Raw genomic sequence first — 111,537 nt, forward strand, 5'->3', positions numbered from 1 at the left:
TCTGGTCCGTGAGCGGCCCGGTCTGCTGCTGATCACCGACAAGGGCTTCGCGTCCAAGCCGTTCGAGCGGTCACTGTCCGCACAGGGCATTACGCAGCTGCGCCCCTCCCGCAAGAAGGAGGTCCTGCGTCCGGGCGAACCGATGCTGAAGAAGGTCCGCCAGCTCATCGAGTCGGTCAATGACACCCTCAAAGGCCAACTCGACCTGGAACAACACGGCGCACGCAGCCACGAGGGCGTCGCCGTGCGCGTCGCTCAGCGCGTGCTGGCGCTGGCAGCCGCAATCTGGCACAACTTCCAGACCGGCCAGGCGGTCAGCCGCTCACTGACCGCCTTCGATCACTGACCGTATTTGGACAGACTCGTCTAGTGTCTGTCCGATGGGTCGGCGTCGGTCAGAAGGACACCAACGCGTGCATGCCGCCCTCACCGCAAGTTTGGTGAGGGAGGCATGGACAGGAAGGGCCTCAGGAGAAGAGTGGCTATCGCTGCAGCGCCCTGGCCGTCACTGGCCGCGTTCGTCCTGAATGTCGTCCAGCGACTCCGGCCGTCCCTGCTGCTTCCGCTCTTGCTGCTGCTGGCGCGCCTTGTCTTGCGTCTGCTGGCCGCGCTGCTGGGCCTGCTCCTTGGCGTGCTGGGCCTTCTGCTTGGCCTGCTGCGCCTTCTTTTGCATGTCGTCCTTCATACCCATCGGGATTCACTCCTTGAGTGGGGTAAGCCCAGGCTGGCATCCAGCCGTAACCGCCGCATCCCGAAACATTACGATCCGTGACAGCGCCTCGAACGTTCCCTTGCAGCGGGCCCATCGGACACGCTCTAGTCCAGCAATCCCAGCTGGGTGTCCGGCCGACAGAACGGACACGGCTCGAGGCCGCTGGCGATCGCGTTCCGCGCGGCGTCAGCGGGTGCCAGGCGGGCGAGTTTCCCCGCCTGTCGGCAGTCGCTGAGGTGCACGAACGACGGCTGAGGCCCAATCGCGCGTGGGGCGTCGGCTGATGACGTACCCGGTCTGCTGGGTGGGGGCCGCGATGGCGGGGCGGCTGGGCGGTGGCGGGGCCGTAGGTCTCGGCGCCTGGCCGCGCTCGGCGAGCTGGAGGTGGCGCAGCACTTCGTCGCGCTGCAGCCGCAGGTAGATGCCGACGCTCTCGCAAGCTCGCCGACCGCAGCGGCAGTGCGGCTGCCAACCTCACCGAACGCCTCCGCACGCTGCCCCCGCCCATCGACGCCCACGGACAAGCGCTTACCGGCTGATCGGCGCGCGGTCAGGCCCCGGCTGGTTCTGGGTGCCGGACCGCCTTCTTCGCTGCCTGTTCGATCTCGTACCGCGACGCGTCGACGTCGTCCCTGGCCGCGTACTCGGTGACTGCGGCCTGAAACGCCTCGGCTGCCTTCCACCAGCATTGCCACTGTGCGGCGTACTCGTCGCCGGCGAGGCCGGTGAGCTTAGGCCGTCGGCCCCCAGCGGAGGCGGCGGGCCGACGGAGATCCAGTATCGGGTTGCACCCTAGCCCGGCGGGCTTACGACGCTCGATATGGGGCTGCCTGGCGTAGAGACTTGCGCCCTTTCGGCAGCCATGAAGCCTCACACCTGTCCCGCGTCCCGCGCCTCGGCCGACCGGTTGGCGGGACGCGGCGCTCGGGTGGCTCCTTAGCCCACGCAGCGCATCTGTGGCGTGCCCCGCGCCCGGGGTCGGTCGGCGCGGGGCACGGGGCTGTGGGTGTCGTCTTCAGTTCATGCAGCCGGTGACGGGTGCGGGGCTGAGGAGGCAGTTGGTGGGGGTGTTGCCGGTGAAGGCGGATCCGCTGGTGTTGGTGATGGCGACGGTGGTGTAGATGCCGCCGGGCGCGGGGGCGATCGGTGCGGTGTTGTTGTTCACGGTGGAGTTGGTGAGCGCGGCCCACGTGCCGCCGTTGTTGTAGATGCCTGCGGTGGCGGAGCCGGTACCGGTCACCTTGTTGGCGTCGATATGGGAGGAGGTCACGAACACGGTCACGCCGTTGTTGGAGTTTTCGCTGTAGAGGCCGCCGCCCTGGGAGTAGCGGCCGGAGGCGAGGTTGCCGGTGACGGTGGTGCCGTTCTGCAGGGTCAGCGTGCCCGTTGAATTGACTGCTGTTGCCGCGATTCCTGCGCCCTGGCCGAACGGGCCGATGAGTTGGTTGCCGCGGGCCTTGGTGCTGTCAAGGGTGAGCTGGCCTTCCCTGACGAAGATGCCCGCGCCCCGGTTGCTGCTGCCGTCATTCGTGAATCCGGTGACGGTGTTGCCGCTGATCGTGGAGTTCGTGATCGTGCCTGTCCCGCCGCTGCCCGGATCGAACAGGATTCCGCCCCCGCTGAAGGTGCTGGCCGTGACATGGTTGTCCGCGATCGTGGTGCCTGCGATGGTCAGCGGGCCGGAGCCGTTGTAGAGGATGCCGCCGCCGGTTTGTGTCGCGGTGTTGTGGCTGATGGTGCTGTTCGTGATGGTCTCGGCTTGGCCGTTGGTGACGATGTCCAAGCCGCCGCTGGTGCCGGTGGAGCGGTTTCCGGTCACGGTCACCGAGTCGAGGGTCACCGTCACATTTCCGAAGGCATCGATGCCGCCTCCGTTGTTGCTGGCCTGATTGTCGCTGATTGTGCCGCCGGTGAGGGTGAGCGACGCATTGGCCCCTGCGAAGATCGCACCGCCGTCGGCGCTGGCCGTGTTGCCCTGGAAGTTCACGCTGGTAGTGATCAGGGAACCACCAAGGTTGACCAACACCCCGCCGCCACTGACGGTGTTGCCGTTCATGACAGTGAGGGTGTCCATGGTCAGGGATGTGCCAGCGACGTCGAAGATCCGGAAGTTAGTGGTGGCATTGGGGTCGCGGCGGATGGTGGCGTTGTGGCCGTGGATCACCAGCGGCGCCGTGACGGTGGGGAGCTGGCCGTCTGCGTCGGTGAGGGTGTAGACGCAGTACGAGGTCAGGTCCAGGATGTGGTCGTTCAGCCCGCCGTTGGAGTCGTTGATCGCCTGGATCAGGGCCGTGTCCGAGCAGGCCACCGGCGTATTCGCGTGCGCCGGAACCGCCACCGCTCCTGCGAGCAGCACACCCGCCGCCATTCCGAGACCCACACTTCGCCGGCCCATTGGCTGTCCTCCGCTGACTCGCCCGCTCGTCCGATCCGCCAGTGCGGAACGGCAGCATCCGAGCTAAGCAGGGCGAAAGGCAATCAAAGCTGACATGCCGTCATAAATTGGGCAGCCATTCGATCAGCCCACACCGGCCCTCCGGACCCCCAGCCCGCTCCTGCGGCAACATTTTCCTGCGGTGGGCGGGGTTGTGAGCCGGGCGGCGCACAGCGTGATCGCGTGCCGTCCCGGCGGCACACTCAAAGGTGATCAATTCGTCGGGTATGTCCACGGCCAGATCCTATGCGGTACCGCTGCTGGCTTCGGACTCGCAGGGCCGTCGGGCGGCGGGCGTCACGCCGCTTCGACGGCGTGCGGTTTGGCCTGGACAGCGTCAGCCCACTCGACCACGAGCAGGTCGTATGCGGCTCGCTCCTCGTCCGTGAACGGCCGCCCCCACGCGCCTTTGGCCAACGCGCGGATGTCCTTGTTCACGTCCGCAGCAGAGCGCACGGTGCCACGGCTCGCAGCTTCAGAGGACATGGAACAAGCGTAGGGGCTGGCACTGACAGAGCCCCATGGTTGTGCGTGGATTCCGGCCGATACGCTCGGCGGCATGATTCGCGCTGTGATCTTTGACGTCGGCGAGTGCCTTGTAGACGAGACCACTGAGTACGGCACGTGGGCCGACTGGCTCGGCGTCCCCCGCCACACCTTCCACGCCATGTTCGGCGCCGTCATCGCGCAGGGCCGGGACTACCGCGAGACGTTTCAGGAGTTCCGGCCGGGGTTCGACCTGTACGCGGAGCGAGAGGCTCGAGCCGCGGCCGGGAAGCAGGAGCACTTCGACGAGACAGACCTCTACCCGGACGTCCGCGAGGCCCTCGCAACGCTCCGCGCGGACGGACTTTGGCTGGGCATCGCTGGAAACCAGACGGTGCGTGCCGGGCGAATCCTGCGCGAGTTGTTCACCGGGGACGTCGATCTGATCGGAACCAGCGACGACTGGGGTGCCTCCAAGCCGGACCCCGCGTTCTTCGACCGCGTGGCTGAGGTCGTCCCGGCCGAGGTGGACGAGATGCTGTACGTCGGCGACCGCATCGACAACGACATCCGCCCTGCCGCGGCGGCCGGCATGCACACCGCGCTGGTGCGTCGTGGCCCGTGGGCGGCGATTCAGTGGCACACGGAGGAAGCGGAGAAGTTCCCGACCTTCAGGGTCGAGAGCCTCCTCGAACTGTCCGGACTGATCGCACAGTTCAACGCGTAAGCGCGCTGACGGTCGTCGACCACCCGTACAGGCGGTCGTCCAGGTCCCGGACGCAGCGTTCATGCTGGTGTGGCGCCAGCGCGCGTCGCACCTCCCGCACTCGGTCCATGCCCATCGCGTACCAGGTCCGCTCCAGCTGGTCGAGCGCGCGCACCGCGTAGTCGCATGAGGCCTCAGGCTCGCCGGCCGCGGCTTCCACGGCGGCGAGGTCACCAAGCACCACGGTGCTCTGTTTTTCCTCGTTGGGGTCGAGTGCGTCGAGGACTCCGAGGAGCGTTGTCCGGGCCTGCGGCAGATGCCCGGCCTTGAGCTGCGTGTTCCCTTTGAACGCGGCCAGCCGTACTGAGGAGAACCAGTCAAGCCAGGCGGGCGACTCATGCTCGGTGCCGCGCGCGAGGATGTCCTCGGCGTGCCCGATCAGGTGTAGCGCGGTCCTCGTGTTGCCGCAGCGGGTCTCGCACTCGGCTTCGACCGCGTCGAGCCAGGCGAGCAGCTCGGCGGACACGGGGCCACGGCGGGCGTAGGTCCGCGCGGCCACCATCCGCTCGACAGCCGCCTCCCGCTCGCCCACCCAGGCTGGGATGAACGCGGTGTGCGCCAGGACCGCGCTGCCCAAGAGCGGATCGTCAGCCTCGCCCGCAGCCTGGAGCGCCCGCAGCAGGGTGTGTCCCGCGCGGTCGGGTTCCCGCATGTCGAAGAACTCGATTCGGCCGGCCAGTAGGTAGCTCTCGGCGAGCGCCGCCGCTGTGCGTGCGCGGGTCCGGCCCGCGGTCTCGGGCAGCAGGGCGCAGCCGAGGGCCGTATGTGCGATCGTCGCGGGGTGCAGGGTTGCTGGCGCGACGGACCAGTACAGGCGCCGGTGGGAGCGGGTGACCGCCTCGTAGTCGTCCGCTGCGGTGGCGGGCTGCACGGTGATGGCTTGCGTCGGGACGGCTGCCAGTCCTGTGGCGGCGGCCGTCGCGGCGAGTACGGTGCGGCGGCCGCGGTCGGTAGCGCCGCCGGGTCGGGTGAATCCCAGGGATTCCAGCTCCTGGCCGAGGAGTCGCGTGAGAGCCTGCGCCACGTCGGGGTGCGGCCAGGGCGGTGTGTCGGACTCCCAGCGGCGGACTTGTCGGACCCCGACGCTGAGAGCGTCAGCGAGTGCCTGCTGGGAGTGGTATCCGGCGGCGAGGCGGGCTGCCTTGAGCCGAGTGTTGCCTGCGGGGCGGGGCACGGCTGCACCTCCACTGTCGTGCGTTCCTTCAAGTGTCGCCGCAGGCCCTCGGATTGGCCAGTTGTAACGCTCAAGGCCTAAGGAAAGTCCGCTTTGCGGCGCCGAGAAGGCCTCTCGAAGCCCTCGAAAGTCGAGTGCAAGAGGGCCAACCTTGATAGCACTTGATCGCTCGGGTCCGAGGAGTCAATCGTGTCGGTCACTCCGTTACTGACTGCCCAGGGGCGCACTCTGCGCGAGGCAGGAGAGGACTGGGACGCGGTGCGCGTACCGCGCCAGCACGGCGTGGCTGCCATCGGGATCCTCGGGGCTCGCTGCGGCGCCGTGCTGGACTACCCCCAACCGCTGTACTTCTTCGTCGCTCGAGGCACCGCCACCGACTGGAACGTCCACGGCACAACAGCAGTCGGAACGGGCACTACCTTGACCATCCCGCCAGCGCGATACACCAGCGGTCCCGGCCCATACTGGCGAGTCTGCCCCGGGGACAGCAACTGGCTCACCGATGTGCACGCGCTCCAGGCGGCTCTCGAGGACTGCTCGGAGGCCCCGGCATGAGCAACGTCGTACACGACATCTCTGGCGGCGTGCTGGAAATGCTCGCACTCCCGGCTCTCGACGGGCTCACCGAGGCCCAGACACGCGGCGCGGTCTGTGTGTGGCACGGCGGGGAGCGTCTCACCGCGGAGACCGCCGTTGACCTCGGCGAGCAGACGGCCCCGCGCTGGTTCCCGCGCGGCTGCCGGGACTGTGTCGCCGGCCGCGCGCACCGCGGGCTCCTCGAGCACGCGTCCCTGTGTGAGCAGTGCGCCGACGAGGCCGCCGAGTGTCCGATAGGGCGTGGCCTGTACCGGCTGGTGCGCGAGTGCCGCCGATGAAGGACTGCGCATATTGCGGCATGCGCATCTTGCCCGGCGAGGAGTACCGCGAGGAGGCCGTGCACGGAGCCACGGGCCCGGGCGGGGCCTACGCCGTCCACGTGAAGCCCTGCAAGCGCGCGCCACGTCCTCCGGGCCAGACGGCTCCTTCCGGCCGCGGCCGCTGAAAACCCCCGCCGTCGCTGTCCGACTCCAGCGCGGCCCACGCAGACCCCCGCCTGGCCATGGCCCGGAAACCGCGGCCAGGCGGGCTCCGCCCTGGCCCCCTCGAGCGCGCAGGGCGGGTGCACGACGGCCCGGAGACCGTCTCTCCGTGAACAGGATGACTGGAGGTCAACCATGGCCAAGCCCAACCTGTACGAACTTCCCGCAGCGGCTGACGCCCCTGCCCGGACGTGGTGCGGCGGCAACCTTGGCGGCGACAACGAGACCTGCGTCCGGACCGAACGACTCGCCGATCTCGATGCGTTCGTCGTCACCGACTCCAAGCCCGAGGGAGCCGGGCATCAACTGCGAATGACCGGCCCGGAGCTCGACACGTTCGCCATCGAGTGGGCCCGCGACCGCAGCCTCTCGCTCTAATCTGAGCGCTCATCCCACCGTGCCCCAGGGTCGCCTCGCTGTTGCGGGGCGACCCATCCCGGAGGATTCATGATGACCACCGCCCTTGAGACACCCCGGCTCACGAGCCAGACGTGGACGGGCCATTGGCATGGCTTCGGCCCGTGGATCGGCGCCCCCGAACGCTACGCCAAGGAGGGCAGTCGGCGGCCACCGCACGAGGTACGGCCCGCCCAGGAAGCGGACCACGGCGCCCGTTACCAGGAGGCTGCAGGCGAGTTCGCCACGTCGAGCCTGCCGCCGCTGATGACCGGGCACTGGCTCGCGAAGCAAGGCCAGGCGTCAGCCGAGCGCACCTGGGCGGACGCCGCAGAGGCTGTGGACTGGCTGAAGCGGCAGTACATCGATGCCCCTCCATTCGAACGGACCGACGGCCTGCGGGCGTACGTCGGCCTGGACGTGAAGCTCGCGTACGCGTCGGATGTCCTCCCTCGGGGAGTGGACGTCACCTGGGTGCACCACACCCAGTCGCGGAGCTTGTTCTCGGCTTCGGTCGTCTGTTGCCCGAACCTCTTTCACCCGGGCGTGAAGTGTCCGGCGTCCCCTCGATGATGAGGAGATCAGATGTCGCTCAGCTTGATGCTGCCCTCGGAGGGGGTGGCTGAACTCCTGGCCGACTGGCCGGACTATCCGCGCGTATACGAGCGCGGTGCGACCGGGCTCGACAACCTCGTCACGCCCACCGTCTTAGGCGAGTGGATCGACACCGGCTGCGTCCCCGCGGCCGAGGTCGCCGTCGTGAAGGCCGGGCCCGCGCTCCACCCGGGCGCGTTCAAGAACGCGGCCGGGCGTACCGACCCGGTCAAGCTGCGCGCCCTCTACGAGCGCGGCCACACGATCCGCCTGGGCAACCTCCAGCGCGTGATCCCAACCTTCGCGAGCATGTCCAAGGCCATCCAGCAGGAGACCGGCTACAGCAACTACGCCCACGCCTTCCTCACCCCCGCCGGACAGCAGGGGCTGCTCCACCATTGGGATCAGCAGATGGCGCTCATCGTGCAGCTCGCCGGCGTGAAGACGTGGCAGCTGTGGAAGCCGGTGTACGCGGCGCCGATGCGCGAGTATCAGGAGTCCTTCCGGGTGTGGCGGCCAGAGTACATCCCGGACTGGGAGGCTGCCGGCCCGGACCTGACCATCGATTTGCAGGCGGGGCAGACGCTGCTCCTGCCGCGGGGCTGGGTGCACAACCCGCACGCCTTGCACCACGCTGAGCCGAGTGTGCACCTGACGTTCGCGATCCGGGAGCGCACGCCGCTGTGGATCGCCGAGCAGCTGGTGGCCCGCGTGATCGAGGACGCCGACTTCCGTCGGATCGTCCGGCCCCGGGACCTGGAAGGAGCGGCACTCGCCGACCAGGTGGGGACGACCGCGCGGGCGCTCGCAGACTGGCTCGGTCGTCTCGACGTGGACGAGATGGCCGGCCTGGTTCGTGCGGCGGCCGTGACGGAGCTGGATTACACCACTTGACGGTGGCTCCGCGGGTACTTGGGCGTGGGGTCACATCGCCTCTGTGCCGCGTCACACTGGCGCCCCCGAAATCTGGTGTCAGCGGCCATCGACAAGTTGGTTGATGTGCACTGTTGAATGTCGTCGCGGCCGTTTTTGATCTTGCGCCAGAGGCAAGATCCATGCCCCCTGAACCCCGTTGGAGGACTGGAAACCTCTGGCAGGGCGGGTTACACGTTTCAGTTCGGCGCACGCATACCGGTCGGAATACCCTAGAACTTTCGTTCGAGGGTCGGTAAGTTCAACGCGCAACGGCCCCGGAGCAGAGGACCGGAAACCTCTGCCACCCGGGGCCGTTGGCTGCCACCTGGGGTGCCTATCGGTGCTTCACCGTCTCACATACATCTCACAGAACGGATGCGACGGGGCAGCCAACTTGCCGCCCACCTAGCGTTTTCACGGACCCAGTGGACGCAACGGACGCGAACGCCGCCAGGGATGACATTGCGGACGTCGTCGTTCATGGCCGCGCATGATAGCGGGCTCGTGTGGACCGTTGTTCGATGGGACTGACGGGACCGTGAATGTGCGGTTACGCTGCGTGGACGGTCGTCGACTGGAGGTACGAATGCGTCACCCTGTCGCGCGGAATCTGGCGGTACTGGTGGTCTCAGCCGCCGTGGTGTCGGTGGGAGCGTCGGCACCGCCGACCTCCGCCCCGGCCCGGGAGACCCGGAACAAGGTGCCTGTGGCCGTGGGCTACGGCGGCGCCGTGGCGAGCGTCGACAAGGACGCAACCGCCGCCGGAATCGAGGTCCTCAAGCAGGGCGGCAACGCGGTGGACGCGGCAGTCGCCACCGCCGCCGCGCTCGGCGTCACCGAGCCCTACTCGTCGGGCATCGGCGGAGGCGGCTACTTCGTCTACTACGACGCCCGAAGCCGCACGGTGCATACGATCGACGGCCGCGAGACGGCCCCGCTCGCCGCGGACTCCGGGCTCTTCGTGGAGAACGGCAAGCCCCTGGCCTTCGCCGACGCCGTCAGCAGCGGCCTCAGCGTCGGAACCCCCGGCTCGCCCGCCACCTGGCAGAAGGCCCTGGACACCTGGGGCACCCGGCAGCTCGGTACCGTCCTGAAGCCCGCCGAACGCATAGCCCGCGACGGGTTCACCGTCGACGACACATTCCGCTCGCAGACCGCGTCGAACGAGACCCGCTTCCGCTACTTCCCCGACACGGCCCAGCTGTTCCTGCCCGGCGGGCAGCTCCCCGCCGTCGGCTCCACCTTCAAGAACCCCGATCTCGCCCGCACCTATGAGGAACTGGGCAGCAAGGGCATCGGCGCGATCTACCACGGCGACCTCGGCAGGGACATCGTCGCCACGGCCGACAAGCCACGGGTGGACCCCGCTTCGGGCTGGAACGCCCGCCCCGGCAAGCTGTCCGCACGGGACCTCGCCGCATACGGCGCCAAACTCCAGGCACCCACGAAGACCTCGTACCGCGGTCTGGGCGTCTACTCCATCGCCCCCTCCTCCTCCGGCGGCACCACCGTCGGCGAGGCGCTCAACATCCTGGAGAAGACGGACCTCTCCAAGGCGAGCGAGGTCCAGTATCTGCACCACTTCATCGAGGCGAGCCGTATCGCCTTCGCGGACCGGGGGCGCTGGGTCGGCGACCCCGCCTTCGAGAACGTGCCGACCTCCGCACTGCTGTCGCAGAAGTACGCCGACTCGCGAGCCTGCCTGATCAAGGACAACGCGGTGCTCACCAGCCCGCTCGCCCCCGGTGACCCGCGCCGTCCGACGCACTGCGGCACCGGGGGCACCGCCGCCCCGACGACGTACGAGGGCGACAACACCACACACCTCACGGTCGCCGACAAGTGGGGCAACGTCGTCTCCTACACGCTCACCATCGAGCAGACCGGCGGCAGCGCGATGACGGTCCCGCACCGCGGCTTCCTCCTCAACAACGAACTGACGGACTTCTCCTTCACGCCCGCGAACCCGGCCGTCCACGACCCGAACCTGCCCGGTCCCGGCAAGCGCCCGCGCTCCTCGATCTCGCCGACCATCGTGCTCGACCAGCAGCACCGCCCGGTCGTCGCCCTCGGCTCGCCCGGCGGCGCGACCATCATCACGACCGTGCTGCAGACCCTGACCGAGTTCCTCGACCGCCGTCTGCCGCTGGTGGACGCCATCGCCGCGCCGCGCGCGAGCCAGCGCAACGCGGCCAAGACGGAACTCGAACCCGCCCTCTACAACAGCGGTATGCGCGAGCGGTTGGAGGCGATCGGGCACTCCTTCACACTGAACCCGGAGATCGGCGCGGCCACCGGTGTGCAGCGGCTGCCCGGCGGCAAGTGGCTGGCCGCGGCGGAGAAGGTGCGGCGCGGCGGTGGGTCCGCGATGGTGGTGGACCCGGCGCCGTAGGCGCTCCACGGGAACTCCGGTTCATCACCGGCGGGTTCGTGGTGGCCGCTCCCGCTCGCGTGGCGGAGCCGTATGCCGGCAGCGCCCCGTGCCCCTTCGGGGCGCTGCCGAACCGCACCCGTCCGTGCGGCGGTACCCGATCGGGCCGCGGACGGCGGTGCTCCGGTGGTGTGGAGCCGTACGGGCTACACGGATATGGCTCACTCGGGAGGGCGGCCGGTCTCGTCCCCGATTCCCCCGGGGCGGAGCGGGCCGTCCTCCTGCTGGGCCGCAGCCTGCCACCACCCCGGCGCCGAGGCCGCCTCCGGCTTCGCGGCGGGCGGCTCGCCCCGGAAGGCGAGCTGTCCCTCCTCGACGTCCACCACGACCGCGCCGTCCCGTTCGATCCGGCCGTCCAGCAGCAGCCGGGAAAGCTGGTTGTCGACCTCCCGCTGAATGGTGCGGCGCAGCGGCCGGGCGCCGTACTCCGGCTGGAAGCCGCGCTGAGCGAGCCAGTCGACGGCCGCCCCGGTGAACGTCACATCGATGTCCTGGGCGTGCAGCCGGCGCCGCGTCTTGTCGAGCATGAGGTCCGTGATCTGCCGCAGTTGCGCGGCCGTCAGCTGCCGGAAGACCACGATCTCGTCGATGCGGTTGAGGAACTCGGGCCGGAAGTGCTCCCGCAGCGGGCGCAGGATCTGCTCCCGGCGGGCCTCCTCGTCCGCCTCCGCGCCGCCCGAACCGAACCCTATGGACGCGCCGCGCCGGGTGATCGCCTCGGAGCCGAGGTTGCTGGTCATGGCGACGACGGTGTTGGTGAAGTCCACCGTGCGCCCTTGGGCGTCGGTCAGGCGGCCGTCGTCGAGGACCTGGAGCAGGATGTTGAAGACATCGGGGTGGGCCTTCTCCACCTCGTCGAGGAGCAGCAGCGAGTAGGGGTGGCGTCGCACCACCTCGGTGAGCTGCCCGGCCTCCTCGTGGCCGACGTACCCGGGAGGGGCGCCCACCAGCCGGCTGACGGTGTGCCGCTCCTGGTACTCGCTCATGTCGAGGCGGACCATGCGCTCCTCGCTGCCGAACAGCACCTCCGCGAGCGCGCGGGCGAGTTCGGTCTTGCCGACGCCGGTCGGTCCGAGGAAGAGGAAGCTGCCGATCGGACGGTCGGGGCTCGACAGCCCGGCGCGCGAGCGCATCACCGCGTCGGCCACCACGGCGACCGCCTCGTTCTGCCCGACGACCCGCTGGTGCAGATGCTCTTCCAGGCCCAGCAGCCGCTTCTTCTCCTCCTCGGTGAGCCGGCTGACCGGGATGCCGGTGAGCCGTGAGACCACCTCGGCGACGGCTTCGGCGGTCACCTCCAGATGCTGCCCCTCGTCGGCTTCGGTGTCGCCGGAAGCCTGGTCGATCCGGTCCTTGAGCTCGGTGATGCGGTCCCGCAGCCGGGTCGCCTGCTCGTAGCTCTCGTCGGCCACCGCCTGGTCCTTGTCCCTGGTCAGCCGTTCGACCTCCCGCTCCAGGGCCCGTACGTCCGTGCCCTTGGTCCGGGCGCGCAGTCGTACCCGGGCGCCCGCCTGGTCGATCAGGTCGATGGCCTTGTCCGGCAGATGACGGTCGGTGAGATAGCGGTCCGACAGCTCGACGGCCGCGACCAGCGCCTCGTCCGTGTAGCGGACCTGGTGATGGGCCTCGTAGCGGTCGCGCAGCCCGCGCAGGATCTCGATGGCGTCCGGGACGGTCGGCTCGGGAACCAGGATCGGCTGGAAGCGGCGGGCGAGCGCCGCGTCCTTCTCTATCCTGCGGTACTCCTCCAGCGTGGTGGCGCCCACGATGTGCAGTTCGCCGCGGGCGAGCGCGGGCTTGAGGATGTTGCCGGCGTCCATGGAGCCGCCCTCGGTGCCGCTGCCCCCCGCGCCGACGACGGTGTGCAACTCGTCTATGAACACGATGAGTTCGTCCGAGCGCGCCCGGATCTCGCTCACGATGCTGGTGAGCCGCTCCTCGAAGTCGCCGCGGTAGCGGGTGCCCGCGACCACCGCGGTCAGGTCCAGGGCGACGACCCGGCGGCCGAGCAGGATGTCCGGCACGTCGCTGTCCGCGATGCGCTGGGCGAGCCCCTCGACGATGGCGGTCTTGCCGACGCCCGCGTCACCGATGAGAACCGGGTTGTTCTTGCCGCGGCGGGAGAGCACCTCGATGGTCTGCTCGATCTCCTCGTCCCGGCCGATGACCGGATCGATCAGGCCCTGACGCGCGACTTCGGTGAGGTCGCGGCCGTACTTGTCCAGGGTCGGGGTCGAGGAGGGCCGGGGCCGTTCCTGGCGCGTCTGCGTGGCTTCCGCGCCGTCCGCGGGCAGGGTGGAAGGCGCGTAGTGCGCAGAGTGCAGGATGTGCCCCGCGGCGGAGTCCGGGTTGGCGGCCAGGGCGCTGAGCACATGCTCGGGGCCGATATAGCCGGCGCCGCTGGCGCGGGCCAGTTCGTGCGCGTCCAGCAGGGCGCGCTTGACGGCCGGCGTCAGGGACAGCGAGGTGGGCGGCTGCGTCTCGCCGGGCCCCTGCCGGGCCGGGCCCGCGCGCTGGTCGATTTCCGTGGCCAGCGAGTCGGGGTCCGCGCCCGCGCGGCTCAAGAGGCTCCGGGTGGGTTCCGCGGACAGCGCGGCGCGCAGCAGATGCTGGGTGTCCAGGTCACGGCTGCCGTGCTCGGCGGCGTACTGCGCGGCCCCGGCGACCAGCTGCCGGGCCGGCTCGCTGAGCAGCCGTCCGAGGTCGACCTGCCGGGGACCGGGGCGCTGCCCGCCGCCGAAGATACGTGCGAAGAACTCTGCGAAGGGGTCCGAGCCGTAGCCCTGCGGACCGTTGAACCCGCTGGTCATGGCATTCCGTTCCGGCGTCCCGGGGCCCGGGACACGCTCGCTGATCGACGTGCCGGTGCCGGTGCCGGGTGCCCGGGCGGGGCCCGGTCACACCTGCCGGGTCCTGTCGCAGGCATCGCGGGGCAGGCGGGGAATGACGACAGGGCCCAAGGCGCGCCCGGCGCTCGTACCACGATGGCACGAACGCCGGGTGCGCGCAGTGCGAAGGCGTGGACGCCGGGTGCGCGCGGCGCGCAGCCCTCAGGTACATCCCGTATTGCTGCGCGGCGCAGTAATCCCCGATGATATCTGCGTCACGCAGTTAATGTGTCACGCAGTAAATCGTTCCTGGGGGCCCCATGCTCACCGTCGCCGTCACCGGGGCCACCGGAGCCCAGGGCGGGGCCACCGCCCGCGCCCTGCTCGCAGCCGGCCACCGGGTACGCGCGCTCACCCGCCGCACCGATTCGCCCGCCGCCGATGCCCTGCGCGGGCTCGGCGCCGAGGTGTGCCGCGCCGACTTCGACGACCGGCCTTCGCTCGAGGCCGCCCTCGCCGGGGCGGACTCCCTGTTCGCGGTCACCACCCCGTTCGGCGCGGGCGCCGGCACCGGCACCGAAGTCCGTCAGGGCGAGTCCCTCGTGGACGCCGCGGCCGAAGTCCATGTCGGGCACGTCGTGTACACCTCCGCCGCCCATGCCGACCGGGACACCGGTGTCCCGCACTACGAGAGCAAGCGCGCGGTCGAGCGGCACCTGCGTGCGGCCGGGGTGCCCTGGACGGTGATCGGCCCGGCGGCGTTCATGGACAACTTCGCCACCGGCTGGACCCTCGACGGGCCGACCACCGCCGGCCTCGACGTCGACGCCGCCGGGCTTCGGCGCGATCACCCCGACGTAGGCTGGCACAGCTTCACCGACTGGGCCGCCGCTCAGGACTGGCCCGCACTCCTGGTCGGCAAGCCCGCGCGTCACTGAGTCCCGTGCGGGAGTGCCCTCGTACCGATCGGTCACTTGCTCAACCGTGCGGCGTGCTGCGGGAGTTCGGGATCAGCGGTGCTCGCGGCCCGGCGCGGGGAGACGACCGGGCTCCTGCCGGGCCGTGAGGATCCGCGGGCCCTCGTCCGTGATCGCCACCGTGTGTTCCGTGTGCGCCGCGCGGGAGCCGTCGTCGGTGCGCAGCGTCCAGCCGTCGCGGTCCGTGTGGAAGCCGTCCGTGCCGCCGCCGATGAGCATGGGCTCGATGGCCAGCGCCATGCCGTGCCGCAGCCGCATGCCGCGCCCGGGCCGCCCCTCGTTGGGGACCGACGGGTCCTCGTGCATCCGGCGGCCCACGCCGTGCCCGCCGAAGCCGTCCGGGATGCCGTATCCGGCGGCCCGGCACACCGAGCCGATCGCGTGGGCGATATCCCCGATCCGGTTGCCGACCACCGCGGCTCGGATGCCCGCCGCGAGCGCACGCTCCGCGGTCTCGATCAGCCTCAGATCCTGGCCGCGGGGCTTGCCCACGACGAAGCTGATCGCCGAATCGCCGACCCAGCCGTCCAGGACGGCGCCGCAGTCGACGGAGAGGAGGTCGCCGTCGCGCAACCGGTAGCCGCCGGGGATTCCGTGCACGATCGCGTCGTTGACGGATGCGCAGATGACGGCGGGGAACGGCGTCGGTGCGAAGGCCGGCCGGTAGCCGAGGAAGGGTGACCCGGCGCCGGCCTCGCCCAGCACCTGGCGGGCCACCTCGTCCAGTTCCAGGAGGGACACGCCCACGTCCGCGGCCTCCCTGACCGCGGCGAGGGTCCGGCCGACCACTTTTCCGGCTGCGTGCATGGCGTCGATCGAGAGGTCCGTCTTCAGTTCCACCATGCCAATTACTATACCGCTTGACTCCAATTACTATACCGGTCCGGCGGTGGGTGTCCGGTATTAGAATGGGCCCATGGTGCGCAACCCGCTGACCCCCGAAGAACGCGAACGAGGCGAACGGCTCGGGCGGTTGCTGCGCGAGGCCCGCGCGGACCGCAGCATGGCGGAGATCGCCGCGGGCGCCGGTATCTCCGCCGAGACGCTCCGCAAGATCGAGACAGGACGCGCACCGACTCCGGCCTTCTTCACGGTCGCGGCGCTGGCGAGGGTGCTCGGCCTGTCTCTGGACGAACTCATCGGACGGTGCGCTCCGGCCGCGTTCCCCGCTTAGCGGTGCCGCCGGATCCGCCGTCCGGGTGTGCCGCCGGATCCGCCGTCCGGACCTTTCGCCCGGGTCGCTGTTCGTGGGTGCCGCCCATTGCGTCGTCGCCGACAATCCGACGACTCACCCGCAGGGGTGCGAAACATGATCGACTCAGCGGGTTCACGACGATGGTCTTGGCAAGGCTCTCCCGGAGGCTTACGTTCAAGCGTCTACGGCCTGCGTCTACGGGCGTAGAGGCTCTCTGACGTCCCCGCGTGGGACAACAGGCAAAGGAGCGGCACCATGGCCCACGTCGTACGCGCCGCACTGGTCCAGGCGACCTGGACCGGCGATACCGAGTCCATGATCGACAAGCATATGGCGCACGCCCGCGAGGCGGCCCGGCAGGGCGCGAAAATCATCGGCTTCCAGGAAGTCTTCAACGCCCCCTACTTCTGTCAGGTCCAGGAGCCCGAGCACTACCGCTGGGCCGAGCCCGTGCCCGACGGCCCCACGGTCACCCGAATGCGGGAACTCGCCCGCGAGACCGGAATGGTGATCGTCGTACCCGTCTTCGAGGTCGAGCAGTCCGGCTTCTACTACAACACCGCGGCCGTGATCGATGCGGACGGCAACTACCTCGGCAAGTACCGCAAGCACCACATCCCCCAGGTGAAGGGCTTCTGGGAGAAGTACTACTTCAAACCGGGCAACCTGGGCTGGCCCGTCTTCGACACCGCCGTCGGCAAGGTCGGCGTGTACATCTGCTACGACCGCCACTTCCCGGAGGGCTGGCGTCAACTGGGCCTCAACGGCGCCCAGCTCGTCTACAACCCGTCCGCGACCTCGCGTGGCCTGTCCGCCTACCTCTGGCAGCTGGAACAGCCCGCCGCCGCAGTCGCCAATGAGTACTTCGTCGCCGCGATCAACCGCGTGGGCCAGGAGGAGTACGGCGACAACGACTTCTACGGCACGAGCTACTTCGTCGACCCGCGCGGACAGTTCGTGGGGGAGGCCGCCGGCGACAAGGACGAGGAACTCCTCGTACGGGACCTCGACTTCGACCTCATCGAAGAAGTGCGGCAGCAGTGGGCGTTCTACCGCGACCGCCGCCCCGACGCGTACGAAGGACTGGTGAAGCCGTGACCGACCTGTACGCCCGGCACCGGGCCGTCCTGCCCGAATGGCTGGCGCTCTACTACAAGGACCCGCTCGAGATCACCCATGGCGAGGGCCGCCACGTCTGGGACGCCGACGGCAGGAAGTACCTCGACTTCTTCGGCGGGATCCTCACCACGATGACCGCGCACGCCCTGCCCGAGGTCACCAAGGCGGTGGCCGAGCAGGCCGGACGCATCATCCACTCGTCGACCCTCTACCTCAACCGGCTGATGGTCGAACTGGCCGAACGCATGGCCCAGTTGAGCGGCATCCCGGACGCCCGGGTCTTCTTCACCACGTCCGGCACCGAGGCCAACGACACCGCGCTGCTGCTCGCGACCACCTACCGGCGCACCAATCAGATCCTGGCGATGCGCAACAGCTACCACGGCCGCTCGTTCAGCGCGGTCGGCATCACCGGCAACCGCTCCTGGTCCCCGACCTCGCTGTCCCCGCTCCAGACGCTGTACGTCCACGGAGGCGTCCGCACCCGTGGCCCCTTCGCCCACCTCAGCGACGCCGCGTTCATCTCCGCCTGCGTCGAGGACCTCAAGGACCTGCTCGGGCACACCCGGCCACCGGCCGCGCTGATCGCCGAACCCATCCAGGGCGTCGGCGGTTTCACCTCGCCGCCCGACGGGCTGTACGCGGCCTTCCGCGACGTCCTGTGGGAGCGCGGCATCCTGTGGATCTCCGACGAGGTGCAGACGGGCTGGGGCCGCACGGGCGACCACTTCTGGGGCTGGCAGGCACACGGCCAGAGCGGACCGCCGGACATCCTGACCTTCGCCAAGGGCATCGGCAACGGCATGTCCATCGGCGGGGTCGTCGCCCGCGCCGAGATCATGAACTGCCTGGACGCCAACTCCATCTCCACCTTCGGCGGCACCCAGATCACCATGGCCGCGGGCCTCGCCAACCTCGGCTACCTGCTGGAACACGACCTCCAGGGCAACGCGCGGCGCGTCGGCGGCCTGCTCATCGAGCGGCTGCGGGCCGTCGCCGCGGGGCTGCCCGTCGTGCGGGAGGTACGCGGGCGCGGACTTATGATCGGCGTCGAACTGGTGCGCCCCGGCACCGACAAGGCCGACCCGGACGCGGCCTCGGCCGTGCTCGAAGCCGCCCGCGCCGAAGGGCTGCTGCTCGGAAAGGGCGGCGGCCACAACACCAGCGTGCTGCGCATCGCCCCGCCGCTCACGCTCACCGTCGCCGAGGCCGAGGAGGGAGCCGCCATCCTCGCGCGCGCCCTCGGGAGCGTCCACTGACGACGGGCAGGAGCTGTCTTCAGCACGACCGGAGCAAGGGAACACAGCCATGACCAGCGCCCTGGAACCCGCCCTGTCGGTCCGCCAGGTCCTCACACTGGACCGGGTGCTCGCCGGAGAGCCCGAGGTGGTGGCCGGCGCGGGGAACCTGGACCGGCCCGTGCGCTGGGTGCATGTCGCCGAGGCCGCCGACGTCGGGGTGATGCTCACCGGGGGCGAGATGGTCCTCACCACCGGGGTGCTGCTCGCCGGCGACACGGACAAGCAGGCCGAGTACATCAGATCCCTGCACCGCGCGGAGGCCGCGGCCGTCGTCCTCGGACTCGGCCGCGCCTTCCCCTCGCCCCCTGACGTGATGCGCCGGGCCGCAGAGCGCTGCGGGCTGCCGATGGTGGTCCTGCACCGGCCCTTCCCCTTCGCCGAACTGACCGAAGAGGTCCAGTCCCGGCTCGTACGGCGGAAGTTCGCGGCCGTGAGCCTGTCGGAAACCGTGCGGACCGCCCTGACCGGGCTCATCACCGCGGGCGCGCCCCTGAAGCGGCTGCTCGACGAGATCGCCGTGCACGCCGGATGCCCCGTGGTCCTCACCAACCTCGCCCACCGTGTGCTCGCCACGGCGGGGGAGCGGCCCGCCGTGGACGATGTGCTGCGCGACTGGGAACGCATCGCCCGGCAGGCGGGCGGCAACGAGGGCGACGGCTGGGTCCGCGCGGAACTGGGCGGACGCGGCGAGCGCTGGGGCCGGATCGTGCTGTGCGGTTACCGGGGCGACAGCGCCGTCGGACGGCTCCTCGCCGAGCGCGCGGCCGAGGCCCTCGTCCTGCACCGCATGCTCACCGGCGGCGCGCACACCTGGGAGGAGCACTCCGCGCAGAGCCTGCTGACCGACCTCGTCTCCGGGGCCGTACCGGCCCGCCGGCTCCTGCCGCGCGCCCGCGCCGCCGGCCTGCCCGTGAACCGCCGTACCTTCCTCCCGCTCGTCGTACGCGACGGCGACCCCGCCCATCTCGACCGGATCCTGCGCCTGCTGGGCCTGTCCGGACTCGTCGCCGACCTCGGCGACGGGGCCACCGCCGTCCTGCTCAGCCTCGCCCGCGACCAGGACGCCGAGGCGCAGGCAGCACACTTCGCGGGCCGGCTTGCCACGGAATCCGCCACGGTCGTCGCGGCGGCCGACGCGCGCACCGCCTGGGAGGACGTACCCGCGGGGCTGCGCGAGGCCCGCCATGTGGCGGACGCCGTGGCAGGCCACTCCGCCGCGCTCGACCTGCCGCCGGTCGTCCGCCTCAGGGACGTTCATCTGCGTGGTCTGATCCGGCTGTTGCGCGACGACCCGCACGTCCAGTCCTTCGCCGAAAGGGAACTGGACGGGCTGCTGTGCGGCCACGACGCGGAAGCGGAACTGCTGCCCGTGCTGCGGACCTACCTCGCCACCGGACGCAACAAGTCCCGCACCGCCCAGCTTCACCACGTCAGCCGCCCCGCCCTGTACCGCAGGCTGGAGGTAATACAGTCCCGCCTCGGCGTCGACCTGGACGACTTCGAGCAGGCCGCCTCCGTGCACATCGCGCTGCTCGCGCACGACGCCCAACAAGGGTGAAACGCCATGGAAGAGCGCGGGAAACAGGTGTCGGCCGGCCGGGGTGACATCGTGGAACGCCAGAGGGCCGGGGACGTGACACGGTGCAACTCAAACCGGACCACCGGACTTCCTAGGCTCGCCGCACACCGAGCGACCGGAGGTCCCGATGAGCAGAGTGATCCGTGCCGCCGTCTTCCAGACCGCCTGGACCGGCGACAAGGAATCGATGATCCAGGTGCACGAGCAGGCGGCCCGCGACGCCGCCGCGCAGGGCGCCCAGGTCCTGTGCTTCCAAGAGCTGTTCTACGGGCCGTACTTCTGCCAGGTCCAGGACCCGGCGTTCTACGAGTACGCCGAGCGGATCCCGGACGGCCCCATCGTGAGGCGCTTCCAGGCACTGGCCAAGGAACTGGGCATCGTGCTGGTCCTGCCCATGTACGAGGAGGAGCAGCCCGGCGTCCTCTACAACACCGCCGGGGTGATCGACGCCGACGGCTCGTACCTCGGCAAGTACCGCAAGACCCACATCCCGCAGGTGAAGGGATTCTGGGAGAAGTTCTACTTCCGTCCGGGCAACTCCGGCTGGCCCGTCTTCGACACCAAGGTGGGCCGGATCGGCGTCTACATCTGCTACGACCGCCACTTCCCGGAGGGCTGGCGCGCCCTCGGACTCGCGGGCGCCGAGATCGTGTTCAACCCCTCGGCCACCTCGCGCGGACTGTCCGGCTATCTGTGGCAGCTGGAGCAGCCGGCGGCGGCCGTGGCCAACGAGTACTTCGTGGGCGCGATCAACCGTGTGGGCGTGGAGGAACTGGGCGACAACGACTTCTACGGCACGTCGTACTTCGTGGACCCCGAGGCACAGTTCGTCGGGGAGGTGGCGAGCGACAAGGAGACCGAACTGGTCGTGCGCGACCTGGACCTGGCGAAGCTGAGGGAGGTCCGCGACCGCTGGCAGTTCTACCGCGACCGCGCCCCCTCCGCGTACACCCCCTTGACGGCCCCGTAAACCAAACAGACCTCGCGCCCCTCTATAGGGGCGCGGGACAGTACCGGCATGCGGCTCCGCCACGCGGGCGCAAACGGAGGCGCGAGACACGACACGGACAGGGCCAAGGGCCACCACGCATCCAGGGGCGGGGGGCTGCATCGATATGCGGCTCCGCCGCGCGGGCGCAAAGAACCCACCACCGACCCGCACGTTCCAACCGCCCCCAGCGGAGCGCCAACGCAGGAGAGAGGGAACATGACCCGCACCGTCATCCGCGGCGGCCTAGTCGTCACCGCCTCCGACGAGATCCACGCCGACGTCCTGATCGAGGACACCCGCATCGCCGCCCTCGCCGCGACCGGCACCCCGGCCGCCGAGGCCTTCACGGCCGAGCGGACCATCGACGCCACCGGCAAGTACGTGATCCCGGGCGGTGTCGACGCCCACACCCACATGGAGCTGCCGTTCGGCGGCACCTTCGCCTCCGACACCTTCGAGACCGGCACCCGCGCCGCCGCCTGGGGCGGCACCACCACGATCATCGACTTCGCGGTGCAGAGCGTCGGACACACGCTGCGCGAGGGCCTGGACGCCTGGCACGCCAAGGCGGAGGGCAACTGCGCCATCGACTACGGCTTCCACATGATCGTCTCCGATGTGAACCAGGAGACGCTCAAGGAGATGGACCTGCTGGTGGAGGAGGGCGTCACGTCCTTCAAGCAGTTCATGGCGTATCCGGGTGTCTTCTACAGCGACGACGGCCAGATCCTGCGCGCCATGCAGCGCTCCGCCGACAACGGCGGCCTGATCATGATGCACGCCGAGAACGGCATCGCGATCGACGTACTGGTGGAGCAGGCCCTCGCCCGCGGCGAGACCGACCCGCGCTACCACGGTGAGGTCCGCAAGGCCCTCCTGGAGGCCGAGGCCACCCACCGGGCCATCAGGCTCGCCCAGGTCGCCGGGGCGCCGCTGTACGTCGTGCACGTCTCGGCGCAGGAGGCGGTCGCCGAGCTGGCCAGGGCGCGCGACGAAGGGCTGCCCGTCTTCGGCGAGACCTGCCCCCAGTACCTCTTCCTGTCCACCGACAACCTCGCCGAGCCCGACTTCGAGGGCGCCAAGTATGTGTGCAGCACCCCGCTGCGGCCCAGGGAGCACCAGGCGGCGCTGTGGAAGGGCCTGCGAACAGGCGACCTCCAGGTGGTCTCGACCGACCACTGCCCCTTCTGCTTCGTGGGCCAGAAGGAGCTGGGCCGGGGCGACTTCTCGAAGATCCCCAACGGTCTGCCGGGCGTCGAGAACCGCATGGACCTGCTCCACCAGGCCGTGGTCGACGGGCAGATCTCGCGCCGCCGCTGGATCGAGATCGCCTGCGCCACCCCTGCCCGGATGTTCGGTCTCTACCCGAAGAAGGGCACCATCGCCCCGGGCGCGGACGCCGACATCGTCATCTACGACCCGCACGCCGAGCAGGTCATGTCCGCCGAGACCCACCACATGAACGTCGACTACTCGGCCTACGAGGGCAGGCGCACCACCGGCCGGGTGGAGACCGTCCTCTCGCGCGGTGAACCCGTCATCACGCAGCGGGAGTTCACCGGACACGCGGGACACGGCGTCTACACCCCGCGTTCCACGTGTCAGTATCTCAACTAGGAGTGGCGCTTATGGAATTCGGACTGGTCCTCCAGACCGACCCCCCAGCCTCCCGTGTCGTCAGCCTGATGAAGCGGGCCGAACGCAACGGCTTCAGCTACGGCTGGACCTTCGACTCGGCCGTGCTGTGGCAGGAACCCTTCGTGATCTACAGTCAGATTCTGGCCAACACACAGAAGTTGACCGTGGGTCCGATGGTGACGAACCCAGGCACCCGCACCTGGGAGGTGACCGCCTCAACGTTCGCCACGCTCAACGACATGTTCGGCAATCGCACGGTGTGCGGCATCGGCCGCGGCGACTCGGCGATGCGCGTCGCCGGACGCAAGCCCAACACCCTGGCCCGTATAAGCGACGCCATGAAGGTGATCCGTGCGCTCGCCCGGGGCGAGGAGGCCGACCTCGGCGGCACAGTGGTCAAGTTCCCCTGGGTCAGGCCCGGCGCCGAACTCCCCGTGTGGATGGCCGCGTACGGCCCCAAGGCGCTGAAGATGACCGGGGAGGAGGCGGACGGCTTCATCCTCCAGCTCTCCGATCTGTATCTGACCGAGTACATGGTCAAGGCCGTCAGGGACGCCGCCGTGGCCGCCGGACGCGACCCGTCCGAGGTCAGGATCTGTGTCGCCGCGCCCGCGTACGTCACCGAGGACGACTCGCCCGAGGCACTCGCCCACGCACGGGACCAGTGCCGCTGGTTCGGCGGCATGGTCGGCAACCACGTCGCCGACCTCGTCGCCAAGTACGGCGCGCACTCCGACGCCGTACCCGAGGAACTGACCGACTACATCAAGGCCCGTGAAGGCTACGACTACTCCCACCACGGACGCAGCGACAACCCCGACACCCAGTTCGTGCCCGACGAGATCGTGGACAGGTTCTGCGTCATCGGCCCCGTGGAGAAGCACATCGAGAAGCTGACCGCCCTGCGCGACCTCGGTGTCGACCAGTTCGCGGTCTACGACATGCACGACGCCCAGGAAGCCGTGATCGACGCCTACGGCAGCAAGGTCATCCCGGCTCTGAAGCGCTAGTGCTGCGGCCGGAAAAAGAGGTTCACCGGCTCGGCAAGCCTTTCCGGCCCTAGCTCCGGGTCCTGAGACCCGCCATCTCCCCGGTCGTCCCCTTCCCGCTCCCCCGGGAAGGGGGCACAGGGCGCTCACCGCGCACCCCCCATCGGCACAGCCACCCGCACGGCCTCCCCCGTCCCGCCTCACGATGGGCCAGCCCATGACCGATACAGCCTCCGGGGCCATACCGATGGCCGCACAAGTGAACCGTCCCGACGGGCGCGTCGAGTTCGCGCCCGGCGCGCCGCCGCCGAGCGGCCCGTACGCCAACCAGGACCTTCTGCCCGTCCCCGTCGAGAAGCGCACCTGGACCACCTACAACTTCTCCGCGCTGTGGGTCGGCATGGCCCACAACACGGCTTCCTGGACGCTGGCCTCCGGTCTGATCGCGGTCGGCATGGACTGGAAGCAGGCGGTGTTCACCATCGCCCTCGCCAATGTGATCGTGCTGATCCCGATGCTGCTCACCGGGCACGCGGGACCGAAGTACGGCATTCCCTTCCCGGTGTTCGCCCGCGCCTCCTTCGGCGTGCGCGGCGCCAACCTTCCCGCTGTCGTACGCGCGTTGGTGGCGTGCGGCTGGTTCGGCATCCAGACCTGGATCGGCGGCGAGGCGATCTACTTCCTCGCCGGGAAGCTCGTCGGGGAGAACTGGGCGAACGCCTCCAAGGTGGGCGGCTACGCCTGGACCATGTGGCTGTCCTTCGCGATCTTCTGGGTGATCCAGGTCGCCATCATCTACCGGGGCATGGAGACCATCCGCCGCTTCGAGAACTGGGCGGCGCCCTTCGTGCTCGTCGGAGCGTTCGTGATGCTCTGGTGGATGAGCAACAAGGCCGGCGGCTTCGGCACGCTCGTCAGCCAGCACTCACAGCTGGGCTGGGGCGGCGGCTTCTGGAAGCTGTTCTGGCCCTCCCTCATGGGCATGATCGGCTTCTGGTCCACGCTGTCCCTGAACATCCCGGACTTCACCCGGTACGGAAGGAGCCAGAAGGCCCAGACCTGGGGACAGACCCTCGGCCTGCCGACGACGATGACCCTGTTCGCGTTCCTGTCGGTGCTGGTCACCTCGGGCTCGCAGGCGGTGTACGGAAAGCCCATCTGGGACCCGGTGCAACTGGCGGCCAAGACGGACAACGTGGTCGGTCTGCTGTACGCGCTGGTGACCGTTCTGGTGGCGACCCTGTCGGTGAACATCGCGGCCAACCTGGTCTCCCCGGCCTTCGACTTCTCCAACGTCGCGCCCCGCAGGATCAGTTTCCGCAAGGGTGCCCTCATCACCGCGGTACTGGCCGTGGTGATCAGCCCCTGGAAGCTGTATTCCGACCCGCAGGGCTACATCTTCACCTGGCTGGGCCTGGTCGGCGGTCTGCTCGGCACGGTGGCGGGCATCCTCATCGCCGATTACTGGATCCTGCGGCGCGCCAGGCTCGATCTCACCGACCTCTACACCGCGGGCGGGCGGTACTGGTACGCAGGCGGCTGGAACTGGAGAGCCGTCGTGGCCTTCGTGGTCGGCGGTGTCCTGGCGGTCGGCGGCGCGGACTTCCATCCGCTCTTCGACGGGCGCCCCATCCCGGCGCTGTCGCAGCTCGCCGGCTACGGCTGGGCGGTGGGCCTCGGCACCTCGCTGGTGCTGTATCTGTCGCTGATGCTGTTGCGCGGGAGGGAGAGGCTCTGAGGCCGGCGGCCGTGCGGCCGCTGGAGGCCGTCAGCTCTTGCCGCTGCCGGCCTTCAGCGCCGCCGCCGCGTCCTTGGCGGCCTTGATGGCCCCCTTGTTGATCTCGTCCGTACTCGGCGCCTTCTTCGTCTCGAAGTTGCTGCCGTTGTACGTGATGGACACCAGCGCGTTGGACATGCGGACGATCACCGCACCCTCACGGGTCTCCTGCTTGTCCGCGGTGGTGAGGTTCACAACGGAATAGGCCGAATCGCCCAGACCCGGGACCGCGCCTCCACCGCTCTTGTCCGATGTGCGCTGCGTGTACGACTTCTGCGCCAGCGCCTCCGAGTCCATGATGTCGAAGGTGACGTCGAGCCAGCGGTAGTCGAAGCCCTTGAGCGCGTTCCAGGAGCAGGTGCGCCGGATGGACTTGTCCGTCGACGGGATCTCCTTGCCGGTGGTGGGCGCGCCCGGGACCAGCGACTTGATCGTGGCCGCGGTGATGCCGCCGCACGGTTCGGGCGCCGTGGCGTATGTCTTGACCGCGGGTGCCGTGGACGCCGTGGCGCCGCTCCCGGTGTTCTGGGTGGCTCCGGTCCCGCCCCCCTGTGCCGTCTTGTGCCCGGTGGCCGAGTCCGCGGCGAGCGGCCCGGAGGACAGCGCCCAGCCCGCGGATGCGAGCACGACGACCGGCAGCAGGCGCGCGGTCAGGGCGAGCGGCAGAGGAAGAGACTGCACGGGCGCACTTTTCGTGGGGACGGTGCGGAGGATGAGGTCCACACTGCGGACGGGACGCCAGTCTCACATGACTGGCTGCGGGGCGGAAGTACGAACTCGCTCCGTGCCCGCCCGGTGACACAAGCACCTTGACGAACCGTGAGTTTCCGCGGCCGTTGTCGGAGACTGTGTCCGCTTATGTCCTCGTCTACGCCCGCGCCGCCGCCGATCCCGGGTGCCGATCCCGTCGGTGACCGCGCTCACTGCATGAGTGTGATCGCGTAGGCCAGGAAGAAGCCGGCCACCATGATCACCAGCAGCGTGATCACGATCAGCGGTGTCTTGGCCCAGCCGCGCGTCGTCTGGTATTCGTGCTGCGGGGTGGCCTCGGCGATGCTGCCCTCGGCCGGCGGGGTCTCGCCGGGAGGTACTCCGCCCGGCTGCACCCCGGGCATGGGCTTCGAGCTCTCCCACCTAATCTGGCTCATGAACATCGCGTACCCGCGTGCGCTGCGCTTAAGCGAAAATATGCGGTCAAAATAGAAGAAAAAACCCCGGAGGCTCTCGGATGACCGGCAGTGCAGAACCCGTCCTGCTGCACACCACCGGGCGTGTCGCCCGTATCACCCTCAATCGCCCCGAGGCGCTCAACGCGCTGACGCGCGAGATGGTGCGCCGCATCGACGAGGCGCTCACCGCCTGGGAGCACGATCCTGCCGTAGAGGCCGTCGTGATCACCGGCGCGGGGGAGCGTGGGCTGTGCGCGGGCGGAGACATGCGTGCCGTGCACGACGAAGCGCGCGAAGGGGACAGTGCCGCACCGGCCGCGTTCTGGCGCGACGAGTACCGCCTCAACGCCCACATCGCCCGCTACCCGAAGCCGTACGTCGCCCTCATGGACGGGATCGTCATGGGCGGCGGCGTCGGGATCTCGGCACACGGCGGTGTCCGGATCGTCACCGACCGGTCGAGGGTCGCCATGCCCGAGACCGGCATCGGATTCGTCCCCGACGTCGGAGGCACGTACCTGCTGTCCCGCGCCCCGGGCGAACTGGGCACCCACCTCGGCCTGACAGGAGGTCAGATCGGAGCGGCGGACGCTCAGTTGTGCGGTCTCGCCGACCACTACGCACCCTGCGCCGCACTCCCGGCCCTGCTGGACGACCTCGCCGACATGCCGTTGCGCGATGCGCTGGCCCGCCATGTGCGAACGGCGCCGCCCGGCGAACTGGCCGCGGCGCGGCCCTGGATCGACGCCTGTTACGGCGCCGGCACAGTAGAGGAGACCGTGGACCGGCTCCTCGCCCACGGCGATCCGGCCGCGAAGGAGGCCGCAGAGACCCTGCTCGCCAAGTCACCCACCGCTCTCAAGATCACCCTGGCGGCCCTGCGCCGCGCACGGCGGCTCAGCACCCTTGAGCAGGTACTGGACCAGGAGTTCCGTGTCTCCTGCGCGGCCGTCGCCATTCCCGACCTGGTGGAAGGCGTGCGCGCCCAGCTCATCGACAAGGACCGCGCGCCGCGCTGGTCCCCGGCCACCCTCGCCGAGGTCGCGGACGCGGACGTCGAGCGCTTCTTCGCGCCTCTCGGTGAGCGCGAACTCGGGCTGGCGGGACCCGGCGACGCGACTGAAGAGGCCTGACGCCGCGACCGCCGCGAGAGGAAGATCACCCCAGCCGGGCGCGGTCTTGGCCATGCACCCGACACGCGGTACCGTCGACCCGATATCGACGACGGCATACGGAAGCCGGTGAGAATCCGGCACGGTCGCGCCACTGTGAACGAGAAGCCCCGCCACACCGGGGCGCCTCGCGAGTCAGACCCGCAGCCCGTCGTCCTGTGCACCACCGAGATGGGACGCGAACTCCCAGAGGAGGTCCTGCCATGGCGCAGACCGTCGCCCAGCCGACAGCCACCACCCCCGTCGTTCCCGCCAAGCTGCCGCTGAAGGCGATTGCTCCCTGGGCGGTCTTCTTCGGCATCCTCATGCTCATCCTGCTGTACTTCGTCGGCGCCGAGCAGGGCGCCACCTCCGTGTTCAACGGCACGGACGTCCACGAGTGGGTGCACGACGCACGCCATCTGCTCGGCTTCCCCTGCCACTGACGCGAGGGGCGCCGCACTGCCATGAACTCCGCAACTGTGAGGAACCTCCTCGTGCGGGGCATGCTCGCCGGCCTCGCTGCCGGTCTGCTCGCCCTGATCGTGGCCTACTTCCTCGGTGAGCCGAACGTCGACAGCGCGATCAGCTTCGAGGCGGCCCATTCCCATGAGCACGAGATGGAGGTCGTCTCGCGCTCCCTGCAGTCCACCGCCGGTCTTGCCACCGGTGTCCTGGTCTACGGGGTCGCGTTCGGCGGCATCGCCGGTCTCGCCTTCTGTGTCGCGCTCGGCCGCGTCGGCCGCTTCGGCCCCCGGGCGACCGCGCTGCTGCTCTCCGGCTGCGCGCTGCTCGCCGTGTACGTCGTACCGTTCCTGAAGTACCCGGCCAATCCGCCGTCCGTCGGAAACCCCGACACCATCGGCAAGCGGACCACCCTGTACTTCCTGATGATCCTGCTCAGCGTGCTCCTGGCGGTCGGCGCCACCATCCTGGGCAAGCGACTCGCACCCGCACTGGGCACCTGGTACGCCAGCGTCGCCGCGGTGGCCGCCTTCGCGGTCGCCGTCGGCCTGGCGTACGCGTTCCTGCCGGCCATCAACGAGGTGCCGAAGGACTTCCCCGCCACGCTGCTGTGGCGGTTCCGTCTCTCGGCCCTGGCCATCCAGACCGTGGTGTGGGGTGGATTCGGCCTGGTATTCGGTGAATTGGCCGAACGCCTGCTGAACCCGAAGCCCGTCACGGCCGAGGCCGGACGAGCGGTTCCAGCCGCGAACTGATCCCTTCAGGACACGAGAGGGCCTTTCGGAACCGTCCGGGGGCCCTTTCGCGTTCTCCGGACGACGACTCAGGGCGAAACCCCCTGGTGCGTGCCGAGGCACCGGGGATCGGGACCGCGCAGGAGAAGAGCGGAGGAAGCCCGGTGGCCAGACATCCCCAGCCGCGCCTCATCACTCTCGGCGGCCGTGAGGCGGTCGCCCTGACGCCGGAGGAGTACCGGCAACTCCTGGCGAGCCGACGGCAGATCGGCGGCCAGAGCGCCCGAGTCCGGGTCCTGGCCCAGCAGGTCAAGCGGACCGAGACACTGCTGCGGGAACTGGAGGCCCTGGTCGGCGCCCCGGCGGCCGTACGCGCGAGGCCGGGCGGTCCACAGGACGCGGCCCCGCCGCACACCCACGACGCGGTGGCCGGCGACACCGCCCCCGAATGCCTGCGCTGTGCCATCGCGGCGCTGCTGCGCCGCCACCGGCAGCAAGTCGTCTGACCCCCCCAAGTCGCCGGCGTCAGCGGCCGGATTCACCCGCCGACGGACCGAGCGCCTGCCCGAGCCGCAGATTCCAGCGCCCCGATCGCCCGCTGACCTCCGTCGCCGTGAGCGGTGGTACGTCGACGCGCCAGAACGCGCCCTCGGGCACGCCCAGGACATGCACCACCACGCCCCGTACGACCTCCGGTTCCACCACCGCGATCGTCCTGCCGTCGGCCCGGCCACAGGTGTCCAGCCACCGCGCGACCCGCCGACACAACTCCCGCACCGACTCGCCGCCGTGCGGTGCCGCGCCCGGATCGGCCAGCCAGGCGGCCAGCGCCCCGGGCTCGGCCGCGCCCACCTCGTCCAGCGTGCGCCCCCGCCAGCGGCCCATGTCCAGTCCCGCGAGCCACGGTTCGTCCACGGCGTCGAGTCCGAGTGCCACCGCCGTCTCCCGGCCGCGCGCGCTCGGAGAGACGAACGCCCGGTCGGCGGAGCGCAGTTGCCCGGCCGCCGACTCGGCCCGTGCCTTCCCGGTGTCGTCGAGCGAGTCGCCGTCGTCGAAACGGGCCCGCCGCAGCGAGGGGCTGGAGGCGGGGGAGACGAAGACGACACGACTGGTCATGCCGTCGTTCCTCCTGTTGCTGTCATTCCGCGCCCGGCTGCTCTCTGCGGTCGGCCCGTATCCTACGACGGTCCGGCACGCGGTACGCGTCGCTCAGTACGCGGTGATCGCGTACCGCGGCTTCGTCCCGGGGGAGGAGATCAGCAGACTGCCGATCTCCTCCAGCGGCACGGGCTCTGCCACGAGCTCATGCCAGGGGAACCGGTCGCGGGTCTCCTCAAGGAAGTCCAGCGCCGCGGTCAGATGCCGTGGCTCGTAGTTGTGCACACCGACGATGGACAGATGGCGGCGCACCACGGACTCCGGCCCGACCGCGACGGGGGCATCGGGCAGAACCGCCCCGGCGAGAACGGCGACGCCCTGCACATCGAGCGTGCGCAGCCCTTCCTGAAGCGCGGCCGACGAGCCGGAGAACTCCAGCAGTACGTCGTAGGGCCCCGTGTCGGGCATCGTCTGCCGGACGTCGGTGGCACCGAACTGCCGTGCCAGCTCGCGCCGTTCGGCAGCCGGATCGACCGCGGTCACCGAGGACGCTCCGGCCGAGGCGGCGGCAGCGACCGCGGTGAGTCCGAGCATGCCCGCGCCCACGACCACGACCCGCTTGCCCGCCAGGCGCGGCGCGCGTTCGGCCACGGCCATGACCGTCGCCGTGGCGCAGGCGGCCGGCGCGGCGAGCGCGTCCGTCAGAGCGTCACCGACGATGGCGATCGGCATTCCGCGGGGGAGCAGCACATGCTGCGCGTAGCCGCCCGACAGCCGCCAGTCGGAGTCCCATGCCTCATGACCGGCCTTGCGCAGGGAGCGGCACTTGGCCGTGATGCCGGCCAGGCAGCGGTCGCACGCGCCGCACGGCAGGGTCACCGACCAGATGACACGCAGGCCGATCCGCAGCTCCCGACCGTCCACCGCGCGTACTTTGCCCGCGCCTCCCGCGCCGCCCGCACCTTCCGTACCGAACGCGACGATCTCGCCGACGGTTTCGTGGCCTAGGACGGAAGGGCAGGGCTGGACGCGCCGGCCGCTCACCGTGTGCCGGTCGCTGCCGCAGATGGTGGCCAGGCGCACGCGTACGAGGACGTCCCCGGGCCCGAGCGGCGGCACGGGCACGGCTTCGAGAGCGATGTCGTCGCCGCCGCGCCAGATGGCCGCGAGGGTGTGCTCGACCCGGTCCGCGGTCCTCTCCGGGTGCTGAGTCAGGTTCGTCATGCGGCGCTCGACTCCGCGCCCGACTCCGCGCCACGCAGCCCGAACAGCGCGGGAAGCGCGGCCACGGACGGCAGGAGATGGGTGTGCCGGTGTCCGCCCAGCTCCACCGCGTCGCCGGCCCCGGACAGGACGCCGACGACGTACGCGGCACCCGAGTTGGCGCCGGCTTCGAGATCACGCGGGGTGTCACCCGCGACCAGGACACGCCTCACGTCGGTCACGCCCAGCCGCTGCATGGCGGTGAAGATCATGAAAGGTGCCGGGCGTCCCGACGGCACATCGCTGCCGCAGACGACGGCGTCCACGACCGCCTCGCCCTCCCAGCCGAGCGCGGACAGCAGCGAGTCCACGATGTCACGGTCGAAACCGGTGTTGAGCGCGACCTTGATGCCCGCGGCCCGCAGCTCGGCGAGGGCCTCGGGTACTCCCGGCAACGGCCTCGGGGGCTGTGCGGCGTACGCGGCGGTGAGCCGGGTCCGGAAGTCGGCGACGACCGGGTTGAGGACCTCGTCGCCGAGAGGAGCGCCGCCGCTCGGGGTGAGCAGGGCGCGGAGCGCCTCGTGCTTGGCGGAGCCGTGCCAACGGGCGATGTCGGCAGCCGAAGGCGTCCCCCCATGGGCGATCACCGTCTCTTCGAGGACGCGGTAGACCTGCAGGCCCTCGTCGATGGTGGTGCCGGCCATGTCGAGCACGACGAGTTCGGGCGGGGATGTGTTCATGTGGGGACTCCGGTGTCAGGGTTTCGCGTTGCGCATCAGTGCGGTGCGCACGTCGAGGGTGTTTTCGAGGGAGAAACTGACCATCCCGGGCAGGTAGCGGTCGTCGTGGTACTCCACGACCTCACCGTCCGCCGTGCGCGCCGTCCGCTGCTGCCTGAGCAGCGGGGATCCTTCGGCCACGTCGAGATGCGCCGAGTCGACCGCGTCGGCGGCGACCGCGTCGATGATGTGCGAGGCGGTGGAGAAGCCCACTCCTCGCGACTGCAGGTACGCCCAGATCGATCCCGAATCGCAGTCGAAGTCGAACAGGAGACGGCCGACGTGCTCGACGAACGTCGCGCGCTCCAGCATGGCGCGTTCACCGTCGAGGTAGCGCAGCCGCAGGACCTGTACGACCCGCGCTCCCTCGTCGATGCCCAGTTTCGACGCGGCGAGCGGGTCGGCCGGGCGCAGTGCCAGCTCCAGCGTCCGCTGCCCGGCCGTACGCCCGATCGCGTGCGCCCAGGCCGAGTAGGACAACAACGTGTCGAACGGCTGCGGGATCGAAGTTGTACACACCACCGGTGGCTTGCCGGACCCACCGGTAATGACACCTTCCGCCCGCAGGGTAGCAAGCGCCTGACGCACCGGTCCGCGTGAGGACTTCCACTGCTCGCAGAGCTGGGACTCCGACGGTAGAGCCGCGCCGATGGTCAGCTCACCCACGCGGATCTGTTCGCGGATGCTCTCGGCGATGACTTCGTGCAATGCCATGGACATGGGCCTGACTATACAGGTGTGGATCCGGCGTCTGTCACCCCCCGAAATCCCTGTTCAGGGTCGGGCCTGCTCCCCTTGGCGGCACCTTGAAGTGCTGCGGAGCGGGGCTCGGTGAACGGCTGTCGAACTCTGGGCGAAGCCGCGCCCAGGCTGTTGACGGGGCTCGACGGCCGTCCGGACGATACCTGTCATGACAGGTCTGGCTCTCACTGTCGTTCCCATCGCCGACGCGTCCCCCCTCGTCGGCACGACCAGTTCGGAGGCCGACGGGTGACCGTCCATCCCTCGCGTGCGACCGTCGCGAAATCCCTCGACGACGCCAAGCTCAGCGTCTTCCATCTCAAGGCGGCCGTGACCGCGGGCGCCGGATTCTTCACCGACTCCTACGACCTCAACGTCATCGGCACCGTGACCCTGCTGATCACCCCGCAGTTCCACCTCGGCAGCGGCCAGGTCGCCATGCTGACGAGTTCGACCCTGCTGGCGGTCGCCGCGGGCGCCATGGCGTTCGGACGCCTCGGCGACCTCCTCGGCCGCCGCCGTGTCTACGGACTCGAAGCGGTACTGATGATCATCGGCGCGCTGGTCTCGGCCCTCGCGCCGAACTTCGCGGTCCTCCTCGCCGGCCGGATCGTCCTCGGTATCGGCATCGGCGGCGACTATCCGGCCAGCGGCGTCATCATGGCCGAGTACGCCAACACGCGAAACCGCGGCAAGCTCGTCGGATCCACGTTCATCTTCTACGTCTTCGGGCAGGTCTCGGCCTACCTGGTCAGCCTTCTCGTGCTGGCGGTCGGCGTACCCGACGACATCGCCTGGCGCCTGATCCTCGGTGCCGGAGTCATCCCCTCCCTCCTGGTGCTCCACCAGCGCCGTCACATGCCGGAATCCCCGCGCTGGACGGCTCACCACCGCGATCCCGCGCAGGCCGCCCGGGACTTCGAGTCCTTCGCGCAGCGGCCGGTCATGTCGGTCGCGACAGAGGACCGGACGACAGAGGACCGGGTGAGGGAGACCCGCGGCGCGAGCGCGTCCCTGTCGAAGCGGCGGGTCCTGATCGCCCTCGCCGGCACCGCGGGCAGCTGGTTCTTCTACAACGTCGCCGTCTACGGCATCAACGTCAGCCAGCCGCTGCTCATCAAGAACATCGAGCCTGGCGCCACGACGGTGGCGAACATCGCCCTGAACGCCGTGCTCGTCGTCTGCTTCAGCCTGGTCGGCGGCATCGTCGGCCTGGTCGCGCTCGACCGGATGCGGCGACGCACACAGCAGGCCGTCGGTTTCGGGATATGCGCGCTGACGATGCTGCTCATCACCGTCGTTCCCGGCCTCAGCACGACGGTGATCCCCTTCGCGATCACCTTCGGGCTGTCCCTGTTCGGGAGCATGTTCGGGCCCAGTTACACGACCATGCTCCTCGCGGCCGAGTGCTACCCGACATCGATCCGCAGCACGTTCCACGGCCTGTCCTCCGGGATCGCGAAGGTCGGCGCCTTCGCCGGAGCGCTCATCGTGCCGCTCGTCCTGTCCGGCGGAGGCCTGCGGACCGTGACGCTGATCGCCTCCTGCTGCTTCATCGCCGGCATCGCGACGACCTTCCTCGTACGTGAGCCGGGCGGGCTCGCCCTCGATGACGTCAGCGAAGACCTCGTCGCCACGCCTGCCGCGGCTGCGGCCGGTGCTGCTGCGGCGGCCTCCCCGGTCGCGGAAGTCCAGGCGTGACCTCGGCCGGGATCGCCCCGCCGAGGCCGTTCGAGGGGTGGCACGGCGTCGGCCGTCCCGTTCAGGACCGACCGGCCCGGTAGCGCGATCCCGGCCCCGACGGAAGGATGCCCGTCGGGCCCCCGGCCCTGACGGGAAGGAGCGTGCCGTATGTTCACCACCCGCCCCACCCTCCAGGGCACCTTCGGCATGGTGTCCTCCACCCACTGGCTGGCCTCCCAGTCGGCGATGGCCGTCCTGGAAGCCGGAGGCAACGCGTTCGACGCGGCCGTGGCGGGCGCGTTCGTGCTGCACGTGGCCGAGCCGCATCTGAACGGGCCCGCCGGGGAGGTCCCGGTCCTCCTCGCCCCGGCCGGCGGTGAGGTGCGGGTGCTGTGCGGGCAGGGGGTGGCGCCCGCGGGAGCCACCATCGCCCACTACCGGGGGCTCGGCCTGGATCTCGTACCTGGCACCGGCCCCCTCGCCGCGGCCGTTCCCGGCGCCTTCGACGCCTGGATGCTCCTGCTGCGCGACCACGGCACGAAGTCCCTCGACGAGGTCCTGAAGTACGCGGTGCACTACGCGGAGCACGGGCACGCGCCCGTGGAACGCGTCGGCGAGACCGTCGAGAGCGTGCGTGAGCTGTTCGAGACCGAGTGGACCTCCTCGGCCGCGGTGTACCTGCCCGGTGGGAAGGCGCCCGCCCCAGGCGCACTGCTGCGCAATCCCGCGCTGGCCGCCACCTGGAAGCGACTGCTCGCCGAGGTGTCCGGGTCGGGGGACCGGGAGGCGCGGATCGAGGCGGCCCGGGAGGTGTGGCGGTCGGGATTCATCGCCGAGGCCCTCGTACGGCAGGCCCGGCGGCCCACGCTGGACACCAGCGGCCAACGCCACACCGGCACCCTGGCGGCCGGTGACCTGGCCTCGTGGTCCGCCACCTACGAGACCCCCGCGACCTACGAGTGGAACGGCTGGACCGTCTGCAAGCCGGGTCCCTGGAGCCAGGGGCCCGTCCTGCTCCAGCAGCTCGCGCTGCTCCCCGCCGAGCTGCCGCGATACGGCTCCGCGGAATACGTCCATCTGCTGATCGAGGGCTGCAAGCTCGCCATGGCCGACCGCGAGGCCTGGTACGGCGACGCGGCCGAGGTGCCGCTCGAGGCTCTGCTCTGCGACGAGTACAACGCCGTACGGCGCGCTCTCGTGGGCGATGAGGCTTCCCACGAACTGCGCCCCGGAGCGCCCGGGGGCCGCGTCCCCCGGCTGAGCGGGCACGCGCGCGTGGTGACCACCGGCGATCCCGGCTTCGATCCCCCGGGGGCCGGGGAACCGACGGTCGCGCGGAGCCGGTCGTCCCGGGCGCCCGGAGAACCGGGCGTGGCCGCCGACGGGACCACCCGGGGCGACACCTGTCACCTCGACGTCGTGGACCGCTGGGGCAACATGGTCGCCGCCACGCCCAGCGGCGGCTGGCTGCAGTCCAACCCCGTCGTGCCCGAGCTGGGCTTCCCGCTCGGCACCCGCCTTCAGGTGGCCTGGCTGGAGGAGGGCCTGCCGGGCTCCCTCACCCCGGGCCGCCGCCCCCGCACCACGCTCTCCCCGTCCATCGCGCTGCGCGACGGCGTGCCCGTGCTGGCCTTCGGGACGCCCGGGGGAGACCAGCAGGACCAGTGGCAGCTGCACTTCTTCCTGGCCGCCGCCCTGCGCCCCGCAGTGCGCGGCGGCCTCGACCTCCAGGGCGCCATCGACGCCCCGAACTGGCACAACGACGGTTTCCCGAGCTCGTTCCACCCGCGCCGCATGCGCCCCGGCAGCGTCACCGTCGAGTCGCGCATGGACGTGGGGGTGGTCGAGGGGCTGAGGCGACGCGGCCATGACGTCACGGTCGCCGACGCCTGGTCCGAGGGCCGGCTGTGCGCGGTCGCCCGGGACCCCGGGACGGGGGTGCTGTCCGCCGCGGCGAATCCCCGGGGGATGCAGGGGTACGCGGTCGGCCGCTGATCGTGGGCGGTCTGCGAGCGGCACAAGGAGCCGCGACGGCGCGGGGCGCCGAGACCCGTGACCTGCGAAGCCCCGAATTCATGCCGATTCCATCCGTCGTACACCGGGCCGGTGGGGATTGTCAGTGGCGGATGCTCTCATGGGGGCATGAATGGAGACATCGAAACCATCGAAGAGTTTCTGGCCCACCGCACGTCCGACGTGGAAGAGGCCGTTCGCCAGGCGGCGGCCACGGAGATCATGCCCCGCTTCCGCCGGCTCGCGCAGGACGAGATCGACGAGAAGAGCGGCCCGCACGACCTGGTCACGGACGCCGACCGCAATGCCGAGACCTATCTCACCGAGGCGCTCGCCAAGCTGCTGCCGGGCTCGGTCGTGGTGGGCGAGGAAGCCGTGCACGCCAACCCGGCGACCTACGAGGCGGTGCGGGGCGAGGCGCCCGTGTGGATCGTCGACCCCGTCGACGGCACGCGTCAGTTCGTCCACGGCGACCCGGGCTTCTGCACCCTGGTCGCGCTCGCCCGCGGCGGTGTAGTGCTCGCCTCGTGGACGTACGCACCGGCCCTCGGCCGGCTCGCCACCGCCGTCAAGGGCCAGGGCGCCTTCCTCGACGGCGAGCGGCTGCGCTCCGGCTCGCCCGACCCCGGGCGCGAACTCGAGGTCGCCACCTCCCACCCGTACTACACGACGGACGAGCAGAAGCGCGCGCTGCTCGGTCTGCAGACAGAGGGCGTCCGCCCCCGCTTCTGCGGTTCGGCGGGTCTCGAATACCTGCGCATAGCCGAGGGCCGGCTCGACGCGACCGCCTTCTCCTGGGAAGCGGCCTGGGACCACGCGGCCGGGCTCCTGCTGGTGGAGGAGGCGGGCGGAACGCACCTCACCCTGACGGGGGAACCGTTCCGGATCACCGGTGGCAACGCCCTGCCGTTCACCGCGGCGAGGGACGACGCCACGGCCCGTCGAGTGATGGGACTGCTGTCCGGCGGCGCCTGAACTCCCGCGCCCCGGCGCGGAATGCGTCATCGCCGCTTCGTCCGCCGACCGCCACCCGCGGCCGGACGACGCCCGCCCCCGGCATATCCTGATGCCGAGCGCGCGTCGGCTGACGAAGGAGTCCGAAGGTGCCGTCGATACACGATGCGGTCGTGGTGGGAGCGGGGCCCAACGGACTGACGGCTGCCGTGGAGCTGGCCCGCCGCGGGTTCTCCGTGGCCGTCTTCGAGGCGCGCGGCACCGTCGGCGGGGGCGCCCGCACCGAGGAACTGACCCTGCCCGGATTCCGGCACGACCCCTGTTCCGCGGCCCACCCTCTCGGTATCAACTCGCCCGCCTTCCGTGCCCTGCCCCTGGAGCGCTACGGCCTCGAGTGGCTCCACGCCGAGCTGCCGATGGCCCACCCGTTCCCGGACGGCACGGCGGCGGTGCTGTCCCGGTCCGTCGCCGAGACGGCCGCCTCGTTCGGGCCGCGCGACGCGGGAACGTACCGGCGGCTTGTCGCACCCTTCCTCAGCCGCTGGGACACCCTGGCCCGCGACTTCATGTCGCTTCCGCTCACCGCCCTGCCCCAGGACCCGCTGACGCTGGCCCGCTTCGGCCTCACCGGTCTGCCCCCGTCGACCTGGCTCATGCGCCGCTTCCGCGACGAGCGGGCGAAGGCCCTGTTCGCCGGGCTCGTCGCCCATGTGATGGCACCGCTCGGCGGATTCGCCACCAGCGCGGTCGGCCTGGTCTTCGCGCTGGCCGCGCACGCCCGCGGCTGGCCGGTCGCCCGTGGCGGCTCCCAGTCCATCTCGGACGCGCTCGCCGCATACCTGGAAGACCTCGGCGGGACCATCCACACCGACTACGAGGTCAAGCGCCTGGACGACCTGCCCCCGGCGCGCGCGTACATCTTCGACACCTCGCCGACCGCCCTGGCCCGGATCGCGGGCCTCGGCCGCTACTGCGAGGGCTACCGGTACGGCGCCGGCGTCTTCAAGATCGACTACGCCCTGGACGGACCGGTGCCGTGGACCGCACGGGAGCCGCGCGTCGCGGGCACGGTGCAGATCGGCGCCGACAGCGCGGAGATCGGTACCGCCCTGCGTGCCGCGTCCCGCGAGGGCCGGGCACCGGACGTGCCGTTCCTCATCACCGTGCAGCCCGGCGTCGCCGACCCCACCCGGGCCCCGGAGGGCAAACAGGTCTTCTGGGCCTACGGCCATGTGCCGAACAACTGGCGGGGCGACCTCACCGACGCGATGGAACGCCAGCTGGAGCGCTTCGCGCCGGGCTTCCGCGACCGCGTGCTCGCCCGCGCCACGGCAGGCCCTCCCGAACTGGCCGCCCGCAACGCCAACTACGTGGGCGGCGACATCGCCTCCGGCGCGGCGTCCGGACTCCAGCTCCTGCTGCGTCCGAGACTCTCCCTGTTCCCGTACAACACCCCGCACCCGGCCGTCTTCATCTGCTCGTCGGCCACCCCGCCGGGCCCCGGCGTGCACGGCATGTCGGGGCACAACGCGGCGAAGGCGGTCTGGAGGGGGCTGAGGCAGACATGACCACGATCACCCTGGCCCAGGGCGACATCACCCGGGAGAGCGCCGACGCGATCGTCAACGCGGCCAACTCCTCGCTGCTCGGCGGGGGAGGCGTGGACGGGGCCATCCACCGGCGCGGTGGCCCGGCGATCCTCGAGGAGTGCCGTAGGCTCCGCGCCTCGCGCTACGGCAAGGGACTGCCCACGGGCAAGGCGGTCGCCACGACGGCGGGCGAACTGGACGCACGCTGGGTGATCCACACGGTGGGCCCCGTCTTCGCGGCCACGGAGGACCGCTCGGAGCTGCTGGTTTCCTGCTACCGGGAGTCGCTGAAGCTCGCCGATGAACTCGGCGCCCGCAGCGTCGCGTTCCCCGCCATCTCCACCGGCGTGTACCGGTGGCCGATGGAGGACGCTGCCCGTATCGCGGTGGAGACGGTGCGGAACACACCGACGTCGGTGGAAGAGGTGCGGTTCGTCCTCTTCGATGACCGTGCGTACGAGGCGTTCGCCCGGCAACTCGGCTGACGGAGTCCACGGGGGGTCCGTCCGGACGTGCCGCCGGAAGGGCTCAGATCCGGCCCCCGGTGAGCCGGGTCAGCGGGCCCGTCCGTGGCTTGGCCGTGGAGCGGCCCATGGCGAACGCCGCCCCGGCGACACCTGCCACGGCCGTCGCCGCTCCAGCCACGACCGCCTTGCGATGTTTGACAACCGCCCACGCCGAGCCCGCGGCGGCGGCGACCCTGGCAGCGTTGGCCTCGACCGCCTCCCGCCCGCTCTGGATCCCGACGGCCGCCGCGTGGGTCACGCTCTGGGCGGCATCACCGGCCGAACGGGCGCTGGACGCCGTCGACTTCTTCGCCTCCCGCGCCGACTCCTTGGCCTGCTGGGCCGTACCACGCGCCGTCGCCGCCCGGGAGGCGGCGGACTTCTCGGCGTCCGAAGCGGTCGCATTCCTGGTGTTCTTGTTCTCGGTGGTCATGGTTCTCCGTCTGCCCTCGGTCACGTGTGGAAAACAGGGAGTCCGGCCTTGTCACAGATCGCGCGGAAGCAATGAACCCAATGGGCCGAGATCCAGATTCAGGTCATTCGGTGTGAGGTCGTACCGCTCGCACAATTCCTCCATGCGTTCCTGGAGGACCATCAGCGTCATGCCGATGCGTTCCTCCTGCTCCTCACTCAGATCGCCCTGGTCCACGCGGTGGATCGCGGTCCTCTCCATGAGCTGGCGCAGCAGTTCGACGATGGTGAGGACAAGTTTGATGAGATCTCTTTCCACCGTGTCGGGGTCCGCCTGCAATCGCTGGTGTACGGGGTTTTCCGGCATGGTCACAACTCCTGGTCACGCGGCCGTGGAAGCGCGCAGCGAGGCGCCGGGTCGTCCGATGTGATCGACCGGATGACCGCGCGGAGGTTGATATGAACCAGGTCCACGTCGGCGATGCTCAGCACCACATCGCCCGTCAGCACCGCCCCGCCGTTCAGCAGCCGGTCCAGCAGGTCGATGAGGGCAACGGGCGGCCCGGCGAGGTGATCGGGTCCGTGGGTGCCCCTGGACTGCGCGCTCATTCCCGTTCCCCGCTGTTCACGCGCTCCCGCGCGGCTTGCGCCGCGAAGGAATACGGTGCCCACGGTCCGGTCACCTCGATGCCGACGCCCGGCTCGTCGCGTGCGAGCGCGCTCAGGCTCCCGCGGAACTCGTCAACCGCGTCCAGCGGCACGAGGTACGACTCATTGGCCACGTTCTCGCCCCGCCCGCCGGACCATTCGCCCTGCTGGGGACGGTGCACCGCGCGGGCCGTGGCGAGCGCGTCCGCCTTCCGCGCCGCGGCCTCCGCGATGGTGGACGCGGCGCGGGCGGCATACCGCACGGTGTTCCGCTGGGCTCTGCGGCGACGCAGGTAGGCCCGGCCGGGCGTCGAGGCAGCCGGCCCGGTCTCCGGCTGTTCGGGCACGGCGTGCGAGACGGCGTGCGGTACGGCGTAGACCTTCACTCCCAGCTCGACGTGGCCGTCGAACAAGCGCAGCAGCTTCTCGAAGTGCGTGTACTGCTCGTCGAGCACGGCAGCCACCCGCGGCTCGTCGCGGTACACCGTGGCGAGGCGCATCGGCAGGACCGTCGTCTCGGCGAAGGCCGCGTCGACGACGGCATGGTGAGCCCGGGCGAGGCTCTCCAGGCGGCCCAGGTCCTCCAGTTGCGCCATGAGGCTCGCCTCCGCGAAACGGTCGGCCGGCACGGGCGACACCAGGGCGGCCAGACCGCGGCTGCCCACCAGCCGCAGGGCATGCCGGTCCACCCCGGTGACCAGGCTCGTCAGCCGGTCTAGAGCCCGGTCGTCCCGGCCGACCGCGTAGACGTAGAGCATCTCCGCGTCACTCATGGCCGTCCCTCCGGTCACCCGATGCCAGGTCGGCCGCGGCGCGCAGGCGGGCGACCTCGGCGCGCAGCCGTACGTTCTCCTCCGTCAGCTCGGTGGCAGGGGCGCGGGAGCCGGACGAGGCACCGGAGGACAGCGAGGGGTCGTGCTCCCACCAGTCGATGCCCATCTCCTTCGCCTTGTCCACGGACGCCACCACCAGGCGGAGTTTGATGGTCAGCAACTCGATGTCGAGCAGATTGATCTGGATGTCGCCCGCGATCACGACGCCCTTGTCGAGGACCCGCTCCAGGATGTCGGCCAGGTTCGCGGACGACCCCTGTCCCGCGTACGCGGGCGTGGTGCGCGTCGGGGCGGGCAGCCGGCCGCTGAGTGAATCGGACACGTCGTCACCCTTGTCTGTGTCGGCCGTCCCGGATCATGCCCGCGCGTCGGCGTGGCGCCGACGACGGGAGGCGTGGGGGGCCGGTTCGTCATCGTGCTCGGGCTCGTCGTCCTCCACCCGGTCGTCGGGCTCGCCCTCCTCGTCGTATGCCTCGGGTTCGTCGTCCTCGTACGGCTCCTCGCCTTCGTCGGTGAACCCGTCGTCGTAGCCCTCGACGTCCTCCTCCTCGTAGGGCTCTTCGTAGAGCTCGTCGGCCGCGTCCTCGGCGGGGAGTTCGTCATCGGCGCCGTCGTGGGCCGCATGAGCGTCGCCGTCTTCCGGGTCGCCCTGCTCCTGTACCCCGCCCTGCTCCTGTTCCGCGGACCGTTCCTGTTCCCGTTCCTCGGCCTGTTCGCGTTCGACGGCGTCGTCGTGGGTGACGGCGACTTCCCCGTCACGGACCTCGCCGCGCCAGCCGTCCGTCGCCTCGCCGCGCATCATGATGAACTTGCGGAAGAGCTTCAGGTCCAGCCGCGCACGGCGCCCCTGAGCGCGCCAGATGTTCCCGGTCTTCTCGAACAGGCCCTTGGGGAAGTACTCGAGGACGAGCAGGACCTTGGTGAGGTCGGCGGTGACGGCGTGGAAGGTCACGACGCCCTTCACCGTGCCCTTGGCGCCCTCCGTCGTCCACGAGATCCGCTCGTCGGGGACCTGCTCGGTGACGTCGGCCTTCCAACTACGAGTGGACTTGGCCACCTTCACCTTCCAGTTGCTGGTGGTGTCGTCCGCCTTCTCCACGCTCACCACCCCCTTGGCGAAGGTGCTGAACTCCTGGAACTGGGTCCACTGGTCGTACGCCTCGCGCACGGGCACGCCGACGTCGATGTCCTCGACGATGGTGACACTCTTGGACTTGCCGCCGCCCGACTTGCGTCCCTTGCCGAACAGCCGCTTGACCCTGTCCTTCACCGTCTCTTTGAGATGGGAGGCGCCCGCGGTCATCGCCGCCTGCGCGGGGGACCTGCCCTCGGCGAGTGCCTGGCCGCCCTTGGCGAGGCTCTTGAGCGGGCCGCCGACGCCGTCGCCGGGCCGGGCCAGCTTGGTGACGCCCTCGCCCAGTCGCCGGCCGAGGCCGGTGACGGTGTGCTCGGCGCGGGCGAGCAGGTAGTTGCGCAGCTCTTCCTTGAGGCGGTCGGCGGCGGGGCTGGCGAGTACGTCATTCCTGATCTTGCCGAGGGTGGAGTCAGGCATGGTCGTCACCGCCGCTCTTGCGGGCCGCGGTCGTCCTCTTCTTCGCGGCGCCCGAGCGGGTTCCACCCGTCTTCTCGGTCCCGGACTTCGCGGAGCCGGTGCGCCCGCGGGTGGCCGCGCCGGTGCGGCGCGCGCCGCCCTCCGCTGCCGAGCGGGCCCGCTTCGCCGGAGTGCGCCCGCCGTCCCCGGACGCCTTGCCGCCGCTGCTCCCCGACGTCTTGCGGCGTGCCGTCCGATCGTCGCGTTCATCGCCCGGCGCGTCCTCGTCCCGCTCGTCGCGAGCGTCCGGCTCGTCGTCGCGCACCGCGCCGCCGTCGGCCCCGGGGGCGTCGAGCGCCTCGGTGCGCCGCGCGAGGGAGGTGGCGAGACCAGCCGCACGCTGAGTGAGGGCCTCGGTGGCCGCGGAGCGTGTGGCCTCCACCAGTTCCGTTCGTACCTGCTGGTTGAGACCATCGAGGGCAGGCGAGTTGGCGATCAGCTTGCCGACCCGCCTGGGGTCGAGGTCGAGCTTCTTGCCGGCCAGGAACAGGCCCAGTCCCATGGCCATCTTGGCCTTCTTCGTCCGCCCCAGCAGATATCCCCCCACCAGAGCGACGGCTATCTTGACGTTCTTCGTCATGGTGTGTACACCTCGGTCTCTCCTCTTCCTTCGTCGCGGATCATCAAGGGTTTCCGCCGCCTTTCCGCCGGTGGCGCTCGATCTCTTCCAGCCGGTCGAGCAACTCGTCCTCGCGGCGTTCGTACTCCTCCTCGGATATGCGGCCATCGGTCAGCGCGCGTTCGAGCTCCGCCAGTTGCCGCCGTACGGGCTCGGGGTCGTAGTACTCCTGCTCCGCGGCCGTCATCACCTGATCGATGACCCAGAAGGTTCCCCGGACGGGGGCAAGCGGCAGAGTGAGGATGCCGGTGAACAGGCCCATGGCCGACTCCCTTCCGGTCCGGCGGTGGACGCGCGCGGGCGCTCAGACGAAGCTGTACGGCGGAAGGGGGCCCGTGAGGGTGAACGTGTAGGCATCCCCGCGCCGGTCGGCCTCGCGTTGCACGGCCCGGACGAACGCCGCAGTCTCCTCGTTCCGGACGAGGAACGACAGGCTGAGGAGGTGGCCGCCGCCGGCTTCGCCCACCGACACGCTTGTCGCGTTCGGGGTCAGCGCGTTGCGGAGTTCCTCTCCTTCGGAGGCGCGCCGCGCGTCCACCTCATGGGAGACCATCTCGCCGAGGGCGAGGCGCTCTTCGTGGGCGGCGGGGTCGGCCAGGGTCCGTTCGCGCAGCTCCCGCACAGGGCCGGACCGCATGACGATCTCACGCAACAGGTCGTCCTCGTCGCGTGCGACCTTGAGGCTGTACTCGACATGACCGTCGAGCTGGGCCAGCCGGGCGCGGTAGCCGTCGCTCTCCGCGTCGAGTGCCGCCGTGACCTGGTCGTCGTCCGGAGCGAGGTGCCCGAAACGCATGGGGAGCGTCGCGCCGTCGGCCATCAGCGCCTCCAGCACGCCCTGGTGGGCCCGCACATCACGGCGTTTGGCGCGCAGCGCCTCGGGCGCGTCGCTGACGACCGCGGCGAGCGTGTCGGTCCGTACGGCCCGGAGCGCGGTCGCCGGCTCGCCGACTCCGTGCACGCCCTCGAGACGCAGCGGATGGTCGGCACGGGTGATGCCGTAGACGTAGGTGGGCACTTCTCACTCCTCACGGCGCTGGGCCGACTGGCGGCTGGACGTCGACTTGCGCGCCGGGCGCCTGCGTGGCTCTTCCTCGGGTTCGTCACGTTTCCCCTGCAGGGAATCCGTGAAAGCCTCGACGGCCCCGGTCAACGCGCCTTTGGACTTCCCCTTCGCGCCGCTCTCGGTCATGTCGCCCACGAGATCGGTGAGTTGGCTGGGAGCCTTGCGGCCCGACTCCAGATCGAGGCGGTTGCACGCCTCGGCGAACCGCAGATAAGTGTCGACACTGGCGACGACGACACGAACGTCGATCTTGAGTATCTCGATTCCCACCAGAGATACCCGCACGAATGCGTCGATGACGAGGCCTCGGTCCAGAATGAGTTCGAGGACGTCGTAGAGATTTCCTGATCCGCTTCCTCCGGAGGTGGGGCTGTTCTGTTGAACGAGGGTCATGGAGAACTCTTTCCGTTGATCCGTCCCGGTGCCGTGTCGCGTGCGGACGCGCGGCACCTTCTTGACTCAGCGGCGGTCGATCTGGCCCCTGGCGTACCTGCGCAGCCGCTCATAGGCGAGGAGACGTCCCTGGTGGTCGAGTTCGATGCGATAGGACGCCATGACACTCATGGTGTCCGGAACTCGCTCCAGTTCGACCACCTCGACCTGCGCCGACCATCCGCCATCCGTGGCCCCCACCGCGGAGACCGTCCCTGCTTCGCGTTGCAGCAAAAGGGAGAGCTGGGCGCTTGCCTGACGTATCACAGTGGGTAGATCCAGGCGTTCCTCCGCGGCGTTGCCGCTCTTCTGGCTGTTTTCGTCGGTGGTGCTCATGATCTCCGCCCGCCGAAAGGTTCTTGAAGACATCCTTCATGGGTCTTCTACGACTTCTGCTGGGGGTTCCCTTGAGCGACACACTTATGCCTGGGCGCCGGCTCCGGAGGCAGGCTCCATCGCTCGGCACGGGAATTCGCCTGGCCTGGCACGGGAGTTCACCTGAGCGTGTGCGGACCTGGTGATCGTCGTGCCCGTCCCCCGGCGATCAGCAGCAGGAGAGCGTCCAGGAGAGCGCCATGGTCATCCACGGATGCCCCGGCGACTTTCCTGACCACCGGCAAGGTCCCGGCAGGGGTTATGTCCGGCTGCCGGGACTCGTGATGCCGTCTCCTTCCGACGCGTGCGTCAGGTTTCCTCCTCCAGCCGGATTGCTGCCTTCAGATCCTTGTGCGCCGCCCCCGGCTCGCCTTCGCTCGCTTCGAGCATGGCGGAAGCGATCGCATCCAGCTTGCGCTGGATGGCGCGCTCGGCTCGAAGTTCCGAATTCTTCAGCAGCGCGAGCAGCAGCAAGGTCACGGATGTCATGCAGCTCCCGGCGAACACCTGCCACTCGAGGCCGAACCCGCAGAGATGCACGGCCACGGACCCTGCCACCAAGGCCAGACACAGACCGAAGAACACCGGTGAACTGGTGAAGCGGGATGCCCCCTCTGCCAGCCACTCGAAAGCGCCGCGCTTGCCGCCTCCGCGGTCTGCCGGATGCTGGATCTCCAATTCCCCGTCTCCTTCCCCGCCCGGTCGGATTCTGACCGCAGGAGAATCGAGCGGCGTGACCAGTTCGCGACACGGGCGACGTCGGAGGATGGGGACTCGGTCCCGCGGATTACTGATATGGCGGTAACGGCCCGATGATGCTGCTGCCGGTGCTCACAGCTGTGCTGTTCACTCGGCTTCGTCAGCCATCGCGTGGCCGGTCGGCAGAACCGGCTCGCCGGGAGGCCGAAGAGCGGCTATCGGTCCCGGCTCGGACGTCGCCCCCTAAGCTCGGAGCCTGCCGCTTCTTCCTGGGCGCGACGATGGGGCCTCAGCGCGTTCCCCGCCCCGCCGCGAGGGTGGCGTTGACCGGTCACGTCGAGTTCGGCATCTCGGACCTCGAGCCGGAGTTCTTCCGCAGCGGAAAGGGCGGGCTTGCCGTGCTGTCTGGCTTCCTTCATGTGGGCTGCCTCCCTTATGGGCGGATATGCGGTGGCGACTACCCGGATCCCGGCGCTTCACCCATTCCTTTCCGGTCGCACCCCATGGAGTCCGCGCATCGGGAACGCCTTCGCTGAGCGTGACGAGCGATCCCCAGGGAAGTGACCGACGGTCCCTGCCCGTCACCCGGTCAGGGCTTCCCGCGGCCGGTGACGAAGTCGCGGACACGGTCGACCAGGCCGGCGCCAGGCGCCAGGAGCTTGTTCGCGGGCGGAGTGTCCGGGGCGCTGGGATGCGGGCGCGTCGGCGCCACCTTCTTGGCCATACGGATCTGATCTCCGAGCCTTTTGAGCTCTTCGGGCGCGCAGACCTGCGCGAGGCCGGGAAACAGCTGCTGCTCCTCCTCCGCCACGTGCTCGGTGACGTCGATGATCAGCTTCCGGACCAGGACCTCGAACTCGGGATGGTCGGCATCGCAGCTCTCCAGAGCCTTCAGGAGGCGCTCCACCTCGGCATGATCCTGGATTTCCCTGTCGGCCAGGGCATCGCCGTCCGGGAGGTGCTCACGCGCCGCGGGATAGAGGTACATCTCCTCGGCGACGGAGTGCCGCACGAGCTCGATCGTGAGCTCGTCCAAGACGGTCCGGCGGTCCTTGTGGCCCACCGGCAGCGCGCGCAGGCGCCCGAAGAACTCCTCCACTTCGCGATGGTCGGTGGTGAGCTCGTCGATGACGTTGCCACCGTGCCCCATCACACACCTCTTTCGGGTCGTGTTCGGTCGTTGTTCCGTGCGGTTTCCCCGATCCATGGCGGTCACGCGCGCTCCACCCGCACATGGTGGTCCCGGGCGGCTCCGTCGACGTCCGCCTCGACCCGGCCTGAGCGGACCGGGAGATGCCTGCCTCTGGCAACGGGCACCCTGTCGGCGTGGTCGCGGACACGGGACCACGGCCGGGCCGATTCGAGCGGAGTCGGTCAGTGCCACGCCGGCTGGTTCATTGCTGACGCTCGGAGGCCGTGACGTTGCCGTAGGTCACCATCCCGTACATCAGATGCGGGACCGCGTCCTATGCCCAGTCCTGGGCGGACCGACTCTTCGGATCGCTCACCCCGAGCCGTGCCATCGGCAGGTCCGCCGCGGCCATGGCCAAGGCGCACACCGGCAGACCGCCGCCAGAGCTCTGGCGGTCGATGGCTCCCGGCCTCGGCGTGCAGCCGGCTCACACGCAGTGCTCGACCGGGCGATGGGCGTCATCGGCCGGCTCCGGTCCCGGACCGTCGCGCGCCGGGACTGCCGCGCCGCGCGCCCGGAACGGCACGCGGCGCGTCTACGGCCACGACGGTCTACGGGCGCCAGTCCGCTTCCAGGTCGTGGGAGCCGGTCTTGGTGAGCTGCGTCAGTCCCGTGCCGTCGGCCCGTACCAGGTAGAGGTGCTCGGGGTCAGCGTCGTCCGTACCTCCTCTGGTGAAGACAAGGCGGCTGCCGTCCGGGGACCATGAGGGGTTCTTGTCGTTGAGGCGGGCCGAGGTGATGCGGTGCAGTCCGGTGCCGTCGGGACGGACGAGGTAGAGGTGGGCAAAGCCCGATGAGTCCACGCGGCTGAAGGCGATCCTGCCGCTGTGCGACCAGTCGGGCGTCCAGTCGTGAGAGCCGGACCCGGTGACCGGGGTCTGGGCCAGGGTGGACAGCCGGATCCGCATCACCCTGCTGTGTCCGGCCGAGTCCGTACGGTTGAACGCCAGGTATGTGCCGTCCGGGGACCACGTGGGATGGAGGTCGTCCCCCGCGTTGTGGGTGAGCCGGGTGGCGGGGGTGCCGTCGATGCCGGACACATAGATCTCGCGCTGGGTGCCGACCGGCTTCGCGTAGGCGATCCGCTTGCCGTCCGGGGACCACGCCGGGTCGGAGGCGCCTTTGGTGCCGGGGACGGCCTTCAGACCGCCGCCCGCGGACGTCATCGTCCAGATGCCGTCGATGGCACCACCGGATCCATAGCGGACGAAGGCCACCCGCTTGCCGTCCGGCGACCAACTGGGCATCACATCGCTGACGGTGGGAGTGTGGGTGAGCTTGACGGGCGCGCCGCCGCTGGAGGAGATCGCGTAGAGGTCCTCGACGGGCGCGGCCGCGGTGTAGCGGGCGAAGACGATCGAGTGGTCTCCCGCCGCCCCCGCGTTGCCTGCGGTTCCTAGAGTCAGGGGTACGGCCATGGCGAGCGCCGAGGCGGTCACCGCCGCTCGGCGGCGCCGCACGGTGTCCCGCTTGCCGGCCCTGCCGGTTCTCTGAGCCGTTCCGGCGGCTCTTCCTGTGCCGGTGTGGTGCTGTCTGCTCGTCAAGGTGTTCCCCCGATCCCTCCTGGCGGCCGCTGTGGCCGACTTCGGCCCGTAACATCCCACCCGGCGGGGCCCTGCGGGAAGCGGTGGCACCCGGCGGTCCGAGCCCTGTGACATGTTTCGTACATCGCTGTCACACGCGGCGCGGCGTGGACGCGTGACGGCCCTGGTGCGGTGTCCGAGCGAGGACAGGGCCCCGGCGGGACGGCGCTCGAACCGTTCAGGGACAGTCCGGATCCGGACGGAGGGCCGACACCTCGCCCGGCGGCCCTTGCGCAGACGTACCGCATGGATTCGGTGCGTAAATGGGGATATTCGTTCCCGTCAGAGCCTTGCGTGGGCCAAGTCATGCCCTCTATAACCATCCTGCAGGCATCGGTGGGGATGGCCGGAAGAGGCAGTTGCCGCCGACCACGGGGGATCCTCAGCTCCGCCGGGCTCATCACTCGCGTACGCAGACCCACGGAGACCTGAGGACATGACCGACAACGCCTTCCGCGACGCCTTGACCCGCCTCGCCGTCGACCCGGCCTTCAGAGCGGAACTCGACGGCGACACCGACGAGGTGGCCCGAAGACTCGGCCTCACGTCCGGCCAGGTCGCCGAACTGCGTTCCCTCCGCGTCGAGTCCGGCTCCACCGGGGGACCGGCCGCACTCGAGGCGCGGCTGTCCAAGTCGTCCCTGTTCTTCGGGAGCGCGGCCCACGCGCTGGCGCACCATGACGCCCCGGACGTACCGGCCGACCACCTGTCCGGCGGCCATGCCCTCGGTGACCACACCACCGATGACCACGCCACAGGCGACCACCTCACTGGCGACCACAGCACCGGTGGCCATGACTCCGGCCTGTCCTTCTCCGCCGACGACCGGCAGAGCGCCGGCATCTTCGATGTGTCCGCCGCCCCTTCCCAGAGCTTGCTCGGTGGGGGACTGGTCCATGAGTCACCGGCCGAAGCCGACGGGGGATTCGGGGAGTTCGGCGAGTTCGGTGACTTCGGCCGAGGCGATGCCGGTGACGGCGGTGGTTTCGGTGGGTTCGGTGACGGCGGATCCGACGGCGGGTTCGGCGGCTTCGGTGACGGCGGTGCCGGATCCGACGGTGGTTTCGGCGGGGCCGGTGGTTTCGGGGATCTCGGCGGTCACGGCGGCCACGACGGCGGCTTCGACGGTGAGGGCGGCGGCGACTCCGGTCACTTCGGGCACGGAGGCATCTACGACCGGGACGGGGGCGACGGCGGCGGGGACAGCGGCGGCTCCGGCGGCGGCTCCGGTGGTGGTGAGGGCGGTGGTGAGGGCGGTGGCGACCCGGAGAACACGGACCGCCCGTCCGGGGGCGGCCATGGTGGCGGCGAGGGCGGCGGCTCCGGTGGTGGTGAGGGCGGGGGCGACCCCGAGAACACCGACCGCCCGTCCGGCGGCGGCCACGGTGGCGAGGGTGGTGGCGGCGAGGGCGGCGGCTCCGGTGGTGGTGAGGGCGGGGGCGACCCCGAGAACACCGACCGCCCGTCCGGCGGCGGCCACGGTGGCGGTGGCGATGACGGCAGCGGTGGCGGCGACCCGGAGAACACCGACCGCCCGTCCGGCGGCCATGGCGGCGGCGAACCGGGTGGCGGCGAAGGCGGCGGAGGCGGCCGAGAGATCGGCCCCGGCGGCACCGCGGGCATACGCGGCGGCGTGAGCACCATCGGTATCGGCGGCGGTGTCGCCACCCACCTGTCGTCCTCCACGCCCGGAACCGACATGGACGGCGGCTTCTCCGAGGGCATGCTCCGCGGCGGCTCCGGCGCGGGCTGAACCGGTCCATGCTCTGCCACGCCTGCCGCGTCCACGTGCGGCGCGACTTCCCCTACTGCCTGCACTGCGGCACCCTGCGCCGCGGCGCGACACCCAGTTCGTACGCGGCGCCGCACCTGCGCGGCCTCGACGAACCCGACCTGCTCGTCCCGCTCACCGGCCCGGTCACGTCACTGGGCCGGGGCGCGGACAACGACGTCGTCCTGTCCGACGGCAGTGTGTCGCGCCGCCATGCCCGGATCGTGCGAACGGAGTCGGGTTTCCGGATCGAGGACCTGGACTCCTTCAACGGCACGTCCGTGGCCGGAGCCGACCTGCACGGCGGCGTGGCCCACCTCGCCGACGGGACCGAGCTGTCCATCGGCGACGTACGCATGGTGTTCGAGCAGCCCCGCGAGGGGCACATCGGGCAGCGCACCGAGGTCGTCCCGACCCAGCTCACCCGACTTCCCACCGCCGTGGGCCAGGAGGCGGCGCCGGAGGCGGGCGGACCGCTCACCGCACGCCCTCGCCGTCGCTCCGGCTGGGCACTCAAAGAGATGCCGGCCGACCGCGGACGGCCCCGCTGGGTGCTGAACAACACCCGCACCGGCGTGTATCTGGAGCTGGACGAGCGCGAGGTCTTCCTCTGGCACGCCGTCGACGGCGAGAACACCGTGCGGGACCTGCTGTTCGCCTACGCCGACCGGTTCGGCGAACTCGCCCTGCCGCGCATCGAGGCGGCGCTGGCGGCGTTCGCGGACGCGGGCCTGCTGCGCGGTCTGCCGGGCCGCCCGGAGGAGGCGGAGGGGACCCTCTGGCGTCGCGTGGGGCGGGCCGTTTACCGGGCGCTCCTGAAACTCGAGGTGTCCGTCCCCGGCCTCGACCGGGCCGTGACCCGTCTCTACCAGGCCTTCGGCTGGCGGTTCTTCACCCCGACAGGGGTGGCACTGGCGTGGCTCTCGGTGCTCGGCGGCCTCGTCGCGTTCTTCACCGCGCAGCGGCGCCAGCACCTGCTGGACTTCGGCGGGGCGGGCGCATGGGGTCCGGTACTCCTTGCCGCCGGGTACGTGTCCGCCCTGGTCGTCCACGAGCTGACGCACGCGCTGGCCGTGAAGTCGTACGGCCGCAAGGTCCGGCGAGGCGGGTTCCTGCTCATGATGGGCATGCCGTTCGCGTTCGTGGACACCAGCGACATGTGGTTCGGCACGCGCAGGTCGCGGGTCGTGGTGGCGCTGTCCGGGCCGTTGTCCACGGCGGCGCTGGCCGGCTGGTGCGCGGCCGGCGCCGCCTTCCTGCCCGCCGGGGCGGCCTCCGCGGTGCTGTTCCATCTCGCCTTCGGCCTCTACCTGAACACGCTCTACAACTTCAACCCCCTGATGCCGCTCGACGGTTACCAGGCTCTGACCGACGCGCTGCGCGTGCCGCGACTGCGTGAGGAGGCGAGCGCCTACTTCCGCAAGGGCCTGTGGCGGGACCTGAGCACCGGCCATCGGCCAGGCGCCCGCCAGGCGGGGATGGCCGCGTACGGCCTCGCGGTCGTCGTGGGCACCTACGGCTTTCTCGTCCTCGCGCTGCTGGCCTGGCGCTCCCGGATCGGGGACCTGCTGGAGGGCCGGCTGGCCGCGCCGTGGCCCACGTTGGTCGAAGCCCTGGTGGTCGGCCTCGTGGCGTTCCCCGTGTGGTCCGCACCCGTGCGCTGGCTGATCCGCCGTGCACGGCGCCGTCGAGACGGCAACGGCGCGGGACCCGTCCGGGCGGTGGGCGCGGCCGTGGAGGAGGCCGCATGAGCGAGGACCGAGCGGAACCCGGCGGCGAATGGACCGTCCGCGGCTACGACCAGGTGCGCGACCTCGGTGAGGGCGCCGGCGGACGCGTCGTACTGGCCCGGCACACCGAGACCGGGGTACCTGTCGCGGTCAAGTACCTGAGCGAACGCCTGCGCGGTGACCGGGAGTTCCTCGCCCGGTTCCGTGCGGAGGCCCGGCTGCTCGGCGAGCTGAGGCACCCTTGCGTGGTGCGGCTGTACGAGTACGTCGAGGCGCGCGTCGGCGCCGCCATCGTCATGGAGGCGGTGAACGGCGTCAGCCTCCGCCGGCTGCTGCGCCGGCACGGGGCGACCGGCCCCGAGGCCGCCCTGGTGCTGCTCAAGGGCTCACTGCTGGGCCTCGGCGCGGCCCACGCCGCCGGGGTCGTCCACCGTGACTACAAACCTGAGAACGTGCTGGTCCGCGCCGACGGTACGAGCGCGCTCGCCGACTTCGGTATCGCCGTACGTACCGGACGCGAGACCGGGGCCGCGGGCACGCCCGCCTACATGGCGCCCGAGCAGTGGCAGGGCGAACCGGCGGGCCCGGCTGGCGACGTGTACGCGGCGGCGGCCGTGTTCTACGAGTGCCTGACCGGGCGCCGCCCATTCACCGCGGACCATCTGGGCGCACTGCTTCTCCAGCATCTGAGGGCTCCTGTCCTCTTGGACGACGTACCCGCGCCGGTACGCGGACTGCTGCGCGACGGGCTCGCCAAGGACCCGGCGGACCGGCCGGGCATCGAGGACTTCCTCACCGCCCTCGAGCGCGCCGCCGCCGAGGGGTACGGCGTCGGCTGGGAGGAGCGAGGCCGCCGGGAACTCGCCGAACTCACCGCCCTGCTGGCCCTGTTGTTCCCGTTCAAGAAGACCGCGACGCTCGACGCGCCGGCCCGTGCCCTGACCCTGCTCGGCCGGGTGAGGCGCGGCGCGTGGAAGGCCGCCGCCGCAGCGGCCGCGCTCGCCGTCGTCGCGGTGGGGGCGTCGGCCGTGGCGGCGCGTCCGCACGACACCTCGACGACGGTGGCCAGTTCGACGCCGTCGTCCCTCAACCCGTCCACGTCGTCGTCCACTTCGCCCACCCCGTCCCCGGCAACCGTCCCGCCCACGACAGGCACCACGCCTTCGGGCACACCCTCGGCGAGCCCGTCGGCCTCGCCGCCCCCGCCCTCCGTGACCGGCGCCCCGCCGACCGCCGGGCCGCCCGTGCCCACGCCCACGACCGCGAGCCCCGCCCCACCCGGGACCACGCCCGCGTCCACGCCAGGGACCGTGACGATCACCATCGGCTCCTGGCGGCGCGGGCAGACCCAGGGCGCGCTCATCGCCGACGTCTCGGTCGACACCACGGGAACCGGGCCCCTGAGCGTGACGGCGGACTACTACGTCAACTCGCCCGCCGACCCCTACGGCAACCAGACCAAGACGCTGTCCGGCAGCACGCACTACTCGGTGACCTTCGAGGCCGACTTCGCCAACCATCCGTGCCGGGGCACCTGGATGGTCACGCTGACGAGCACCCCGGCCGCCGCGAACGGACCGCAGACCGCCTCCCAGGACGCACCGCCGTGCTGAGCGAACGAGAACCGAAGGACATGACGACAGCCACCATGGTCGCCGGGCGCCGCCTGTCGGACTGGTCGCGGGAAGCGCGCCACGGGACCTGGCACGCGCTGCTCCCGGACCGGCCCGGCGAGCCCGTTCTCGGCGCGTTGCGCATCGACCGAGCCCTGCTCGCCCCGGAGGGCACGCGCGAGCGGCTGGCGGCAGCGGTCCTGGCCGTGGCGAAGCTGCGGCTGCCCGGAGTGCTGCGCACGGTCGACCTCGTCGCGGAGGCCGGGGAGGTGTGGCTGCTCACCGTCCGTCCGCCGGCTCCCACGCTGGCCGACCTGCTGGCGGAGGGCGGTGAGGCCCTCGACGCGGGCAGCGCGGCCAGCGTCCTCAACGAGACCGCGCAAACCCTGCTCGCCCTGCACGCGGCGGGCCTCGCCCACGGGGCACCGGCCCCGGACACCGTCGTCCTCGCCCCGGACGGTGTCGCGCTGCTCGCCGAGGCCGCGCTGGGTACGGTGCTCGGCGACGCGCCGGACGCCGCCGCGCACCGCGAAGCCGACATCTCGGCCTGGGCCGGCCTTTCCCACACCCTCGGCGCGGCATGGACGGTCGAAGGCACACCGGCAGCCGACCTGCTCTCCGACTGCGCGACCGCCGCCGACACCGACGGCCTCATCGCGGCCCGAACGACTCTGGTCGGGGGGCGCGCCGCCCTCCCGCCGGACTTCCTGCGCCGTACCGGGCTCCGCGCGGCGGTGTCAGCCGCGCACCCGGACATCACCGAGGTGTCGACGGCGGAGGGCACGGGGGCCGCGGAGGAGGCGGGTGCGCAGGAGGCGGCCGCGGCGCCCCAGGACGCACGCGTCGCAGCACCGGAACCGGAGGCGGACCGGCACCTCGCGCCGGACGAGCAGCTCACCATGCCCGGGAGCGGTGCCCGCTCCGTTCCGCATCAGGCCCCTCCCATCGCCCCGGACGACCAGGCCACCGTCCTGGGCAAGCGCAGCCGCACCCCCGCGGAGCCTCCCACCACGTCATCACCTCCGAGTGGCGGGGACGACAACGAGATCCTGCTGCGTTTCGGTCCCGGCATCCCCGTCGAGGCCGAGGCCCAGGACGCCCTTCGCGCCCTGTGGAGCACCGCACCCGCAGCACACGGCAACCGCCCAGGCCCCCGCCGCCGCGGACGGCGGGCCTGGATCGCCACGACCGTGTTCCTGGCCGTCGCGGCCGTCCTGCTCTGGCTGCTGCTGCGCCCGGCACCGGCCCCGACGGTCACCGCCGTCGAGGTCCAGGCGCCCACCGGGCGGCTGCACTGCGGTCAGACGGCTGATCTGGTGGGCGTGCTGACCACCGACGGCCACGGCGGCCCCGTCACGTATCAGTGGTTGCGCAGTGACGGCGGCGACTCGGGCGAGCTGGTCCATATGGCCCGGCGCGGCGACCACAGGGTCACCGTGCATCTCCGCTGGACGGTGCGCGGTCCCGGCAGCTTCCGTGGCACCGCCCGCCTGCGGATCGCGCACCAGCGGGAGCCGGTCGCGGCGGAGGCGAGCTTCGGTTACACCTGCCGCTGACGGCGTTTCCGGCATTCCGGCACACCCGCACACCCCAGCCGCGTAGGCGGCGATCCGGGTCATGCCAGGTCGGCCCACCTACATGTCGGATTTCCGCCAGCCCGGACCGAGCCCGTGCCCGATGCTGGAGACATGCGGAACGGAATGCACACGGACCGGGAACGCTGTGTACGAGCCGTCCAGTCGAAGGACGCACGCTTCGACGGATGGTTCTTCACGGCCGTCCTGACCACACGGATCTATTGCCGGCCCAGCTGTCCGGTCGTGCCGCCGAAGCCGGAGAACATGACGTTCTACCCGAGCGCGGCCGCCTGCCAGCAGGCCGGATTCCGGGCCTGCAAGCGGTGCCGCCCGGACACCAGCCCCGGCTCGCCGGCATGGAACGAACGTGCCGACCTGGTCGCCCGCGCGATGCGGCTGATCGCCGACGGGGTGGTCGACCGTGAGGGCGTGCCCGGTCTCGCCGCCCGCCTCGGCTACAGCACCCGCCAGATCGAGCGCCAGCTCCAGACCGAGCTGGGTGCCGGACCGCTGGCGCTCGCCCGCGCCCAGCGCGCCCAGACCGCACGGCTCCTCATCGAGACGACGGCACTGCCGATGGCGGAGATCGCGTTCGCCTCGGGCTTCTCCTCGATCCGCGCCTTCAACGACACCGTCCGCGAGGTCTTCGCGCTCTCCCCGAGCGAACTGCGCAGCCGCCTTCCCCGGAACACGGTGATCGCCCCGGGTGTCCTGAGCCTCAGGCTGCCCTTCCGCGCCCCGCTCAACCCCGACAACCTCTTCGGCCATCTCGCCGCGACCGCCGTGCCCGGCGTGGAGGAGTGGCGCGACGGCGCGTACCGGCGCACACTCCGGCTGCCGTACGGGCACGGGATCGTGGCACTGACCCCGCGCACCGACCACATCGCCTGCCGTCTCACCCTCAGCGACCTGCGCGATCTGCCCGTCGCCATCAGCCGCTGCCGGCGGATGCTCGACCTCGACGCGGATCCGGTCGCCGTCGACGACCAGCTGCGCACGGACCCACTGCTCGCGCCCCTGGTCGACAAGGCCCCCGGGCGGCGCGTTCCGGGCACCGTCGACGAGGCCGAGTTCGCCGTGCGGGCCGTCCTGGGCCAGCAGGTCTCCACGGCCGCCGCCCGCACCCATGCGGCCCGGCTGGTCACCGCGCACGGTGAACAGGTCGAGGACCCCGAGGGCGGCCTCACTCACCTCTTCCCGTCCCCCGAGGCGCTCGGGGCCCTCGATCCCGAGTCCCTGGCGATGCCGCGTACGCGCCGCGCGACATTCACCGGTCTGGTACGGCAACTTGCCGACGGAACACTCCACTTGGGTGTGGAGAGCGACTGGGAGGAGAGCCGGGCCCGGCTGCTCGCCCTGCCCGGCTTCGGCCCCTGGACGGTGGAAGTGATCGCGATGCGTGCCCTCGGTGACCCCGACGCCTTCCTGCCGACCGACCTCGGCATCCGCCGGGCGGCCCGCGAACTGGGCCTGCCGTCCACCCCGGCCGCGCTCACGGCATCCGCCGAGGCGTGGCGGCCATGGCGGGCCTACGCGGTCCAGTATCTGTGGGCGACCGACAGCCACCCCATCAACTTCCTTCCCGTGTAAGCCTCTTCTCCGCGAGGACAAGTCATGAAGCAGCACACCGTCATCGACAGCCCTTACGACCCGCTCACCCTCGTCGCCGAGGACGGGATCCTGTGCGGGCTCTATATGGCCGGGCAGCGCCACCGCCCGCCCGAGGAGACCTTCGGGGTCCGCGACGAGACACCCTTCGGCGAGGCCATCGACCAACTCGACGCCTACTTCGAGGGCGAGTTGAAGGAGTTCACCCTCCAACTCCGGCTGACCGGAACGCCGTTCCAGCACAGCGTCTGGGAACAACTGCGACTGATCCCCTACGGCGAGACCCGCACCTACGGCGAACTGGCCCATGCCCTCGGCGCACCGGGCGCTTCCCGTGCGGTCGGGCTCGCCAACGGCAAGAACCCCGTCGGGATCATCGTGCCGTGCCACCGGGTCGTCGGAGCGGGCGGCGGCCTGACGGGTTACGGCGGCGGCCTGGACCGCAAGAAGCGCCTGCTGGACTTCGAAGGCGGGGCGGCGCTCTTCTGAACGGGGGATCTATGTTCGCCGCCTCCAGGCGGTCTGCTCCCGCGCGCTGCCGCTTTGGCAGCGCCTCGGGGTTGTGAAACGCTGGTTCCACGGCATATGCGCCCGATCGCACATGGATCTCGAACGGATGAGGCCGGCTGCCTCTCGGGAGTCCTTCCGGTTCCGGCCTCCCGTTCGGGACAAGGGAACAGCCATGACGATGACCGACCACGCCCAGCACAGTGACCCCACCTTGTACCGCACTCCGGCGGACGCCGTCGCCGCACCCCCGGAGAAGCTCGCCTATGTCGTCGGTTTCGACCCGGCCGCACAGCGCGCGGACGCGTTGTTCACCGTCGGCACCGACCCCGAGTCCCCTCTCTACGGCCGTGTGGCCTCCCAGGCCGAACTGCCCGGCCCGGGCAACGAACTGCACCACTTCGGCTGGAACGCTTGCTCGAGCGCGCTGGCGCATGCCGGTCATCATCACGCCGCGCGGCGCTACCTCATCGTCCCGGGACTGCGCTCCTCCCGGCTGCACGTCTTCGACACCGGCCCTGATCCCGCCCGCCCCCGCCTGGTCAAGGTGGTCGAGCCGGAAGAGCTGGCCGCCAAGGCAGGATATTCGCGGCCCCACACACTCCACTGTGGCCCTGACGGAGTGTTCCTGTCCTGCCTGGGGGGCGCGGACGGTGCGGACGGACCCGGCGGCGTCGCGCTGCTGGACCACGAGACCTTCGACGTGCTGCGTGCCTGGGAGAGCGACCGCGGACCGCAGCGGTTCGCCTACGACCTCTGGTGGCATCTGCGTCAGAACATCGCCATGACCAGTGAGTGGGGCTCCCCCTCGATGTTCGAGAACGGCCTTGTCCCCGAACTGCTGCTGGATCGCCGGTACGGCCACTCACTGCACTTCTGGGAGCTGGACTCCGGCCGGCACCTGCAGCGCCTCGATCTGGGGGACGAGAACCAGATGGTGCTGGAGCTGCGACCCGCGCACGACCCCGAGGCAACGTGGGGGTTCGCGAACACCGTGGTCAACGTAGAGGATCTGTCGGCGTCCGTGTGGTTGTGGAATCGGGAGGGCGAGGACTTCGTGGTCCGCAAAGTGATCACCATCCCCGCCGAGCCCGCGCAAACGGAGGACCTGCCCCCGGCGCTCCAGCCGTTCGGCGCCGTGCCGCCGTTCATCACCGATATCGACCTGTCGGTGGACGACCAGTGGCTGTACGTAGCCGCATGGGGAACCGGTGACCTGCTCCAGTACGACGTGAGCGACCCGTTCCGTCCGACGCGGACCGCGTCCGTGCGTCTCGGCGGCGTCGTCGGCCCGCGGCCGCATCCCGCCGAGCCGGACGTTGCGCTCACCGGCGGAGCGCAGATGGTCGAACTCAGCCGCGACGGACGGCGCGTGTACCTGACGAACTCCTTGTACTCCGCCTGGGACGCGCAGCTCTATCCCGCGGGCATCGACCCGTGGATGGTCAAACTCGACGCCGACACCACCCACGGCGGGCTCTCCGTCGACAGCCGTTTCTTCCCGCACGGCCCGGACTTCCTCGGCTTGCGCGTGCACCAGACACGCCTGCAGGGCGGCGACGCATCCTCGGATTCGTACTGCTACGCCCGCTGACCGCCTACGTCGCGCGAGCACCCGCGCCGGGCCCGCGGCCGTTGCCGTCCCGGCTTCGAAGAGCGCCAACCGCCAGGCGCGAAGGCACAGCTCAGCGAACCAGGGCGGCTTCCTAGAGGGTGTTCTCAGCGCTGATCCTGCCGAGGATTCTGGGCAATGCGGTGCCGATGGGTTCCCGTACGAGCTCGTCGGCGAGCTCGTCGTACGGGGTCGGCTCGGCGTTGACGATGATCAGCCGGGCGCCGTGGTCGGCGGCGACGCCGACGAGGCCGGCGGCGGGCTGTACCTGGAGGCTGCTGCCGACGGCGATGAACACCTGGCATGCCTTGGTGACGGCGACCGCCTCGCCGAGGACCGCCGGATCGAGCCGCTCGCCGAACATCACCGTCGCCGACTTCAGGATTCCGCCGCACTCCCGGCACGCCGGGTCGGCCTCTCCGGCCTCGACCCGGGCGAGGGCGTCCTCCATAGGCCCGCGGGCGTGGCACCGCGTGCAGACGACACTGCGTGCGCTGCCGTGCAGTTCGAGGACCTTGCGGGCGGGCATCCCGGCGAGCTGGTGCAGCCCGTCCACGTTCTGCGTGATGACCCGCACCGGTACGCCGGACCGCTCCAGCTCGGTCACGGCCCGGTGTGCGGCGTTCGGTTCGGCCCTGAGCGTCCGGTTCTTGCGTCGCATCTGCCATGACCTGCGCCGGATCTCCGGATCGGCCATGTAGTACTCGTACGTCACCAGCTTCTCGGCCCCGGGATCCCGCCGCCAGAGTCCGTTCGGCCCGCGATAATCGGGGATCCCGGAATCGGTGGAGACACCTGCCCCACTGAGGATGGCGACGAGTGGCCTGTTCATGGCCCGAGCGTAGGCCGCTCGCCTGCAGGGTGCGAACGGATATCCGGGGCAGCGGGCTGGTTGCGTGCCGGAGGCCGCAGAGGATCAGCCTGCCGGGTGGCCGTTCTTCAGTTCGGCCGTCCCCGCGTCCCGGGCCGGTGCGTCGAGCGCGGCCAGGACGCGTCGGCCCAGCGCCTGAGGAAGGCAGCCGGGCTCGACGAGCAGTACGCGCCCTGGCGTGTCACGGAAGAGCGCGGCGGCAGTTCGACTGTGCCTTCAACCGCCCCGTGTCAACTCCCGTTCGGCGACCGCCCGGAAGCCGTGCGGCGGGCGGCCGGTGAGACGCCGGACGGTGTCGGTGACGCGGTCCTCGGCTCCCTCGGCGATCGCGCGGTCCATGCCGGCCAGGACCGAGGCGAACTCCAGCGGCATGAACGCGGCCAGACGGTCACGCATCTGCTCGTAGGTCAGGTTGCGGTGCGTCACGGGGCGGCCGGTGACCTCGGCGACGATGGTGGCGATGTCGTCATAGCTCAGGGCTTCCGGGCCGGTCAGGACCAGGTCCGCACCGGGCGCGCGGTCGTCCGTCAGGGCATGGACGGCGACGGCGGCGATGTCGTCCGCGTCGATGAACCCGACCCGGCCCGTCCCCGTCGCGCTCAGGATGACGCCGTCGTCGATGCAACGGGCCTGGGCGTGCGCGCCCGTGAAGTTCTGCATGAACCAGGAGGGCCGCAGCACCGCCCAATGAGGGAACAGACCGGGCAGCGCCTGGTGCACCACACCCACCCCCGGGCCTCCCCCGGGGATGGCCGAGGAACTGAGCAGCACCGCGCGGTGCACCCCCGCGGCCCGCGCTCGACGCAGGAAGGGCAGCATGACGGCGGCCGGGTCCGGGTCGCCCACGGGCGGGACCAGGTAGGCGCGGTCGGCTTCCGCGAGGGCGTCGCCGAAGGTGGCGGGGTCGTACCAGTCGAAGCGGACGGGTTCCGCGCCCGGGAGCGGGGTCGCGCCGCGGCTCGCGGCCCTGACGCGGTGCCCGGCGGCGGTGAGCCGGGCGGTGACACGGCTGCCGGTCGTGCCCGTGGCGCCGATGACCAGGATGGGGGTGTTGACGGTCATCGGGCGTGGCTCCCCGCGAAGTCCGTGCCGGGCTCCTGGAGCACCAGGGGGTTCCAGTAGTCCCGGTAGGAGGCGAAGCGCCCGTCCCGGACGGTCACCACGGCGATGTACGTCATCTCGAAGGGGTTGCCCGTCCGGACCAGACGGCCCACGCCGCGCATCTCGACCACGATGGTGTCAGGGCTGGTCGTCCGGTGGATCGACAGGTCCGGGAAGTCGTGCAGGTCGATGTGGTCGGGGTAGTCACGCATGTAGTCGGCGATCGCCGCCCGGCCCTCCAGGCGGCCGGGCCACCCCGGGGGCGCGAAGGGGAACTCCATGAAGCCGTGCTCGGCCCACAGGGCGACCCATGAGGCGATGTCCTTGCCGAGGAGCAGCCGCAGGCTGTGGCGGTAGAGCTCTTCCGGTGAGCGTTGTGTGATGGGCATGGGATTCTCTCCGTCCCGTACGATACGGACCTGTGGTCCGCTTTGGTGAGCGCCACGATACGGACCGCTGGTCCGGATCGCAAAGCGTGCGGAGGCGGGGAGGCCGAAGAGCTCATAGGGGGCTCGGAACGGGAGAAGGTGCATGGCTGAGCGCAGACCGCGCAAGGACGCGACCCGCAACAGGGCGGCCGTCTTCGGGGCCGCCGACGCGCTCTTCGCGCGGTGTGAGAGCCCCGAGGCGGTCACCATGGCCGACATCGCGGCGGCTGCGGGCGTCGGCAAGGCGACCCTCTTTCGCGCCTTCGGCGACCGTACGGGGCTGATCCGCGCCCTGTACGAGGCGCGTCTCGAACCGGTCAGGCGGGCCGTGGAGGAGGGTCCGCCGCCCCTGGGGCCCGCCACTCCGCCGCTGGAACGCGTGCCGGCCCTGCTCGACGCGGTCCTGTGCTTCAAGCTCGACAACCGCCACCTCGCACTCGCCCTGGAGCGGACCGGCGACGACAGCCCCTACAGCGCGGAGCATTACGAGCGGTGGCATGTCCTGCTGCGGGACTCGCTGGAGCGGGTCCTGGGGCCGGGTGACAGTGACTTCGCGGCTCATGCACTGCTGGCCGCCACTCGCGCCGACCTCGTCGGGTATCTGGCGGGCGGCAAGGGAGTGCCCCGCGACGAGCTGCGGGCCCGTTTGGCGAGGTTCACCGCTTCGGTCCTCGGCGTCGGCGCTGGGCGGGAGCCGCTCTCGGGGGCCTGAGCGGGCCCTCTGCGCAAGGGATCTGGAGAGCGTACGAGATGATTGCGTCCAACTGCATTATGCACAATTTAATTTGTGCCTAGTATTCCTGTCGTGCCCGCCGGACGGCAGGGCGCACCGAGCACCGGCATCGCCCGTGAGGAGAGCCAGGAATGTCCGAGAACGTCACGCGCCCCGTACTGGAACCGGCAGCAGCCGCTTTCGCCGAGGCCACCGCCAACCCTCCGTACCTGTTCGACCTGGGCCCGGAAGAGGGCCGCAAGGCAGTCGACGAAGTACAGTCCGGCGAGATCGCCGAGCCGGAGATCGCCGAGGAGTGGGTGACGGTCCAGGGCGGCCCGACCGGAGAGGTCCGGGCCCGGATCGTGCGTCCGGCCGACGCCGAGGGCCCGCTGCCGGTGATCGTCTACCTCCATGGCGCCGGCTGGGTGTTCGGCAATGCCCGCACCCATGACCGCCTGGTACGCGAACTGGCCGTCGGCACCCGGGCGGCCGTCGTCTTCCCCGAGTACGACCTGTCACCCGAGGCCCGCTACCCCGTCGCCATCGAGCAGAACTACACCGTGGCCCGATGGGTCGTCACCGACGGCGCCGCCAAGGGTCTGGACGCCGACCGGATCGCGGTGGCCGGTGACTCGGTGGGCGGCAACATGACCGCCGCCCTGACCCTCATGGCCAAGGAGCGCGGCGACGTGCCCCTGGTTCAGCAGGTGCTCTTCTACCCCGTGACCGACGCGAGCTTCGACACGCCCTCGTACCACCAGTTCGCGGGGGGCTACTTCCTGCGCCGCGACGCCATGCAGTGGTTCTGGGACCAGTACACCACCGACGAGGAGCAGCGCGCCGAGGTCACCGCCTCACCGCTGCGCGCCACCACTGAACAGCTCACCGGTCTGCCCCCGGCCCTGGTCATCACGGCCGAAGCCGATGTCCTGCGCGACGAGGGCGAGGCCTACGCCGACAAGCTCCGCGCCGCGGGCGTCCCCGTGACCGCGGCGCGCTACCAGGGCGCCATCCACGACTTCGTGATGCTCAACGCCCTGCGCGAGACCCACGCCGCCGAAGCCGCCATCAACCAGGCCGTGGCCGTCCTGCGCACCGCGCTCGGCACCGTCTGAGCGCGTCAGCTGCGTCGCCGACTCCGGGCCCGCCACCCGGGCGGTGTGCGTTCCGGGGGCCGGACGGGGCATGACGGCCGCGGCGTCCTTTGGTTATGGTCGCAGCGGCGCGGCTGCCTTGACATGCGCAAGGCCCGGAGAGCAAGGGGAATGCTGGTGGCGGACGCTGCTGTGAACGGCACCCGGCGGGTACTCATCGCCGCTGACAAGTTCAAGGGATCGCTGACGGCCGTGGAGGTCGCGCGGCGGGTGACGGCGGGGCTGCGCTCGGTCGTGCCCGGTCTGGAGGTCGAGGCGCTGCCCGTGGCCGACGGCGGCGACGGGACCGTGGACGCGGCGGTCGCGGCCGGATTCGAACGGCGCCAGGCGCGGGTCGCGGGTCCCCTCGGGGACGAGGTGACGGCGGCGTTCGCGCTGCGCGACGGCATCGCGGTCGTGGAGATGGCGGAGGCGAGCGGGTTGCAGCGGCTGCCCGCCGGTGTCCTCGCGCCGCTCACCGCGTCCACGTACGGCTCCGGGGAACTGCTGACGGCCGCGCTGGACGCCGGGGCCGGAACGATCGTGTTCGGGGTCGGCGGGAGCGCGACGACGGACGGGGGCGCGGGGATGCTGTCCGCGCTCGGGGCGCGCTTCCTGGACGCGGACGGTGCGCCGGTGGCGCCGGGCGGGGGCGGCCTCGCGGACCTCGCCCGCGCCGACCTGTCGGGCCTGGATGCCCGGCTGTCCTCGGTGGATCTGGTGCTCGCGAGCGACGTGGACAATCCGCTGACCGGACCGCTGGGCGCACCCGCCGTGTACGGGCCGCAGAAGGGTGCCTCACCGGAGGACGTGGCGGCCCTGGACGCGGCGCTCGCGCACTACGTGAAAGTCCTGGCGGAGACGGCGTGTCCCGCGGCGGCGGAGTTCGCCGCGTCGCCGGGCGCGGGCGCCGCGGGCGGCATCGGCTTCGGGGCGCTCGTACTGGGGGCGCGCTTCCGGCCGGGCATCGAGGTCATGCTGGACGTCCTGGGCTTCGCCCCGGCGCTGGAGCGGGCCTCGCTGGTGATCACGGGCGAGGGGTCGCTGGACCGGCAGACACTGCACGGCAAGGCGCCGGCGGGCGTCGCGGCCGCGGCGAGGCAGGCCGGCAAGGAGGTGGTCGCGGTCTGTGGCCGTCTGGACCTGCCGCCCGCGGTCCTGGGGAGGGCCGGCATCCGACGGGCGTACCCGCTCACGGAGGCCGAGCCGGACGTCGCCCGCTGCATCGCGGACGCGGGGCCGATCCTCGAACGGGTGGCGGCGAGTATCGCCCGGGACTTTCTGGTCTGAGGGTCTGAAGAGCCGGTCATAAGCGGAGAGGCCCCGAACCGTGTGGTTCGGGGCCTCTTCATCCGCATCTCGCACCGGCTACGGCAGCTGCGCCGCCCGCGCCTCGCGACGGTTGTCACGGAAGTTGTTCACCCGGCGCGCCGTCGCGAACAGCGGGATCACAGCGCCCATGACCAGCTGCAGCGCACAGCCCGTCTGGAGGAGGAGCTGGCCGCTCGGGGCGTCGAAGGCCCAGGCCGCCAGAAGCCCCATCGACAGGACGATCCAGGCCAGCATGGCGACCGCCAGGCGGCCCCGCGGCTTGGGGTACTCCACGCGGCTCACCATCAGCCACGCCGTGCCGAGGATCGCCAGCAGGGTGGCGAAGAACGGCAGCTCGAGGAGCACGATCGAGACCACCGTCAGCGCGCCGAACGGCGAGGGCATGCCCTGGAACATGCCGTCCTTCATCGTGACGCACGAGAAGCGCGCCAGTCTCAGCACCACCGCAAGCAGCACCACGATCGCGCCCACCGCCGCGACTCTCTGGTGCGCGTCGTCGGCCACCATGCCGTAGACGAGGACGAAGTACGCCGGCGCCAGACCGAAGCTGATCAGGTCCGAGAGGTTGTCCAGTTCCGCGCCCATCGGGGAGGAGCGGAGCTTGCGGGCGACCAGGCCGTCGCACAGGTCGAAGACCGCCGCGCACAGCATCAGGATGACCGCCGTGGCGGCACTGTGCCGGGCCATGCCGGTCGACTCGTCGTTGCCCGTCAGATGAGGGATCAGGATGCCGGTGGTGGTGAAGTACACCGCCATGAACCCGCACGTGGCGTTGCCCAGGGTGAGGGTGTCCGCTATCGAGAGACGGAGCGAGAGGGGCATCTCCTCCTCGTCGCCCACCTCATCGGCCTCCGGCACCCAGTCGGACTTGATCTCCGGATCAATCACGGTCAAGACGAGTCACCCCAGCCACGGTCTTCTGCCCGACCTCGACCGCGACCTCCACGCCCTCGGGCAGGTAGAGGTCGACACGCGAGCCGAAGCGGATCAGACCGATGCGGTCGCCCTGCTCGACCTTCGTGTCCTGCGGGATGTAGGGCACGATACGGCGGGCCACCGCGCCGGCGATCTGGATCATCTCGATGTCGCCGAGTTCGGTGTCGAAATGCCAGACTACGCGCTCGTTGTTCTCGCTCTCCTTGTTGAACGCGGGAACGAAGCCGCCCGGGATGTGCTCGACCGAGGTGACCGTGCCGGCGAGCGGCGCACGGTTCACATGGACGTTGAGCGGGCTCATGAAGATCGCGACGCGGGTGCGTCCGTCCTTCCACGGCATGATGCTCTGCACCACACCGTCGGCGGGCGAGATGACCCGGCCCTGGGTGATCTCGCGCTCGGGGTCACGGAAGAACCACAGCATGCCCGCCGCGAGCGCGGTGGCGGGTACGGCCACGGCCTTGGCGGCGCCGGAGCGGCGCGCACGGACCAGGCTGACTGCTGCGGTGGCCAGGGTCGGGAGAAGCCACGGCGATGCTCCGCGCGCGAGGCGTACGCTGTTCAGGCTGTCGCGTGGTGCAGAGGTTTGGCTGTGGGGCATGGATGACCTTCGTAGCGGATGATGCCGCGCTTCAAACGGGGGACGGCGGCTTTCCGGCGATCGTACCGGTCGCGGACCGCAACTGGGCAAGCGAGGAAGCCGAGTCGATGGCCCAAGAGTGTTGACGGGGTGTGATCTTCTTCGCGAAGAAAACACCCCGAAACACGACATCTATCCCTGGAGCCGATACTCTTCGAGCAAACGGCGACCGATGATCATTTTCTGGATTTCGGCGGTACCTTCGCCGATCAGCAGCATCGGGGCCTCGCGGTAGAGGCGCTCGATCTCGTACTCCTTGGAGAAGCCGTAGCCGCCGTGGATCCGGAAGGCGTCCTCCACGACCTCCTTGCAGTACTCAGAGGCGAGGTACTTCGCCATGCCTGCCTCGAGGTCGTTTCGCTCCCCGGAGTCCTTTTTGCGGGCTGCGTTCACCATCATGGCATGCGCGGCTTCGACCTTGGTAGCCATTTCGGCCAGTTTGAACTGAATCGCCTGATGCTGCGCGATCGGCTTGCCGAAGGTGTTGCGCTGCTGCGCGTACGACACGCCGAGCTCGAAGGCACGCTGAGCGACACCGCAGCCACGCGCCGCCACGTTCACGCGGCCGACCTCGACGCCGTCCATCATCTGATAGAAGCCCCGGCCGGTGACCCCGCCGAGAACACGGTCGGCAGGAATGCGCAGGCCGTCCATGATCAGCTCAGTGGTGTCGACGCCCTTGTACCCCATCTTGTCGATCTTCCCGGGGATGGTGAGGCCCGGGCGGACCTCGCCGAAGCCGGGCTCCTTCTCCACCAGGAAGGTCGTCATCGACTTGTGGGGCGCCGTGCCCTCGGGGTGTCCTTCGTCACTCCGGACGAGAACGGCGACGAGCGTGGAGGTCCCGCCGTTCGTCAGCCACATCTTCTGGCCGTTGAGGACGTACTCGTCGCCGTCCTTGACCGCCTTCGAGGTGATCGCCGACACATCGGAGCCGAGACCGGGCTCCGACATCGAGAACGCGCCGCGGATCTCGCCGAGCGCCATCCTCGGCAGGAAGTAGTCCTTCTGCTCCTGCGTGCCGTGCTGCTTGAGCATGTAAGCCACGATGAAGTGCGTGTTGATGATGCCGGAGACCGACATCCAGCCGCGGGCGATCTCCTCCACGCACAGGGCGTAGGTCAGCAGCGACTCGCCCAGACCCCCGTACTCCTCGGGGATCATCAGACCGAACAGGCCCAGCTCCTTGAGGCCGTCGACGATCTGCTGCGGGTACTCGTCGCGGTGCTCCAGCTCGGTCGCGACCGGGATGATCTCCTTGTCCACGAAGTCGCGGACGGTGGAGAGGATCTCCTGCTGGACGTCGGTCAGACCGGCGGTCTGGGCGAGACGGGCCATGGCTACTTCTCCTGCTGCTTCAGCTCGGGGCGGCCCGGCTGCTCGCCGCCGCGCTCCTTGATGTACGTCTCGGTGGGGACCATCACCTTGCGGCGGAACACGCACACCAGCGTGCCGTCCTGCTTGTAGCCCTTGGTCTCGACATGCACGATGCCGCGGTCGTTCTTCGACTTCGACGGCCACTTGTCGAGCACGGTCGTCTCGCCGTAGATCGTGTCGCCGTGGAACGTGGGGGCCACGTGCTTGAGCGACTCGATCTCCAGGTTGGCGATCGCCTTGCCGGACACGTCCGGCACGGACATGCCGAGCAGCAGCGAGTAGATGTAGTTGCCCACGACGACGTTCTTCCCGAAGTCCGTCGTCTTCTCCGCATAGTTCGTGTCCATGTGGAGCGGGTGGTGGTTCATGGTGAGGAGACAGAAGAGGTGGTCGTCGTACTCCGTGACCGTCTTGCCGGGCCAGTGCTTGTACGTGGCCCCGACCTCGAACTCCTCGTAGGTGCGTCCGAACTGCATCGCGCTCAGGCCTCCGGGATCTCGAACGTGCTGGTGCGCTGCATGCCGGCGGCGCGGCCCTTGCCGGAGATGACCAGGGCCATCTTGCGGCTGGCCTCGTCGATCATCTCGTCGCCGAGCATCGCGGAGCCCTTCTTGCCGCCCGCCTCGGACGTGTAGTAGTCGTACGCGTCCAGGATCAGCTCGGCGTGGTCGTAGTCCTCCTGGGACGGCGAGAAGATCTCGTTGGACGCCTCGACCTGGCCCGGGTGCAGCACCCACTTGCCGTCGAAGCCGAGCGCGGCGGCGCGCTGTGCGACCTCGCGGTAGCCCTCGACGTTGCGGATCTGGAGGTAGGGGCCGTCGATCGCCTGGAGGTTGTTGGCGCGGGCGGCCATCAGGATCTTCATCAGGATGTAGTGGTAGGCGTCCGCCGGGTAGCCGGGCGGCTGCTCGCCCACGACCAGCGACTTCATGTTGATGGACGCCATGAAGTCGGCAGGGCCGAAGATGATCGTCTCGATGCGCGGGGAGGCCTGCGCGATCGCGTTGACGTTGTTGAGGCCCTGCGCGTTCTCGATCTGGGCCTCGATGCCGATCTTGCCGACCTCGAAGCCCATCGTCTTCTCGATCTGCGTCAGCAGCAGGTCCAGGGCGACGATCTGCTCGGCGTTCTGCACCTTCGGCAGCATGATGCAGTCAAGGTTGGGGCCCGCGCCCTCGACCACCGTCACGACGTCGCGGTACGTCCACTCCGTCGTCCAGTCATTGACGCGCACCACTCGCGTCTTGCCCGTCCAGTCGCCCTCATTGAGGAACTTGACGATGGTGTGCCGCGCCTCGGGCTTGGCCAGCGGCGCGCACGCGTCCTCCAGGTCCAGGAAGACCTGGTCGGCGGGGAGGCCCTGCGCCTTCTCCAGGAAGCGAGGGTTGCTCCCGGGGACCGCGAGGCAGGAGCGCCGCGGACGCAGACGGTTGACGGGCGTTGTCATGCGGGGACCTCCAGGGGGTCGAGCTTGTTCGCTTTCCGGATCTCGTCGACGATACGGCCGATGATCCCGGTGATGTCGAAGTCCTTCGGGGTGAACACCGCTGCCACTCCAGCGGCCCTGAGCTGCTCGGCGTCACCATTGGGGATGATTCCGCCGGCGATCACCGGAATGTCGGTGGCACCGGCCTCGCGCAGCCGCTCCAGCACGTCCGGCACAAGCTGCGCGTGCGATCCGGACAGGATGGACAGGCCCACCGCGTGCACGTCCTCCGCGAGCGCGGCGTCCACTATCTGCTCCGGCGTCAGCCGGATGCCCTGGTAGACCACCTCGAACCCGGCGTCACGGGCCCGCACGGCGATCTGCTCGGCCCCGTTGGAGTGCCCGTCCAAGCCCGGCTTGCCGACCAGGAAACGGAGCTTGCCGACACCGAGGTCCTGAGCCGTCAGGTCCACCTTGCGGCGCACCTCGGCCATCGCCGAGCCTTCCGCGGCGGACACCGCGACCGGCGCGGACGACACGCCCGTCGGCGCGCGGAACTCGCCGAACACCTCGCGCAGGGCCCCGGCCCACTCGCCGGTCGTGACCCCGGCGCGGGCACACTCCAGGGTGGCCTCCATGAGGTTCTGGGTGCCCTTGGCCGCCTCCTTCAGCCGCTCCAGCGCCTTGCAGGGGCGCGGGTGGTTGAAGGGCGGCTGGTAGCGGGTGTCGCGCCACTGCTCCAGCGAGGCGATGACGCGTGCCTCCACCGCCGGGTCGACCGTCTGGATCGCGGTGTCCAGGTCGGCCGTCAGCGGGTTCGGCTCGGTCGTCTCGAAGATGTTGACGCCGATGATCTTCTCGTCGCCGGACTCGATACGGGCGCGGCGCTCCGCGTGCGAGGCCACGAGCTGGGACTTGAGGTAGCCCGACTCGACGGCCGCCATGGCGCCGCCCATCTCCTGGATCCGGTCGATCTCGGCGAGCGACTCCTCGACCAGCCGGCTCACCTCGGCCTCGATGACCTTCGAGCCCTCGAAGATGTCCTCATACTCCAGCAGATCGCTCTCGTGAGCGAGCACCTGCTGGATGCGCAGAGACCACTGCTGGTCCCAGGGGCGGGGCAGGCCCAGCGCCTCGTTCCAGGCCGGAAGCTGCACGGCGCGTGCGCGTGCGTCCTTGGAGAGGGTCACGGCCAGCATCTCGAGCACGATCCGCTGGACGTTGTTCTCCGGCTGCGCCTCCGTCAGGCCCAGGGAGTTGACCTGGACGCCGTAGCGGAAGCGGCGGTGCTTGGGGTTCTCGATGCCGTACCGCTCACGCGTGACCTTGTCCCAGATCCGCCCGAACGCCCGCATCTTGCACATCTCCTCGATGAAGCGGACGCCCGCGTTCACGAAGAAGGAGATACGGCCGACGACATCGCCCATGCGCTCCTGCGGCACCTGGCCGCTGTCGCGCACCGCGTCGAGGACGGCGATCGCCGTCGACATCGCGTACGCGATCTCCTGCACCGGCGTGGCGCCCGCCTCCTGCAGGTGGTAGCTGCAGATGTTGATCGGGTTCCACTTGGGGATGTGCGAGACCGTGTACGCGATCATGTCGGTCGTCAGCCGGAGCGAGGGCCCCGGCGGGAAGACGTGCGTGCCGCGGGACAGGTACTCCTTGACGATGTCGTTCTGGGTCGTGCCCTGGAGCTTGGTGATGTCCGCGCCCTGCTCCTCGGCGACGACCTGGTAGAGCGCCAGCAGCCACATCGCCGTGGCGTTGATCGTCATCGAGGTGTTCATCTGCTCCAGCGGGATGTCCTGGAACAGCCGGCGCATGTCACCGAGGTGCGCGACCGGAACCCCGACCCGGCCGACCTCGCCGCGGGCGAGGATGTGGTCGGAGTCGTATCCGGTCTGCGTCGGCAGGTCGAACGCCACCGACAGACCGGTCTGCCCCTTGGCGAGGTTGCGCCGGTACAGCTCGTTGGACGCCTCGGCCGTGGAGTGACCGGCGTAGGTGCGCATGAGCCACGGCCGGTCCCTTTCCCTGCGCGGGGACGTCGTCTGACGCTCAGTCATCTGTGACCTCCGGTGTCGTTCAGATGTTCCGGAAGCGGTTGATCGCGTCGATGTGCTTGGCGCGCATCTCCTCGTCGCGCACACCGAGGCCTTCCTCGGGGGCGAGGCACAGGACGCCGACCTTGCCCTGGTGGCGGTTGCGGTGCACGTCGTACGCGGCCTGGCCGGTCTCCTCGAGGGAGTACACCTTCGACAGCGTCGGGTGGATCTTGCCCTTGGCGATCAGGCGGTTGGCCTCCCACGCCTCGCGGTAGTTGGCGAAGTGCGAGCCGATGATCCGCTTGAGGGACATCCACAGGTACCGGTTGTCGTACTCGTGGTTGTAGCCGGAGGTCGAGGCGCAGGTGACGATGGTGCCGCCCTTGCGCGTGACGTAGACGGAGGCGCCGAAGGTCTCGCGGCCCGGGTGCTCGAAGACGATGTCGACGTCCTCGCCGCCGGTCAGCTCACGGATGCGCTTGCCGAAGCGCTTCCACTCCTTCGGGTCCTGCTCCTGCTCGTTCTTCCAGAACTTGTAGCCCTCGGCGTTGCGGTCGATGATCGCCTCGGCGCCCATCGAACGGCAGATCGCCGCCTTCTCGGGGGAGGAGACCACACAGATCGGGTTGGCGCCGCCCGCGAGGGCGAACTGCGTGGCGTACGAGCCGAGGCCGCCGCTCGCGCCCCAGATCAGCACGTTGTCGCCCTGCTTCATCTGGGCGCCGTTGCGGGAGACGAGCTGCCGGTAGGCGGTGGAGTTGACCAGTCCCGGGGCCGCTGCCTCCTCCCAGCTGAGGTGGCCCGGCTTGGGCATGAGCTGGTTGGACTTGACGAGCGCGACCTCCGCGAGGCCGCCGAAGTTCGTCTCGAAGCCCCAGATCCGCTGCTCCGGGTCGAGCATCGTGTCGTTGTGGCCGTCGGAGGACTCCAGCTCCACCGAGAGGCAGTGCGCGACGACCTCGTCACCGGGCTTCCAGGAGTTGACGCCCGGGCCGGTGCGCAGGACCACGCCCGCGAGGTCGGAGCCGATGATGTGATACGGCAGGTCGTGGCGCTTGGTGAGCTCGGAGACCCGGCCGTAGCGCTCCAGGAACCCGAATGTGGACAGCGGCTCGAAGATCGAGGTCCACACCGAGTTGTAGTTGACCGAGGAGGCCATGACGGCGACGAGCGCCTCGCCCGGACCGAGTTCCGGCAGCGGGACCTCGTCCAGGTGCAGGGACTTGCGGGGGTCCTTGTCGCGGGTGCTGAGCCCGGCGAACATCTCCGTCTCGTCCTTGTGCACGGTGACCGCGCGGTAGGACTCGGGGAGCGGGAGAGCGGCGTAGTCGGCGGACTGGGCCGTCCCCGACTGAATCGCGTCCAGGATGTCCTTCACTGTTGCCTCCGGCGAGTGGCGTCTTGAGGGCAGACGCTGAGGGTTGCGTCGGTGCTGCTGCTGGTGTTGGAAGAGATGCCGTCGGTTCGGCTCGGTGGTGCTGTGGCAGCGCTTTGTGGCGCGGGAGGTTGCCTGTGACGCAGGCGTCCGGGCGCGCTCGCCGGGGAGGCTTGCGGGGACAGCCGGCGTACGAAAGGTCTCTGCACGCCGGCCGCCCGGACATGACCAACGTATGGCACGCCGTGTCACCTCGCAAGGCACTGGGTGCCAGATCTTGCTCTCAGATGAAATCTTTACGTAACAGATGAGCGATGATCGATCAGACCTACCGACGAGTAGGTCCAGAACGGGAGAAACCGAAACGCACTACGGGCCGGCGGCGGCATCGTGTGCCGCCGCCGGCCCGTAGTGCGGGATCCGGACGGCTTGGGGAGGCGAACAGACGGTGAATCTCCTTGAGGGACTTGGCCGGACGCTCAGTAACGTTCCTTGAGGACCTGCTCGATGGTCCGCATCACCTCGTCGAGCGGAGCGTCCGTCCTCGCCACGGTCACCAGCACGTCGCCATGTGTGGTCACGGCCGCCGGAGCGGTGTGGGGCGCGGGGCCGCGCCCGGCCCCGATGCCGCTGCCGAACGTCTTGCGCACGATCGCGAAGGCGTGGTCCAGCTGGGACTCCACATCCCCGTGTCCGCCGGCCCTCAGCCAGCGGCGCAGGACGTGGTTGTGCGCGGTGACGACCGCCGAGGCGGCGACCTCCGCGAGCAGGGGATCGTCGTTGGCGTCGTCGTCGTGCGCGTGCTCGTCGAAGTGACCGAGCAGATAGCGCGTGAAAAGCCGCTCGTAGCGGGCGACCGAGGCGATCTCGGCCTCGCGCAGCGTCGGCACCTCCCGTGTCAGCTTGTAGCGCTGCACGGAGATCTCCGGCCGGGCCGCGTACATCCGCATGACCTCTTTGATGCCGCGGCACACGGTGTCCAGCGGATGCTCGTGCGCGGGCGCGGCATTGAGTACCGCCTCGGCCCTCACCAGGGTGTCGTCGTGGTCGGGGAAGATCGCCTCTTCCTTGGAGCGGAAGTGGCGGAAGAACGTGCGCCGGGCGACCCCGGCGGCTGCCGCGATCTCGTCGACGGTGGTCGCCTCGTACCCTTTCTTGGCGAACAGTTCCATCGCCGCCGCCGCCAGTTCCCGGCGCATCTTGAGCCGCTGGGCGGCGGCACGACCGCCTGCGGCGCTCTCCGGTGTGTCGGCCGTGGCTGGGGTACGTGAGGACTTGGCGGGCTGGGGCATGAACCGAACGTACTGCATATGCGCGGCATGATGCGCACGTCCCGGGTCACCCCCGCCCCAGGAGGGCGGGGGGTCACCGGCCGGATCGAGCAGTCCGCCCCAGTCGGCGCCGTCTGCCAGCCGGTCGCCGTGCGGGTCAGCGCTTGGCATATTCGCGGAAGCCGCGGCCGGTCTTGCGGCCGAGGCAGCCCGCGGCCACCAGGTGTTCCAGGAGCGGCGCGGGGGCCAGGCCCGGGTCGCGGAACTCCCGGTGGAGCACCTTCTCGATGGCCAGCGAAACATCCAGGCCGACGACGTCGAGCAGTTCGAACGGACCCATCGGGTAGCCGCCGCCCAGCTTCATCGCGGCGTCGATGTCGTCGAGCGTCGCGTAGTGCTCCTGCACCATCTTGATCGCGTTGTTGAGGTACGGGAACAGCAGCGCGTTCACGATGAACCCGGCGCGGTCACCGCAGTCCACCGGGTGCTTCCTGACCTTCGTGCACAGCTCACGGACCGTCGCGTGCACATCGTCGGCGGTGAGCACCGTGCGGACCACCTCGACCAGCTTCATGGCGGGCGCCGGGTTGAAGAAGTGCATGCCGATCACGTCCTGCGGACGCGAGGTGGCGCGGGCGCAGGCGACGACGGGCAGCGAGGAGGTGGTGGTCGCGAGGATCGCGCCCGGCTTGCAGACCTTGTCGAACGTGGCGAACAGCTGCTGCTTGATCTCCAGGTCCTCGGCGACGGCCTCCAGCGCCAGGTCGACATCGGCGAAGTCGTCGTACGTGCCCGTCGGCCGGATGCGGTCGAGCGTCTGCGCGGCGGCCTCGGCCGTCATCCGGCCCTTGTCGACCGAGCGCGCCAGCGACTTGCCGATCCTGGCCTTGGCGGCCTGGGCCTTCTCCTCGCTGCGGGCGGCGAGGACGACGTCGAACCCGGCCTTGGCGAAGACCTCCACGATCCCGGACGCCATGGTGCCGGAACCGGCGACGCCGACGGAGCGGACCGTGCGGCCCTGGGCCAGGGTGGCGTCCTCCAGGGGCGTCAGCGCGTCCCGCACGACCGTCGGGCTGCCCGGAGCCTCGTACGTGTAGAAGCCGCGCCCCGACTTGCGGCCGGTCAGGCCCGCCTCGCTGAGCTGCCTGAGGATGGGCGCGGGGGCGTGCAGACGGTCGTGGGAGGCGGCGTACATGGCCTCCATGACCGTACGCGCGGTGTCGATGCCGATCAGGTCGAGCAGGGCGAGCGGGCCCATGGGCAGCCCGCAGCCGAGCTTCATCGCGGCGTCGATGTCCTCGCGCGAGGCGTACTTGGCCTCGTACATCGCGGCGGCCTGGTTGAGGTAGCCGAACAGCAGGCCGTCCGCGACGAATCCGGGGCGGTCGCCCACCGCGACGGGCTCCTTGCCCAGGTCCAGGGCGAGGTTGGTGACGGCGGTGACGGCCGCGGGCGCGGTCAGCACGGACGAGACGACCTCGACCAGCTTCATGGCCGGCGCCGGATTGAAGAAGTGCAGCCCGAGGACCCGCTCGGGGCGGGCCGAGTCGGCCGCGAGCCGGGTGACGGACAGGGCGTTGGTGCCCGTGGCGACGATGGTGTCCGGGCGCACGATCCCGTCGAGGGTGGCGAACACCTGCTGCTTGATCTCGTACGACTCCGGGACCACCTCGATGACGAGGTCGGCGTCGGCCGCGGCCTGGAGGTCGGTGAAGGTGCGGAAGCGGGCGAGGGCTTCCTCGCGCTCCTGCTCGGTCAGCCGCCCCCGGCTGACGGCGCGGGCGGTGGCGGCCTCCAGGGCGGCGACGGCGTGGGAGGCGGCGGCCTCGTCGACGTCGATGCCGACGACCACGCGGCCGGCCCGGGTCAGGACCTCGGCGATACCGGTGCCCATGGTGCCGAGGCCGACGACGGCGACGGTCTTGATCGGGGACAGAGGGGTGTCGGACAGGGGAGTGGCCATCGCGGACTCCAGAAATGAGGGTGACGACTGAGGAGCGCGCCCGGATGCGCCTGGAGGCGCACACGGTGCGGAAGGAGCGGTAGGTGCGGGTGTCTGCCGGGCTGATGAACGCACACGCCCGGCGTCGTCCGCGGGCGAGCACACGCCCGGGAACGATGTTTCCGACCGGCCCTGTCCCGGAGCCGGGTCGTACTGAGGTACACGAGGTACCGAACCGACCAGTGCCGCCACTGCCCCGAGGGAGCGGCCGGCACTCCGCGACGGCTGCGTCACCAGGCCGCCACGGGTCTCGCGAGTGGGTAACTCGCTCGATTGAGCTTAACCCGCGAGTAACGAGCGCGCCAGTCCCGCGTCTGTGATCCACATCCCCACCGAGATGCGTACGCGGCTGCAGCGCACCTCGCGGGCCCCTACCCTCGTCCCATGGACGAAGCGTTGCGATCCTTGACGGAGCGTATCCGGACGGAGTCCGGTGACTCCCCGGCGTTCGAGCGGCTGTCGGCAACCGAAGACCTCGACGCACTGGCCGCCGTCCTGACGGAACCCGGACAGCCGCTGTGGGCCCGCGAGATGGCCGCCTTCCGCCTGGGCACCGCGGGAGACCGCCGCTCGTTCGAGGCGCTCGTGCTCCTGCTCAACCACCGCGAGCCGCAGCGCTGTGCCTCCGCCGCCCACGCCCTGGCCCGGCTCGGCGATCCGCGCACCGCCCGCGCGGCGGCGGCTCTCGCCACGAACGAACTGCGCGTCGCCTACGCCCTCCACCCCGTGCGCCTGCTCGTCGAACTGCGCGCCCCTGAGGCGGTACCCGCGCTGATCGTCACCCTCCAGCGCAGGCTGCGGCCCCACGATCCCTACCGCAGGGTGGCGCTCGCCTGTGTGGAAGGTCTCGGTGTGCTCGGGGACGGCCGGGCCGGACCCGTGCTCAACGAGGCCCTCGCGCATCCGGTGCTCGCACAGGCGGCGGTGCGCGCTCTGGCATGCATCCCCGGCCAGCGGTAGAGGCGTCAGCGGTGAGAGGTCAGCGGTGAGGCGTCAGCGGGAAGCGGCAGCGCCGCCCCGTAGCGCACCTCGGGCACGGCGACCCCGTCCGCCTCGAACGGTTCCTCCGCGCCGTCGGCCCGGAACCCGGCGCGTTCGTAGAAACGCCGGGCGCCCGCGTTCTCCTTGAACACCCAGAGGAACATCCGTTCATGTCCCGCCGCCGCGCACTGCCGTACCGCCTCGGTGAGCAGGGCGTGTCCGATGCCGGCCCCGAACAGATCGGGGGACACATAGATCGCGTACAACTCGCCGTCCGTGGTGCGCAGGCCGCCGTCCCGGTACGGCCCGTGCGCCGCCCAGCCGGCGAGCACACCGTCCCGCTCCGCCACCAGGTTCACCACACTGCCGTCGCCCCTGGCGAAACGGGCGCGTCGCCGCTCGGCGTCCGCGTCCACGTCGAGCGCGTCGAGGTACGGCCGGGGCACCAGTCCCCGGTAGGCCGCCCGCCACCCGCGGATGCGAAGCTCGCTGACCCTTCGGCAGTCGGCAAGGGTCATGTCCCGGATGCGGAGCGGCCCGTTCATGGCGACACGGTAGTCGGGGGCGGAGCAACGGGCCATGGGTTATTCCGGCAGCACCGCGTACGCCTCGATCTCCATCAGGAACTCCGGGCGGACCAGCGCCGCCACCTGTACGGCGGAGGCGGCGGGCAGCCGGTCGTCCGGTATGTGTTCGGCGCGGGCCGCGCGGATCGCCGGCATGTGCGCCATGTCCGTGACGAAGAAGGTCAGTTTGACCACATGGCCGAAGGTGGCTCCGGCGGAGGCCAGACAGCGACGCAGGTTCTCGAAGACCTGCCGTGCCTGTGCGGCAGGGTCGTTGTCGCCGACGAGCTTGCCGTCCTCGTCGAGGGCGAGCTGGCCGGAGACCGCGACGAACCGCCCGCTGCCCACCACGACGTGCGTGTACGCGGCGGCGGGGGCGACCCCGTCGGGGGCGGGGATCCTGGTCGGTTCACTCATGTGCCCATGGTGGACCACGGGTGTGACAACGCCCCCGACAGGCCTGGCGCGACGGGCTCCGGAGGGACGCCTACCCCCGGGAGCCGAGCAGCCCGTGCAGTGTCGAACCGTGTTCCGGGGCGGAGGCCGCCCTGGTGTTCTCCGGTTCCGGGTCGGGCATCTTCTGGCACACCGCGTCGATGTCACCGCCGCTGTGCGGCACGGTGCCCTTGCCGAGGTAGTCGGCCAGATAGCGGTCCAGGCAGGCGTTGCCGCTCAGCGTGATGCCGTGGTTGCCGCCGCCCTCCTCGACCACCAGGCTGGAGCCGCTCAGCAGATGATGGACCGTCACGCCGCCCTCGTACGGTGTCGCCGCGTCGTTGGTGGCCTGGAACAGCAGCGTCGGCGGCAGCGCGCGGTTGGAGATGTCCACGGGCTGTAGCGGGGCCTGCTGCCAGAAGGCGCACGGCGCGTTGTACCAGGCGTTGTTCCATGCCATGAACGGTGCCTTGGTGTACACCGCCCAGGTGTCCGCGCGCCAACGGGCCCAGTTGCGTGGCCACGCGGCGTCGCGGCACTGCACCGCGGTGTAGATGCTGTAGCCGTTTTCGCCCGCGGCGTCGACCGCGCCGATCTTCTCGTACGCGGCGACCAGCGGAGCGGGGTTGTGGTCGTTCACGTACGCCGCGAACGCCGAGGCCAGCCTTGGCCAGTAGCCGTTGTAGTAGCCGCCGGGGATGAAGGTGTCGTCCAGTTCGGAGGCGCCCACCTTGTTCTGCGCCGGATCCTTGGACAGCGCGGACCGCATCGCGTACCACTCGGCCTCGACCCGGGCCGGGTCGGTGCCCAGTCTGTACGTCGAGTCGTGTTTGGCGACCCAGGCGAGGAACGCCAGATGGCGGTCGTTGAACGCGTAGTCCTGCTGGATGTTGTCGTTGTACCAGACGCCCGTCGGATCGACGATGGAGTCGAGCACCAGGCGGCGTACCCGATGAGGGAACAACTTCGCGTAGACGGCTCCCAGATAGGTGCCGTACGAGTAGCCGAAGTAGTTCATCTTCGGCGCGTCCAGCGCCTGCCGGATCGCGTCCATGTCGCGCACGGCACTGATGGTGTTGATGTACGGCAGCACGCTCGCGTACTTGGTGGCGCACGCCTCGGCGAAGGAGGCGACCCGTTCGAGGTTGGCACTCTCCAGGGAGGGGAGGAGGGGCACGGAGTCGGGGCGGACGGGGTTGAAGTGCCCGGGCTTGCAGTTCAGCGCGGGCGTGCTCTTGCCCACGCCCCGCGGGTCGAAGCCGATCACGTCGTACTGCGCAGCCACGTCCTTGGGCAGCGCGGACGCGACGAATCCGGCGAGGTTCAGGCCGCTTCCGCCGGGGCCGCCGGGGTTGACCAGCAGCGGTCCCTGGTAGGCCGGGGCGGTGTGCGGGACTCGGGACAGCGCCAGCGTGATCTGCTGGCCCTCAGGGTGCGAGTAGTCGAGCGGCACCGCCACGGACGCGCACTGGAGCGTCGGATAGGCGGCCGTGCCGCACTGTTTCCAGGCGGGTTGTGCCGCTGGTGCGGTGGTCGCGGAGTGCGCTGCGCTGGCGTCGGCCGGGACGGCGGCCAGCATCCCGGCCACCGTGATGGCGGCGCCGAACAGCGCGGTTACGCGTTTTCTCATATCAGGTCCTCCCAGGACGGAGGGATTCGGACCGCGGGTACCGGGTCCCAGCGCATCGTCCCGGAAAGATCAACCCGAAAGTGGGCGCACGGGCCGGACTTGACCCGATTGGGGCGTGGGAAGCCCTCGGATGCTCCCTCCGCGGCGGTACGCTGCTGCCGTGCCGACGCCGCATGACCTTCCCTTCACCCGCACCACCTGCTCCGGCTGCGGAGCCATCGTGGAGGGCCTGAACAACCGGTTCTCCTGCACGGTCTGCGGCTGGGTCAACCGGTGGGACGACTCGACGTCCCCGCTGCCGTCCGCCGAGGACGACCCGGACTACCCGGGGTCCAAGAAGCGCTGAACAGCCGCGCGCGGCCATGCCCGGGCCCCTCAGAGAAGCGAGAGTTGGGTCGGTCCGGTCCCCAGCGCCGGCTCGGGTGACGGGGGCCCGGGCTCCGGGAGCCTGCGCGGCATGCCCGGGCGGGTGGGCCCGATGCCGTACTCCTGGGCCAGTTCGTGAACCTGACGGGTGATCCGGCGCTGGTACCACTTCGGGGCGTACGCCCCGTCCGCGTAGAGCCGCTCGTAACGGCGTACGAGGTAGGGGTGCCGGTGTTCGAGCCAGGCCATGAACCATTCGCGCGCACCCGGCCGCAGATGCAGCACCAGCGGGGTCACCGAGGTGGCCCCGGCGGCGGCGATCGCCCGTACGGTGGCGCGCAGTTGGGCGGGGTCGTCGCCGAGGAACGGGATCACCGGAGCCATCAGGACCCCGCAGCCGATCCCGTGCTCGCCCAGGGCGCTCACGACGTCCAAGCGTCGCTGCGGCGCCGGGGTGCCCGGTTCGACGGTGCGCCACAGCTCCTGGTCGGTGAAGCCGACGGAGACGGAGATGCCCACGTCGGTGACCTCAGAGGCCTGCTTCAACAGGTCGAGGTCGCGCAGGATCAACGTGCCCTTGGTCAGGATCGAGAAGGGGTTCGCGTGGTCGCGCAGGGCCGAGATGATGCCCGGCATCAGCCGGTAGCGGCCCTCGGCGCGCTGGTAGCAGTCGACGTTGGTGCCCATCGCGATGTGCTCGCCGTGCCAGCGGCGCGAGCCGAGATGAGCGCGCAGCAGTTCCGGCGCGTTGACCTTCACCACGATCTGGCTGTCGAAGCCGAGGCCCGTGTCGAGGTCCAGGTAGCTGTGCGTCTTGCGCGCGAAGCAGTACACGCATGCATGGGTGCACCCACGGTAGGGGTTGACCGTCCATTCGAACGGCATACGGGAGGCGCCCGGCACCCGGTTCACGATCGAGCGGGCCCGGACCTCGTGGAACGTGATGCCGTGGAACTCCGGAGTGTCGAAGGTGCGGGTGGTGACCGTGTCCGCGTCGAACAGTGCGGCGTTGCGGGCCGCGGCGGGGTACTCGGCCAGATGGTCCCAGCGCATGGGCGCCTCCTCGGTAGCACTGGAGCCAGAATAGAACATGCGTTCCCTTGATCGCGATGTGAATCCGATTGACAGTTCGATTACCTGCTCCGAGCGGTGTGTTCATCGCACCGGCGGTCGGCGCGTCCAGTGCCCCCATGCCGACTCATGCGACATAACAGACGTATGCAACACAATGTGGTGCACCAGCCGACCCCGTCCCGGGTGCTGTCCGCGGGCGTACGACGCGTCACCCTGGAGGCCGCGGGCCTGAGCCTTTCGTGTCTCCTGGCCGAGCCGAGGGGCCGGCGACCACGGGCTGTCGTGATCGCCGTGCACGGCGGCGGCATGACGGCGGGTTACTTCGACGGGCAGGCGCACCCCGATCTCTCCCTGCTGACCCTCGGCGCCCGCCTCGGATTCACTGTGCTCGCCGTCGACCGCCCCGGCTACGGCCTGTCCGCGCGGCAGCTGCCCGGCGGGCTGACCCTCGCCGAGCAGTCCGAAGTGCTCCAGGCGGTCATGGAGCGGTTCGCCGCGCGGCACGCCACGGGAAGAGGGTTCTTTCTGCTGGCGCACTCGTACGGCGGCAAACTCGCCCTGGTGACGGCCGCGCGCGCCCCCGGTCTGCTCGCCCTCGACGTGTCGGGCTGCGGACACCGCTACGGCGTCGAACCGGCCGAACTGCCCCGGATCCGGCAAGGCTCCGACAGGCGGCGCACCTGGGGGCCGCTGCGGCTGTACCCGCCGGACACCTTCCGCTCGATCGGCGCCGTGGTGGCACCCATGCCGGAGCGGGAGGCGGACGAGGTCGTCCGCTGGCCCGGCATCTTCGACGAACTGGCGCCCAATGTCCGTATCCCCGTCCGGCTGACCTTCGCAGAGCACGAGGGATGGTGGCTGCACGGAGAGCAGGACATCGCCGAACTCACCGCCCGGCTGACCTCGGCACCCCTCGTCCGTGTCGAGCACCAGCCCGACGCCGGACACAACATCAGCCTCGGCTGGGCGGCGCGTTCGTACCATCTGCGCGCCCTCGCCTTCTTCGAGGAATGCCTCGCGGGCCTGCCGGAACTGCGCAGGCGGTGAGTGCTGTCCGGCCCCGGCGCGCACGCCGGAGCGGATACCGCGTCATGCGCCGTGTCCCGGGTGTGATGGGATGGCGCACGCCACCCATCACCTGTACAGGAAGAGGAAGTCATGGCGCAGGTCGAGGCCACGACGGAGCGGATCATCGCGGCGGACCCGGAGACGGTGTTCGACGCTCTCGCCGACTACAGCGGCACCCGTCCGAATCTGCTGTCCGAGCACTTCAGCGAGTACGAGGTGCGTGAGGGCGGTGACGGACAGGGCACCCTCGTCCACTGGAAGCTCCAGGCCACCAGCAAGCGCGTCCGTGACTGCCTGCTGGAGGTGAGCGAGCCGACCGACGGCGAACTCGTGGAGAAGGACCGCAACTCCAGCATGGTCACCACCTGGAGGGTCACGCCCGCCGGTGAGGGCAGGTCCCGGGTCGTGGTGACCACCACCTGGAAGGGTGCCGGCGGCATCGGCGGCTTCTTCGAGAAGACCTTCGCCCCCAAGGGGCTCGGCCGGATCTACGACGCGGTGCTCGCCGAGCTGGCCGCCCACGTGGAGAAGTGACGCCGGGCGCTTGCGGCACGGGTCCGTGAGCGCCCCGTCCTCCCGGTCGAGGTGCCCCGGGGTGCCTCGCCATCACCCCTGCGCTCCGGGGGCGTGAACCCTCCGCCTCAAGCCCCCGGAGTGCATGCGGACCGTCCTCCGGGCGATCTCTCCGCTCACCGTTTCGGGTGGTTCTCCGTGCGACGCGGCTGTACGCCGTAGGGCGTCCCACCGGCGGATACCCCCGTTCGGCCCCTCCAGTTGCCGACTCGCCGCGCTTGAACCCAGTTGTCGTGCAATGCGAGAAATGGGCGGCGCGGACGAGACGAGGGGAGCGGTACGTGGGCGGGATCACTGCGGTGGACGTGGACAGCGAGCGGGCCATGCGGCCCGTGGCCGCGGACACGCCCCGCGCTGCGACGGACACCGGGGCTCCGAAGACCCCGGGGGCCCCGGCGGCGCTCGCCCCGCGCCGGGTGCGTCTGGTCTTCGTCGGGCTCATGCTGGCGCTGCTTCTCGCCGCGCTGGACCAGATGATCGTGGCCACCGCGCTCCCGAAGATCGTAGGTGAACTCCACGGTCTGGACCGGATGCCCTGGGCGATCACCGCGTACCTGCTCACCTCCACCGTGGGCCTGCCGGTCTACGGCAAGTGCGGTGACCTCTTCGGCCGCAAGGGCGTCTTCCAGTTCGCGATCGCGGTCTTCGTCATCGGCTCGGCGCTTGCCGGCCGGGCCCAGAGCATGGACCAGATGATCGCTTTCCGCGCCGTCCAGGGCGTGGGCGCGGGCGGCCTGATGATCGGTGTTCAGGCGATCATCGGGGACATCGTCCCGCCCCGCGAACGCGGCCGGTACATGGGCATCATCGGCGCCGCTTTCGGCCTCGCGTCCGTCGCCGGACCCCTCCTCGGCGGCTACTTCACCGACCACATCTCCTGGCGCTGGTGTTTCTACATCAATGTGCCCTTCGGCCTGCTCACCCTCGCCGTCGTCACCGCCGTGCTGAGACTGCCCAGGCCCGTGGCCAAGGCCCGTCTCGACGTGCTCGGCACTTTGCTGCTGGCCGCGGCCTCCACCTGCCTGGTGCTGCTCACCAGTTGGGGCGGCACGGAGTACGCCTGGAGCTCCCGCGTCGTCCTGGGACTCGGCGCCGGCGCGGCCCTCGCGATCGCGCTCTTCCTGGTCGTCGAGAAGTTCGCCGTCGAACCCCTCATCCCGCTGCGACTGTTCAGGGACTCCGTCTTCAACGTCTCCTCGCTGGTCGGACTGGTCATCGGCGTCGCCCTGTTCGGCGCCGCCAGCTATCTGCCCACCTTCCTGCAGATGGTCGACGGGGCGAGCGCGACCGGGTCCGGGCTGCTGATGCTGCCGATGATGGCCGGGATCGTCGGCGCCTCCGTCATCAGCGGACAGCTCATCAGCCGCACCGGCCGCTACAGGCACTTCCCGATGCTCGGCGCGGCCGTGTCGTCGGTCGGCATGTGGCTGCTGTCCCGGCTCGGCACCGGCACACCGAGGTGGCAGTACAGCATCTGGATGGCCGTCCTCGGTACCGGCATCGGCATGGTGATGCCGGTACTGGTCCTGGCCGTGCAGAACTCCGTGCGCCCCTCCGACCTCGGCACCGCCACCAGTGCCAACAACTACTTCCGGCAGATCGGCGGCAGCGTCGGCGCCGCCGTCTTCGGCACCCTGTTCTCGGGCCGTCTCTCGGACGCCCTGGCCCGGCACCTGCCGCCGCGCGCGGGCGTAGGCCTGCCCGACCCCGAGTCCATCACCCCGCAGCTCGTCCACGCGCTGCCCCCCACGCAGCGCGACGCGTACATCGCGGCATACGCCGAGGCGATGCCGAGGATCTTCCTCTATCTCGTACCGGTACTCGTCCTCGGCCTGCTCTTCGCCGTCTTCCTCAAGGAGAAACCACTGGTGTCCCACAACGCCGTTCCCGCCGAGTGCCCGCCCACGACGGCCCAGGTTCCGCACTCGCGTTCTCCGTACGCCGCCGGAGTGCCCGTCTGCGGCACGGTCCAGCACCCCGACGGCACCGTCGTACCACGTGCCGCGCTCACGCTGATCGATGTCGCGGGCGTACAGATCGGGCGCGGAGCCAGCGGTGAGGACGGACGGTACGCGCTGTCCACGCCCGGTTCGGGCTCGTATGTGCTGATCGCCGCGGCCGGGGGCCATCAGCCGCAGGCCGTCTCCGTGACCGTGGGAGAACGGCCGGTCGAACTGGACGTGGTACTCGGCGGGGCGGGGCGGCTGGCCGGGAGCGTGCTCACGGCCGACGGCACCCCCGTGCGCGACGCCGCCGTCACGCTCACCAATGTGCACGGGGAGGTGGTGGCGAGCACCCGCAGCGGACGTGAAGGGGGCTACGTCATCACCGAACTGGTGGCGGGGGAGTACACGCTCGCCGCCAGCGCGCCCGCGTTCCGTCCCGCCGCACTGCCGGTCAGCGTGCAGGCATCGCGCGAGACCCGGCAGGACGTCGAGCTCGCGGGCGGCGCGGTGCTGCGCGGCACCGTGCGCGCGGGCGACGGGCGGCCGGTGGAGGACGCGCGGGTCACCCTGCTCGACGCCGCGGGCAATGTCGTCGACACGCTCACGACGGGGGCGGACGGAACGTTCCGGTTCGTCGATCTGTCGTCCGGCGAGTACACGGTGATCGCGGCAGGCTATCCGCCGGTTGCGACGGTGCTCCAGGTCGCGGGCGGCGGGCGCACGGAGCGGGACCTCCAACTGGGCCACGAGGACTGAGAACCGGGTTCGGGCCGGATCGAGCCGACGTCCGGCCACGTCCCGGTCCGGCCGACGGTCGTGCTTCCCGGCGGAGAGCGCCGGTTATTCCGTGGCCGGAGCCGTGGCCGGTTCGTACGATCGCGCCCATGGTGAGACTGGAGCGCCTCCGGGCCGATCACGCACGGGCGTTGCTGGAGTTCGAGCGGGAGAACCGGGCGTACTTCGCGAGGACGGTGCCGGACCGAGGGGACGCCTACTTCGCCGAGTTCGCCTCCCGCCACAGGGCCCTGCTCGATGAGCAGGACGCGGGAGTGTGCCATTTCCACGTGGTCATGTCCGACCGGGGTGACCTGGTCGGACGCGTCAATCTCGTGGACGCCGAGGACGGGTCCGCGGAACTCGGCTACCGGATCGCCGAGCGGGCCACGGGCCGGGGTGTGGCGACTGCCGCGGTGGAAGGGGTGTGCCGTCTCGCCGCCTTGGAGTACGGGCTCGCCGAACTCACCGCGAGAACCACGCTCGACAACCCGGCGTCCATGGCCGTCCTCGCACGCACGGGCTTTCAGGTCATGGGGGACACCGTCGTCGGCGGGCGCCCCGGCGTGCGCTACCGGCGCGCGCTTTTCGCCGTGCGCTGACCGCTCAGAGATGGCGCCGCCGCTGGGCGGCGTGACCGTCGTACCTGGCGCGGGCCGACCGAGCGGAGGCCCGGGAGGCGACCTGTGCGACGGGCACGTCCCACCACGCCTCGGCCGGGGGAGCGGTCGGCGTCGGATCGGTCTCGATGTACACGCAGGTGGGGCGGTCCGAGGCGCGCGCCTCGGCCAGCGCGTCACGCAGCTCCCGTACGGTCTTGGCACGGATCACGTCCATGCCGAGGCTCGCGGCGTTGGCGGCCAGGTCCACCGGGAGCGGGGCCCCGGTGAACGCGCCCGGCCCGGACTTCGTACCGTCGGGCCGCTGGACGCGGTAGCGGTAGGCGGTGCCGAAGCGTTCGCCGCCGGTCTGCTCGGACAGGCCTCCGATGGAGGCGTAGCCGTGGTTCTGGAGCAGGACCAGGTTGACGGGCAGGCCCTCCTGCACGGCGGTGACGATCTCGGTCGGCATCATCAGATAGGTGCCGTCCCCGACCAGGGACCACACCGGTGAGCCGGGCGCGGCCTGCTGGACGCCGATCCCGGCCGGGATCTCGTAGCCCATGCAGGAGTAGCCGTACTCGACGTGGTACTGGCGCGGCGAGCGGGCCCGCCAGAGTTTGTGCAGATCGCCGGGGAGCGAACCGGCCGCGTTGATCACCACGTCGTCGTCGCCGACGACGGAGTCCAGAGCGCCGAGCACCTGGGTCTGCGTCGGCACGGCGTTGTCGTCCCCCGCGCGGTAGGCGGCCTCCACCACCCGGTCCCAGCGCTCCTTGCCCGCGCGGTACTCGGCCTCGTACGCCTCCTCCACCCGGTGACCGGCCAGGCCCTCGGCGAGTGCCGCGAGGCCCGCTCGCGCGTCGGCCACCAGGGTGCGCGCGGCCATCTTGTGGGCGTCGAAGGCGGTGATGTTGAGGTTGACGAACCGTACGTCCGGGTTCGTGAACAGCGTGTTCGAGGCCGTGGTGAAGTCGCTGTAGCGGGTGCCGACGCCGATCACCAGATCGGCGGTACGGGCGATGTCGTCGCAGACGGCGGTGCCGGTGTGGCCGATGCCGCCGAGGTCGGCCGGGTGGTCGTGACGCAGGGACCCCTTGCCCGCCTGGGTGGAGCCGACCGGGATGCCGGTGGCGTCGGCCAGGGCCTTCAACGCGTCCTCGGCGCCGCTGTGATGGACGCCGCCGCCCGCCACGATCAGCGGACGGCGGGCGGCACGGATCGCGCGCACCGCCTCCGCCAGCTCCGCGGGGTCGGGCGCTGGGCGGCGTACATGCCAGACGCGCGCGGCGAAGAACTCCTCCGGCCAGTCGTACGCCTCCGCCTGCACGTCCTGCGGCAGGGCGAGGGTGACCGCACCGGTCTCGGCCGGGTCGGACAGCACCCGCATGGCGCCCAGCGCGGACGGGATCAGCATCTCCGGGCGGGTGATCCGGTCGAAGTACCGGGAGACCGGGCGCAGCGTGTCGTTCACCGACACATCCGCCTGCCCGGGGTGTTCCAGCTGCTGGAGCAGGGGGTCGGCCGGACGCGCGGCGAAGTAGTCACCGGGCAGCAGCAGGACGGGCAGGCGGTTGATGGTGGCCAGCGCGGCACCGGTGACGAGGTTGGTGGCGCCCGGGCCGATGGAGGTGGTGACCGCCTGCGCGGACAGCCTGCCCAGCTGACGGGCGTAGCCGACAGCGGCGTGCACCATCGCCTGCTCGTTGCGGCCCTGGTGGAAGGGCATGGCGTCCTCACCGGCCTCCAGCAGCGCCTGGCCGATCCCGGCGACATTGCCGTGGCCGAAGATGCCCCAGATGCCGGCGATGAGCCGGTGGCGCGCGCCGTCGCGCTCGGTGTACTGCGCGGACAGGAACTGCACCAGTGCCTGAGCGGTGGTCAGACGGCGGGTGGGCTGGCTCATCGGAACCTCGTGTGTGGGATGGGGCGGACGGTCACGGGGCAGGGGCGGTGTACAGGGGGAGGCGGGCGTCCACCGGCTGGTCGGGCCAGGTGCCGCGGATCCAGGCGTGGTCCGGGTGGTCCCGGATCAGCCACGCCCGGTCCGGGTCGGGGCCCGCCATGACGTTGAGGTAGTACATGTGATGGCCGGGCACCGCCATGGACGGGCCGTGCCAGCCGTCCGGGATGAGGACCACGTCGCCGTCTCGCACCTCGGCCAGGACATCGGTGCCGGTGCCGTGACCGGAGGGGGAGACTCGCTGGTAGCCGAGGCCGGGCGTGCCCTCGTGGGCGGCGAACTCGAAGTAGTAGATCTCCTCCAGCCGCGACTCGACGCCCGGAAGGTGCTCGTCGTGCTTGTGCGGCGGGAACGACGACCAGTTGCCGCCCGGCGTGATCACCTCGACGGCGATGAGCCGGTCGCACTCGAAGACGTCCGCCGCGGCGAAGTTGTTGACCTGCCGTGAGCAGGAGCCGGTGCCGCGCAATTCGACGGGCACGGCCGGGGCGGGCCCGTAGCGGGCGGGGAGCCTGCGCTCGCAGCGGGCGCCGGCGAGAGCGAAGCGGCCCCCGTCACGGGACTGGAGGCGGACCTCGGCGTCGCGCGGAACGTACGCGAAGTCGCTGACTCCGCTGAACACGCTCTCGCGCCCGCGCAGCCGGAACGTGTCGTCGTCCACGGCCACCGTGCAGGAGCCCGACAGCGGGAGCACGATCCACTCGCTGTCGCCGGTGGCGAAGGAGTGCCGGGCGCCGGGCCCGAGTTCCAGCACGCGCAGCCCGGAGTAGCCCCAGCCCGCGAACCCGGGACCGATGTTCACGGTGTGGGCCTCGTCGGCGGTCCTGCCCGCGGGCAGATGGTGCGCAGTGGTCATGATGCCCTTCTCCGGAGGTTCTCGGACGTGGACGGGTTCACAGCAGGCCGACCACCGTGTCGACCGCCGTTTCCACACCGCCATCGGAGGGATACAGCAGGGACCGGCCGACGACCATGCCCTGGACGGTGGGCAGGCGCAGGGCCTTGCGCCATTTCTCGTACGCTCCCTCCTGGTCCTTGCCGACCTCTCCGCCGAGCAGTACGGCGGGCAGTGTGGACGCCTCCAGCGCCGCGGCCATGTCGTCGGGGTCGTCGGTGACGGGCAGCTTGAGCCAGGTGTAGGCCGAGGTGCCGCCGAGCCCGGAGGCGATGGTGATGGACCGGGTGACGGCTTCGGCGCTCAGGTCGTTGCGCACCGTGCCGTCGACGCGGCGCGATATGAACGGCTCGATGAACAGGGGCAGTCCGCGCGCCGCCATGTCGTCCACGGTCCGGGCCGTGGACTCCAGGGTCCGCAGCGAGCCGGGGTCGTCGAAGTCGATGCGCAGCAGCAGCTTCCCGGCGTCGAAGCGGAGCCGTTCGATGTCCTGGGCGCGATGGCCGGTGAAGCGGTCGTCCATCTCGAAGGAGGCGCCCGCAAGTCCGCCGCGGTTCATCGAGCCCATCACCACCTTGTCGTCCAGGACGCCGAGGAGCAGGAGGTCCTCCAGGATGTCGGCGGTGGCCAGTACTCCGTCGACGCCGGGCCGGGACAGTGCCACGCAGAGGCGTTCCAGCAGATCGGCGCGGTTGGCCATGGCGAGTCGCCGGTCGCCGACCCCGAGGGCCCCGCGGGCCGGGTGGTCGGCGGCCACGATCATGAGTCGGCCGCTCTCTCCGATCAGCGGCCGTCGGACCCGGGCGGCGGCGGCCTCGGCGATGGCCTCCGGGTGGCGGGCGCGCACCGCGGCGAGGTCGGGGATGCTGATGGTCACGTCAGGCTCCGTTCAGGGGTGGCGGCGGCCGGCCGCGGAATCCGCGGCGCAGGCCCCGACGCGGGGGTCAGTCGCGTGCGAGGAGGCCGGCGACCTCCGCCTCGGTCGGCATCGCGGTGGAGCAGGCGAGGCGGGAGGCGACGAGAGCTCCGGCCGCGTTCGCGTGACGCATGGTCCTCTCCAGCGGCCAGCCGGCGAGCAGACCGTGGCAGAGCGAGCCGCCGAAGGCGTCCCCGGCGCCGAGTCCGTTGAGGACCTCGACGGGCACGGGCGGCACCTCGGCCGTCGTACCGTCGCGATGCACGGCCAGTACGCCCTTGGGCCCCTGCTTGACCACCGCGAGTTCCACGCCCGCCTCCAGCAATGCCTCGGCGCAGGCGCGCGGTTCGCGCACTCCGGTGGCGATCTCGCACTCGTCGAGATTGCCCACGGCGACGGTGGCGTGGCGCAGTGCCTCGGCGTAGCAGGGCCGCGCGGTCTCGGGTGCGCTGCGGGAGCCGCCGCCGCGCCAGAACATGGGCCGCCAGTCGAGGTCGAAGACCGTGGTGCCGGCCCTGTCGCGTGCCGTGAGGGCGGCGAGCGTGGCGGAACGGCTCGGCTCCTCGCTCAGACCGGTGCCGGTGATCCAGAAGATCCGGGCCGAGCGGATGGCGGAGAGGTCCAGTTCGTCGGTGTGGATCTCGAGGTCGGGAGCCTTGGGGTGGCGGTAGAAGTAGAGCGGGAAGTCGTCCGGGGGGAAGATCTCGCAGAACGTGACCGGGGTCGGAAGGCCGTCCACGGGCGTGACGAAGCGGTCGTCGACACCGAACTCCCGCAGCGCCTGACGCAGATACGCGCCGAACGGGTCGTTGCCGGTCCGGGTGATCACCGCGGAGGTGCGGCCGAGGCGCGCGGCGGCCACGGCGACGTTGGTGGGCGAGCCGCCGAGAAACTTTCCGAAAGTCTCCACCTGCGCGAGCGGCACACCGGTCTGCAGGGGGTAGAGATCCACCCCGATGCGTCCCATGGTGATCAGGTCGAATCGTCCGGCGGGCTCGGGCATGGGCGTCGCTCCTCGTGCGGGGGGATGCCTGACAGGTCTAAGCCGCGAGCCGCGCGACTGTCAAGAGTTTGTTCTTACATTCGGACCTATTCCTGAAATGATGTCCTAACAAAGTATTGACAGGTGAGTGCCGCAGGGACTTGTATCCCGTCCCATCCCCCGGTCGCCCGGTCGCACAGTGAGGTGCAGGAAAGATGGATCGCACGTCCCAAGCCCGCCGCTCCCTCGCCCGCCGTCCCCTCTCATACCGTCCCCCCAGGACCGCTCCGCTCATCGTGGTGGCCGCGGTATCCGCGCTGCTGATCGCCGGCTGCTCCAGCAGCTCGGGCGGCAAGAAGGCCGAGGAGAACAACTCCGGTGCCGCCGCCGGCAAGGCCACCACTCCCCGTATGACGGTCGCGCTGGTCACGCACCAGGCGCCCGGCGACACCTTCTGGGACATCGTGCGCAAGGGCGCCGAGGCCGCCGCGGCCAAAGACAACATAAAGCTCGTCTACTCCGCCGACCCGAACGCCGGCAACCAGGCCAACCTGGTGCAGAACGCGGTGGACCAGAAGGTCGACGGCATAGCGATCACGCTCGCCAAACCGGACGCCATGAAGGACGTGGTCGGCAAGGCGAAGTCGGCGGGCATTCCCGTCGTCGGCCTCAACTCCGGTGTGAGCGACTGGAAGAGGCTCGGCCTGATGGAGTTCTTCGGGCAGGACGAGAGCGTGGCGGGCGAGGCGCTCGGCAAGAAGCTGAACGCCGTCGGCGCCAAGAACGCCGTCTGCGTGATCCAGGAGCAGGGCAACATCGGGCTCACCCAGCGCTGCGACGGAGTCAAGAAGACCTTCAGCGGCAAGACGCAGATCCTCTATGTCAACGGAACAGACATGCCGTCGGTGAAGTCGACCATCACGGCCAAACTCAAGCAGGACAGCTCGATCGACTACGTGGTCACGCTCGGCGCGCCGTTCGCGCTGACCGCGGTGCAGTCGCTGTCCGACGCGGGCAGCAAGGCCAAGGTCGCCACCTTCGACCTCAACAAGGAGCTCACCGGCTCCATCAAGAAGGGCGACATCCAGTTCGCCGTCGACCAGCAGCCGTATCTGCAGGGCTATCTCGCCGTCGACTCCCTGTGGCTGTACAAGAACAACGGCAACTCCAGCGGCGGCGGTGAGCAGCCGGTGCTGACCGGCCCCGCTTTTGTCGACAAGTCGAACGTCGACGCGGTCGCCGGCTTCGCCGCGAAGGGCACCAGGTGATGGCCATGTCCCAGCAGGCCCAGCCGGCGGTGACCTCACCGCCGGCCTCCGGCCCCAAGGGGCGCGACGCGCGCACCGCACAGCGCTCCCTGGCGCTCCGGCTGCTTGCCCGGCCCGAGGTCGGCGTCTTCCTCGGTGCCGCCGCGGTGTTCGTGTTCTTCTTCGCGGTGGCTCCGACGTTCCGCACCGGCGGCGCGATGGCCACCGTCCTCTACCAGTCGTCCACCATCGGCATCATGGCGCTGCCCGTGGCCCTGCTGATGATCGGCGGAGAGTTCGACCTGTCGGCCGGTGTCGCCGTGGTCACCTCGGCGCTGACCGCCAGTATGGTCAGCTTCCAGCTCACCATGAACGTCTGGGTGGGCGTGATCGTCGCGCTCGTCGTCTCGCTCGCCATCGGGGCGTTCAACGGCTGGATGATGGTGCGCACCGGACTGCCCAGCTTCCTGGTCACCCTCGGCACGTTCCTCGGCCTCCAGGGCATCAACCTCGCGGTCACCAAACTGATCACCAGCAATGTGGCGACCGACGACATCAGCGACATGGACGGCTTCGGCCAGGCCAAGGCCGTCTTCTCGTCGTCGTTCACCGTCGGCGGCGTCCAGTTCAAGGTCACCGTCCTGTGGTGGCTGCTCTTCGCCGCCCTGGCCACCTGGGTGCTGCTGCGCACGAAGTACGGCAACTGGATCTTCGCGGTCGGCGGCGACAAGGACAGCGCGCGCGCCGTCGGCGTGCCCGTGAAGTTCACCAAGATCTCGTTGTTCATGCTGGTGGGCTTCGGCGCCTGGTTCGTCGGCATGCACCAGTTGTTCGCCTTCAACACCGTGCAGTCGGGGGAGGGCGTCGGCCAGGAGCTGATCTACATCGCCGCCGCGGTGATCGGCGGCTGTCTGCTCACCGGCGGCTACGGTTCCGCGATCGGCCCCGTCTTCGGCGCCTTCATGTTCGGCATGGTGAGCCAGGGCATCGTCTACGCCGGCTGGAACCCCGACTGGTTCAAGGCGTTCCTCGGAGTGATGCTCCTCGGCGCCACCCTCATCAATCTGTGGGTCCAGAAGTCCGCGACCCGGAGGTGATCACCCATGGCCACCGCTGACACAGGCACGAACGACGTCCCGTCCTCCACCGCCGATCAGCCGCCCGTCGTAGAACTGCGCGGAGCGGGCAAGTCCTACGGCACGGTCCGCGCCCTGCACGGAGTCGATCTCGCCGTCCATCCCGGCAAGGTCACCTGCGTCCTGGGCGACAACGGCGCCGGCAAGTCCACCCTGATCAAAATCATTTCCGGTCTGCACCAGCACACCGAGGGCGAGTTCCTCGTGGACGGTGAGCCGGTGCGGTTCGGCACCCCGCGCGAGGCGCTGGGGCGCGGCATCGCCGCCGTCTACCAGGACCTGGCCACCGTGCCCCTGATGCCGGTGTGGCGCAACTTCTTCCTCGGCTCCGAACTCACCAAGGGCCCCTGGCCGGTACGCCGCCTGGACATCCCCCGTATGAAGAAGACCGCCGACGACGAACTGCGTGCCATGGGCATCGTCCTGGACGACCTCGAACAGCCCATCGGAACCCTCTCGGGCGGACAGCGGCAGTGCGTCGCCATCGCCCGTGCCGTCCACTTCGGCGCCCGGGTCCTCATTCTGGACGAGCCCACCGCCGCGCTCGGCGTCAAGCAGTCCGGTGTCGTCCTGAAGTACATCGCCGCCGCCCGCGAGCGCGGACTCGGCGTCATCTTCATCACCCACAACCCCCACCACGCCTACATGGTCGGTGACCACTTCAGCGTGCTGCGCCTGGGCACACTGGAGCTGAGCGCGGGCCGCGCACAGGTCGGCCTCGAAGAGCTGACCAACCACATGGCCGGCGGCGCCGAACTGGCCGCACTCAAGCACGAGCTGGCGCAGGTACGCGGTGTCGACACCGAAGGGCTCCCGGAAGCGGGGGACCTGCGGGCGCCCGCGACGGCATCACCCGAAGGGAACGTGTGACATGACCACTGCCCTGGACCGCATCCGGGTCGGCTCGGCCCCGGACTCCTGGGGCGTCTGGTTCCCGGACGACCCGCACCAGGTGCCCTGGGAACGCTTCCTGGACGAGGTCGCCGAAGCCGGCTACTCGTGGATCGAGCTGGGCCCCTACGGCTATCTGCCGACCGACCCGGCGCGGCTGGCCGACGAGACCGGCAAGCGGAACCTCAACGTGTCGGCAGGCACCGTCTTCACCTCGATGCACCGGGGACCGGCCGTGTGGGAGGCCACCTGGGAGCACGTCAGCCAGGTCGCCTCACTCGCGCAGACGACGGGCGCCCGGCACCTCGTCGTGATCCCCTCCTTCTGGCGGGACGACAAGACCGCCGAGATCATCGAGCCCCCGGAACTCGGCGCCGGGCAGTGGGCGCACCTCACCAAGGGCATGGAGCGGCTCGGCCATGAGGTCAAGGAGACCTACGGCCTCGAGATCGTGGTCCACCCGCACGCCGACACGCACATCGACACCGAGCAGCACGTCGAGCGCTTCCTCGACTCCACCGACTCCGACCTCGTCAACCTCTGCCTGGACACCGGGCACTACGCCTACTGCGGCGGCGACAGCGTCAAACTCATCGAGACGTACGGCGAGCGCATCGGCTATCTGCACCTCAAACAGGTCGACCCGGAGATCCTCGCGGGCGTGGTCGAGAACGGGGTCCCCTTCGGGCCCGCCGTGCGGCGCGGCGTGATGTGCGAGCCTCCGGGCGGCGTTCCCGCGCTCGAACCGGTCCTCGCCGCCGCCCAGCGCCTCGGCGTGGACCTGTTCGCCATCGTCGAGCAGGACATGTATCCCTGCCCGCCGGACAAGCCGCTCCCGATCGCCGCGCGCACCCGCGCCTTCCTCCGCTCCTGCGGCGCCTGACCGGCCGCGGCCTCGAAAGGACTCAGATGACTCAGCGTGGAGCGCTTCAGGTCGCCGTCATCGGTACCGGGCGGATGGGCGCGGATCATGTGCGCCGTATCCATGAAGTGACCAGCGGGGCGCGCGTGACCGCCGTCGTGGACGTCGACCCGGAACGCGCCAAGAGCGCCGCGGCGGGGATCGACGGCTGCACCGCCTACACCGAACCCGCCGCAGCGATGGCCGCCGACGATGTCGACGCCGTGCTGATCGCCTCACCAGGACCCGCCCACGAGGCGGCGCTCCTGGCGGCCTTGGACCAGGATCTGCCGGTGCTGTGCGAAAAGCCCCTCACCCCCGACGCCGCCTCGGCGCTCCGCGTCCTCGAGGCCGAGCAGAAGCTGGGCCACCGACGCGTCCAGGTCGGATTCATGCGGCGCTACGACACCGAGTACATGAAGCTCAAGGCGCTGCTCGACAGCGGCCAGCTCGGCCGCCCCTTGATGCTGCACAACCGCCACCGCAACGTCGCGAGCCCGCCCGGCTTCACCGACGCGATGCTCATCAACGACTCAGTGGTGCACGAGATGGACGTGACACGGTGGCTGCTGGGCCAGGAGATCGCGGCAGTGAACGTGCTGCGCCCGCGGCCGTCGGACCATGCGGCGGAGGACCTTGCCGACCCGCAGTTCGCCGTGTTCGAGACCGATGGCGGTGTGCTCGCCGACGTGGAGATCTTCGTCAACTGCGGGTTCGGCTACCAGGTGCAGGCCGAGGCGGTCTGCGAGCGGGGCACCGCCCGGATCGGCGACGGGCACGCCCTGGTCACCAACGCGGCGGCCCGCTGGGGCGGCACCATCGCACAGGACTTCGTGGAGCGCTTCGAGGACGCCTACGACCGCCAGGTGCAGTCCTGGGTGGACGCCACCCGGCGCGGCGAGGTCACCGGGCCGGACGTCTGGGACGGCTATGCCGCCGCGGCGGTCTGCGAGGCGGGCGTACGGGCCCAGTCGGAGGGCCGGCGCACCGAGGTGGAACTCGTTCGGCGCCCCGCGCTCTACCGCTGAACCCGGAGCCCGGGGAACAGCCTGTCCGACCTGCCGGGACACTTGTCCACAGGGCTGGGCAGGGATCGCCGCGAACGCGTACGGTTTCGAGGCATGAAGATCCTTATCAGCGCCGATATGGAGGGCGCCACCGGTGTGACCTGGCCGGCCGATGTGCTGCCGGGGACACCCGAGTGGGAGCGGTGCCGGTCGATGTTCACCTCGGATGTGAACGCCGCCGTGCTCGGCTTCTACGAAGGTGGCGCCGACGACGTGCTGATCAACGAGGCCCACTGGAGCATGCGCAACCTGCTCCTGGAGCGACTGGACGAACGGGCGCAGATGCTCACCGGACGCCACAAGACCCTGTCCATGGTGGAGGGCGTGCAGCACGGCGACGTGGACGGTGTCGCGTTCATCGGCTATCACGCGGGCGCCGGCATGGAGGGGGTGCTGGCGCACACCTACCTCGCGAACTCGATCACAGGGGTGTGGCTGAACGACAGGCGCGCCAGTGAGGGCCTGCTGAACGCGCAAGTCGTCGCCGAGTACGGCGTCCCCGTCATCCTCGTCACCGGCGACGACGTGGCCTGCGAGGACGCGCTCGGGTACGCGCCCGAGGCGCTCAAGGTCGCCGTCAAGGACCATGTCTCGCGATACGCGGCCGTGTGCCGCACGCCCGCGAGGACCGCCGCGGACATCCGCGCCGCTGCCAAGGAGGCGGCATCCCTGGCGGTACGCCACGAGCCCGTCGCGGGCGGACCGTTCACCATCGCGCTGGAGTTCGACGCGGAGCATCTGGCGTCGAGCGCCACCGTCGTACCCGGTGTGGACCGCATCGGGGAGCGGAAGGTCGTGTACACGAGCGACACCATGTACGAGGGGATCCGTACCTTCAAGGCGGTCACGACGATCGTCTCCGCCGCAGTGGAGGAGCAGTATGGCTGACCAGCGGGCACTCGACGAGGTCGTGCGGTTCACCTCGGACCTCATCCGCATCGACACCGCGAACCACGGCGGAGGCGACTGCCGGGAGCGCCCCGCCGCGGAATACGCGGCCGCACGGCTGTCCGAGGCGGGGCTCGAACCCACCCTGCTGGAGCGCACCGAGGGGCGGACGAACGTCGTCGCCCGTATCGAGGGCACCGACCCCTCCGCCGACGCCCTCCTCGTCCACGGCCATCTCGACGTGGTGCCCGCCGAGGCGGACGACTGGAGCGTGCACCCCTTCTCCGGCGAGGTGCGTGACGGCGTGGTCTGGGGCCGGGGCGCCGTCGACATGAAGAACATGGACGCGATGATCCTGGCCGTCGTCAACTCCTGGGCACGCTCGGGCCTGCGTCCGCGGCGCGACATCGTCATCGCGTTCACCGCGGACGAGGAGGCGAGCGCGGAGGACGGCTCCGGCTTCCTCGCGGACCGGCACGCCGGTCTGTTCGAGGGCTGCACGGAGGCCGTCGGCGAGTCCGGTGCGTTCACGTTCCACGACGGAGAGGGCCGCCAGATCTATCCGATCGCGGCGGGCGAGCGCGGAACCGGCTGGCTGAAGCTCACCGCCCGGGGCCGGGCGGGGCACGGGTCGAAGGTCAACCGCGACAACGCAATCACCCGCCTCGCCGCGGCCATCGCCCGTATCGGCGCGTACGAGTGGCCCCTCAGGCTCACCCCGACGGTGCGCGCGGCACTCGCCGAACTCGCCGTGCTGTACGGCCTCGACACGAGCCTGGGCGACGTGGACGGTCTCTTGCACAAGCTCGGGCCGGCCGCCGCGCTGGTCGAGTCGACCCTCCGCAACAGCGCCAACCCGACCATGCTGAGCGCCGGTTACAAGATCAATGTGATTCCCGGACAGGCCGTGGCCTACGTCGACGGGCGCTATCTGCCCGGCGGCGAGGACGAGTTCCGAGCAACCCTGGACGAACTGACCGGATCCGGCGTGGACTGGGAGTTCGAGCACCGGTCGGTCGCGCTCCAGGCACCGCTCGACTCGCCGACGTACGCCGGGATGCGTGCGGCCGTGGAGGAGTTCGCACCCGAGGGGCATGTGGTGCCGTACTGCATGGCGGGTGGCACCGACGCCAAGCAGTTCTCGCGCCTGGGCATCACCGGATACGGCTTCGCACCACTGAAGCTGCCCGAGGGCTTCGACTACTGGGCCCTGTTCCACGGTGTCGACGAACGCGTCCCGGTCGAGGCGCTGCACTTCGGCGTCCACGTCCTCGACCGATTTCTGCGCACCGCCTGAGGATGTCGGAGACAGCCGTGGACGTGCGGACAGCCGGTAATGCGGAGACGAAGGTCAAGGGGGAGACCATGCGGACCCTGGAGTACGGAGCCTGGCCCACGCCCATCGACGCGGCGCTGTGCGCCGCCCACGACGGGCGCCCGGAATGGGTCGACCACGTGGGCGACGAGACGTGGTGGACCGAGCCGCGCCCCACCGAGGGCGGACGCCGGGCGCTCGTGCGACGCGCTGTGGACGGTTCGACATCGCCGGTGCTGCCGTCGCCCTGGAACGTGCGCAGCCGGGTCATGGAGTACGGCGGCCGCCCCTGGACCGGCCGGATGCGCCCCGGGGGTCCGCTGGTGGTGTTCGTGAACTTCGAGGACCAGAGGCTCTACGCGTACGAGCCGGCCGAGCCGGGCGCGCGGCCGCGCCCGCTCACGCCCGTGTCACCGGTCGGCGGCGGCCTGCGCTGGGCCGACCCGCAGCTGCGGGTCGAACGCGGTGAAGTCTGGTGTGTACTGGAAGAGTTCACCGGCCCGGCGCCCAGCGACGTACGGCGGGTGGCCGCCGCGGTACCGCTGGACGGCTCGGCGGCCGGGAACCGGGAGGCCGTGCGTGAACTCACCGACGCACGCCACCGGTTCATCACCGGGCCCCGCCTCTCACCGGACGGCCGGCGGGCGGTCTGGATCGCCTGGGACCATCCGCGCATGCCCTGGGACGGCACCGAGCTGATCGCCGCGGAGGTGACCGGCAACGGCACGTTCCGGGAGCCGGTCACCGTCGCCGGAGGCCTCCAGGAGTCGATCGCGCAGGCGGAGTGGGCACCCGACGGCTCCCTGCTCTACGTCAGCGACCGCACCGGCTGGTGGAACCTCTACCGGGACGGCGTGCCGCTGTGCCCCCGCGAGGAGGAGTTCGGCGGGCCGCTGTGGCAGATCGGGCTGCGGTGGTTCGCGCCCCTGGACAACGGGCTGATCGCCGTCGTGCACGGCAAGGGTGCCGGCGTGCTCGGAATCCTCGACCCGGACAGCGGCGAGGTGGTCGACACGGCCGGACCCTGGACCGAGTTCAACGCCATGCTCGCCGTGCACGGCAGCCGGATCGCCGCCATCGGCGCCGGCCCCCGCAGCTCCGTCGAAGTCCTCGAACTGGACTCGCGCACCGGCCGCGCACGGGTCGTGGGCGCCGCCCACGAAGACCTGGTGGACCCCGCCTACTACCCCGAACCCTGGATCCGCACCTTCACCGGACCTGGCGGCCGCGAGATCCACGCCCACATCTACCCGCCGCACCACCCCGGCCACGAAGCCCCGGACGGCGAACTGCCGCCGTACGTCGTCTGGGCGCACGGCGGACCCACCGGCCGCGCCCCGCTCGTCCTCGACCTGGCCATCGCCTACTTCACCACGCGCGGCATCGGTGTCGCCGAGGTCAACTACGGCGGCTCCACCGGGTACGGCCGCGCGTACCGCGACCGGCTGCGCGAGCAGTGGGGTGTCGTCGATGTCGAGGACTGCGCGGCCGTCGCGCTCGCACTGGCCGAGGAGGGCACCGCGGACCGTGCGCGGCTCGCCGTGCGCGGCGGCAGCGCGGGCGGCTGGACCGCGGCTGCGTCCCTGGCGACGACGGACGTGTACGCCTGCGGGACGATCAGCTACCCCGTCCTGGACCTGGTCCACTGGGGCCCGGAGGAAACCCACGACTTCGAGTCGCGGTATCTCGAGAGCCTCGTCGGCCCCTACGCCGAGGTGCCCGAGCGGTACACCGAACGGTCACCCCTCGAACAGGCCGACAGGATCACCGCCCCCTTCCTGCTGCTTCAGGGACTCGACGACGCCGTCTGCCCGCCCGCCCAGTGCGAGCGGTTCCTGGCCCGGATCGCGGGGCGGAAGATCCCCCACACCTACCTCGCCTTCGAGGGCGAGGGGCACGGCTTCAGACGCGCTGAAACGCTGGTGCGCGCTCTTGAAGCCGAACTGTCCCTGTACGCCCAGGTCTTCGGGCTGCGCCCGCCCGCCGTCCCCACCCTGGAGCTCAGCAGATGAGGGACCTCGTACGGCCGCGCAGACTCGCCCCCGGTGCCCGCGTCGCCGTCATCGCCCCCAGTGGACCCGTGCTCGAGGAACGGCTCGCCGCCGGGCTCGACATCCTGCGCGCGTGGGGACTGGACCCCGTCATGGCCCCGCATGTCCTCGACCGGCATCCCCGCTTCCCCTACTTCGCGGGCACCGACGCCGACCGGGCCGCCGACTTCCAGGCCGCATGGTGCGACCCGGATGTGTCCGCGGTGCTGTGCGCCCGCGGCGGATACGGGGCACAGCGCATCGTGGACCTGCTCGACTGGGACGCGCTGCGCGCCGCCGGACCCAAGGTGCTCGTCGGGTTCAGCGACATCACCGCGCTGCACGAGGCGGTCGCGGCCCGCCTCGGCCTGGTCACCCTGCACGGCCCGATGGTGTCCGCGGAGACCTTCCTCAAGAACGCCCGGACACAGGACCACCTGCGCGCCACGCTCTTCGAGCCGGAATCCGTCATGGCCATCGCCTCCCCGGGCACCCCACTCGTTCCCGGCCGCGCCCGCGGTGTCACCCTGGGCGGCTGCCTGAGCCTGCTCGCGACCGGACTGGGCACCCCGTACGCCCGGCGCGGCACCGCGGGCGGACTGCTGATGATCGAGGACGTCGGAGAGGACGCGTACCGGATCGACCGCACCCTCACCCAGCTGCTGCGCTCCGGCTGGCTCGACGGGACCGGCGGGATCGTCCTCGGCTCGTGGGAGGAGTGCGGCCCGTACGAACTGCTGCGCGAGGTCTTCATCGACCGGCTCGGCGGGCTCGGGATACCCGTCGTGGAGGAGTTCGGCTTCGGGCACGGCGAGGGCGCGCTGACGATCCCGCTCGGCGTCGGAGCGGAGCTGGACGCCGACTCGGCGACGCTGAGGCTGGAGGCACCGGCGCTGGCCTAGGGTCTTTTGTTCGGATCAGGCCCGGATCAGGCCCCATCAGGGCGCGGTGCCAGACCCCGCGAGCCCGGTCTGATCCAAACGGGAGGTCCTGGCGGGGGCCGCGCCCCGCCGGGAGTGGCGCGTGGCCCGGCTGCCGGGCGCTACCGGCCCGGTCACCCGTACGGACCGCACCGGCCGGGCGGCGCCGGTGTGCGCTGTCATGCTGGGTTCCATGAGCCCGAAGACCTCCCGCAAGTCCAGTACGGGCAAGGGGGCGTATCAGGACCGGCAGGGGCTGACACCCCGCCGGATCGTCGGCCTGGTGCTGACCGCGCTCGTGCTGGTCTTCATCTTCGAGAACACCCAGCACACCAGGATCCGGCTGCTGATCCCCCTGGTGACCATGCCGCTGTGGCTGGCCCTGCTCGGGACGGCGGTGGTCGGGGCGGTGTGCGGTGCGATCTTCATGAGCCGACGCGGGTGACAGCGGCGCACATAGGGTGTCGTGGTGCCTGTGACCCGTGATCATCTCGCCGAAGGCCCCCGTGTGGGCATACGCCACTTCACCCACGAGGACGAGCCCGAGTTCACCTCCCGGGCCCGGGAGAGCCGGGACCTGCACCACCCGTGGCTCTCACCGCCGACGACCGCCGACGACTACGCGGTGTACGCGGCCCGGCTCGTCGGGGACCCTTCGAGGACGGGGTTCCTGGTGTGCGAGAAGGACAGCGGGGACATCGCGGGGTTCATCAACGTCAACAACATCGTGAAGGGCGGCTTCCTGTCCGGAGCCCTCGGATACGGCGTCTTCGCGCACGCCGCCGGGCGCGGACTGATGTCGGAAGCCCTGGATCTCGTGGTGCGGTACGCCTTCGGGCCCATGGGGCTGCACAGACTGGAGATCAACGCGCAGCCCGGCAACACCGCCTCCATCGCCCTGGCCCAGCGCGGCGGATTCCGCCTGGAGGGATACTCACCGAAGATGATCTACATCGACGGGGCATGGCGGGATCACGAACGCTGGGCCATCACCGCCGAGATGGTCTCCGGCCTCTGAAGGAACCGGGGGACCAGGGCCCATCGGCTGCCGGTGTCGCTCGACCGACCCGGACCGGCAGGTGCTGTTCGCGGATGCGGCGGTGCACTGCCTCAGCCGGCGGGCCGGCGGTCCACGTACTCGTAGACCGTCCCGTCCGGGTGCGCCGCGATCAGGTTGCGGCCCGCCGGGGTCGGAACCGGGCCTGCGATGATCCGTGCGCCGAGGTCGGCGAGCACCCGGTGGGCCTCGTCCACGTCCTGGACGGCGATGGTGGCCGCCACCTTGCGCAGTACGTCGAGTTCGGACTCGGGCCCGCTCATCAGCAGGAAGCAGCCGACCGCGGCCACCTGGACACCGCCGCGCTCGAACCGGAGAGCTCTGCCGCCCGCGAGACGTTCGTAGAAGGGGACCGCGGTCTCCAGGTCGTCGACGCAGATACGCAGCGAGGCTCCGAGAATCTCCATGGGCACGAGCCTAATTGGGGCCGGTACGGCAGGAGATCGTTTCGGGCGGATCGGTACGCCACTTGGATGGTCCCAAGACGTACGCGACCGGGTAAGGCCATACCCTTGCCCGGCCATACCCCTGCCCGGTAAGGGTATGTGGGCGTCCCTCCACGTCCGGTGGTGCCGGGCGGAGCATCGACGGCACGCTGATGAGCGGGCTCGGTGCGCCGGCGGCGACAGCCGCGCCCGGCACCTGCGTGGCCGGGTCATCAACCGTACGGTGTAAGAGCACCTGTCCCGGCGTTTGGGCGCCTGAAGCCGGGGGACGCGGAAAGTCCACGGCGCCGCGAACGTACGGCGTGAACGGCCCGGCTACTCCCTGTGCTTCCCCTGACGCCACACGCTACGGAGGAAGGAAGAGGAAGGAATATGAAGACCCGTCAGCTCCATGAACTCGCCCAGCAGCTGCGTGTCGACAGCGTGCGCGCCGCGGACGCGGCCGCCTCCGGGCACCCCACCTCCTCGATGTCGGCCGCGGATCTGATGGCCGTCCTGCTGGCCCACCACCTTCGCTACGACTTCGACCGCCCGGGCCACCCGGGCAATGACCGGTTCGTCCTGTCCAAGGGCCACGCCTCGCCCCTCCTCTATGCCGCCTACAAGGCCGCCGGAGCCATCAACGAGACCGAACTGCTCACCTTCCGCAAACTGGGCAGCCGTCTGGAAGGGCACCCCACGCCGCGTCGGCTGCCCTGGGTGGAGACGGCCACCGGCTCGCTCGGCCAGGGGCTGCCCGTCGGTGTCGGCATCGCCACGGCAGGCAAGCGGCTCGACCACACCGGATACCGCGTCTGGGTGCTGTGCGGCGACAGCGAACTGGCCGAGGGCTCCGTATGGGAGGCCGCCGAGCACGCCGGCCATGAGCATCTCGACAACCTGATCCTGATGGTCGACGTCAACCGGCTGGGGCAGCGCGGACCGACCCGCCACGGACATGACCTGGACGCCTACGCACGCCGCTTCAAGGCCTTCGACTGGCGCACCGTGGAAGTAGACGGACACGACGTCGAGGCCATCGACCAGGCCTTCACCGAGGCCGAGTCGGCCACCGGACGCCCCACCGTGATCCTCGCCCGCACCCTCAAGGGCAAGGGAGTCAGCTCCGTCGAGAACCGGGAGGGCATGCACGGCAAGCCGCTGCCCGACGCGCAGGAGGCCGTCGCGGAACTCGGCGGCGTACGGGACCTGCGCGTCGAGGTCCGGCAGCCGCCCGCCGCAAGGACGCTGCACGCCGTGCAGAGCGGCCACCTGGACCTGCCCCGCTACGAGATCGGCGACACCATCGCCACCCGGGACGCCTACGGGCAGGCGCTCGCCGCGCTCGGCACCGCCCGCGGTGACATCGTCGCCATCGACGGCGAGGTCGGCGACTCCACACGCGCCGAGTACTTCGCCAAGGAACACCCCGAGCGCTACTTCGAGTGCTACATCGCCGAACAGCTCATGGTGGGGGTCGCAGTCGGCATGGCGACGCGCGGCTGGGTGCCGTACGCCTCGACCTTCGCCGCCTTCCTGACCCGGGCCCACGACTTCATCCGCATGGCCTCGATCAGCGGTTCGGGGATCAATCTGGTCGGCTCGCACGCCGGGTGCTCCATCGGCGAGGACGGGCCCTCCCAGATGGGTCTCGAGGACCTCGCGATGTTCCGCTCGGCGTACGGATCGACGGTGCTGTACCCGTGCGACGCCAACCAGACCGCGCGCCTCGTCGCCGCCATGGCCCCGCTGGAGGGCATCCGCTATCTGCGCACCTCGCGCGGAAAGACCCCCGTCATCTACGGCCCCACCGAGGAGTTCCCGGTCGGCGGCAGCAAGGTGTTGCGTGCCTCGTCGAAGGACCGGCTCACCATCGTCGCCGCCGGAGTCACCGTCCATGAGGCGCTGAAGGCCGCCGATCACCTCGCGGAGCAGGACATCCCGGTCCGGGTCGTCGACCTCTACTCGGTCAAGCCTGTCGACCAGGCCACCCTGCTGGAGGCCGCCGAGCGCACGGGCTGCCTGCTCACGGTCGAGGACCACCGGGAGGAGGGCGGCCTCGGTGACGCGATCCTCGACGCCTTCGTGGACGGGCGCCCCGTACCGCGCCTGGTGCGCCTCGCAGTCCGTACGATGCCGGGCTCGGCGACCCCCGCCGAGCAGCTGCACGCCGCGGGCATCGACGCCGAGTCCATCGCCGCAGCGGCCCGGCTGCTGGTGGAGCAGGCCGTCGTCCGGTGACCGAGCGCGGCAGGACGTCCGGGACCGGAGGGCAGGAAGGAGCCACCGTGACCCCGCTCCGTTACGTCTACGCGGTCTGCCGCCCCCTCTGCGCGCCCTTGCAGGCGCAGCTGACGGGGGTGGCCGGGGCTCCGGCCCGGCAGCTGGAGCATCACGGCCTCGTCGCCGTCGTCAGCCTGGTCCCGGCCGGGGAGTTCGGCGAGGAAGGGCTCGGGGCGCGTTCGCGGGATCCGGAGCGGAGCGCCGTCATGTCCCGCGCCCACCAGAACATCGTCGACGCGCTCACCGGCGTCACCACCCCGCTGCCGCTGCCGCCCGGCATGGTGTTCCCGGACGACAGCGCCGTCCGCGTGATGATCGAGGAACACGAGGAGGACTTCCGGCGCGCCCTGGAGCGGCTCGAAGGGCGCGTCGAATGGGGCGTCAGGGTTTGTCTTGAGGCAGCCCGGGCCTCGGAGACAGAGTCGGGCCGGACGCGGGAGAAGGCCGAGGAATTCGCGTGCCGCCTGCATGAGGCACTCTCGGGACAGGCAGAGGATTCCCGGCTGCACACATCACGGAAAATGGTGCCTTCCGGTATGCCCGGTCGCGGTGTTCTCGACGCGGTCTATCTGGTGCCACGCTCTCGTTCCGAGGAGTTCGTGGAACGCGTGGAGCGCGTGGACCGGGCCGAGGTGGGAATTCAGGGAGTACGTGTCGAGCTCACAGGTCCGTGGGCGGTCTATTCCTTCACCGGGCTGGAGGGAATCACGGAAACCACGGGAAGCGCGGTGAACGCGAAAAACGAGGAAAGCGCGGAAATCGCCAAAACCGCAGAAGGCGCGGCAAGGAGCGGCGCACGGCCGCATGAGCGCCGTACAGCCGTATAGGCGCATGCCATTGCGCGCGCCGCGGCCCGAGGACCTCGATCAGGACCTCGGGCCGCGAGCGGTTTCCGGGCCGCCGGCCTATCGGCCGGTCACCATCGATACCATCGGCCCCTGCCGCCGGTCGCATTCGTACCCCGTACCAGGAACCCCAGCAGCCACAGCACTAGGACCGCAAGGGCCAGCCACCACAACAGCTTTATCGCGAAGCCGGCGCCGAAGAGCACGAGCACCAGCAGGAGAACGAGCAGAATGGGAACCATGTGTGAACCTCCTGCTCATCGTGTTGCCCGCACGGCGGGATTCAGACATCCTTCCGGCAGAGAATTTCACCGTTCAGAACCGAGAACCAGCCGTCCGGTTCTTCTCCCCATTCCCGCCATGCGTCAGAAACGGCTCGCAGTTGCCCGGGGGTCGCATGGCCCCCCTCCACGGCTCGGTCCGCGTACGCCGACGCGATGGTGCGGTCGGCCCACAGCCCGCTCCACCACGCCCGCTCCTCGTCGTCGGCGAAGGTCCAGGTGCTGGAGGTGGCGGTCACGTCCTGGATGCCCGCGCTCAGCGCCCATGACTTCAGACGGCGTCCGGCGTCCGGCTCGCCGCCGTTGGCCCGGGCGACCCGCTGGTACAGGTCCAGCCAGCTGTCCAGGCCCTCGGACGCCGGATGCCAGGTCATCGCCGCGTAGTCCGCATCCCGTACGGCGATGAGACCACCCGGCCTGGTGACCCGGTGCATCTCGCGCAGCGCCCGCACCGGGTCGCCCACGTGCTGGAGCACCTGGTGGGCGTGGACCACGCAGAACGTGTCGTCCGGGTACTCCAGCGCGTGCACGTCGCCGACGGTGAAGTCCACGTTGGTCAGGCCGCGCGCGGCGACCGTGGCGCGGGCCTGCTCCAGGATCCCCGGAGCGCGGTCGACGCCGGTGACGCGGCCCTGCGGGACCAGCTCCGCCAGGTCCGCGGTGATGGTGCCCGGACCACAGCCGATGTCCAGGACCGCCATGTGCGGCTTGAGTGAACCGAGGAGGTAGGCCGCCGAGTTGGCGGCCGTCCGCCAGGTGTGTGAGCGCAGCACGGACTCATGGTGGCCGTGGGTGTAGACGGCCGTCTCCCTTGGCTCCCTCGGCATGGTTCGCCTGCCTCCCTGTGTCGTGTTCCCGTCACGCGTATCCCGTGGCGAGGCCGCGGCGCGGTACATGACAGGTTAGACCCTGATGTCGAATCATGAGACAGGCGTCTTGCCATGTGAGAACCAGAGGATCTGGTGCTCGTCCCGGTGGCGCTCAGCGGGACGGCAGCGGGCGGTAGACCGTCAGTGCCCGCGGGACCTTTTCGAGCGTCACCGTGCCCTGAACCTCGGTGACCTCGCCGTCGTAGGCGAGCGGCGTCCCCGCGGCCAGTCCGTCCAGCCGCAGACGCCGTACGCGGACGGCCGCGTGGGCGGGGGAGCGGGACAGCGGGCCCGCGAACGCGGCGGCCAGCAGACGGGAGGCCGGGCGGCGCCCGCCGTGCACGACCCGTACGTCGAGCCGCCCGTCCGCCAGGTCGCGGCGGCGCGCGGGGGCCAGGCCCATCCGGTGATACGTCCCGTTGCCCGCGAACAGCAGCCACAGCGGGCGGCTCTCGCCGCCGAGGTTCACGCGCAGCGGATGGCGGTCCGCGCGCAGGACGCGCAGCGCGGCGAGGACCCCGGCCGGCCAGCCGCCGATCCGGTGCGACCAGCGCTCCCGCTCGCGCACCAGTTCGGGGTACACGCCGAGGCTGAAGGTGTTGAGGAAGCAGCCACGAGTCGCGCCGGAGGAGAAGAAGCCCACATCGACGGTGGCCGTCTCGCCCCGTTCCAGGGCGCGGACCACATCGCGGACCTCCTCGATCCCGAGGTCGAGCGAGAAGTGGTTCAGGGTGCCGCCCGGGACGACGGCGAGCGGCCGGCCATGGCGCATGGCGACGCCCGCGGCAGCGTTGACCGTGCCGTCGCCGCCGCACACCCCCAGCACCCGGGCGCGTACGGCCGCGTTCTCCAGCTGCGTGCCCAGCTCGTCCGGTTCGCACTCGACGGTCTCGGCGCCCGGCAGGGCGTCCCGCAGGGCACGCACCCGCTCCGAGGTCGCCGCGGCCCTGTTCACGACGACCACCAGCCCTGTCCCGTCGGGCAGCGCGGGCGCGTCCTCGCGCGGGCGTCCCGCCGGCGGCACCGGATCCCGGGTCGGTACCAGGCGGTGCGTGATGTACGCGGCGCCGACGCCGAGGGCCGCGCCCGCCACGACGTCGCTCGGATAGTGGACGCCGGTGTAAACGCGGGAGACTGCGACGGCGGCGGCGAGCGGCGCGACCGCCGCACCCCAGCCGCGCGACTCCAGCGCGACCCCCGCGGCGAAGGCGGCGGCCGACGCGGCATGCCCCGAGGGGAACGACGTGGTGATCGGCTGGCGCTTGAGCCGGCGGACCGCGGGGACCGGGTCGAGCACCGGGCGGGGGCGGCGGACCGTGCGTTTGCCGACGGTGTTGATGGTGGCGGAGGCGAGCGCCAGGGAGGCGACACCGCGGAGCGCGGACCGGCGGGCACGCGGGGTGCGCGCGGAGGCGACGGCGGCGGCCGTGGCGAACCACAGGACACCGTGGTTCGCTGTACGGCTGAGCCGCGGCAGCAACTCGTCGGCCCCCGGCCAGTGCCGGGCCGCGACGGCCTGGAACAGGCGGCCGTCGAAGGAAAGCAGACGGTCACGGAGGGGATGGGGGCCCGCCGGGCGCAGGGTGAGGTCGACATCTGGGGTCATGGGAGGCGAATACCCCGGGAAGACCGAACCCTGCCGGGCCGCCACCGGAGCGTGTGACCCCTGACCGCCGACTGCCCTACCGCCGACCCCCGCAGTGGCCGTCCGGAAGCGGCGTCGCGGTGGCCGCCCCGCCGAGCAGGGGCGGCCACCGCTGTGCGCCGGCGCGCCGGGCCCGGTCAGGCGTCGTGCCGTCGCCTGAGGAGCTCCTCCAGCGTGCCGACCTCCGGGAGCTGACGAGAAACGGGGGTCTTCGCCAATGTCACCCAAATTGCGCAATATCGCCACTCGGGCGACAAGGGGGCGTCGTCGAGCGACTATTCGCTTGCCCGGCCCCGGCGCGTCCGCCGACAATGCGCCGCATGGGACACCTGGAAGCCGCACACCTCGAGTACTACCTCCCGGACGGGAGGGCGCTGCTCGGCGATGCGTCCTTCCGGGTCGGCGACGGCGCGATCGTCGCCCTCGTCGGGCCCAACGGGGCCGGGAAGACCACGCTGCTGCGGCTGCTGTCCGGTGAGCTCAAGCCGCACGGAGGGTCCGTCACCACGAGCGGCGGACTCGGTGTGATGCGCCAGTTCGTGGGGTCCGTGCGGGACGAGACGACCGTTCGGGAGCTCCTCGTCTCGGTCTCCCAGCCGCGCCTGCGCGAGGCGGCGCGCGCCGTGGACGCCGCGGAGCACGCCGTCATGACCGTCGACGACGAGGCGGCCCAGCTCAGGTACGCGCAGGCCCTCGCCGACTGGGCCGAGGTCCGCGGCTACGAGGCCGAGACGCTGTGGGACATGTGCACCATGGCCGCGCTCGGTGTCCCGTACGAGAAGGCCCAGTGGCGGGAGGTCCGCACACTGTCCGGGGGCGAGCAGAAGAGGCTCGTCCTCGAAGCGCTGCTGCGCGGCACCGACGAGGTGCTGCTCCTGGACGAGCCCGACAACTACCTCGACGTACCCGGCAAGCGCTGGCTGGAGGAGCGGCTCGCGCAGACCCGGAAGACCGTGCTGTTCGTCTCCCACGACCGGGAGCTGCTGGCGCGTGCCGCACAGCGGATCGTGTCCCTCGAGCCCGGCCCGGCGGGGGCGGACGCCTGGGTGCACGGCGGCGGCTTCGCCACGTACGACGAGGCGCGGCGGGAGCGCTTCGCCCGCTTCGAGGAACTGCGCAAGCGCTGGGACGAGAAGCACGCCCAGCTCAAGAAGCTGGTGCTGAACCTGCGTCAGGCCGCGACCGTCAGCCATGAGCTGGCCTCCCGCTACCAGGCCGCCCAGACCCGGCTGAGGAAGTTCGAGGAGGCCGGACCGCCGCCCGAGCCGCCGCGCGAGCAGGAGATCACGATGCGGCTCAAGGGCGGCCGTACCGGGGTCAGGGCCGTCACCTGCGCCGGACTCGAACTGACCGGCCTGATGAAACCGTTCGACCTGGAGGTCTTCTACGGCGAGCGCGTTGCCGTCCTGGGCTCCAACGGCTCCGGCAAGTCCCACTTCCTGCGGCTGCTCGCGGGCGGCGACGTGGCGCATACGGGGCAGTGGCGGCTCGGAGCGCGTGTAGTGCCCGGGCACTTCGCGCAGACGCACGCGCATCCCGAGCTCGAGGGCCGGACGCTACTCGACATCCTGTGGCGGGAGCATGCCCAGGACCGGGGAGCGGCGATGTCCCGGCTGCGACGCTACGAGCTGACCGCACAGGCCGAGCAGAACTTCGAACGGCTGTCCGGTGGGCAGCAGGCCCGCTTCCAGATCCTTCTGCTGGAGCTGCAGGGTGTCACGGCGCTGCTGCTCGACGAGCCGACGGACAACCTGGACCTGGAGTCCGCCCAGGCGCTCCAGCAGGGGCTCGAGGCGTTCGAGGGGACGGTCCTCGCGGTCACGCACGACCGATGGTTCGCCCGGTCCTTCGACCGGTACCTGGTCTTCGGCAGCGACGGCCGCGTGCGGGAGTCGGCGGAGCCGGTGTGGGACGAGCGCCGGGTGGAGCGCGTGCGGTAGCGGTCCGCCCGGGGCACGATGTGTACGGAGGCCCAGGGGCCGAGATGTTCGTACAGTGGAGGGAGAAGGCGAGATCCATGGCTCCCTCCCGGTTGCCGCTCGGGCGTGTTGCTGCCGGGCGGGTACCCGGACCGCACCGGAGGAACACGACGAACGGGGTCGCACATGACCGGAGTCGAGCCCGGCCGGCTGACCGACCAACAGCTCATGAAGGAGCTGGAGACGATCCACCGCACGCGCCACGACACCCTGCTGTACGGCTCGGGCGACGCGCTGCGCACGCACAACGACCGTATGGCCCAGCTGGAGGGCGAGTATCTGCGGCGCCATCCGCGGCGGGGGGTGGCGGCGAGCCGCACACGCGACGGGGCCCGGGAACGTGACCGGGGAACGGTCCTGACGGAACTCACCGGCGGAGAACACGGAGGGCACGGAGACCGGGAAGGCACGGAACCCGTCCGCTGACCCCGGCCCCCTCCTTCCCCGCCCGCGCCCGGCGCCGGGCGGCGTGGACGCGGGCGGTTGCTGTTTCTCGCCGTGCGCTCCTTCTTCTTCGTTCTCTGCGGTGACAGGTCCTCCTTCGGCCGTACGACGGCCTCGGCGAGTTCATGCGCGCTGGTGTGCCGGCCGAGCGCGGCAGCCGCTCCAGCAGGGTCACGAGCGCGTCCGGGACGTGCCCGCGGCGTAACCGGTCCGAGGTCCTTCGTGAACGCTCCGTGGTCGTTTCGCACATCTCGGTGTTTGCCGCCGGGGCGCCGGGGCAGGCGCAGCCCAGTGCTTCGGACAGGAGGCACGTCCGTGGGAACGGTGGAGACCGCCACGGGTGTGCCCGTCCGCTCGCGCACCCTCCCACGGTGACCGTCCACCCAAGGCACCCCTAAAGGGAGTTGCGACCCATCATGCAGAACCGAGCGAGCGTGAAACACCACCCGCACGACGACGCCCCCGACACCGCGGAGTCCTTCCGCAGGCTCGCCGGCCTTCCCGAGGGACCCGAGCGCGACCTGCTCCGTGACGAGATCGTCGAGGCGTGGCTGCCCATGG

Annotated in this window: 109 protein-coding genes, 1 pseudogene and 1 riboswitch (1 of these 111 only partly in view); of the genes and pseudogenes, 58 read left to right on the plus strand and 52 right to left on the minus strand. The window is 70.6% G+C overall.

Translation table 11 applies throughout. From position 1 onward, the window contains the following. On the plus strand, positions 1–346 hold a 346-nt coding region (locus tag ABZ845_RS17560), incomplete at its 5' end, for a transposase (protein WP_360979905.1). Between the two features lie 159 nt (positions 347–505). Here the strand turns inward: ABZ845_RS17560 and ABZ845_RS17565 are convergent. From ABZ845_RS17565 to ABZ845_RS17580, 4 genes are all read right to left on the minus strand, one after another. Then, the gene (locus tag ABZ845_RS17565; RefSeq protein WP_360979908.1) at positions 506–691 is read right to left on the minus strand and encodes a hypothetical protein; all 186 of its coding nucleotides are present in this window, start codon (positions 689–691) and stop codon (positions 506–508) included. A 125-nt stretch (positions 692–816) separates the two neighbouring features. Next, a complete protein-coding gene (locus ABZ845_RS17570) occupies positions 817–1,401 on the minus strand; it encodes a DUF6233 domain-containing protein (protein WP_360979911.1) in 585 nt (194 codons plus the stop codon). Positions 1,402–1,727: 326 nt separating this feature from the next. Further along, positions 1,728–3,107, minus strand: coding sequence for a hypothetical protein (locus tag ABZ845_RS17575; protein WP_360979914.1), 1,380 nt, complete (start codon positions 3,105–3,107; stop codon positions 1,728–1,730). A gap of 336 nt (positions 3,108–3,443) precedes the next feature. Then, positions 3,444–3,632: a hypothetical protein gene (locus ABZ845_RS17580; protein ID WP_360979917.1), complete on the minus strand. Its 189-nt coding sequence runs from the start codon at positions 3,630–3,632 to the stop codon at positions 3,444–3,446. A gap of 73 nt (positions 3,633–3,705) precedes the next feature. Here ABZ845_RS17580 and ABZ845_RS17585 point away from each other — a divergent pair, with 73 nt between their 5' ends. Further along, positions 3,706–4,359 carry an HAD family hydrolase gene (locus tag ABZ845_RS17585; RefSeq protein WP_360979920.1) on the plus strand — a complete coding sequence of 218 codons (654 nt, stop codon included), beginning with the start codon at positions 3,706–3,708 and terminating at the stop codon, positions 4,357–4,359. Here ABZ845_RS17585 and ABZ845_RS17590 read toward each other — a convergent pair. Beyond that, complete coding sequence (locus ABZ845_RS17590; RefSeq protein ID WP_360979923.1) at positions 4,349–5,572, minus strand: helix-turn-helix transcriptional regulator; 1,224 nt, start codon at positions 5,570–5,572, stop codon at positions 4,349–4,351. The two genes, ABZ845_RS17585 and ABZ845_RS17590, sit on opposite strands and share 11 nt — an antisense overlap. 189 nt (positions 5,573–5,761) lie before the next feature. Between ABZ845_RS17590 and ABZ845_RS17595 the strand changes: the two genes are divergently transcribed. The 6 genes from ABZ845_RS17595 to ggt all read left to right on the plus strand — a co-directional run bounded on the left by ABZ845_RS17595 (position 5,762) and on the right by ggt (position 10,948). Continuing rightward, the gene (locus ABZ845_RS17595; protein ID WP_360979926.1) at positions 5,762–6,127 is read left to right on the plus strand and encodes a hypothetical protein; all 366 of its coding nucleotides are present in this window, start codon (positions 5,762–5,764) and stop codon (positions 6,125–6,127) included. Next, positions 6,124–6,447, plus strand: a complete 324-nt coding sequence (locus tag ABZ845_RS17600) for a hypothetical protein (RefSeq protein WP_360979929.1) — start codon at positions 6,124–6,126, stop codon at positions 6,445–6,447. The genes ABZ845_RS17595 and ABZ845_RS17600 overlap by 4 nt, the downstream gene beginning before the upstream one ends. A gap of 339 nt (positions 6,448–6,786) precedes the next feature. Continuing rightward, complete coding sequence (locus tag ABZ845_RS17605; RefSeq protein WP_360979932.1) at positions 6,787–7,029, plus strand: DUF397 domain-containing protein; 243 nt, start codon at positions 6,787–6,789, stop codon at positions 7,027–7,029. Between the two features lie 72 nt (positions 7,030–7,101). Further along, positions 7,102–7,620, plus strand: coding sequence for a hypothetical protein (locus ABZ845_RS17610; protein ID WP_360979935.1), 519 nt, complete (start codon positions 7,102–7,104; stop codon positions 7,618–7,620). 12 nt (positions 7,621–7,632) lie between these two features. Further along, entirely contained in the window at positions 7,633–8,535 is a 903-nt protein-coding gene (locus ABZ845_RS17615; protein WP_360979938.1) for a cupin domain-containing protein, read from the plus strand. Between the two features lie 607 nt (positions 8,536–9,142). After that, positions 9,143–10,948, plus strand: a complete 1,806-nt coding sequence (gene ggt, locus ABZ845_RS17620; protein WP_360979941.1) for a gamma-glutamyltransferase — start codon at positions 9,143–9,145, stop codon at positions 10,946–10,948. A 200-nt stretch (positions 10,949–11,148) separates the two neighbouring features. On the opposite strand, the gene ABZ845_RS17625 is transcribed toward ggt, so the two are convergent. Then, a complete protein-coding gene (locus ABZ845_RS17625; RefSeq protein ID WP_360979944.1) occupies positions 11,149–13,797 on the minus strand; it encodes an ATP-dependent Clp protease ATP-binding subunit in 2,649 nt (882 codons plus the stop codon). 338 nt (positions 13,798–14,135) lie between these two features. On the opposite strand from ABZ845_RS17625, the gene ABZ845_RS17630 reads away from it, so the two are divergent. Next, a complete protein-coding gene (locus tag ABZ845_RS17630; protein WP_360979947.1) occupies positions 14,136–14,753 on the plus strand; it encodes an NmrA family NAD(P)-binding protein in 618 nt (205 codons plus the stop codon). Positions 14,754–14,825: 72 nt separating this feature from the next. On the opposite strand, the gene map is transcribed toward ABZ845_RS17630, so the two are convergent. Further along, positions 14,826–15,635: a type I methionyl aminopeptidase gene (map, locus tag ABZ845_RS17635; protein WP_360979950.1), complete on the minus strand. Its 810-nt coding sequence runs from the start codon at positions 15,633–15,635 to the stop codon at positions 14,826–14,828. 73 nt (positions 15,636–15,708) lie between these two features. Between map and ABZ845_RS17640 the strand changes: the two genes are divergently transcribed. From ABZ845_RS17640 to ABZ845_RS17675, 8 genes are all read left to right on the plus strand, one after another. Beyond that, on the plus strand, positions 15,709–15,966 hold the full coding sequence (locus tag ABZ845_RS17640; protein WP_360979953.1) for a helix-turn-helix transcriptional regulator: 258 nt from the start codon (positions 15,709–15,711) through the stop codon (positions 15,964–15,966). A 276-nt stretch (positions 15,967–16,242) separates the two neighbouring features. After that, positions 16,243–17,085 carry a nitrilase-related carbon-nitrogen hydrolase gene (locus ABZ845_RS17645; protein ID WP_360979956.1) on the plus strand — a complete coding sequence of 281 codons (843 nt, stop codon included), beginning with the start codon at positions 16,243–16,245 and terminating at the stop codon, positions 17,083–17,085. Next, positions 17,082–18,365 carry an aspartate aminotransferase family protein gene (locus ABZ845_RS17650; protein WP_360979959.1) on the plus strand — a complete coding sequence of 428 codons (1,284 nt, stop codon included), beginning with the start codon at positions 17,082–17,084 and terminating at the stop codon, positions 18,363–18,365. Before ABZ845_RS17645 ends, ABZ845_RS17650 begins: the two co-directional genes overlap by 4 nt. Positions 18,366–18,414: 49 nt before the next feature. Continuing rightward, on the plus strand, positions 18,415–19,965 hold the full coding sequence (locus ABZ845_RS17655) for a PucR family transcriptional regulator (protein WP_360979962.1): 1,551 nt from the start codon (positions 18,415–18,417) through the stop codon (positions 19,963–19,965). 148 nt (positions 19,966–20,113) lie between these two features. Then, complete coding sequence (locus ABZ845_RS17660) at positions 20,114–20,956, plus strand: nitrilase-related carbon-nitrogen hydrolase (RefSeq protein ID WP_360979965.1); 843 nt, start codon at positions 20,114–20,116, stop codon at positions 20,954–20,956. A 237-nt stretch (positions 20,957–21,193) separates the two neighbouring features. Next, positions 21,194–22,594, plus strand: coding sequence for a dihydropyrimidinase (gene hydA / locus ABZ845_RS17665; RefSeq protein ID WP_360979968.1), 1,401 nt, complete (start codon positions 21,194–21,196; stop codon positions 22,592–22,594). Positions 22,595–22,605: 11 nt separating this feature from the next. Then, positions 22,606–23,625 (plus strand): TIGR03842 family LLM class F420-dependent oxidoreductase, encoded by a 1,020-nt coding sequence (locus ABZ845_RS17670; protein WP_360979971.1) that lies wholly within the window; start codon positions 22,606–22,608, stop codon positions 23,623–23,625. A gap of 196 nt (positions 23,626–23,821) precedes the next feature. Then, the gene (locus ABZ845_RS17675) at positions 23,822–25,342 is read left to right on the plus strand and encodes an NCS1 family nucleobase:cation symporter-1 (RefSeq protein ID WP_360979974.1); all 1,521 of its coding nucleotides are present in this window, start codon (positions 23,822–23,824) and stop codon (positions 25,340–25,342) included. 30 nt (positions 25,343–25,372) lie between these two features. Here ABZ845_RS17675 and ABZ845_RS17680 read toward each other — a convergent pair whose 3' ends face one another. Both ABZ845_RS17680 and ABZ845_RS17685 read right to left on the minus strand, forming a co-directional pair. After that, on the minus strand, positions 25,373–26,062 hold the full coding sequence (locus tag ABZ845_RS17680) for a hypothetical protein (protein WP_360979977.1): 690 nt from the start codon (positions 26,060–26,062) through the stop codon (positions 25,373–25,375). A gap of 239 nt (positions 26,063–26,301) precedes the next feature. Then, on the minus strand, positions 26,302–26,529 hold the full coding sequence (locus ABZ845_RS17685) for a DUF6480 family protein (protein ID WP_360979980.1): 228 nt from the start codon (positions 26,527–26,529) through the stop codon (positions 26,302–26,304). 80 nt (positions 26,530–26,609) lie between these two features. On the opposite strand from ABZ845_RS17685, the gene ABZ845_RS17690 reads away from it, so the two are divergent. From ABZ845_RS17690 to ABZ845_RS17705, 4 genes are all read left to right on the plus strand, one after another. Next, positions 26,610–27,683 (plus strand): enoyl-CoA hydratase/isomerase family protein, encoded by a 1,074-nt coding sequence (locus tag ABZ845_RS17690; RefSeq protein WP_360979983.1) that lies wholly within the window; start codon positions 26,610–26,612, stop codon positions 27,681–27,683. 100 nt (positions 27,684–27,783) lie between these two features. Further along, a riboswitch (cobalamin riboswitch) is annotated at positions 27,784–27,863 on the plus strand. A gap of 62 nt (positions 27,864–27,925) precedes the next feature. Further along, entirely contained in the window at positions 27,926–28,147 is a 222-nt protein-coding gene (locus ABZ845_RS17695; RefSeq protein ID WP_360979986.1) for a CbtB-domain containing protein, read from the plus strand. A 21-nt stretch (positions 28,148–28,168) separates the two neighbouring features. Then, positions 28,169–28,921 (plus strand): CbtA family protein, encoded by a 753-nt coding sequence (locus ABZ845_RS17700; protein WP_360979989.1) that lies wholly within the window; start codon positions 28,169–28,171, stop codon positions 28,919–28,921. 143 nt (positions 28,922–29,064) lie between these two features. Continuing rightward, positions 29,065–29,406, plus strand: a complete 342-nt coding sequence (locus ABZ845_RS17705; RefSeq protein WP_360979992.1) for a hypothetical protein — start codon at positions 29,065–29,067, stop codon at positions 29,404–29,406. A gap of 19 nt (positions 29,407–29,425) precedes the next feature. On the opposite strand, the gene ABZ845_RS17710 is transcribed toward ABZ845_RS17705, so the two are convergent. The 4 genes from ABZ845_RS17710 to ABZ845_RS17725 form a co-directional block, all read right to left on the minus strand. Further along, entirely contained in the window at positions 29,426–30,016 is a 591-nt protein-coding gene (locus ABZ845_RS17710; RefSeq protein WP_360979995.1) for a histidine phosphatase family protein, read from the minus strand. A gap of 93 nt (positions 30,017–30,109) precedes the next feature. Next, on the minus strand, positions 30,110–31,222 hold the full coding sequence (locus ABZ845_RS17715) for a zinc-binding dehydrogenase (protein WP_360979998.1): 1,113 nt from the start codon (positions 31,220–31,222) through the stop codon (positions 30,110–30,112). Continuing rightward, the gene (locus ABZ845_RS17720) at positions 31,219–31,941 is read right to left on the minus strand and encodes a phosphonatase-like hydrolase (RefSeq protein WP_360980001.1); all 723 of its coding nucleotides are present in this window, start codon (positions 31,939–31,941) and stop codon (positions 31,219–31,221) included. Before ABZ845_RS17720 ends, ABZ845_RS17715 begins: the two co-directional genes overlap by 4 nt. A gap of 15 nt (positions 31,942–31,956) precedes the next feature. Further along, positions 31,957–32,700, minus strand: a complete 744-nt coding sequence (locus ABZ845_RS17725; RefSeq protein WP_360980004.1) for a GntR family transcriptional regulator — start codon at positions 32,698–32,700, stop codon at positions 31,957–31,959. A 270-nt stretch (positions 32,701–32,970) separates the two neighbouring features. Here ABZ845_RS17725 and ABZ845_RS17730 point away from each other — a divergent pair, with 270 nt between their 5' ends. The 5 genes from ABZ845_RS17730 (at position 32,971) to ABZ845_RS17750 (ending at position 39,445) form a co-directional block, all read left to right on the plus strand. Further along, positions 32,971–34,422, plus strand: coding sequence for an MFS transporter (locus ABZ845_RS17730; protein WP_360980007.1), 1,452 nt, complete (start codon positions 32,971–32,973; stop codon positions 34,420–34,422). A gap of 150 nt (positions 34,423–34,572) precedes the next feature. Then, entirely contained in the window at positions 34,573–36,399 is a 1,827-nt protein-coding gene (locus ABZ845_RS17735; RefSeq protein ID WP_360980010.1) for a gamma-glutamyltransferase, read from the plus strand. A gap of 147 nt (positions 36,400–36,546) precedes the next feature. After that, positions 36,547–37,392, plus strand: a complete 846-nt coding sequence (locus ABZ845_RS17740; protein WP_360980012.1) for an inositol monophosphatase family protein — start codon at positions 36,547–36,549, stop codon at positions 37,390–37,392. 137 nt (positions 37,393–37,529) lie between these two features. Next, the gene (locus tag ABZ845_RS17745; protein ID WP_360980304.1) at positions 37,530–38,939 is read left to right on the plus strand and encodes an NAD(P)/FAD-dependent oxidoreductase; all 1,410 of its coding nucleotides are present in this window, start codon (positions 37,530–37,532) and stop codon (positions 38,937–38,939) included. Further along, on the plus strand, positions 38,936–39,445 hold the full coding sequence (locus ABZ845_RS17750) for an O-acetyl-ADP-ribose deacetylase (protein WP_360980015.1): 510 nt from the start codon (positions 38,936–38,938) through the stop codon (positions 39,443–39,445). The genes ABZ845_RS17745 and ABZ845_RS17750 overlap by 4 nt, the downstream gene beginning before the upstream one ends. Before the next feature lie 43 nt (positions 39,446–39,488). Here the strand turns inward: ABZ845_RS17750 and ABZ845_RS17755 are convergent, their stop codons facing one another. From ABZ845_RS17755 to ABZ845_RS17820, 14 genes are all read right to left on the minus strand, one after another. Next, positions 39,489–39,899 (minus strand): hypothetical protein, encoded by a 411-nt coding sequence (locus tag ABZ845_RS17755; protein ID WP_360980018.1) that lies wholly within the window; start codon positions 39,897–39,899, stop codon positions 39,489–39,491. A 51-nt stretch (positions 39,900–39,950) separates the two neighbouring features. Continuing rightward, a complete protein-coding gene (locus ABZ845_RS17760; RefSeq protein ID WP_360980021.1) occupies positions 39,951–40,244 on the minus strand; it encodes a gas vesicle protein K in 294 nt (97 codons plus the stop codon). 2 nt (positions 40,245–40,246) lie between these two features. Further along, positions 40,247–40,486 (minus strand): gas vesicle protein, encoded by a 240-nt coding sequence (locus tag ABZ845_RS17765; protein WP_360980024.1) that lies wholly within the window; start codon positions 40,484–40,486, stop codon positions 40,247–40,249. Then, positions 40,483–41,298, minus strand: coding sequence for a GvpL/GvpF family gas vesicle protein (locus ABZ845_RS17770; protein WP_360980027.1), 816 nt, complete (start codon positions 41,296–41,298; stop codon positions 40,483–40,485). Before ABZ845_RS17770 ends, ABZ845_RS17765 begins: the two co-directional genes overlap by 4 nt. Then, a complete protein-coding gene (locus ABZ845_RS17775; RefSeq protein ID WP_360980030.1) occupies positions 41,291–41,680 on the minus strand; it encodes a gas vesicle protein in 390 nt (129 codons plus the stop codon). Before ABZ845_RS17775 ends, ABZ845_RS17770 begins: the two co-directional genes overlap by 8 nt. A gap of 33 nt (positions 41,681–41,713) precedes the next feature. Then, positions 41,714–42,910, minus strand: coding sequence for an SRPBCC family protein (locus tag ABZ845_RS17780; protein ID WP_360980033.1), 1,197 nt, complete (start codon positions 42,908–42,910; stop codon positions 41,714–41,716). Further along, positions 42,903–43,529, minus strand: coding sequence for a hypothetical protein (locus tag ABZ845_RS17785; RefSeq protein WP_360980036.1), 627 nt, complete (start codon positions 43,527–43,529; stop codon positions 42,903–42,905). The genes ABZ845_RS17780 and ABZ845_RS17785 overlap by 8 nt, the downstream gene beginning before the upstream one ends. A gap of 43 nt (positions 43,530–43,572) precedes the next feature. Further along, on the minus strand, positions 43,573–43,830 hold the full coding sequence (locus tag ABZ845_RS17790) for a gas vesicle protein GvpG (protein WP_360980039.1): 258 nt from the start codon (positions 43,828–43,830) through the stop codon (positions 43,573–43,575). Positions 43,831–43,872: 42 nt separating this feature from the next. Continuing rightward, complete coding sequence (locus ABZ845_RS17795) at positions 43,873–44,586, minus strand: GvpL/GvpF family gas vesicle protein (RefSeq protein WP_360980042.1); 714 nt, start codon at positions 44,584–44,586, stop codon at positions 43,873–43,875. A 3-nt stretch (positions 44,587–44,589) separates the two neighbouring features. Beyond that, positions 44,590–45,027 carry a gas vesicle structural protein GvpA gene (locus ABZ845_RS17800; RefSeq protein WP_360980045.1) on the minus strand — a complete coding sequence of 146 codons (438 nt, stop codon included), beginning with the start codon at positions 45,025–45,027 and terminating at the stop codon, positions 44,590–44,592. Positions 45,028–45,093: 66 nt separating this feature from the next. After that, entirely contained in the window at positions 45,094–45,402 is a 309-nt protein-coding gene (locus ABZ845_RS17805) for a gas vesicle protein (protein WP_360980048.1), read from the minus strand. Between the two features lie 348 nt (positions 45,403–45,750). Next, positions 45,751–46,119: a low affinity iron permease family protein gene (locus ABZ845_RS17810; protein WP_360980051.1), complete on the minus strand. Its 369-nt coding sequence runs from the start codon at positions 46,117–46,119 to the stop codon at positions 45,751–45,753. Positions 46,120–46,729: 610 nt separating this feature from the next. Next, positions 46,730–47,290 (minus strand): hemerythrin domain-containing protein, encoded by a 561-nt coding sequence (locus tag ABZ845_RS17815; RefSeq protein ID WP_360980054.1) that lies wholly within the window; start codon positions 47,288–47,290, stop codon positions 46,730–46,732. 593 nt (positions 47,291–47,883) lie between these two features. Continuing rightward, positions 47,884–48,876 (minus strand): hypothetical protein, encoded by a 993-nt coding sequence (locus tag ABZ845_RS17820; protein WP_360980056.1) that lies wholly within the window; start codon positions 48,874–48,876, stop codon positions 47,884–47,886. Positions 48,877–49,351: 475 nt separating this feature from the next. Between ABZ845_RS17820 and ABZ845_RS17825 the strand changes: the two genes are divergently transcribed. The 7 genes from ABZ845_RS17825 (at position 49,352) to ABZ845_RS17855 (ending at position 59,315) form a co-directional block, all read left to right on the plus strand. Continuing rightward, a complete protein-coding gene (locus tag ABZ845_RS17825; RefSeq protein ID WP_360980059.1) occupies positions 49,352–50,668 on the plus strand; it encodes a hypothetical protein in 1,317 nt (438 codons plus the stop codon). An 8-nt stretch (positions 50,669–50,676) separates the two neighbouring features. Beyond that, the gene (locus tag ABZ845_RS17830; RefSeq protein WP_360980062.1) at positions 50,677–52,437 is read left to right on the plus strand and encodes an FHA domain-containing protein; all 1,761 of its coding nucleotides are present in this window, start codon (positions 50,677–50,679) and stop codon (positions 52,435–52,437) included. Then, positions 52,434–54,029, plus strand: coding sequence for a serine/threonine-protein kinase (locus ABZ845_RS17835; RefSeq protein ID WP_360980065.1), 1,596 nt, complete (start codon positions 52,434–52,436; stop codon positions 54,027–54,029). Before ABZ845_RS17830 ends, ABZ845_RS17835 begins: the two co-directional genes overlap by 4 nt. Before the next feature lie 20 nt (positions 54,030–54,049). Continuing rightward, the gene (locus tag ABZ845_RS17840; RefSeq protein WP_360980068.1) at positions 54,050–55,585 is read left to right on the plus strand and encodes a hypothetical protein; all 1,536 of its coding nucleotides are present in this window, start codon (positions 54,050–54,052) and stop codon (positions 55,583–55,585) included. Positions 55,586–55,717: 132 nt separating this feature from the next. Further along, on the plus strand, positions 55,718–57,196 hold the full coding sequence (locus ABZ845_RS17845; RefSeq protein WP_360980071.1) for an AlkA N-terminal domain-containing protein: 1,479 nt from the start codon (positions 55,718–55,720) through the stop codon (positions 57,194–57,196). A gap of 24 nt (positions 57,197–57,220) precedes the next feature. Continuing rightward, positions 57,221–57,703, plus strand: a complete 483-nt coding sequence (locus tag ABZ845_RS17850; protein WP_360980074.1) for a methylated-DNA--[protein]-cysteine S-methyltransferase — start codon at positions 57,221–57,223, stop codon at positions 57,701–57,703. A gap of 193 nt (positions 57,704–57,896) precedes the next feature. Further along, positions 57,897–59,315, plus strand: coding sequence for a selenium-binding protein SBP56-related protein (locus ABZ845_RS17855; protein WP_360980077.1), 1,419 nt, complete (start codon positions 57,897–57,899; stop codon positions 59,313–59,315). Positions 59,316–59,427: 112 nt separating this feature from the next. Here ABZ845_RS17855 and ABZ845_RS17860 read toward each other — a convergent pair whose 3' ends face one another. From ABZ845_RS17860 to ABZ845_RS17875, 4 genes and pseudogenes are all read right to left on the minus strand, one after another. Next, positions 59,428–60,165: a Sir2 family NAD-dependent protein deacetylase gene (locus ABZ845_RS17860; RefSeq protein WP_360980080.1), complete on the minus strand. Its 738-nt coding sequence runs from the start codon at positions 60,163–60,165 to the stop codon at positions 59,428–59,430. A gap of 84 nt (positions 60,166–60,249) precedes the next feature. After that, positions 60,250–60,348 (minus strand): annotated as a pseudogene (locus ABZ845_RS17865) (NUDIX hydrolase); the annotation flags it as partial. Between the two features lie 72 nt (positions 60,349–60,420). Then, a complete protein-coding gene (locus ABZ845_RS17870; protein WP_360980083.1) occupies positions 60,421–61,266 on the minus strand; it encodes an NmrA family NAD(P)-binding protein in 846 nt (281 codons plus the stop codon). Then, positions 61,263–61,694 carry a nuclear transport factor 2 family protein gene (locus tag ABZ845_RS17875; RefSeq protein ID WP_360980086.1) on the minus strand — a complete coding sequence of 144 codons (432 nt, stop codon included), beginning with the start codon at positions 61,692–61,694 and terminating at the stop codon, positions 61,263–61,265. The genes ABZ845_RS17870 and ABZ845_RS17875 overlap by 4 nt, the downstream gene beginning before the upstream one ends. A gap of 142 nt (positions 61,695–61,836) precedes the next feature. Here ABZ845_RS17875 and ABZ845_RS17880 point away from each other — a divergent pair, with 142 nt between their 5' ends. The 3 genes from ABZ845_RS17880 (at position 61,837) to ABZ845_RS17890 (ending at position 64,871) form a co-directional block, all read left to right on the plus strand. Further along, positions 61,837–62,445, plus strand: coding sequence for a helix-turn-helix domain-containing protein (locus ABZ845_RS17880; RefSeq protein ID WP_360980089.1), 609 nt, complete (start codon positions 61,837–61,839; stop codon positions 62,443–62,445). A 152-nt stretch (positions 62,446–62,597) separates the two neighbouring features. Beyond that, positions 62,598–63,563: an alpha/beta hydrolase gene (locus tag ABZ845_RS17885; protein WP_360980092.1), complete on the plus strand. Its 966-nt coding sequence runs from the start codon at positions 62,598–62,600 to the stop codon at positions 63,561–63,563. A gap of 171 nt (positions 63,564–63,734) precedes the next feature. Continuing rightward, on the plus strand, positions 63,735–64,871 hold the full coding sequence (locus tag ABZ845_RS17890) for a glycerate kinase (protein ID WP_360980307.1): 1,137 nt from the start codon (positions 63,735–63,737) through the stop codon (positions 64,869–64,871). A 78-nt stretch (positions 64,872–64,949) separates the two neighbouring features. On the opposite strand, the gene pssA is transcribed toward ABZ845_RS17890, so the two are convergent. From pssA to ABZ845_RS17935, 9 genes are all read right to left on the minus strand, one after another. Next, a complete protein-coding gene (gene pssA, locus ABZ845_RS17895; RefSeq protein WP_360980309.1) occupies positions 64,950–65,771 on the minus strand; it encodes a CDP-diacylglycerol--serine O-phosphatidyltransferase in 822 nt (273 codons plus the stop codon). Positions 65,772–65,793: 22 nt separating this feature from the next. Then, positions 65,794–66,450: a phosphatidylserine decarboxylase gene (locus ABZ845_RS17900; RefSeq protein WP_360980095.1), complete on the minus strand. Its 657-nt coding sequence runs from the start codon at positions 66,448–66,450 to the stop codon at positions 65,794–65,796. 171 nt (positions 66,451–66,621) lie between these two features. Further along, positions 66,622–67,827 carry an acyl-CoA dehydrogenase family protein gene (locus tag ABZ845_RS17905; protein ID WP_360980098.1) on the minus strand — a complete coding sequence of 402 codons (1,206 nt, stop codon included), beginning with the start codon at positions 67,825–67,827 and terminating at the stop codon, positions 66,622–66,624. A gap of 2 nt (positions 67,828–67,829) precedes the next feature. Further along, positions 67,830–68,342: a MaoC family dehydratase gene (locus ABZ845_RS17910; protein ID WP_311693438.1), complete on the minus strand. Its 513-nt coding sequence runs from the start codon at positions 68,340–68,342 to the stop codon at positions 67,830–67,832. A gap of 5 nt (positions 68,343–68,347) precedes the next feature. Beyond that, positions 68,348–69,313 (minus strand): CoA ester lyase, encoded by a 966-nt coding sequence (locus tag ABZ845_RS17915; RefSeq protein WP_360980102.1) that lies wholly within the window; start codon positions 69,311–69,313, stop codon positions 68,348–68,350. Then, positions 69,310–71,358: a protein meaA gene (locus tag ABZ845_RS17920; RefSeq protein WP_360980105.1), complete on the minus strand. Its 2,049-nt coding sequence runs from the start codon at positions 71,356–71,358 to the stop codon at positions 69,310–69,312. The genes ABZ845_RS17915 and ABZ845_RS17920 overlap by 4 nt, the downstream gene beginning before the upstream one ends. A gap of 19 nt (positions 71,359–71,377) precedes the next feature. Further along, entirely contained in the window at positions 71,378–72,715 is a 1,338-nt protein-coding gene (ccrA, locus tag ABZ845_RS17925) for a crotonyl-CoA carboxylase/reductase (protein ID WP_360980108.1), read from the minus strand. Positions 72,716–73,191: 476 nt separating this feature from the next. Further along, positions 73,192–74,004, minus strand: coding sequence for a TetR family transcriptional regulator (locus tag ABZ845_RS17930; RefSeq protein WP_360980111.1), 813 nt, complete (start codon positions 74,002–74,004; stop codon positions 73,192–73,194). Between the two features lie 136 nt (positions 74,005–74,140). After that, the gene (locus ABZ845_RS17935) at positions 74,141–75,946 is read right to left on the minus strand and encodes a 3-hydroxybutyryl-CoA dehydrogenase (protein WP_360980114.1); all 1,806 of its coding nucleotides are present in this window, start codon (positions 75,944–75,946) and stop codon (positions 74,141–74,143) included. A gap of 423 nt (positions 75,947–76,369) precedes the next feature. Here ABZ845_RS17935 and ABZ845_RS17940 point away from each other — a divergent pair, with 423 nt between their 5' ends. Next, positions 76,370–76,945 (plus strand): adenylosuccinate lyase, encoded by a 576-nt coding sequence (locus ABZ845_RS17940; protein WP_360980117.1) that lies wholly within the window; start codon positions 76,370–76,372, stop codon positions 76,943–76,945. 5 nt (positions 76,946–76,950) lie between these two features. Here the strand turns inward: ABZ845_RS17940 and ABZ845_RS17945 are convergent, their stop codons facing one another. The 3 genes from ABZ845_RS17945 to ABZ845_RS17955 form a co-directional block, all read right to left on the minus strand. Further along, on the minus strand, positions 76,951–77,511 hold the full coding sequence (locus ABZ845_RS17945) for a GNAT family N-acetyltransferase (RefSeq protein ID WP_360980120.1): 561 nt from the start codon (positions 77,509–77,511) through the stop codon (positions 76,951–76,953). A 39-nt stretch (positions 77,512–77,550) separates the two neighbouring features. Further along, a complete protein-coding gene (locus ABZ845_RS17950; RefSeq protein ID WP_360980123.1) occupies positions 77,551–77,949 on the minus strand; it encodes a RidA family protein in 399 nt (132 codons plus the stop codon). Positions 77,950–78,019: 70 nt separating this feature from the next. Further along, complete coding sequence (locus ABZ845_RS17955) at positions 78,020–79,597, minus strand: alpha/beta hydrolase (protein ID WP_360980126.1); 1,578 nt, start codon at positions 79,595–79,597, stop codon at positions 78,020–78,022. 160 nt (positions 79,598–79,757) lie between these two features. Here ABZ845_RS17955 and ABZ845_RS17960 point away from each other — a divergent pair, with 160 nt between their 5' ends. Then, positions 79,758–79,943, plus strand: a complete 186-nt coding sequence (locus ABZ845_RS17960) for a hypothetical protein (RefSeq protein WP_360980129.1) — start codon at positions 79,758–79,760, stop codon at positions 79,941–79,943. Positions 79,944–79,972: 29 nt separating this feature from the next. On the opposite strand, the gene ABZ845_RS17965 is transcribed toward ABZ845_RS17960, so the two are convergent. Next, positions 79,973–81,016: an Rv2578c family radical SAM protein gene (locus ABZ845_RS17965; RefSeq protein ID WP_360980132.1), complete on the minus strand. Its 1,044-nt coding sequence runs from the start codon at positions 81,014–81,016 to the stop codon at positions 79,973–79,975. Positions 81,017–81,181: 165 nt separating this feature from the next. Here ABZ845_RS17965 and ABZ845_RS17970 point away from each other — a divergent pair, with 165 nt between their 5' ends. The 4 genes from ABZ845_RS17970 to ABZ845_RS17985 all read left to right on the plus strand — a co-directional run bounded on the left by ABZ845_RS17970 (position 81,182) and on the right by ABZ845_RS17985 (position 86,000). Next, positions 81,182–82,084 carry an alpha/beta hydrolase family protein gene (locus ABZ845_RS17970; protein WP_360980135.1) on the plus strand — a complete coding sequence of 301 codons (903 nt, stop codon included), beginning with the start codon at positions 81,182–81,184 and terminating at the stop codon, positions 82,082–82,084. A gap of 111 nt (positions 82,085–82,195) precedes the next feature. Further along, on the plus strand, positions 82,196–82,639 hold the full coding sequence (locus tag ABZ845_RS17975; protein ID WP_360980138.1) for an SRPBCC family protein: 444 nt from the start codon (positions 82,196–82,198) through the stop codon (positions 82,637–82,639). Positions 82,640–83,001: 362 nt separating this feature from the next. Then, positions 83,002–85,380 carry an MFS transporter gene (locus tag ABZ845_RS17980; protein ID WP_360980312.1) on the plus strand — a complete coding sequence of 793 codons (2,379 nt, stop codon included), beginning with the start codon at positions 83,002–83,004 and terminating at the stop codon, positions 85,378–85,380. A 128-nt stretch (positions 85,381–85,508) separates the two neighbouring features. Continuing rightward, positions 85,509–86,000, plus strand: coding sequence for a GNAT family N-acetyltransferase (locus ABZ845_RS17985; protein WP_360980141.1), 492 nt, complete (start codon positions 85,509–85,511; stop codon positions 85,998–86,000). Between the two features lie 4 nt (positions 86,001–86,004). Here the strand turns inward: ABZ845_RS17985 and iolD are convergent, their stop codons facing one another. The 4 genes from iolD to iolC all read right to left on the minus strand — a co-directional run bounded on the left by iolD (position 86,005) and on the right by iolC (position 90,774). Beyond that, entirely contained in the window at positions 86,005–87,903 is a 1,899-nt protein-coding gene (iolD, locus tag ABZ845_RS17990; protein ID WP_360980144.1) for a 3D-(3,5/4)-trihydroxycyclohexane-1,2-dione acylhydrolase (decyclizing), read from the minus strand. Between the two features lie 31 nt (positions 87,904–87,934). Beyond that, positions 87,935–88,816, minus strand: a complete 882-nt coding sequence (gene iolB, locus ABZ845_RS17995; RefSeq protein ID WP_360980147.1) for a 5-deoxy-glucuronate isomerase — start codon at positions 88,814–88,816, stop codon at positions 87,935–87,937. A 37-nt stretch (positions 88,817–88,853) separates the two neighbouring features. Beyond that, positions 88,854–89,732 carry a deoxyribose-phosphate aldolase gene (locus tag ABZ845_RS18000; protein ID WP_360980150.1) on the minus strand — a complete coding sequence of 293 codons (879 nt, stop codon included), beginning with the start codon at positions 89,730–89,732 and terminating at the stop codon, positions 88,854–88,856. A gap of 67 nt (positions 89,733–89,799) precedes the next feature. After that, positions 89,800–90,774: a 5-dehydro-2-deoxygluconokinase gene (iolC, locus tag ABZ845_RS18005; RefSeq protein ID WP_360980153.1), complete on the minus strand. Its 975-nt coding sequence runs from the start codon at positions 90,772–90,774 to the stop codon at positions 89,800–89,802. A 272-nt stretch (positions 90,775–91,046) separates the two neighbouring features. Here iolC and ABZ845_RS18010 point away from each other — a divergent pair, with 272 nt between their 5' ends. The 11 genes from ABZ845_RS18010 (at position 91,047) to ABZ845_RS18060 (ending at position 102,166) form a co-directional block, all read left to right on the plus strand. Next, positions 91,047–92,021: a sugar ABC transporter substrate-binding protein gene (locus ABZ845_RS18010; RefSeq protein ID WP_360980315.1), complete on the plus strand. Its 975-nt coding sequence runs from the start codon at positions 91,047–91,049 to the stop codon at positions 92,019–92,021. After that, positions 92,021–93,097 carry an ABC transporter permease gene (locus ABZ845_RS18015; protein ID WP_360980156.1) on the plus strand — a complete coding sequence of 359 codons (1,077 nt, stop codon included), beginning with the start codon at positions 92,021–92,023 and terminating at the stop codon, positions 93,095–93,097. Before ABZ845_RS18010 ends, ABZ845_RS18015 begins: the two co-directional genes overlap by 1 nt. Before the next feature lie 6 nt (positions 93,098–93,103). Further along, entirely contained in the window at positions 93,104–94,006 is a 903-nt protein-coding gene (locus tag ABZ845_RS18020; RefSeq protein WP_360980159.1) for an ATP-binding cassette domain-containing protein, read from the plus strand. A gap of 1 nt (position 94,007) precedes the next feature. Beyond that, a complete protein-coding gene (locus ABZ845_RS18025) occupies positions 94,008–94,910 on the plus strand; it encodes a sugar phosphate isomerase/epimerase (RefSeq protein WP_360980162.1) in 903 nt (300 codons plus the stop codon). Positions 94,911–94,936: 26 nt separating this feature from the next. Beyond that, positions 94,937–95,956 carry a Gfo/Idh/MocA family oxidoreductase gene (locus tag ABZ845_RS18030; RefSeq protein ID WP_360980165.1) on the plus strand — a complete coding sequence of 340 codons (1,020 nt, stop codon included), beginning with the start codon at positions 94,937–94,939 and terminating at the stop codon, positions 95,954–95,956. A 93-nt stretch (positions 95,957–96,049) separates the two neighbouring features. Then, a complete protein-coding gene (locus ABZ845_RS18035) occupies positions 96,050–96,883 on the plus strand; it encodes a M55 family metallopeptidase (protein ID WP_360980168.1) in 834 nt (277 codons plus the stop codon). Next, complete coding sequence (locus ABZ845_RS18040) at positions 96,876–98,180, plus strand: M20/M25/M40 family metallo-hydrolase (RefSeq protein WP_360980171.1); 1,305 nt, start codon at positions 96,876–96,878, stop codon at positions 98,178–98,180. The genes ABZ845_RS18035 and ABZ845_RS18040 overlap by 8 nt, the downstream gene beginning before the upstream one ends. Before the next feature lie 68 nt (positions 98,181–98,248). Further along, complete coding sequence (locus ABZ845_RS18045; RefSeq protein ID WP_360980318.1) at positions 98,249–100,210, plus strand: prolyl oligopeptidase family serine peptidase; 1,962 nt, start codon at positions 98,249–98,251, stop codon at positions 100,208–100,210. Continuing rightward, positions 100,207–101,130 (plus strand): LD-carboxypeptidase, encoded by a 924-nt coding sequence (locus ABZ845_RS18050; RefSeq protein ID WP_360980174.1) that lies wholly within the window; start codon positions 100,207–100,209, stop codon positions 101,128–101,130. The genes ABZ845_RS18045 and ABZ845_RS18050 overlap by 4 nt, the downstream gene beginning before the upstream one ends. Positions 101,131–101,341: 211 nt before the next feature. Further along, the gene (locus ABZ845_RS18055) at positions 101,342–101,593 is read left to right on the plus strand and encodes a LapA family protein (RefSeq protein WP_360980177.1); all 252 of its coding nucleotides are present in this window, start codon (positions 101,342–101,344) and stop codon (positions 101,591–101,593) included. A 24-nt stretch (positions 101,594–101,617) separates the two neighbouring features. Beyond that, positions 101,618–102,166 (plus strand): GNAT family protein, encoded by a 549-nt coding sequence (locus ABZ845_RS18060; protein WP_360980180.1) that lies wholly within the window; start codon positions 101,618–101,620, stop codon positions 102,164–102,166. A gap of 92 nt (positions 102,167–102,258) precedes the next feature. Here ABZ845_RS18060 and ABZ845_RS18065 read toward each other — a convergent pair whose 3' ends face one another. After that, positions 102,259–102,612, minus strand: a complete 354-nt coding sequence (locus tag ABZ845_RS18065) for a VOC family protein (RefSeq protein ID WP_360980183.1) — start codon at positions 102,610–102,612, stop codon at positions 102,259–102,261. 411 nt (positions 102,613–103,023) lie between these two features. Here ABZ845_RS18065 and ABZ845_RS18070 point away from each other — a divergent pair, with 411 nt between their 5' ends. Together ABZ845_RS18070 and ABZ845_RS18075 are read left to right on the plus strand one after the other, a co-directional pair. Beyond that, entirely contained in the window at positions 103,024–104,871 is a 1,848-nt protein-coding gene (locus ABZ845_RS18070) for a transketolase (protein ID WP_360980186.1), read from the plus strand. A 47-nt stretch (positions 104,872–104,918) separates the two neighbouring features. Next, positions 104,919–105,740 carry a GvpL/GvpF family gas vesicle protein gene (locus ABZ845_RS18075; RefSeq protein WP_360980189.1) on the plus strand — a complete coding sequence of 274 codons (822 nt, stop codon included), beginning with the start codon at positions 104,919–104,921 and terminating at the stop codon, positions 105,738–105,740. A gap of 89 nt (positions 105,741–105,829) precedes the next feature. Here ABZ845_RS18075 and ABZ845_RS18080 read toward each other — a convergent pair whose 3' ends face one another. The 3 genes from ABZ845_RS18080 to ABZ845_RS18090 all read right to left on the minus strand — a co-directional run bounded on the left by ABZ845_RS18080 (position 105,830) and on the right by ABZ845_RS18090 (position 108,514). Next, the gene (locus ABZ845_RS18080; protein ID WP_360980192.1) at positions 105,830–106,000 is read right to left on the minus strand and encodes a hydrophobic protein; all 171 of its coding nucleotides are present in this window, start codon (positions 105,998–106,000) and stop codon (positions 105,830–105,832) included. 41 nt (positions 106,001–106,041) lie between these two features. Next, positions 106,042–106,866 carry a methyltransferase domain-containing protein gene (locus tag ABZ845_RS18085; RefSeq protein WP_360980195.1) on the minus strand — a complete coding sequence of 275 codons (825 nt, stop codon included), beginning with the start codon at positions 106,864–106,866 and terminating at the stop codon, positions 106,042–106,044. 154 nt (positions 106,867–107,020) lie between these two features. Continuing rightward, positions 107,021–108,514 (minus strand): phosphatase PAP2 family protein, encoded by a 1,494-nt coding sequence (locus tag ABZ845_RS18090; RefSeq protein ID WP_360980198.1) that lies wholly within the window; start codon positions 108,512–108,514, stop codon positions 107,021–107,023. 359 nt (positions 108,515–108,873) lie between these two features. Between ABZ845_RS18090 and ABZ845_RS18095 the strand changes: the two genes are divergently transcribed. The 3 genes from ABZ845_RS18095 to ABZ845_RS18105 all read left to right on the plus strand — a co-directional run. Continuing rightward, entirely contained in the window at positions 108,874–110,493 is a 1,620-nt protein-coding gene (locus ABZ845_RS18095) for an ATP-binding cassette domain-containing protein (RefSeq protein ID WP_360980201.1), read from the plus strand. A 165-nt stretch (positions 110,494–110,658) separates the two neighbouring features. Then, on the plus strand, positions 110,659–110,958 hold the full coding sequence (locus ABZ845_RS18100) for a DUF6158 family protein (protein ID WP_360980204.1): 300 nt from the start codon (positions 110,659–110,661) through the stop codon (positions 110,956–110,958). A gap of 434 nt (positions 110,959–111,392) precedes the next feature. Further along, a protein-coding gene (locus tag ABZ845_RS18105; protein WP_360980207.1) for an RNA polymerase sigma factor SigF crosses the window boundary here: on the plus strand, positions 111,393–111,537 show its start. Its footprint extends 650 nt past the window's final position; 145 of the gene's 795 nt are visible here — the first part of the coding sequence; the start codon lies at positions 111,393–111,395; the stop codon falls past the right edge of the window.

It is taken from the genome of Streptomyces sp. NPDC047022 (genome assembly GCF_040644155.1).
In the GTDB taxonomy this organism is placed as follows: domain Bacteria; phylum Actinomycetota; class Actinomycetes; order Streptomycetales; family Streptomycetaceae; genus Streptomyces.

Excerpts from the sequence above, each read along its gene's own strand:
- ABZ845_RS17565 (WP_360979908.1), bottom strand. The coding sequence starts at position 691 with ATGGGTATGAAGGACGACATGCAAAAGAAGGCGCAGCAGGCCAAGCAG.
- ABZ845_RS17570 (WP_360979911.1), bottom strand. The coding sequence starts at position 1,401 with ATGCTGGTGGAAGGCAGCCGAGGCGTTTCAGGCCGCAGTCACCGAGTA.
- ABZ845_RS17575 (WP_360979914.1), bottom strand. The coding sequence starts at position 3,107 with ATGGGCCGGCGAAGTGTGGGTCTCGGAATGGCGGCGGGTGTGCTGCTC.
- ABZ845_RS17580 (WP_360979917.1), bottom strand. The coding sequence starts at position 3,632 with ATGTCCTCTGAAGCTGCGAGCCGTGGCACCGTGCGCTCTGCTGCGGAC.
- ABZ845_RS17585 (WP_360979920.1), top strand. The coding sequence starts at position 3,706 with ATGATTCGCGCTGTGATCTTTGACGTCGGCGAGTGCCTTGTAGACGAG.
- ABZ845_RS17600 (WP_360979929.1), top strand. The coding sequence starts at position 6,124 with ATGAGCAACGTCGTACACGACATCTCTGGCGGCGTGCTGGAAATGCTC.
- ABZ845_RS17605 (WP_360979932.1), top strand. The coding sequence starts at position 6,787 with ATGGCCAAGCCCAACCTGTACGAACTTCCCGCAGCGGCTGACGCCCCT.
- ABZ845_RS17610 (WP_360979935.1), top strand. The coding sequence starts at position 7,102 with ATGACCACCGCCCTTGAGACACCCCGGCTCACGAGCCAGACGTGGACG.
- ABZ845_RS17615 (WP_360979938.1), top strand. The coding sequence starts at position 7,633 with ATGTCGCTCAGCTTGATGCTGCCCTCGGAGGGGGTGGCTGAACTCCTG.
- ggt (WP_360979941.1), top strand. The coding sequence starts at position 9,143 with ATGCGTCACCCTGTCGCGCGGAATCTGGCGGTACTGGTGGTCTCAGCC.
- ABZ845_RS17625 (WP_360979944.1), bottom strand. The coding sequence starts at position 13,797 with ATGACCAGCGGGTTCAACGGTCCGCAGGGCTACGGCTCGGACCCCTTC.
- ABZ845_RS17630 (WP_360979947.1), top strand. The coding sequence starts at position 14,136 with ATGCTCACCGTCGCCGTCACCGGGGCCACCGGAGCCCAGGGCGGGGCC.
- map (WP_360979950.1), bottom strand. The coding sequence starts at position 15,635 with ATGGTGGAACTGAAGACGGACCTCTCGATCGACGCCATGCACGCAGCC.
- ABZ845_RS17640 (WP_360979953.1), top strand. The coding sequence starts at position 15,709 with ATGGTGCGCAACCCGCTGACCCCCGAAGAACGCGAACGAGGCGAACGG.
- ABZ845_RS17645 (WP_360979956.1), top strand. The coding sequence starts at position 16,243 with ATGGCCCACGTCGTACGCGCCGCACTGGTCCAGGCGACCTGGACCGGC.
- ABZ845_RS17655 (WP_360979962.1), top strand. The coding sequence starts at position 18,415 with ATGACCAGCGCCCTGGAACCCGCCCTGTCGGTCCGCCAGGTCCTCACA.
- ABZ845_RS17660 (WP_360979965.1), top strand. The coding sequence starts at position 20,114 with ATGAGCAGAGTGATCCGTGCCGCCGTCTTCCAGACCGCCTGGACCGGC.
- hydA (WP_360979968.1), top strand. The coding sequence starts at position 21,194 with ATGACCCGCACCGTCATCCGCGGCGGCCTAGTCGTCACCGCCTCCGAC.
- ABZ845_RS17670 (WP_360979971.1), top strand. The coding sequence starts at position 22,606 with ATGGAATTCGGACTGGTCCTCCAGACCGACCCCCCAGCCTCCCGTGTC.
- ABZ845_RS17675 (WP_360979974.1), top strand. The coding sequence starts at position 23,822 with ATGACCGATACAGCCTCCGGGGCCATACCGATGGCCGCACAAGTGAAC.
- ABZ845_RS17685 (WP_360979980.1), bottom strand. The coding sequence starts at position 26,529 with ATGAGCCAGATTAGGTGGGAGAGCTCGAAGCCCATGCCCGGGGTGCAG.
- ABZ845_RS17690 (WP_360979983.1), top strand. The coding sequence starts at position 26,610 with ATGACCGGCAGTGCAGAACCCGTCCTGCTGCACACCACCGGGCGTGTC.
- ABZ845_RS17695 (WP_360979986.1), top strand. The coding sequence starts at position 27,926 with ATGGCGCAGACCGTCGCCCAGCCGACAGCCACCACCCCCGTCGTTCCC.
- ABZ845_RS17700 (WP_360979989.1), top strand. The coding sequence starts at position 28,169 with ATGAACTCCGCAACTGTGAGGAACCTCCTCGTGCGGGGCATGCTCGCC.
- ABZ845_RS17710 (WP_360979995.1), bottom strand. The coding sequence starts at position 30,016 with ATGACCAGTCGTGTCGTCTTCGTCTCCCCCGCCTCCAGCCCCTCGCTG.
- ABZ845_RS17715 (WP_360979998.1), bottom strand. The coding sequence starts at position 31,222 with ATGACGAACCTGACTCAGCACCCGGAGAGGACCGCGGACCGGGTCGAG.
- ABZ845_RS17720 (WP_360980001.1), bottom strand. The coding sequence starts at position 31,941 with ATGAACACATCCCCGCCCGAACTCGTCGTGCTCGACATGGCCGGCACC.
- ABZ845_RS17725 (WP_360980004.1), bottom strand. The coding sequence starts at position 32,700 with ATGTCCATGGCATTGCACGAAGTCATCGCCGAGAGCATCCGCGAACAG.
- ABZ845_RS17735 (WP_360980010.1), top strand. The coding sequence starts at position 34,573 with ATGTTCACCACCCGCCCCACCCTCCAGGGCACCTTCGGCATGGTGTCC.
- ABZ845_RS17740 (WP_360980012.1), top strand. The coding sequence starts at position 36,547 with ATGAATGGAGACATCGAAACCATCGAAGAGTTTCTGGCCCACCGCACG.
- ABZ845_RS17750 (WP_360980015.1), top strand. The coding sequence starts at position 38,936 with ATGACCACGATCACCCTGGCCCAGGGCGACATCACCCGGGAGAGCGCC.
- ABZ845_RS17755 (WP_360980018.1), bottom strand. The coding sequence starts at position 39,899 with ATGACCACCGAGAACAAGAACACCAGGAATGCGACCGCTTCGGACGCC.
- ABZ845_RS17760 (WP_360980021.1), bottom strand. The coding sequence starts at position 40,244 with ATGCCGGAAAACCCCGTACACCAGCGATTGCAGGCGGACCCCGACACG.
- ABZ845_RS17765 (WP_360980024.1), bottom strand. The coding sequence starts at position 40,486 with ATGAGCGCGCAGTCCAGGGGCACCCACGGACCCGATCACCTCGCCGGG.
- ABZ845_RS17770 (WP_360980027.1), bottom strand. The coding sequence starts at position 41,298 with ATGAGTGACGCGGAGATGCTCTACGTCTACGCGGTCGGCCGGGACGAC.
- ABZ845_RS17780 (WP_360980033.1), bottom strand. The coding sequence starts at position 42,910 with ATGCCTGACTCCACCCTCGGCAAGATCAGGAATGACGTACTCGCCAGC.
- ABZ845_RS17785 (WP_360980036.1), bottom strand. The coding sequence starts at position 43,529 with ATGACGAAGAACGTCAAGATAGCCGTCGCTCTGGTGGGGGGATATCTG.
- ABZ845_RS17790 (WP_360980039.1), bottom strand. The coding sequence starts at position 43,830 with ATGGGCCTGTTCACCGGCATCCTCACTCTGCCGCTTGCCCCCGTCCGG.
- ABZ845_RS17800 (WP_360980045.1), bottom strand. The coding sequence starts at position 45,027 with ATGACCCTCGTTCAACAGAACAGCCCCACCTCCGGAGGAAGCGGATCA.
- ABZ845_RS17805 (WP_360980048.1), bottom strand. The coding sequence starts at position 45,402 with ATGAGCACCACCGACGAAAACAGCCAGAAGAGCGGCAACGCCGCGGAG.
- ABZ845_RS17815 (WP_360980054.1), bottom strand. The coding sequence starts at position 47,290 with ATGGGGCACGGTGGCAACGTCATCGACGAGCTCACCACCGACCATCGC.
- ABZ845_RS17825 (WP_360980059.1), top strand. The coding sequence starts at position 49,352 with ATGACCGACAACGCCTTCCGCGACGCCTTGACCCGCCTCGCCGTCGAC.
- ABZ845_RS17830 (WP_360980062.1), top strand. The coding sequence starts at position 50,677 with ATGCTCTGCCACGCCTGCCGCGTCCACGTGCGGCGCGACTTCCCCTAC.
- ABZ845_RS17835 (WP_360980065.1), top strand. The coding sequence starts at position 52,434 with ATGAGCGAGGACCGAGCGGAACCCGGCGGCGAATGGACCGTCCGCGGC.
- ABZ845_RS17840 (WP_360980068.1), top strand. The coding sequence starts at position 54,050 with ATGACGACAGCCACCATGGTCGCCGGGCGCCGCCTGTCGGACTGGTCG.
- ABZ845_RS17845 (WP_360980071.1), top strand. The coding sequence starts at position 55,718 with ATGCGGAACGGAATGCACACGGACCGGGAACGCTGTGTACGAGCCGTC.
- ABZ845_RS17850 (WP_360980074.1), top strand. The coding sequence starts at position 57,221 with ATGAAGCAGCACACCGTCATCGACAGCCCTTACGACCCGCTCACCCTC.
- ABZ845_RS17855 (WP_360980077.1), top strand. The coding sequence starts at position 57,897 with ATGACGATGACCGACCACGCCCAGCACAGTGACCCCACCTTGTACCGC.
- ABZ845_RS17860 (WP_360980080.1), bottom strand. The coding sequence starts at position 60,165 with ATGAACAGGCCACTCGTCGCCATCCTCAGTGGGGCAGGTGTCTCCACC.
- ABZ845_RS17870 (WP_360980083.1), bottom strand. The coding sequence starts at position 61,266 with ATGACCGTCAACACCCCCATCCTGGTCATCGGCGCCACGGGCACGACC.
- ABZ845_RS17875 (WP_360980086.1), bottom strand. The coding sequence starts at position 61,694 with ATGCCCATCACACAACGCTCACCGGAAGAGCTCTACCGCCACAGCCTG.
- ABZ845_RS17880 (WP_360980089.1), top strand. The coding sequence starts at position 61,837 with ATGGCTGAGCGCAGACCGCGCAAGGACGCGACCCGCAACAGGGCGGCC.
- ABZ845_RS17885 (WP_360980092.1), top strand. The coding sequence starts at position 62,598 with ATGTCCGAGAACGTCACGCGCCCCGTACTGGAACCGGCAGCAGCCGCT.
- ABZ845_RS17900 (WP_360980095.1), bottom strand. The coding sequence starts at position 66,450 with ATGCCCCACAGCCAAACCTCTGCACCACGCGACAGCCTGAACAGCGTA.
- ABZ845_RS17905 (WP_360980098.1), bottom strand. The coding sequence starts at position 67,827 with ATGGCCCGTCTCGCCCAGACCGCCGGTCTGACCGACGTCCAGCAGGAG.
- ABZ845_RS17910 (WP_311693438.1), bottom strand. The coding sequence starts at position 68,342 with ATGCAGTTCGGACGCACCTACGAGGAGTTCGAGGTCGGGGCCACGTAC.
- ABZ845_RS17915 (WP_360980102.1), bottom strand. The coding sequence starts at position 69,313 with ATGACAACGCCCGTCAACCGTCTGCGTCCGCGGCGCTCCTGCCTCGCG.
- ABZ845_RS17920 (WP_360980105.1), bottom strand. The coding sequence starts at position 71,358 with ATGACTGAGCGTCAGACGACGTCCCCGCGCAGGGAAAGGGACCGGCCG.
- ABZ845_RS17930 (WP_360980111.1), bottom strand. The coding sequence starts at position 74,004 with ATGCCCCAGCCCGCCAAGTCCTCACGTACCCCAGCCACGGCCGACACA.
- ABZ845_RS17935 (WP_360980114.1), bottom strand. The coding sequence starts at position 75,946 with ATGGCCACTCCCCTGTCCGACACCCCTCTGTCCCCGATCAAGACCGTC.
- ABZ845_RS17940 (WP_360980117.1), top strand. The coding sequence starts at position 76,370 with ATGGACGAAGCGTTGCGATCCTTGACGGAGCGTATCCGGACGGAGTCC.
- ABZ845_RS17945 (WP_360980120.1), bottom strand. The coding sequence starts at position 77,511 with ATGAACGGGCCGCTCCGCATCCGGGACATGACCCTTGCCGACTGCCGA.
- ABZ845_RS17950 (WP_360980123.1), bottom strand. The coding sequence starts at position 77,949 with ATGAGTGAACCGACCAGGATCCCCGCCCCCGACGGGGTCGCCCCCGCC.
- ABZ845_RS17955 (WP_360980126.1), bottom strand. The coding sequence starts at position 79,597 with ATGAGAAAACGCGTAACCGCGCTGTTCGGCGCCGCCATCACGGTGGCC.
- ABZ845_RS17965 (WP_360980132.1), bottom strand. The coding sequence starts at position 81,016 with ATGCGCTGGGACCATCTGGCCGAGTACCCCGCCGCGGCCCGCAACGCC.
- ABZ845_RS17970 (WP_360980135.1), top strand. The coding sequence starts at position 81,182 with ATGCAACACAATGTGGTGCACCAGCCGACCCCGTCCCGGGTGCTGTCC.
- ABZ845_RS17975 (WP_360980138.1), top strand. The coding sequence starts at position 82,196 with ATGGCGCAGGTCGAGGCCACGACGGAGCGGATCATCGCGGCGGACCCG.
- ABZ845_RS17980 (WP_360980312.1), top strand. The coding sequence starts at position 83,002 with ATGCGGCCCGTGGCCGCGGACACGCCCCGCGCTGCGACGGACACCGGG.
- ABZ845_RS17985 (WP_360980141.1), top strand. The coding sequence starts at position 85,509 with ATGGTGAGACTGGAGCGCCTCCGGGCCGATCACGCACGGGCGTTGCTG.
- iolD (WP_360980144.1), bottom strand. The coding sequence starts at position 87,903 with ATGAGCCAGCCCACCCGCCGTCTGACCACCGCTCAGGCACTGGTGCAG.
- iolB (WP_360980147.1), bottom strand. The coding sequence starts at position 88,816 with ATGACCACTGCGCACCATCTGCCCGCGGGCAGGACCGCCGACGAGGCC.
- iolC (WP_360980153.1), bottom strand. The coding sequence starts at position 90,774 with ATGCCCGAGCCCGCCGGACGATTCGACCTGATCACCATGGGACGCATC.
- ABZ845_RS18015 (WP_360980156.1), top strand. The coding sequence starts at position 92,021 with ATGGCCATGTCCCAGCAGGCCCAGCCGGCGGTGACCTCACCGCCGGCC.
- ABZ845_RS18020 (WP_360980159.1), top strand. The coding sequence starts at position 93,104 with ATGGCCACCGCTGACACAGGCACGAACGACGTCCCGTCCTCCACCGCC.
- ABZ845_RS18025 (WP_360980162.1), top strand. The coding sequence starts at position 94,008 with ATGACCACTGCCCTGGACCGCATCCGGGTCGGCTCGGCCCCGGACTCC.
- ABZ845_RS18030 (WP_360980165.1), top strand. The coding sequence starts at position 94,937 with ATGACTCAGCGTGGAGCGCTTCAGGTCGCCGTCATCGGTACCGGGCGG.
- ABZ845_RS18035 (WP_360980168.1), top strand. The coding sequence starts at position 96,050 with ATGAAGATCCTTATCAGCGCCGATATGGAGGGCGCCACCGGTGTGACC.
- ABZ845_RS18040 (WP_360980171.1), top strand. The coding sequence starts at position 96,876 with ATGGCTGACCAGCGGGCACTCGACGAGGTCGTGCGGTTCACCTCGGAC.
- ABZ845_RS18045 (WP_360980318.1), top strand. The coding sequence starts at position 98,249 with ATGCGGACCCTGGAGTACGGAGCCTGGCCCACGCCCATCGACGCGGCG.
- ABZ845_RS18050 (WP_360980174.1), top strand. The coding sequence starts at position 100,207 with ATGAGGGACCTCGTACGGCCGCGCAGACTCGCCCCCGGTGCCCGCGTC.
- ABZ845_RS18055 (WP_360980177.1), top strand. The coding sequence starts at position 101,342 with ATGAGCCCGAAGACCTCCCGCAAGTCCAGTACGGGCAAGGGGGCGTAT.
- ABZ845_RS18065 (WP_360980183.1), bottom strand. The coding sequence starts at position 102,612 with ATGGAGATTCTCGGAGCCTCGCTGCGTATCTGCGTCGACGACCTGGAG.
- ABZ845_RS18070 (WP_360980186.1), top strand. The coding sequence starts at position 103,024 with ATGAAGACCCGTCAGCTCCATGAACTCGCCCAGCAGCTGCGTGTCGAC.
- ABZ845_RS18080 (WP_360980192.1), bottom strand. The coding sequence starts at position 106,000 with ATGGTTCCCATTCTGCTCGTTCTCCTGCTGGTGCTCGTGCTCTTCGGC.
- ABZ845_RS18085 (WP_360980195.1), bottom strand. The coding sequence starts at position 106,866 with ATGCCGAGGGAGCCAAGGGAGACGGCCGTCTACACCCACGGCCACCAT.
- ABZ845_RS18090 (WP_360980198.1), bottom strand. The coding sequence starts at position 108,514 with ATGACCCCAGATGTCGACCTCACCCTGCGCCCGGCGGGCCCCCATCCC.
- ABZ845_RS18095 (WP_360980201.1), top strand. The coding sequence starts at position 108,874 with ATGGGACACCTGGAAGCCGCACACCTCGAGTACTACCTCCCGGACGGG.
- ABZ845_RS18100 (WP_360980204.1), top strand. The coding sequence starts at position 110,659 with ATGACCGGAGTCGAGCCCGGCCGGCTGACCGACCAACAGCTCATGAAG.